Raw genomic sequence first — 115,343 nt, 5'->3', positions numbered from 1 at the left:
GGTCCCATCAAGGATGTTCTTCAGGGTTTCTTCAACTTCAGCCAGATCAACCATGTCCGGATTGAAGGTAATCTCCAGCACATCATCGCCATTCAGCGCATCGGCATCCGCCGCCGCGATCTCGATCTTCAGCAGAGTCTTGGTCAAGGTGACTTTCACGCCGTCCAGCGTCGAAGGCTCGCCATCCAGGGTGATCTCCAGCTCATCCTCGTCCGGGTAGCGGCTCATCAGAAACATGTCGCCCTTGTCGCTGTGGCAGCAGAGCATGGCCATGTTGTCTTCTTCGTCGTCGCACGGGTTGACGATCAATAGGGCGGTGGTCATTTGCATGGGGAATTCCTGCCTCGGCGGGCGTGTTGGTCGCAATTGGGCGCGATTCTGCCAGTCCGGGAAGATTTCTGCTGCTACATCTTGGCAACCTGAGGTTAGAGGTAGGGTGCGCATTATTGGAATCGTGAATGAAGTGGGAGCATTCCGAGGATGTTTTCCGCTTCATGAGTCTGAAAGATCCGGCGCCAGTGTAAGGAAAGAGGCTTGGCGGATTTTTTTTGAGGTTTTCAGGATATTCGCTTGTTTTCTCGACATTTCTGCCACTACTTTTACATTCGGACGCAAAGGAGTGCGCAGACCAAAATTGAGAAAAAGGAACTTTGAATTGAATCAGTATTTCGAGTGGGCCGATGAAATCCGTCATCTGTCCGAAGAGCAGATTGAGCAAATTTACGAGCGCTATCTGAACGGCGAGAAAAGTGCCGAATTGATGGCCGAGTTCCAGATTCCGGCCACCGTTCGCAGTTTGCTGAAGGTGCTGCCGCCGATTGTCAGTCGGGAGCTGAAGTGCCCTTACTGCGACCTGCCGATGTGGGTTCGTCGACACGCAAAGGGGACGCCGGTCTCATTGCGCAAACCTTTTCAATGTGTCAGTTGCGAGCATCAGCATCTCCCTCCCGGCCCGGGGCGGCGTACACCTTGTACCTGCCGAGAGTGCAGGGCATTCCGTCAGCAGCAAATAGCCGCTCAGGCCGAGCGGGACCGTATCGAGCTTGAGTTGCGATACGGCGGGCCTTGTCCTCCGGTGCCTTATACATCGCTGAAGTTTGTTCAGAAACTGACATTGCTGGCGTTGCTTGATGACGGCACAGCGTCGAATGTCGAATGGATTGCGCCCCTCGGCGCCGCTTCACGCAGTGAGGTGCTCGCGCCAACCAGCGAACTGTGTGAGCAGTGGGTCAAAGAGCTCCATGAGGCAAGGGTGTTGCGGGTCGCAACGGCTTCGGATATCAAGGCGTTCGACAGGGCTGACGGCTGCCGAATCATCGATTACGCGGCCGTGCATTGGCACCCCAACGTGGCACTGCAGCCCGGCAAGCCCTGCTCCCGCGCCAACCTGTACCTTGCGCTGTACCAGGAGTTGTCCGACTGCGTACAGCCAGCCTGGAAAAGCGAGCTATACACGCTGATATTCGACATGGCCCGGGAGGAGTCGATCCAATACGTCCGCATCCTGGCCAATGAAGTGAGTTTTACCTTCACCGCTGAGTCTCGTGCCGAAACAATTGTCGGTCAATTGTTGCAGGACTTCTCCGTAAGCCAGATCTTTTACTTCGCCAGGCTGGCGGTGAAGAACGCGGCGCATTTTTTTGCCACCGGTCAGTCAAAAGGGCGCAATCATGCGGCCAACACCATTCCAGGCAACATGCTCGGCACTGCGCAGGACGCGCTGACACGCAACTGGCGCAAGAATGCACATCGCGATTCTCGAGTGCCGCAGTCGGCGCTGCATCGGCTGTTGTACGACGTGGTGCTCAAGGACAGCGGTGCAGGCTTTTCCAAGGCGCCGGGTGTCTACTGGCGCGATGAGCTGGTCCCTCAGTTTTTCTCCCGCGCAGCGCATGAGAACGGCCTGCTCGATCTTTCGCAAATGTTCTGCCGAGAGTGCGACTCTCCGAACATTGATGTCAGCATGAACAAGCTGGTGGTGAAAACCATGTGTTACGACTGCGCCACCATCAGCAGATTCAAAGCCTACGAAGAGTTGCCGGACTGATTCGTATCAAGGCCTTGCGCTGAACCTGATGCCACGCTCCGGGTCGATAGATCGGCCAGGAGCGTTTTCGTATCTGAATATGTAACTCCACGAACGCGGCTTTTGGGACGAGGGTGCCGTAAACCGGGGATTCAAGCCGGCGTTTTGCGCCATGAATGCTAGTGTTTATCGGTGCCGAACCCCTTGTTTACGTGCCAATGACCGAATATGTCGCAGCACCGCAAGCAGACACATTGTCGCACCCATTAAGCTGCGCAACGGATGAGCACCCGTAAAGGCATTGTCGGCAGCCCTGACAGTCGTTTTTGCAGATGCTCATTCAATGGAAGGTGAATGTGACCTGAGTGTCGTGTCCAGCTTCACCCACCTGTCACCCTGTTTCCTCTGCCCGAGAATCAGGAACAGGGCGACGGAGGCCCCGAAAGGGGTTTTGCAAGCGACGCTTTCCATCAATAACAAGCCCCAAGCGGAGTACCACAGATGGCGTTCTTCACCGCAGCCAGCAAAGCCGACTTCCAGCACCAACTGCAAGCGGCACTGGCGCAGCACATCAGTGAACAGGCACTGCCACAAGTGGCGCTGTTTGCTGAACAATTCTTCGGCATCATTTCCCTGGACGAGCTGACTCAACGTCGCCTCTCCGACCTCGCTGGCTGTACTCTTTCTGCGTGGCGCCTGCTTGAGCGCTTCGATCACGCGCAACCGCAAGTGCGCGTCTACAACCCCGATTACGAACGTCATGGCTGGCAGTCGACCCACACCGCGGTTGAGGTGCTGCACCACGACCTGCCGTTCCTGGTCGACTCGGTCCGCACCGAGCTGAACCGCCGCGGCTACAGCATCCACACCCTGCAAACCACCGTGCTCAGCGTGCGTCGTGGCAGCAAGGGCGAGTTGCTGGAAATCCTGCCGAAGGGCAGCACCGGCGAAGGCGTGCTGCACGAGTCGCTGATGTACCTGGAAATCGACCGCTGCGCCAACGCGGCCGAACTCAATGTGCTGAGCAAAGAGCTGGAGCAGGTGCTCGGTGAAGTGCGCGTCGCGGTCGCTGATTTCGAGCCGATGAAGGCCAAGGTGCAGGAGATCCTCACCAAGCTCGATCACAGCGCATTCGCCGTCGATGCCGACGAAAAGACTGAAATCAAGAGCTTCCTGGAATGGCTGGTGGGCAACCACTTCACCTTCCTCGGCTACGAAGAGTTCACCGTTGTCGATCAGGCCGATGGCGGTCATATCGAATACGACCAGAATTCCTTCCTCGGCCTGACCAAACTGCTGCGCACCGGTCTGACCGACGAAGACCGTCACATCGAAGACTACGCGGTGAACTACCTGCGCGAACCGACCCTGCTGTCGTTCGCCAAGGCTGCGCACCCGAGCCGCGTACACCGTCCTGCCTACCCGGACTACGTGTCGATCCGTGAAATCGACGCCGACGGCAACGTCATCAAGGAACACCGCTTCATGGGCCTGTACACCTCTTCGGTGTATGGCGAGAGCGTGCGGGTCATTCCGTTCATCCGTCGCAAGGTCGAAGAAATCGAACGCCGCTCCGGCTTCCAGTCCAAGGCTCACCTGGGCAAGGAACTGGCGCAGGTACTCGAAGTGCTGCCGCGTGATGACCTGTTCCAGACCCCGGTCGACGAGCTGTTCAGCACCGTGATGTCGATCGTGCAGATCCAGGAACGCAACAAGATCCGCGTGTTCCTGCGCAAAGACCCATACGGTCGCTTCTGCTACTGCCTGGCCTACGTGCCGCGCGACATCTATTCCACCGAAGTGCGCCAGAAGATCCAGCAGGTGCTGATGGAGCGCCTGAAGGCCACCGACTGCGAGTTCTGGACCTTCTTCTCCGAGTCCGTGCTGGCTCGCGTGCAGCTGATCCTGCGCGTCGATCCGAAGAACCGCATCGACATCGACCCGCTGCTGCTGGAAAAAGAAGTGGTACAGGCCTGCCGCAGCTGGCAGGACGACTACGCCGCACTGACCGTCGAAAGCTTCGGCGAAGCCCACGGCACCAACGTGCTGGCGGACTTCCCGAAAGGCTTCCCGGCCGGCTACCGCGAGCGTTTCGCGGCGCATTCGGCCGTGGTCGACATGCAGCACCTGCTGAGCCTGAACGAAAAAAATCCGCTGGTGATGAGCTTCTATCAGCCGCTGGGTCAGGTGTCCGGCCAACGCGAGCTGCATTGCAAGCTGTACCACGCCGATACCCCGCTGGCGCTGTCCGACGTGTTGCCGATTCTGGAAAACCTCGGCCTGCGCGTGCTGGGCGAGTTCCCGTACCGTCTGCGTCACACCAATGGCCGCGAGTTCTGGATCCACGACTTCGCGTTCACCGCGGCTGAAGGTCTGGAGCTGGACATCCAGCAACTCAACGACACCCTGCAGGACGCGTTCGTCCACATCGTCCGTGGCGATGCCGAGAACGATGCGTTCAACCGTCTGGTGCTGACCGCCGGTCTGCCATGGCGCGACGTCGCGCTGCTGCGTGCCTACGCCCGTTACCTGAAGCAGATTCGTCTGGGCTTCGACCTGGGTTACATCGCCAGCACCCTGAACAACCACACCGACATCGCTCGCGAGCTGACCCGGTTGTTCAAGACCCGTTTCTACCTGGCGCGCAAGCTGGGCAGCGATGATCTGGAAGACAAGCAGCAGCGTCTGGAACAAGCGATTCTGACCGCACTGGACGACGTTCAGGTGCTCAACGAAGACCGCATCCTGCGTCGCTACCTGGACCTGATCAAAGCCACCCTGCGCACCAACTTCTATCAGACTGATGCCAACGGCCAGAACAAGTCGTACTTCAGCTTCAAGTTCAACCCGCACGCGATTCCTGAGCTGCCGAAGCCGGTACCGAAGTTCGAAATCTTCGTTTACTCGCCACGCGTCGAAGGCGTGCACCTGCGCTTCGGCAACGTTGCCCGTGGTGGTCTGCGCTGGTCCGACCGTGAAGAAGACTTCCGTACCGAAGTCCTCGGCCTGGTGAAAGCCCAGCAAGTGAAGAACTCGGTCATCGTGCCGGTGGGTGCGAAGGGCGGCTTCCTGCCGCGTCGTCTGCCACTGGGCGGCAGCCGTGACGAGATCGCGGCTGAGGGCATCGCCTGCTACCGCATCTTCATCTCCGGTCTGCTGGACATCACCGACAACCTGAAAGACGGCGCGCTGGTGCCGCCGGCCAACGTCGTGCGTCATGACGACGATGACCCGTACCTCGTTGTGGCCGCGGACAAGGGCACTGCAACCTTCTCCGACATCGCCAACGGCATCGCCATCGACTATGGCTTCTGGCTGGGTGACGCGTTCGCCTCCGGTGGTTCCGCCGGTTACGACCACAAGAAAATGGGCATCACCGCCAAGGGCGCGTGGGTCGGCGTGCAGCGCCACTTCCGCGAGCGCGGCATCAATGTTCAGGAAGACAGCATCACTGTGGTCGGCGTCGGTGACATGGCCGGTGACGTGTTCGGTAACGGCCTGTTGATGTCCGACAAGCTGCAACTGGTGGCCGCGTTCAACCATATGCACATCTTCATCGATCCGAACCCGAACCCGGCGACCAGCTTCGTCGAGCGTCAGCGCATGTTCGACCTGCCGCGTTCGGCCTGGACCGACTACGACACCAGCATCATGTCCGAAGGCGGCGGTATCTTCTCGCGCAGCGCGAAGAGCATCGCCATCTCGCCGCAGATGAAAGAACGCTTCGACATCAAGGCCGACAAGCTGACCCCGACCGAACTGCTGAACGCCTTGCTCAAGGCGCCGGTGGATCTGCTGTGGAACGGCGGTATCGGTACTTACGTCAAGGCCAGCACCGAAAGCCATGCCGACGTGGGCGACAAGGCCAACGACGCACTGCGCGTGAACGGCAACGAGCTGCGCTGCAAAGTGGTGGGCGAGGGCGGTAACCTTGGCATGACCCAACTGGGTCGTGTGGAATTCGGTCTCAATGGCGGCGGTTCCAACACCGACTTCATCGACAACGCCGGTGGCGTGGACTGCTCCGACCACGAAGTGAACATCAAGATCCTGCTGAACGAAGTGGTTCAGGCCGGCGACATGACCGACAAGCAACGCAACCAGTTGCTGGCGAGCATGACCGACGAAGTCGGTGGTCTGGTGCTGGGCAACAACTACAAGCAGACTCAGGCTCTGTCCCTGGCGGCGCGTCGTGCCTACGAGCGCATTGCCGAGTACAAGCGTCTGATGAGCGATCTGGAAGGTCGTGGCAAGCTGGATCGTGCCATCGAGTTCCTGCCGACCGAAGAGCAGATCAACGAGCGCGTTGCGGCAGGCCATGGCCTGACCCGTCCCGAGCTGTCGGTACTGATCTCGTACAGCAAGATCGACCTCAAGGAACAGCTGCTGAACTCGCTGGTGCCGGACGACGACTACCTGACCCGCGACATGGAAACGGCGTTCCCGCCGACCCTGGTCAGCAAGTTCTCCGAAGCCATGCGTCGTCACCGTCTGAAGCGCGAGATCGTCAGCACCCAGATCGCCAACGATCTGGTCAACCACATGGGCATCACTTTCGTGCAGCGACTCAAAGAGTCGACCGGCATGAGCCCGGCGAACGTGGCTGGCGCTTACGTGATCGTGCGTGACATCTTCCACCTCCCGCACTGGTTCCGTCAGATTGAAGCGCTGGACTACCAGGTCAGCGCTGACGTGCAACTGGAGCTGATGGACGAGCTGATGCGTCTGGGCCGTCGCGCTACGCGCTGGTTCCTGCGTGCCCGTCGCAACGAGCAGAACGCTGCCCGTGATGTGGCGCACTTCGGTCCGCACCTCAAGGAGCTGGGTCTGAAACTCGACGAACTGCTGAGCGGCGAAATCCGCGAAAACTGGCAGGCGCGTTATCAGGCCTACGTCGCGGCCGGTGTTCCGGAGTTGCTGGCGCGTATGGTGGCGGGTACCTCGCACCTGTACACCCTGCTGCCGATCATCGAAGCCTCCGACGTGACCGGGCAGAACCCTGCCGAAGTGGCCAAGGCCTACTTCGCCGTGGGCAGTGCGCTGGACATCACCTGGTACCTGCACCAGATCAGCGCGCTGCCGGTTGAAAACAACTGGCAGGCCCTGGCCCGTGAAGCGTTCCGTGACGATGTGGACTGGCAGCAACGTGCGATCACCATCTCTGTCCTGCAACAGGGCGACGGCACACTGGATGTGGAAGCACGTCTGGCGCTGTGGATGGAACAGCACGAAGGCATGATCGAGCGCTGGCGCGCCATGCTGGTGGAAATCCGTGCTGCGAGCGGCACCGACTACGCCATGTACGCCGTTGCCAACCGCGAACTGCTCGACCTGGCGTTGAGTGGGCAAGCGGTAGTGCCTGCAGCTGCTGCGAATGCCGAGCTTGAACTGGCGTAAGTAGTGGTTGAATGAGAAAGCCCCGGTGTCGTGAGATGCCGGGGCTTTTTTATGTCTGTGGGTTTTGTGTTGCCTGGTCTGGCCCCTTCGCGAGCAAGCTCGCTCCCACATTTGAAATGCATTCCCCCTGTGGGAGCGAGCTTGCTCGCGAAGAGGCCTTTTGCATCAATACAATTTATGTGCTTGTTTGTTATCCAGCATCGACACTTTATCTGTCGGCCTGGTCAATAAATTACTGAGCGACTGGTCAAACTTCTGCAAGGCTCTAACTTGTACATCTTCCTGTTGATTGATATCGGCCACGATCTCTTCCGAACGTTTGAAGTCCGCCCACACGGGCGTCAACTCTTTCGCCTCCGAACCTTTCGCCGTACCGATGTAGTTCAACTTCGCATCATAAAAATCCGCACTGACATCGGCTTTGATATCGGAACTGCGCGAAGTGATCAACTGGCTGTGGGTATCGACGATCGCCACCACATCGGGGTTAGCCGCACGCAGGCTTTGCATGTCCGGGTACACCGTCACCGAGCCGAACTGCCGTTGCAGCGAGGCCTTGACCCAGTCCACCGCCATGTCGGGTTTTGAGGTGGCGACGTAGGCGTCGTGGATCGGCTGCACCAGCAGGCTCTGGCCGAAACCGGTGCCGGCGTTGGCCTGGTAGTTACGCAGGTATTCGCGGTTGGTCTGGGTGCTTGGGCTGTAGACCACGCCCAACGACACGCCGGGACCACTTTTTACCTGAGCGGCGCTGCTGCGCCCGACCGGTTGGGTGAACAGGGAATCGAGGGACGAGACCGCTTGTGGCGCGGTGGGTACTGAACAGGCGGACAAGGCTAAAACCGATATCGCCAAGATGCTGGCAAACGCAAGTTTCATGGTGAGTCTCCCGTGAAGCAACTTCAGTCGAAAGTCATTGTTGTCGCGGCTGTTTGTGATGAGCGCACGACAGTTAACTCAGACTAAACCCGCCAAGCTGTAAATAACCTGACAATTTCCCCGCTTATGATCGTGCGATAGTTTTATTTGCTTTAAGTCGAATCGGTTAATTGCCTGGGGAAATAAAAAGGCGCGAAACGATGTTTTGCGCCTTTTTATTTATGGCTGTGCAAACAACCATCAGTTTTTCAAGGGGATCAGCACTTGCTCGTCCGGGGCCAATACCATGAATACCAGCAACTTCGCCGGTTTGGTCTGGCTGGCGTTTTTCGACACCAGATGTTCGGAGCCGGCCGGTTCGTACCAGAATTGGCCCTTCTTGTAGGTGATCGCCTGTTCGCCCTTGACCTGGGAAATCACTTCGCCCTCGAGCACGTAGGCCATGGCAGTGCCGTCGTGTTTGTGGGCGATGGACGATTGGCCGGGCTGGTAATCGACTTCGATCATCATGGCTTTCTTGCCGGGGGCGTTTTTCAGCATTTGGTCTTGCAGCACCGTAACTTTCTCGGACGGATCGTGGGCCAGCGCAGCGGCAGACAGGGACAGGGCGAGAACGGCGGTGAAGAGGTGCAGGGCTTTCATGGCGGATCACCTGTGGGAGGAGGGGGTGGTGATCACAGTAGTCTGCGGGGCGGGGTATTCAAACGGCCAATATTCGGGAAGATCGGGTGACCAATTCAGGCCGGACGAGAAACAACTGTGGCGAGGGAGCTTGCTCCCGCTGGGCGCGAAGCGCCCCCAAAACCTGGCACCTGATTCCTTCAGACGAATCACATTGGCCGGTTTGCGACTGCTGCGCAGCCGAGCGGGAGCAAGCTCCCTCGCCACAGGCGTCAGATCAGACGATTGGGAAGCTATTGAAATCCACGCTATTGGCCAACCGGCTATCGATCAGATCGATAAACCCCTGCGCCTCGGGCCGGTTGAAGTGCGCCTGCATCGCCGCTTCTGACTGCCAGCGCGCACTCACGGTCCAGCGCTGGCTGTCCTCGGGGCAGCGGTCGACCATATAGGCGTCGCAGCCCGGTGTCTGGCGCAGGGTGTCGACGATCTTCTGCAACTGCCGGCCGAGCTCTTCCGAACGGCCGGCGGCGGCGCGCACCTGGACGGTGTTGATCACTTCGTTGGACATTGCTCACACTCCTGAATCAGGCCGGACGAATCCTGCTCATTGAGGGATAACGCCAGTGCAGAATAGGCCTGCACCTCGTGATCACCAATAACCAATCGGCGGTTAATCGCCCAGACCAATGATTCACGCCACTTGTTGCAGAATGTCGCGCAGGCGATCCAGAGCGGTGTCGATATCGAGGGTTTCAATCGCACCGAAGCCGAAGTACAGACCGCTCTTCACCGGTTGCCGGTGATGGAATCCATCGATGGAATACAGCCCGACCTCGACTTTTTTCGCCAGTTCGATCACCAGCGGCAGGTCGATCGGCACCTTGCACAGCACCGCCATGTGGAACCCGGCACTGGGCGGTATCGCTTCCAGCCACGGCGCCAGATCCGTGGCCATGCGCGCCAGAATCCGCTCGCGGCGCTGGGCGTAAATCGCGTGGCAACGGCGAATATGCTTGAGCAGGCAACCTTCGGCGATGAACTTGGCCAGCGCCCATTGCGGCAGGGTCGAGGCGTGCAGGTCGGTCAGCTGTTTGGCGCGGATCACCGCTTCGAGGATCGCCGGCGGCAGGATCGCGTAACCCAGGCGCAACTCCGGCAGCAGGGTCTTGGAGAAGGTGCCGACGTAGGCGACGATGCCGCGCTGATCGAGGCTGAACAGAGAGTCCGTAGGCCGGCCTTCGTAGCGGAACTCGCTGTCATAGTCGTCCTCGATGATGATCGCGCCCAGCTCATGCGCCCGGGCCAGCAAGGCCTCGCGGCGCGCCTGGCTCATCGGCATGCCCAGCGGAAACTGGTGCGACGGGGTGACGTAAATCAGCCGCGTACCCTCGGGAATCTGTTCGACCACAATGCCTTCGGCATCCACCGGGATTCCGACCACTTCGGCACCGTAGGTGCCGAACAGCAGGCGCGCCGGCGGATACCCCGGGTCCTCCATCGCCACCCGACTGCCGGGGCTGATCAGCACGCGGGTGATCAGGTCCAGCGCCTGTTGCGCGCCGTTGCACACCACAATGTCTTCGTCCTGACAGTTGATCCCGCGCGAAAACGCGATGTGCCGGGCAATCGCATTGCGCAGCGCCGGCAGACCCTCGGGCACGCTGTAGAAGCCCTTGGACCCGGCCATCTGGCGCATCGCATGCGACACGCAGCGGCGCCAGTCGTCATGCGGGAACTGGCCCTTGCTGGTGGCGCCGCCGATGAAGTCATAGCGCAACGAACCTTCCAGCGACGGGTGGCGCAAAAACACCGGGAGATTGCGCCAGCGCTCGATCACCTCGGCGCTGGCCAGTTCGGTGTGGCTTTGCTTGCGCTGAATCTGCGCCGGGCGGGCGTTGACGTAGGTGCCTTTGCCGATCACCCCGGTGAGGAAATTTTCGTAAGTCAGCTGCGCGTAGGTGTCGGAAATGGTCTTGCGCGAGATCCCCAGTTGCTCGGCCAGCAGACGGCTGGGCGGCAACTGCGTACCAGCGGCCAGACGCCCGGACTCGATGGCGCCGCGCAGCTGGTTGTACAGCTGGCCGGCGAGGTCCTTGCGGCCATTTATCACGACGTGAAGTTCCATACCGACGCGGCTCCGGGGGGCGATTGGGGTGTCGGCCAGATTAGCGCTGTTGCGTGATTGGCAGTAGTTGCGCAGCACAAAAACCCGAAATTGGCCTAGACCCCCTGTGGGAGCGAGCTTGCTCGCGAATGCGGTGGGTCAGTCAACACTTTAGTAGCTGACACGACGCCTTCGCGAGCAAGCTCGCTCCCACAGGGGATCTGTGTAGAGGTTGAGGGCAGTGGTGTGGCGGTTTTTCGTGGAATTGGGGCTGTGACTCCGGCAGTTCTGCGCTTACCGTGAACTCATCATTCCGCTTCCCGAGACCTGCCATGTCCCCGCGTCTGGACTACTACAACGCATCGCCCAAGGCGATGAAAGCGATGATCGCCATGGAGGCGCTGACCAGCGACCTGAGCATCGAGGCGCCGCTGTTGCAACTGATCAGGATCCGCGCCTCGCAGCTCAACGGCTGCGCGTTCTGCACCGACATGCATTCGGTGGACGCGCGGCGGGCCGGGGAGAGTGAGCGGCGTTTGTATGCGATCGCGGTGTGGCGTGACAGCGGCTTTTTCAATCCCCGTGAACGCGCCGCCCTGGGCTGGGCTGAGGCCGTGACACTGTTGGCGGAAAGTCATGTGCCGGACGAGGTTTACCAGTCGGCCAAAGCGCAATTCAGTGAGGCGGAACTGGTGGATCTGACCATGGCCGTGACCACGATCAACAGCTGGAATCGCCTCGCAGTAAGCTTTCGCCAAACCCCAAGCGACTGACTTGCACAAAACCCTGTGGCGAGGGAGCTTGCTCCCGCTCGGCTGCGCAGCAGTCGCAAAACCTTTGCATGCGGTCTGTCAGTTAAAACCGGTTCGGCAGATTTGGGGGCGCTGCGCACCCCAGCGGGAGCAAGCTCCCTCGCCACAAAGTTTGGTCTTCAGTTTGGTGGGCGGTGAGCTTTCGTCAGCTCCAAAGTGACTGAAGATCAAAAGATCGCAGCCTTCGGCAGCTCCTACATTCGATCCCATGTAGGAGCTGCCGAAGGCTGCGATCTTTTGACTTTGATGTTTCCCTAATTCGGTGGGCGCTGTGGTTTGACTGACGTCCCAAACGTATTCCCCATCCGTGTACTGGTCGCGGCCGGGGTTGCGAGGCCAACCTGATTCGGTGGCCGCTTGTTCACCGGCACATTCAGTGCTTCCTGATTCTTTTCCGCGGCGGCAGCCCCTTCCGGGTTGTTGCCCATCTGCTGACTCAGGCAGTCGTAATTCGGCGCCTTGTAGCCGCCCACCGTCACCTCCACACAGCCCAGCGGCTGTTCGGCGTGGGCACTGGCGAAGGCGCTCAGCAGCAGCCCGCCGAGGGCGAATTTCCACAGTGATTTCATGCAAGCCTCCTGGCCGGCCCGAAGCGGCCGTTCTCTGATTGCAGTCTAGTGCAAGCCTCGCGCGAATCCCGTGATGGTTTTTTTGCACCGCCCGTCACACCAGATTCATAAACAGCCATCAGGATGACGGTTTTCAGGGGTACGTCAGCCGTGCAGCGAGGCAGTTCCAGGGACGGTCTTCAGCGTTCAGCGACTCTTGTGCGCCGGGTGAGTCTGGGGCTGCTGCTTGGCTGGTTGAGCAGTGCTGCGACAGCTGAACCCGCGCCCGCCGACTTGCGCATGACGCTGCACATCCCGGCGCAGGATCTGGCCCGGGCACTGGATCAGTACAGCCATGCCACGGGCGTTGCAGTGCTGGTCGACAGTCAGTTGAGTCGTGGCCGGCGCTCATTGGCGGTCGATGGCGAATACACCGCTGCCGACGCCTTGCGCCGTTTGCTCGGCGGCAGTGGCCTGATGGCGCGTTATGCCCGCGACGATGCGTTTACCTTGCAAGTGGCGCAGGTCGAGGACGTGCCGTCGGCCCTGGATAAAACCACGCCGGCCAGCGCCGCTGTGAGTCGCAGCTACGCCACCGCCGTGCAAGCGGCGATCGAGCGCAACCTGTGCCGTTCGCCACTCACCCGTCCGGGCAGTTATCGCGCGGTGTTGCAGGTCTGGGTCGGGCGTGACGGCGTGGTGCAGCACAACCGGTTGGTCACTTCGACCGGTGATGAACGGCGCGATACCGCGCTGGTGGAGAGCTTTCGCAATCTCAGGATCGACCGGCCGACGCCCAGCGCGTTGCGTCAGCCGGTCACGTTGCTGTTGTTACCGGAGTCGTCAGGGAAACGCATGGAATGCACCAAATGGGAAGGAGTTTCCGGGGGATGAAAGACACCGGACAAGGTTCGATGGTCCAGCTGTTCCTGACGTCCTACGAGGACTTTCGGGTGCGCTTGCGCCGCCGTCTCGGCTCGGAAGACCTGGCCAACGACGTGCTGCACGAAACCTACCTGCGGGTCGACCGCATGGAAACGCCGCCGAACCTGCTGCGGCCCAACGCCTACCTCTATCGCATGGCCCTGAACATCGCCGCCGACCGCCGTCAGGCCGATGCGCGCCTGCTCACCGGCGAGGAAGTCGAAGAGCTGCTGCAAATCGGCGACGAGGCGCTGGACCCGGCGCGAGTGGTCGGTGGGCAGAAGGAAATCCAGTCGCTGCTCAGTGCCCTCTACGAGCTGCCAGCGCGGCGTCGCAGAATCTTCATCGCGGCGCGGCTGGAGGAGGCGCCGCACCTGGAAATTTCCCAGCGCTTCGGCATCTCCACACGCATGGTCGAGAAGGAAATCAAAGCTGCATTGGGCTTCTGCGCGGCGAAACTGGAAAGAAAAGTGTTTCAGCGGTTCGGTCGCGGGGCCGGAAAACCGTCTTCTGAATAGTGCCCGATCAATTCGTTGAGAATCTGCGCGTTTGAACATCTTTCGACTGACACCTGCCAAGCCATCGGCGGCCGACAATCTGCACAGCGAAGCCCACGACTGGCTGGTCCTGCTGACCTCCGGCCGCGCCACCGTGGCCGACGCCCGGGCGTTGCGCGACTGGTGCGCGCAAAGCGCCGAACATGCCCGCGCTTTCGAAGAGGCCAAGGTGTTGTGGCACAACCTGCAGCCTGCCGCTGAAATGCTGCAATCGCCTCGGCGCTTCGGTCGCCGGGCGTTTCTCGGTGGCGCCATCGCGGCGTCGGCGGCGTTTTTGCTGGTGCGTGGAACGATTCCCGGTGGCTTCGAAGGGCTCGGCGCCGATTACATCACCGAAGTCGGCCAGCAGAAGCGTTTCGAACCGGCCGATGGCGTAAGCCTGGAGCTCAATACCCAGACCCGTATCAACCAGCGCTCTGACGATGATGGTGTGCAAGGTTTTGAGCTGGTCAGCGGCGAAGTCGAAGTACAGACCGCGCGGTTGCCATTGGCGATGCAGGCCGGAGGAGGGTGGTTGCGGGCGAGTCAGGCGCGGTTCAACCTGCGTAACACCGATCAGCAAGTGTGCGTGACTTGCCTTGATGGTTCGGTGGACGTCAATGTCGATGGTCGCAGCCTGCGCTTGCAGCCAGGTGAGCAACTGACCTACGACGCGCAGCAAGTGGGCGCAGTGCAAAGCGTCGACACCGCAGCGGTGATGAACTGGCGCCAACAAGTGCTGGTGTTCAACGGCGCAACCCTCAGCCAGATGATCGACGAGATCAACCGCTACCGCCCCGGCATGTTGCTGCTGCTCAACCGCGAACTCGGCCAACGCCGCGTCCAGGCCCGCTTCAGCCTCGACCAACTCGCCGGCGTTGCCCTGCTGATCCGCGACGCCTACGGCGTCAAATGCACCGAACTCCCCGGCGGCGTCGTCGTCCTCAGCTAACCCCAATCCCACCACCCCCTGTGGGAGCGAGCTTGCTCGCGAAGGCGGCCTTCCAGCCAACTCATCTCTCTCAGACTGCATACCATCCACTTGTAGGAGTGAGCCCGCTCCCGATGACGGCCCGACAGCCGACCAATATCTACCGGCTTGTGGGTGCTGGCCTCTACCAGCGATGACAGCTCACAAACCAACCATTCCCCAACTGACCAGACCACAATCCAATTGTGGGAGCGGGCTTGCTCGCGAAGACGCCCGTTCAACCACATCATCATCAACTGACCCACCGCCTTCGCGAGCAAGCCCGCTCCCACAGAGTTTTGCAGTGATGCTAGCTACTGCAGCGGCCCCATCACCTGCCGATACCGCTCCACCCCCTGCGCCGTCTCCCGCGTCAACCGAACCTCCAACCCCAACGGATCCTCCCGCCGATTACCACTCAACTGCCGCCAACCCTTATCCACCTCCCAAACCCGCACCTGCACATCACTCACCCCATCCAACACCGCCACCCCGCCAGTCGGCGCCGGCAACGGATACCGACTCCGCGCCTCAGCCACCGCCCGATACAACGTATCCCCCTTGACCCACCAACGCACCCGCTGCAAAGCCCCAGGCTGATCCGCCGCACTGCGAATAATATCCAGCCGAAACCCCTTGCTATCACTGCTCCGCACCGTCAGCGCAGGCGGTGCACTCGGCGGCTCATCATCCACGCCAACCTTCTTCGGCTCAGTCAATTCAATCCCCGCACGCATCTCCACATCACGCTGCAACTGATTCAATGCCCGCAACAAACTGTCGCTTTGTTCACTGCTCGCCTGCAAATGACTGTCCGCCCGCGTCACACTGTCCAGCCCGCGCCAGGCAATCAAACTGACAACCGCCATCAGCAAAATAGCGACCATCACCTCGATCAGGGTAAAGCCCCGTTGATCGTTCATTGCACACTGATCCTGCCACTGGCATCGCGCAGCACACTCAGCCGATTGAGCCCATCAGACAAGGTCAATCGCAGCGGCGGATTGATCCACTCGGCGTTAAGCACAACCTTCTGCTTCGGCTCCACCCGCACCTCCAGCTTCGGACTCTGCCAGGTGCGCGGCCGCAACTGCGGATCATCCTTGAAATGCTCAAAACCCCGACCACCGTCACTGCGCCGACTGAAGCGAAAGCCCTTGCCATCGCTCAGCCACACAATCGGCCGGCCATCCGCCCGCGCCTCGGCCTGAGCCACCTGCAGCAACTGCGCCACCCGCTCGGCGTCCTTGCGCAGCAACTGCAGCGGATCCGGCTTGATACTCAGGCTGATCGCCGCACTGGCAATCCCGATGATCACCAGCACCACCATCAACTCGATCAGCGTAAAGCCCTGTTGCTTACCCACATTCATCGGTTGCGCGCTCCGTTGCGTCCTGCCCCGTCCCAAAAAAACATCCTGCACGGCCAACATGTAAGACGTGTGAAATAAAACCGTGAGAATTGCCGCGTAGCCTGTCAGCAGGGACTAAAAGGAGATTCAGCCCATGATGCTCACCACCCGCATATCCCCCCCGCAAACCGTCCAGGCCCTCGCACTGCTCGCCGCCCTGGTCGGCGTGGCGACCTGGTCGTCGCTACTCCTGACCTCCGCCGAATCCCACACCCCACCAGCCCCCCCGCAAATGCTCGCGGCGCGCAGTGACAGCCCGGCGTTGCAGTGGTTTTCCAATCAGACGGCGCCGGTGGACATCAAGGTGAGCGGGGTGATGGCGGGGAGTCGCGGAGCGGTGGCGATTTTGAGTTTGAACGATGGACCGCCGCGGAGTTTTTTGCAGGGGGAGAGGGTGGGGCCTGGGGTGAAGTTGGTGGCGGTGGAGGGGGATGGGGTGGTGATTGAGCAGGGGGGGGAGAGGGTGCGGTTGGGGGTGGAGAGGTTGGGGGATATAGTGGAGTTGCCGAGGCTGATACGAACTGATTTGTAGCTTCAAGTCGTATTTCTGTCGTTTGGTCGATGCTGCTTTAAATGTCTCTGTAGTAGCAGAGAGCTGGCGAGCAACGATTGCTTGTGGTCTCTGTCTGTCTGAGGCGGCTCGTCGTGAATGGAAAGCATCAGTAAGACGCTCAGTTGCCTCAAGAGCGAATGGGTTTCCCGATTTTTGGCCTGGATTCACTGGGTTTTAAAGATTTGCGTTTTAGATGGGTTAAACCTCCGGACTCCTCTCACCACGACAGGTGATGCACGGGCATTCCACATCAGTTGGTGGCCGGGGACAATGTTTTACGGTAACTTGTACTGGCATGAGGCCACATTAAAAGAAGGACGCACCTTCACGGCACGGGGCCAACGCTCCCTATCCGGTACCGTCCTGCGCATATCTTTCGTGACAGGAACGACCATGTCAGGCGGCGAAACCGAAAAAATTGCGAGGCTCGCGGAGCTTGTTTCCAGCGACATCTTCAACTTCTTCCGTTGGAAGAAAGAGGGTCCTGCCAACCTCAACTTCGCCTGTGTGAAGAAGGAAACACACGCACCCTTGAAGAAGTCTGAGCACACGCACCCGACTGACGTGGTGTTCAAGTACGCAGACCCTTATCTGAACAAAGCCGTCTACCTTCATACCGATTTGAAGAGCTACGCGGTGGGCTCAATCACGCTGGACTCGATCAAGAAGGCCTTGAAATCCCTGGGCAAGACCATCGACTGTGCGCGTGCTTCGACGGAGTGGCAGACGCGCTACCACCTGGCAAAGCGTGAGAGGTATGAGGTTCGTGGGATGCTGTTCGTGTACAACCACGACGACGAGTACGACAAGAATTTCTACGATCACTTCAAGGACTACAAGGGCGAGAACCTGCACATCAAGGATTCTCAGCAGATTCATATCGTCGAGCCTTCACTGATCAATTACCTGAAGACGCTGCAGGTCGATGTGAATGCCCTCAGGGCGGCACGTACATTTCCGAAGGACAACTACACCTTCTATTACCCTGACCTCGTTTTGCACAAGGCCAGTGGCGAGTACTGGGAGCGTGCAGCCACTGCTGAGCTCATCGCTTCGCCGTACATGATCATCCACCACAAGGAGGTGATCTCGTACTGCGAAAAGGCCATGAAGCCGACTGAAACATATAGCGAAGGCTACCTGATCTACTATCGCCGCGATGGCAGCAGTGAGATCGAGTTTCGGTACCTCTTTGACGCCCTGTCCAGGTTCCAGATCCTCAACGCCAACAAAGACTTGAAGATCCGGATAAGGGTTGCCAATCGCTACCATCACAGCAGCATCCTCAGCAACTTCAACGCTGCCATCAACAGCTACGTCACTGAGTGGGGCGAAGACGAGAATCGCAAGCGGAAACTGCAGGCGATCGAACTGGACATCGTGAATCACGCGATTCCGAACTATAAGCCCGAAGCGATCGGCTGGGAGCGAGACTGACATGAGAATGGGTAGCCTGTACTTCGCGTCCGACAAAGCGATCTATGACGCGCTCACGCAGCGAAGCCTGACGAGCGCTGAGCTCCGGAAGGTCTTTCTCTCCAGGGGAATTGTGATCTCCAACGAGTCAGACAAAAAATTCCTGGCCAATCGGTTCAGTGCCCTGTTCCACGACTACTACGACTATCGGAACCTGTCGCTCCTGGTAGGTGGCCGTGACAGTCGTGAGAAGACCACGAATGTGGTCGTTACCACGGCGGTCACAAAAGATCAGCTGACCGACGCGCTTACCTCCGTCAAGGAATGGCTTGTGGATGGCCAGCACGAGCAGGCTGAAGTAGCCATCCATGGCGATCAGCTCAAGCTCACCGTCAAATACCAGAAGCTTGATCTGAGCCAGGCGGAGTTCCGCCAGGTCGTCGAGAAGACGGCGGAGGTCATCCTTGAGAAGCAGGGCAGCGGCTGGAAAATCACCGGCCCCATGAACGAGAAATTCAAGGACATCACCGATCAGTTGTATTCCCAGATCGAGATTGTCACTGAAAAGGATGTGTCGACCCGCACCATCTCCCTGGAGGCAATCCCGGACGCCGGCATCAGGACAAATTTCCTTCGCAGCTTAATCCGCAACCTCAAGGACATGGAGGTGGTCGATGTTGTCGACGTCTCCACATTCAACCCTAAAGATCGAGATGATGATGACCTGGATCTCAGTGATGAGGCGTTGGTGATCGAGGATGCGGTTGAGTTTGACTCAGAAGATGAGGGTGAAGAGGGGGAAGGTAGTGACCCTGAAAGCGAGCTGGCGAGGCCCCAGCTAGAAGCCAGGGTTCACAAGATCATCCGCATCGACAAGGCATCTCTGAAAGGCAAGGGGGTCTTGGAGTCCAAGCAGCTGATGGAGCTTGAGGGCCACGGTTTTTACCTGTGGAAGATTCGGTGGACTGCTCGCGAGAAGCTTGTAGGGTCAGAGATCGTCCAGTTTGAGGCTCAGTTTGGTAATCAGGCCGAGTACTGCGATTTCTCCTACATCGTGAAAGGGGTCTACAACTACAACAACGGGAAATACGCCAAGAATCTGGTGCGTGCGGAGCCGGTGTTTGAGCAGAAGCTCAAGATCCGCTTGGAGGAAGCGGCGCAGAAGACACTGGACGACATCGAAAGGAGCTTGATGGCATGAAGTCAAAGCGGCTGAAGCTCTGGGTTCTGACCGCTCGCATTGACTTTCAGACCCTTGTATATGGCCTTCGACAGCAGCCGTTCAACGACGAGAATCGGCTCGGTGTCGAGATTCTTGAAATCCTGGATGGCAAGGCCACCTTTCGGTATCACGAGCAGCGGGATATCACTCAGTCGTTCACGAACCCTCTAGGTGAGACGGTCGAGTCGAGTTACTCGACGTTCATCAGCTTTGACATGGTGTTCGAGTCGCTGGGGCCGGATCGTTATTCGATCTGCATGAGTTCGCCGCCCAAGGATCTGAAGCCCTTCGTAGACCTCATGCGGGCGGCAACCGGGACGAACTTCGCACTGGAGATAGTGAAACCGGACATCTCTTCGGTTTATCAGCAGCTCAAGTCGGACAAGCGCTTCACCAGGGTCATGGCCAAGCGGATCGTTTCTGGAGTAGTGACGTTCGACATCGAAAGTAGCTACCGGGTCGATATTGCATCGACGGGGAACGCAATGGCGAAGTTGTTAGAGATTACGCGGGGCGGCGCGGCTCCGATCGAGAAGATTAAAATCGCCTACACGTACGACTCAAGGCCTGTTCAGATTGAGCTCTCGCGCTCAGGTGTAATTGCAGTGTCTTGGGATGATGAGGAGCATCTACACCTGCTGATAAGCCTCTTGATCCGGTAGAAAATATAGTGGTTACTAAAAAATGGGTTGATTAGAATAAGTCGCACTCTTTAAAGTTTTTTGTGTTAATCGATATTTAAGTATTTTATAAAAGGATCTCTAGCTTTGAGCTATAGTGCTGCAATTGAGGACTTAAGGGGAAGGGCTAAGCGTTCAAGGCGCTCTAGGTTATATATCGCTGTCGGTCTGATATGTTTAATTAATTTTGCTGTAGTTGCGGTGTATACCTCAAGTCAATCGAACGAGTATTCCTATCGACGGCTCGGTGAAAAAATCTCTATGAATGCAATTCGCGATCCTGGGATTTTCATACGGAAATCTAGCGATCTCCTCGAAAAAATTTATCCTGATAGCCTCGTGGAAATGGGGAGAGGAATGGATGGGGAAGAAGTAAGGAAGGAAAAGTTCACTTCCGAAGATCGTTCTGCTTACATGCGAGAATTAGAGCGATTAGTTTCTTTTTATGAGCGTGCGCAAACGGCTTATGCTAAGCAGGTGTTAGTGCAGGATAGGCAGGTTGGTTGGACGGATGCAATATCTTCTGTCGCATTTACTTTTGGTGCTATCGCTATCTCAATTCTTCTTTTTCAAACGGGTATTTCTTTTATTAGGTACTACTCGCAGCTCGCGGAGCTATATGACTCGCAGGCGAGTGCGCTGTTAGCGGCGAACAACGATCCAGATAAGTTTATTAGTTTTTTTCAAATACTTTCACCTTCTTCGGTCACGTTTGGGAAAACTCCGCTAAGTATGTATGAAAAAGCATTTGATGTTCTCGCGGCAACGAGGGATAGGGCAGTGAAGTAGGCTGTAGCTCAATTTGCAGAGAAGCTGTGCAAGTTGGCTAGTGGTTTAGAGGTAAGGAGTGCTTCTATAAGCAAGCATAGAGGTGGAAAACATTAGCAGGCTCTTTCCTCATGCTTTTTCGGCTTCATTGATATGATCTTGTAGCGCGTTTTTGGCATGGATGCGTTAATCACATGCAGACTATTACTCAAACTGCCGGATAGCCTTCTTGCTGTGCCTGAAACATTCAGTCGGAGTGAATTTTTCACCTACAGCAGATGTTGTTATTGCTAGGAAGCGAGCTTATTTTCTTGCAGTATACAAATTTAAAAATTAGGAGGCGCTATGAATTTTTCCTTAATCTGTCCAGCAGTTTTCCTGCGGTCGAGATTGGTAAAAGTTTTCAGAAAATTTACAATATGCTTTTTGTTCAGGATGAAATGTTATTAAATCTAAGGTGTTCAGGTGAGTAATTTTGATAAGGAATGGGTGCTGTTCGGTCCGCGGACTGGGTACTCCGTAGATGGTGAAGCAGGTGAGGGACTATATTTCATATATTGTGAAGAGCCTAGCTCTATAAAGATTGGAATTTCAACGTCTCCCTTGATCCGCCTTTCAAATCTAGGAACTGGTTCTCCAAGTGAGCTACATTTGATGTTTTACTCTAGGATGTTTGGCAAGTCAGCAGAGAAGACATTACACCAGTTGCTCCGCGACCATAATCGGACGGGCGAGTGGTTTCACTGGAATGATGAAGTGCAGGGGTTTGCGCTCGGTATTATATTTGCGGTGTCGGGCGCTATTCAGGTTTCTTGGCCATTTTCATCTGATTGTGATCGCTCCATGTTTGTCGCAGAAGTGGATTGGGCTCATGGTTTTCTGGACCCAGAAAAAAATTGGAGCTTGGAAGCCATTACAGCATTAAGCGGTGAGAGCGCTTTTGATTTATTTAAAAGCTGGAGCAATGTAGCCCTTGCTCGTATAAATGAATTAGAAACAGATGTGCCTGATCGATGAAATGTTTTTTATTAGACGGCCTCAGGGCCGTCGTTGTCTTGAAAAATTAGATGCCAAATCGAAGTAAATAAAAATCAGGCGAAAATTAAGGTGGACCTATTTCCAAAAAATAAATCCGCCTCCAAAGGAATGTCCGAAGTGGGTGCTTAGCCAGAGTTAAACAGACCCGGTCGATACAGATCTGTTTGTTTAATGGCTTTATAGTTTTGTATCGATTAGCGTTATACATATAACAAGCCGGGAAACGCAAAGAAGCTAAAGCGCGACCAATTCTGCGATTTTTGCAGCGACTATCGCCAACGAGTCTTCCGCAGTATCCAAGCCGCTGCGAGAGGCAAGCAAGGGACTTACGTTGCGCAGAGCCTCATACGTTGTTTGGTGCACTATAGGAACGAGCTGGTTACCCGCCAAGAGCGCCGAAAGCTCCTTGTCGGCGACACTCTCTTTAGGTAGACGGGCTAATAAAGCGGGGGTAACTAGCACAAGCCCGATTCGCGAATTTGCTAAACCTTTGTCGATCGCGCGCATCATCGGAACGCCCAGACCAAGGTCTTTTTCGCTGAACCATACTTTGACTCCTGCCGCCACGAGCAACTCGTGTAATTCTTTGGCTGGCCCCTGTCGATCATCCCACGCGTGGCATAGAAAGACATCTCGAAGATCTGTTTGCTGCGTCGCCTTTGCCTCGATCGTTTCCCGGATTGGTGTTAGCGACTGCACTTGGGTGGACGTGTACGACACAGACGATTCAGGTCTTGACCAACGAGGCTTCGAACTACTACTGGATCTACCTACTCCACCGCCACCGGTTCCGCTATTGCGATAGATGTTTTCGCTGCTGCCCGAGGAGGAGTAGGACGAGCCATAGCCTCCATATCTGGAACTGGTGCGATATCGGCACGCGGGGCATGCGGCTGCGGCTGCCGCTGAGCTGTGTCCGCGTACTGGCGCCGTGCATCGAGACATATCTTGATCCTCAATTTGTAATTTTTATTCAGTTTGGATAACAAAGGTGTCCGTAATAATGAAGCTTTCGGCGTGGCGTTGAGCTTCATTCCTACAAGCATTTTGTTTACAGACAATAGCCCAGTGATTGAATTTCGCGAATATAAGGGAACAGGGAGATGTCCAGGGATAAAGAGCGGGTCTTTTTTATGAGACCGTACAGTAATGACGTACCGATAAACGCCAATGTTTAAAAAGACATTTCCCGACACTCTCTAAGGCCACACATCCTTGCGCCTTTGCCTACAGCTACGCCAGAATCCGCCGGCTTGTGCGCTTTGGGGGTGGGTTCTATTGTGGTCCGGTCGCTGACGAATCAGCGATCGGGTTTGGTAGCCCGGCTTGACTTGGCGCATAGCGTCACCCGATACAGGTCCTTTTGGGGCTGTGTATTTATGGTGGCCATGCGTAGGGCGTCTTCGGGCGCGCCGGTTCTCCAAGTCACCGGTCTACCAACCTTCGTATGGCCACCACCCCTTCGTTTGGTAGCGAAAGATGATGGCTCCTTTTCTATGATTTGGAGATTCACTCATGATCAAACCAACACCCAACCCGCCCGAAACCGCCTCGGTTTCCCCCTACGAATCCATCGATTCCAAAAAACTCCACGAAGCCGCCGACCGCGCGCTCGACCATTACCTCTGTCCGCCCGGTTCCACGCCGCCGCCACGTAAAACTCGCGGGATGTATGCCGTGACGGCGGACAACAAAACCGAAGAGCTGCTGGTGGATGCCAGTGAAACCCTCGCTTCGGCCAAAACCCTCGCGCAGAACATTGCCAGCTTGTTGCCGGTGTCGCAGCGTCATGCGCTGGCGGGGATTGCGCAGTTGATCATGCTCGGGGAGTTGGCGGTGAATCGGGCGTTGGATAATTTGCAATTGCCGGGGTGATGCGGGTGTCGGGATCATCTGGTGATTGATCGGGTGCTCATTCTGGCGCCTTCGCGAGCAGGCTCGCTCCTACAGGGTTTTATGCTGATCGCAGATTTTGTGTAAGTCACTGAAACCGGTGGGAGCCAAAGACAGAGGGGACGGATTTATTTTCGAAAAATAAATCCGTCCCCTCTGTCGCGTTTGCTGATTTTGGCTCTGCATTCCCTTGAAAACGGGAAATGCAGCTAACGCTGAGGTGGCCCGTTATGCAGTCGCCACATCTTTTGGTGTGAATGTATCGCGCGCTACATTACCGATGGTGTTAGTCGTGTAGGCATCGAAACTTCCGCCAATCAAGCCTCCCAGCAGCGGCACGGCTTTGCCAAGATTGATCACGCCTTTTTCACCAAACTTGGTGAACAGCTTGAAGCCGACCTTTTTGTTTATCTCGAGCAAGGTCTTGCCGGAAATCGACTTCACGGCATTCATCGCGAGTTTGTTGCCCACGACAATACCGATGTCTTTCAGCACTTCTTTGGCGGAGTTGGCGGTGAGACAGGCGAAAACGAGGGTCTTTACCTTGTCATCCTTCACGTCGTAGCCACCCAGGTGGGCGATGGCGGCGATCATGCGAATTTGCACGAAAAGCACACTTGTGATGTTGGCGGGCAACGCTACGGGCAGTGTAATCAATCCACCGAGGCCGGTAATGAAGCCTGAGGTGGCCGATTTGGTGTTTTGCCACCGAATCAGTGAGTTAGCTTGATCGTAAGCAGGGCTTTCTTCCTTGGCGTAGCTGGCTGCGAGCTCCTCGGCGGAATCAAGACCGGAGAACCCATTCACAGATCTCTCGTAGGCCCAATCAAGGACCTGCATTATCTTTTCTTGACTTATCAGTTCCATCTTCAGTCTCAGCGCATGAATAGTGGCCTTATGATGCCATGCCTGCCGGCTTATGTGCATCACTTCGCTTTGAACAAATTCCCTCCAAATACTTTCGCCGCCGCGCTGATGGCATAACTCCACTTTTTAAATACTCGCCCAGACCCCGCGATTACATGCAGCGGGACAGAGGGAACGCATTTGCGGGCTCGATAAACGCCAGCGTTTAAAAGGCAAAGTCAAAAGATCGCAGCCTTCGGCAGCTCCTACAGGGGGCGATTCAATAGGGTTTCCAGGCGGGCCAGAGGCGGGGCGTCTTGGTTGCGGTCGAAGACTTGGATGCCGACCTTTAGTAATCGGCCATTTTCGGCTGTTGCGATGGCTTGTTCGCAGCGCAATAGCAGGCGTCCTTGGTCACAGTCCTGCGCCTTTACTCCTATCGGCAATCGACCTTCCAGTTGCAATTCGGCCATGCGTGTCTGCGCCGCAATCATCGCCACCGAGCGATCCCGCAAAATCCCGCTGCTCTGCGTCATCAACCCCGCCACGCGCACAGCCGCCGACATCGCCACGGCAATGATCGCCAGCGCCACCAGCACTTCAATCAGGGTGAATCCGCTTTCTCGGGAGCGAGTAGGCATATAAGGCCCAAAACCAGAACACAGCCCTCGACCCTAACCCGCGTCCTTGACGGCTTGACGACGAAAACTCCCGAGGATTTTCAACATCCCTGACATATCTTCTTGCAACACTGCGCGTCGAATCGAATCAAGCCAAGGGAATGTCGAGATGGATATCGCGCAGTTCAAACAGCCCGGACGACCGAGCCGGATGCCCCGAGGGCAGCAGGGTTTTACCCTGATCGAGATCATGGTGGTGGTGGTGATTCTCGGGATTCTGGCGGCGATGGTGGTGCCCAAGGTGCTGGATCGGCCGGATCAGGCGCGCGCCACGGCGGCGAAGCAGGATATTGGCGGTTTGATGCAGGCGCTGAAGTTGTATCGCCTTGATCACGGCACTTATCCGAGCATGACTCAGGGTTTGAAAGTGCTGGTGGAGCGGCCGGCGGATGCGAAGAACAGTAACTGGCGTTCGTACCTGGAGCGTTTGCCGAATGACCCATGGGGTCGTCCTTATCAGTACCTCAACCCCGGCGCGAATGGCGAGATCGATATCTTTTCTCTCGGTGCCGACGGTCAGCCTGACGGCGACGGCGTGAATGCCGATATCGGTTCCTGGCAGCTGTAAGGCCGGTGATGAACAGCCAATCGAACCAGCAGGGGATGGCGATCATCAGTGCGCTGTTGATCGCGGCGGTGGTCGCGGTGATTGCGGCGGGGATGTTGACCCGGCAGAGCGTTTCGACCCGGGCGCTGGAGGCGGATCAGCAGCGGGTGCAGGGGCGCTGGGTGTTGCACGGCGGGCTGGAGATCAGCCGGCAATTGCTCTGGGATGCGCGGCAGCGTGATCCGTTGACCCGGCTCGATCAGCCGTGGGCGCAGCGCTTGAATGCGCAGGGTTTCGAGGGGCGGCTGGAGGATGAGCAGGGCAAGTTCAACCTGCGCAATCTGGTGGCCAACGAGCGTATCGACGAGGGGCAGGTGCAGGCGTTTCAGCGGTTGTGCGGGTTGATCGGTATCAGCGCCGGGTTGAGTCAGCGCATCAGTCAGCGGGTGATCGGCTCTTATCCGTATCTGCTGAACCCGCAGATTGCCGAAAACACAGCGAGCAAAAACGCCTTTGACAGTGGCCGCGCCACGTCGCCGAATGCGTCGCGCAAGCCACAGAATCCGAAGTTGCCGATGCTGCGCAGCGTCGATGATCTGCGCAGTGTCGAGGGCGTGAATGACGCGGTCATCGGCAAACTGGCGCCGTACCTGACGGTGATTCCGGCGACCACCTGGCTCAATGGTAATACCGCCACCGCGCCGGTGCTGGCTGCGTATGTGCCGGGGTTGTCGCTGGAGCGGGCGCAGGCGCTGATCAATGAGCGCGATGCCGGGCGCTGGTTCATCAACCGTGGCGATTTCGTCAATCGCTTGCGCATGCCGAATCTGGAGCTGACCAGCGTCAAGGTCGGCATCACCAGCGACTGGTTTCGTCTGCGCGGCGAGGCGCGGCGTGATCAGCGCCGAGTCAGTCTCGATGCGTTGCTGCACCGCAGCGAGGATCGGCTGCCGCAGGTGATCTGGTCGCGGGTGGGCGTATGAGTCAGTTGCGTGTGAGTTTGCCGCCACTGGAGGGGTTGAGTCTCGACAGTGAGATGGAATGCGCGTGGCTGGACCGGCAGGGGCAGGTCATTCGTGAGCAGCGTCTGACCTTTACTCAACTGGGGCAGTCAGCGAAGCAGCCAGCGCTGAGCGGTTTTCTGCATCCGGCGGACAGCCTGCTGGCGAGCATCGACCTGCCGCCATTGCCGGCGAACAAGACCGCAGCGGCGGTGCAATGCGCGGCACAGGCCTTGATGCTCGGCGACTGCAATGACATGCACATCGCTCACAGTTCGCGGGATGAAGCGGGGCAGGTGCAGATCGCCTGGGCGCCGCGTCAGCGTTTGCAGCATTTGGGGCAACTGCTGAAGCAGGCCGGCCTGAATCTGCGCGGTCTGTACCCGGCGGCGTATAGCTTGCCGGTGCTGCCGGGCACGGTGGCCTGTCGGCAGGACGGGCATTTGTTGCTGCGCGAAAGCGTGCAGGTGGCGCGGGTGCAGCCGCTGTTCGACGACGAGATTGGCGACTGGCTGCTGACCTGCGGCACGCCGCTGCACTGGATCGGTTCGGCACCGCCGCCGCAAGCGCAATTACCGATGGCTGAGGCGCAGCGCTGGACCGGGCCGTTGCCCGGTTGGGGCCTGCAGGGTGCGGTGCAACAGCAGCGCAGCGAGCATCGCGGTTGGGGCCGGGCGCTGGGGCTGTGCGCATTGGCGGTGGCGGTGTGGGTCATCGGCTTGAACCTGTATGCCGCCCGTGAAGCCAGTCAGGGCCAGCAGCTCAAGGCGCAGATGGCGCAGCGGGTGAAGCAGGCCTTCCCCGAGTTGCCGGTGATCCTCAATCCTCTGCAGCAGGCGCGTCAGCAATTGGCGGCGCGGCAGAAGGGTGCGGCGGAGGATCCGGCGCAGCCGTTCAATCGGCTGGTGTTGCAGGCCGGCAGTGGCATGCCGTTCATGGCCGGCACGGTCGAGCGCCTGACGTTTGTCGACGGCACCTTGCAGTTGAGTCTGCTGGCGGATGCCCGGCGCAGCGCCAATGACAAGGACAAGGATTGGCAAGCCGCATTGGCTCAGGTCGGGATCAGTGCGACGGCCGATGATGAAGGCTGGCTGCTGCGCCCGAGCGACGAAGTCACCACCCCCGACGACAGCGCTGACGACAGCGGAGCAGAAGATGAATAAGGCATCGCTCGCGGTTTATCGCGCCCGTTGGCAGCGTTTCAGCGCGCAACTTCAGGCGCGCTGGCAAGCGCTGGCCCTGCGCGAAAAACGCATGGTCGGCGGCATGGTGGTGGTGCTGCTGTCGCTGTTGGTGTGGGTCGTATTGATCCAGCCGCCGCTGAAAAAAATCACTTACTGGCAAAGCGAAACGCCGAAGTTGCGCGCGCAGACCGAAGCCCTTGAAGTGCTGTTGCGCGAGGTCAGCGTACGCCCCGAGGGGCAAAGTCTTGCGCAGTCTCTTGAGCAGACACTGCAGGCCAGCGGTCTGGCCGGGCACTATCAATTACAGGCCGGGGAGGCCGGCGCGTGGCAGTTGACGTTCGACGCGGCGCCGGCCGATGCGCTGCTCGACTGGCTGTTGAGCAACCCGGCACAACTTTCTCTGCAAGTGGTCGAGGCCCGTCTGCAACGCGCCGACAACGCTTCGACCGAAGTCACCGCCGGCACATTGTCAGGCACCGTTCGCATGGATCAGGCGCTGGGCGCTAAGGAAGCTTCATGAAGGGGTCAGGATCCAAACCGGCGCGCATGGCGTTGCCGATGCTGCTGATGGCGTTGAGCGCGTGCAGCAACACCACCACGCCGCCGAACCAGCCGCCATTGCTGGTGGACAGCGAACTCGGCCGGCCACTGGCCAACACCCAGCGCAGCGGTGATGCGCTGCTCGATCGTCAACGCGCCCAGGCGCAAGCGGCGCCGCAACCACGGCAGATGCACAACATCACTGAGCGTGCGCGCAGTGGCGCGGCTCCGCGCAGCAACACGCTGGCGAGCAACCCGTTGGGTGATCAGCCGGTGACGCTGAATTTTGTCGATGCCGATATTCAAGCGGTGGTGCGTGCGCTGTCGCGCTCGACCGGTCAGCAGTTTCTGGTCGACCCTCGGGTCAAGGGCAGCCTGACGCTGGTGTCGGAAGGTCAGGTGCCGGCGCGCCAGGCTTACGACATGTTGCTCGCGGCGTTGCGCATGCAGGGCTTCAGCGTGGTCGATGTCGGCGGCGTCGCGCAGGTGGTGCCGGAGGCCGATGCGAAACTGCTCGGCGGGCCGATCTACAGCGCCGACAAACCGGCCGGCAACGGCATGCTCACGCGCACCTTTCGCCTGCAATACGAGAACGCGGTGAACCTGATTCCGGTGCTGCGCCCGATCGTGTCGCCGAACAACCCGATCAATGCCTACCCGGGCAACAACACCATCGTCGTCACCGATTACGCCGAGAACCTGACTCGCGTCGCCCAGTTGATCCAGACCATCGACAGCCCGAGCGCAATCGACACCGACGTGGTGCAGATCCAGAACGGCATCGCCGCTGACATCGCGCCGATGGTCGCGGATCTGCTCGACGCGCCGGGCAACGATCCGACGCAGAAAATCGCGGTGATTGGCGACCCGCGCTCCAACACCATCATCATCCGCGCCGGCAGCCCCGAGCGCACCGAGCTGGCGCGCAATCTGATCTACAAACTCGACAACGCGCAGAGCAATCCGAGCAACCTGCACGTGGTTTATCTGCGTAACGCGCAAGCGGCGAAACTGGCGCAGGCCTTGCGCGGACTGCTGACTGGCGAGAGCGACAGCGGCAGCAGCGACAGTGCGCGCTCGGTGCTCAGTGCCATGGGCAGCAACGGCAACAACAATGGCGGTTCGAGCGCGCAGAGCGGCACGCAAACCAGTGGTAACACTTCGACCACGTCGAGCACTGGCAGCACCGGCGGCAGTTACGCGCAGGGCAGCAGTTCGACTGGCAGCGCCGGCAAACAGGCCAGTGAACAGAACGTTGCGTTCAGCGCCGGCGGGGTGACGATTCAGGCTGATGCCACCACCAACACCTTGCTGATTTCCGCGCCGGACCCGTTGTATCGCAACCTGCGCGAGGTCATCGATTTGCTCGACCAGCGCCGTGCGCAAGTGGTGATCGAGAGCCTGATCGTTGAGGTCGGCGAAGACGATGCCAGCGAGTTTGGCGTGCAGTGGCAGACCGGTAATCTCGGCGGCAAAGGTGTGATCGGCGGGGCGAACCTCGGTGGGTCAGGGATCAATCTCAACGGCAAGACCAGTCTCGATGTGCTGCCGCAAGGCTTGAACGTCGGCTACGTCAACGGCACCGTCGACATCCCCGGCATCGGCAAGATCCTCGACCTGAAAGTGTTGGCCCGGGCGTTGAAGAGCAAGGGCGGCACCAACGTGCTGTCGACGCCAAACCTGCTGACCCTCGATAACGAAGCGGCGAGCATTTTTGTCGGCCAGACCATTCCGTTTGTCAGCGGCAGCTACGTTACTGGCGGCGGTGGCACCAGCAACAACCCGTTCCAGACCGTGACCCGTGAAGAGGTGGGTTTGAAGTTGAATGTGCGGCCACAGATTTCCGAGGGCGGGACGGTCAAGCTCGATATCTATCAGGAGGTCAGCAGCATCGACGAGCGCGCTTCGGCCAGCGCGGCGTCGGCGGGCATCGTCACCAACAAACGGGCGATCGACACCAGCATCCTGCTCGACGACGGCCAGATCATGGTTCTCGGCGGCTTGCTGCAGGACGGCTACAGCCAGAGCAACGAAGCGGTGCCATGGCTGGGGACGCTGCCGGGGATCGGTGCACTGTTTCGCAACGAACGCCGGGCGATCACCAAGACCAACCTGATGGTGTTCCTGCGCCCGTATATCATCCGCGACAGCGAAGCGGGGCGCAGCATCACCCTCAACCGCTACGACTTCATGCGCCGCGCCCAGAGCGGGCTGCAACCGGAGCGCAGTTGGGCAATGCCGGACATGCAGGCGCCGCAGTTGCCGACGGCGGCGCAGGGGGTTCCGGCGGTGGCACCAGGGACGGGGCCGAGAGCGACGATCAAGGCTGTGCCGATCGAAGGGAGCACACGCTTTTGAATCCCTCCATCAATCTGAAAATTTACTCTGTGGTGAGGGGATTTATCCCCGATGGGCTGCGCAGCAGACCCAAAACCTGCTACCCCATTCTTCCAGATACACCCTGCATGCCGGATTTACGGGGGCTTCGCCCCCGAGCGGGAGCAAGCTCCCTCGCCACACAAACATGTCCAGACCCTGGAGTTGGGGAGGGCATGAGATGAGTGCGCTTCCCTGCGCTTGGTCCAAGGCCATGAACTCGGCCCGCAAGCTGAAAAACATTCCTGTGGCGAGGGAGCTTGCTCCCGCTGGGCTGCGCAGCAGCCCTAAAGCCAATGCACGCGGTGAGTCAGATGTATTCGGAAGTCAGGTTTCGGGGCTGCTGCGCAGCCCATCGGGGATAAATCCCCTCACCACAGGAACACCTCCAGGCAGAGAGATTGGGGAGGTTTTGAGATGAGTTCGCTTCCCTACGCTTGGTCCAAGGCCAGGAACTCGGCCCGCAAGCTGAAAAACATTCCTGTGGCGAGGGAGCTTGCTCCCGCTGGGCTGCGCAGCAGCCCCAAAGCCTGCTACCCCATTCTTCCAGATACACCCTGCATGCCGGATTTACGGGGGCTTCGCCCCCGAGCGGGAGCAAGCTCCCTCGCCACAAAAACATGTCCAGACCCTGGAGTTGGGGAGGGCATGAGATGAGTGCGCTTCCCTACGCCTGGGCCAAGGCCCAGCGCATTCTGTTGTGCGACGGCGTGCTGACCGTGTGCCCATCGACGCCCGGCTGGTCGATCAGTGAGGTGCGGCGCCAGTTCGGTGAAACCTCGCTCAAGCGCGTGCGCGACGACGAGCTCGACGGCTTGCTCGCCACGGCTTATGCCGACACCGGCAGCGCCGCCGCTGTGGTCGGTGCGGCGGAGAACGAAGTGGATCTCGATCGGCTGATGCAGGACATGCCGGAAATCACCGATCTGCTCGACACTCAGGACGGCGCGCCGGTGATCCGCATGATCAACGCCTTGCTCACCCAGGCCGCGCGCGACGAGGCCAGCGACATTCACATCGAACCGTTCGAAACCCATTCGGTGGTGCGCTACCGGGTCGACGGCACGCTGCGTGATGTGGTCTCGCCGCGCAAGGCGCTGCACGGTGCGCTGGTGTCGCGGATCAAGATCATGGCCCAGCTCGACATCGCCGAAAAACGCTTGCCGCAGGACGGCCGTATCGCGCTGCGTGTGGCTGGGCGGCCGATCGATATTCGCGTGTCGACCGTGCCCACCGGGCATGGCGAACGCGTTGTCATGCGCTTGCTCGACAAGCAGGCCGGGCGCCTGCATCTGGAAACCCTGGGCATGGATGCGCAGGTGCTGGCCAAACTCGATCATTTGATCCGCCAGCCCCACGGCATCGTGCTGGTCACCGGACCCACCGGCAGCGGCAAGACCACCAGCCTGTACGCTGCGCTGGCGCGCCTGGATGCCAGCACCAGCAATATCCTTACCGTCGAGGACCCGGTGGAGTACGACCTGCCGGGGATCAGCCAGATTCAGGTCAACGCCAAGATCGACATGACGTTTGCCCTGGCCTTGCGGGCGATTCTGCGCCAGGACCCGGACATCATCATGATCGGCGAGATCCGCGATCTGGAAACTGCACAAATCGCCGTGCAGGCGTCGCTCACCGGTCACCTGGTGTTGGCGACGCTGCACACCAACGACGCGGTGTCGGCGGTCAATCGCTTGATCGACATGGGTGTCGAGCCGTTTCTGCTGGCCTCGTCGATGCTTGGTGTGCTGGCCCAGCGGCTGGTGCGACGCCTTTGCAAAGAGTGCAAACAGGAAGACCCAGCAGCGCCGGGGACGTGGCGCCCGGTGGGCTGCGCCGCCTGCAATCACACCGGCTACAGCGGTCGCACCGGCATCCACGAATTGTTCTGCATCGACGACGACATCCGCACCCTGATTCACCAAGGGGCAGGGGAGCAGGCCTTGCGTGCGGCGGCGGCAAAGGCCGGGATGTTCAGCCTGCGCGAGGACGGTGAGCGCTGGATTCGCAGCGGTGCCACCGCGCCTGAAGAAATTCTCCGTGTGACCCGGGACGCCTGATGAATCGCTATCGTTTTGAAGCTGCCGACGCCACTGGCAAGATCGAGTCCGGGCATCTGGAAGCCGACAGTCAGGGCGCCGCGTTTGGCGTGTTGCGCAGCCGTGGGTTGACCGCGTTGTCGGTGCACAAGGAGAGCAACGTCGCCCAGCATGGCGGCGGTGGTCTGTTCAGTGCACGCCTGTCGGATAACGATCTGGCTTGGGCTACGCGGCAACTGGCGAGTCTGCTCGGGGCCAGCCTGCCGCTCGAGGCGGCACTCAGCGCAACGGTGGAGCAGGCCGAGAAAAAACACATCGCCCACACCCTCAGCGCGGTGCGTGCCGACGTGCGCAGCGGCATGCGTCTGGCCGAGTCGCTGGCCGCACGGCCACGGGATTTTCCGGAGATCTACCGCGCGCTGATCGCCGCCGGGGAGGAGTCCGGTGATCTGGCGCAGGTGATGGAGCGACTGGCCGACTACATCGAGGAGCGCAACAACCTGCGCGGCAAGATTCTCACCGCGTTTATCTACCCCGGCGTGGTCGGGCTGGTGTCGATCGGCATCGTGATTTTCTTGCTCAGCTATGTGGTACCGCAGGTGGTCAGTGCGTTTTCCCAGGCGCGTCAGGACTTGCCGGGGCTGACGTTGGCGATGCTCACCGCCAGTGATTTCATTCGGGCGTGGGGCTGGCTATGTGCGGCGCTGATCGCGGGTGCTTTCTGGAGCTGGCGCCTGTACCTGCGCAATCCGGCGGCACGTTTGAGTTGGCATCATCGGGTGCTGAAATTGCCGCTGATCGGACGTTTCGTTCTGGGCCTGAACACCGCGCGTTTCGCCTCGACGCTGGCGATTCTCGGCGGTGCCGGCGTGCCGTTGTTGCGGGCGCTGGAGGCGGCGCGGCAGACGCTACCGAATGATCGCCTGAGTCTGAGTGTCAGCGATGCGACAGCCAAGGTTCGTGAAGGGGTGAATCTTGCGGCGGCGCTGCGAGTGGAGAACGTATTCCCGCCGGTATTGATTCACCTGATCGCCAGCGGCGAGAAAACCGGCGCACTGCCGCCGATGCTCGAACGGGCGGCGCAGACCCTGTCCCGCGATATCGAACGGCGGGCAATGGGCATGACCGCGTTGCTCGAGCCGCTGATGATCGTGGTGATGGGCGGGGTGGTGCTGGTGATTGTGATGGCGGTTTTGTTGCCGATCATTGAGATCAATCAATTGGTGCAGTAGTGGTGTGCCTGAGGGTTTGAGGTTGTCTGGACTGGCCTCTTCGCGAGCAAGCCCGCTCCCACATTTGAAATGCGTTCCCCCTGTGGGAGCGGGCTTGCTCGCGAAGAGGCACATCAGGGCAATAAATTATTCAGACTTTTTACCAGGACTTCAGCCTCACCCGACCCTCATTCCCCCCATCCTCGGGTTCTCCTTTCTGTCATCTGCAACCACCCCGCAACGGCTGCAGCCAGTTTCAGCAAAACCCCCGATCCAGACCCCTCGCAATCCCGCGCAAACACCCGAGAAAACCACCGGAAAATCGGCGCGCAGCTCCCGAGGTTTTTTCCTTTATCTGTCACCGGAAACTGCGAATTTCTCAGTGCGACTTAACCACGGACCCCGCTTGCGAAGGTCGGCGGTGAGTCTTCCCAGTGTCATGCAAGACCCCTGAAAACCTGTGTTCACAACCATCGTTGAAAAGGAGATTCTTCATGTTCAAGCGCACTCTGATCGCAGCTTCCCTGACCGTCGCCGCGCTGGCTTCCGCTCAAGCCATGGCCGTTACCGGTGGTGGCGCTACTCTGCCAGCCGCTCTGTACAAAGGTTCGGCCGACAGCATCCTGCCTGCCAACTTCAGCTACGCCGCCGTGGGTAGCGGTGCCGGCAAGACTGCCTTCCTGACCAACGTTGCCACTGGCTTCGGCACCACCGGTACTGTGCACTTCGCCGGTAGCGACTCGATCCTCAGCGCTGCGGAAATCAGCACCTACAACACCACCTACGGCGCTTCGTACGGCCCGCTGATTCAACTGCCGTCGGTGGCCACTTCGGTTGCCATCCCGTACAAAAAAGCCGGCCAGACCGCGCTGAACCTGACCAGCGCTCAGCTGTGCGATGCGTTCTCCGGTGCCAAAACCACTTGGGGCCAGTTGCTCGGCACGACTGACACCACACCGATTCGCGTTGTTTACCGCAACGTTTCCAGCGGCACTTCGGAAATCCTCAGCCGTCACTTGAACTCGGTCTGCCCGACTCAGTTCGCCACCAACTCGACCTTCACCAACGCGCGTCTGCCAGCCGGTTCGGCACTGCCGTCGAACTGGGTCGGCGTCGCCAACACTTCTGATGTCGCCACTACCGTGAACGCGGTTGACGGCTCGATCGGTTATGTCGGTCCGGACGGTGTCGACGCCACCAGCAACGCTGTTGTTGCTCGCGTTAACGGCGTTCAGCCAACTTCGCTCAACGTCACTCTCGCACTGTCGTCGGTGTCCGCTCCTTCGACCCCGGCCCAGGTTGCAAACCCTGCCAACTGGTCGCCAGTGGTGGCTAACCCGGCTTCGGGCTACAAACTGGCTGCCTACACCAACTTCATCTTCGGTCAGTGCTACAAGGATGCAGCCGTGGCCGCGGACGTCAAAGCCTTCCTGACCCAGCACTACAGCAACCCGGGCAACAACACTGCGACCCAGGCCCACAAGTTCGTCGCCGTGCCTAATGCCTGGAAAACCGCTGTGACCGCCAACTTCATCACCAACACTTCGGGCAACAACCTGGACATCAACAACGCCAGCGTCTGCAACGCTATCGGTCGTCCTTTGTAAGCTCGCGCGGTCGTAACACCGATGACGGCAACCTTCGGGTTGCCGTCATTTTTTTTGGCTCGAATACACGCCGAACATGAAGTTTGTGTGACATCCGTTCGGTCGCGCCCTCCGCCAACGGCCTATGTCGTAACAGCAGGTTTTTGCGCGCCTGCGGCCATATGTGGCAATCAAAAAAGGATCTCGTAGTGATGCTCGCTCGCCCATCCCGTCGTCGTACCAACGCTCTGTCATCCAAACGTGAAGTCATGGATCCGACGCTGTGGCTGCTCAAGCCGTTGGCGCACGCGGTGGCGTTGTGTCTGGTGGCGGGCAGTGCGCAGGCGCAAACGGCGTTCAGTTCGAGCTGGTTTGCCGCCAAGGGTGCGGCGCAGCAGGCCGCGGCTGCGCGTCCGAGCGTGGGGGGCCTGCCGGGGATGACACCGCCATTGGCCCAGCAGCAGAAGGCTAATGCGCAGTTGCAGCGCTCGATTCAGACCTTGAATAACACGGTCGCGGTGATTGCTGCGCAACAAGCGGCGCAGGCGGCCGGACGCGCTGCTGCGTTGGGCACGGTGCAGTTCGTGCCGGACGGTCTGGGCGAGGGTGGCTTGAAAGTCGACAACAACCTGACCCAGGGCTGGCAGAACGCGAAGGGCCCGCAGCAGACCCAGGTCGATGGCAAAACCACAGTGACAATCGAGCAGACCGCCGACAAGGCGATTCTAAACTGGGAAACCTTCAACGTCGGTCGCAATACCACGGTCGATTTCGCCCAGCAGTCGAACTGGGCGGTGCTCAACCGCGTCAACGATCCGAATGCCCGGGCCAGCCAGATCCAGGGCCAGATCAAGGGCGACGGCACGGTGATGCTGATCAACCGTAACGGCATCGTGTTCAGCGGCAGCAGTCAGGTCAACGTGCGCAACCTGGTGGCCGCTGCCGCCAACATCACCGATATCCAGTTCCGTGATCGTGGGCTGTATTTCGACAGCACCGGCACCCAGCCGACTTTCACCGATGCCGCCGGCAAGGTGCTGGTGGAACGCGGTGCCTCCATCGACACCCACAAGCCGGCATCGTCCACCGCTGCCGGTGGTTATGCCTTGCTGCTCGGCAGCGACGTACAGAACGACGGCAGCATCAGCACCGCCAAGGGCCAGACCGTGCTCGCCGCCGGTGACCGTTTCTACATCCGCAAAGGCTCGGGCACTGAGGGCAATGCGCTGTCCACCACATTCGGCAACGAAGTCATACCGGGTTTCAAGGCCGGTGCCGTTGTGGGCAAAGTCACTAACAACGGACTGATCCAGTCGTCTACCGGCGACATCACTCTGACTGGTCACGAGGTCGTGCAGAACGGTGTGTTGCTCGCCAGCACGTCAGTGGCGACGCGGGGCACGATTCACCTCTCCAACCCGAGCACCGATGCTAACGGCAGCGTGACGCTGGGACAGGGCAGTGCCACGGCGATCATGCTCGACAGCAGCGACCTGACGGCCCTCGACAGCCAGCATCAGGCCGCGCTGACGGGCGTCACGGCCAATAACCGGATCCGTGGCGATCAGTCACGCGTCGAGATTCAGAGCGGCGGCAGTGTCGAGTTCCAGAACGGCTCGATCACCCTGGCCACCGGCGGCCAGGTCGCGGTCAGCGCACAACGCCGCAGCCTGGTGCGCGACGGCGCGATGATCGATGTATCCGGTGCCCTCGGCGTCAAAGTGGCGATGGAAAACAACAGCATCAAGATCAACGTGCAAGGCAATGAGCAGCGCGATGCCTCGGTCAACCGCGAGAAAGGCGCGCTCAACAGCAACGACATCTGGGTCGATGTGCGCGAGCTGGTGTATGTGCCGGCCGGCACCAACGGCTACGCCACGGATCGCTGGTACACGGCGGGCGGTTTGCTCGAAGTCGGGGGTTATCTCGGCACTCAGGGCCACAGCGTCGGCGAATGGATGGCTCAGGGCGGCACGGTGAGTTTTGCCGGTAACGACGTGGTCACGGAAAAAGGTTCGTTGATCAACCTGTCCGGCGGCACCCTGGATGTGCAGAGCGGCGAGATCCGCCAGAGCTGGCTGCGTGGCGCCGACGGCAAGTTGTATGAAGTGTCGCGTGCGCCGGGGGACCTGCTCTACACCGGCCTGTACAAAGGCTATGAAGACAGCAGCCAACGCTGGGGCCAGACCCGTTATTACTACAGCCCGCTGATTGCCCCGCGTTCACGTTTCGAGTCGGGTTACACCGTGGGCCGCGATGCCGGACAACTGGTGATCGCCACGGCCAACGCCGTACTCGACGGGCAAATGATCGGCGAGGTGTATCAGGGCGAACGGCAGAACCAGGCGCCGAAACCGGTGTTCGACGGCTATCAGCAGAGCCAGAGCGCGTTGGCCCGGCGTGCGCAGTTGATCGTCGGCAGTTACGACCCGACCTTCGTCGCGGCGTCGAATGGCCTGCTCTACACCCTCAATCCGACGCTGGATCAGGTGCAGATTGGTGGCGAGCGTCCGCTCGCCGGCAGTGATCTGAACCTGAGCGCCGCAGTGTCCGAGTCGCGCAAGGGCAAGTTGTATCTCGATAACGATCAACTCAACGGCGTCCGTCTGGGTGCCCTCAAGGTTGCAGCCAGGGATCAGGTGGTTGTTGACGGCGCGCTGACGGTCGATAACGGTGGTGACATCACCCTGTATTCCCCGGATGTGCAGATCGGCGCCGACCTGAGCGCGCGTGGCGGTAGCCTGCGTCTGGGCAACGTGCTCAATCAGTTTCTCAGTAGCGACACCGCTGACACTCGGCTCACGGCGAAGGTCGGCAAGGCGACGCAGGTCAACGTGGCCGACGGTGTGCAACTCGATACCCGTGGCGTGTGGAGCAACCTGCGCACCAACCCGGACGATGGTGCGAGTCTGGCGTACCTCAATGGCGGTTTGCTGTCGATCCGCAGCAGTGGCGACATCGATATGGGCGCGGGCAGCCTACTCGATGTTTCCTCCGGTGGCGCTGTGCTGGCCAACGGCAAGACCCGGGGTGGCAAGGGCGGGGACCTGACGCTGGAATCCAGTGCGATTTCGGCGCCCGGTGAAACCTATCTGAACCTTGCGGGCGATCTGCGTGGCTACGGTGTTACGGGCGGCGGCACGCTGACGGTGCAGGCCAACAAGATTCTCATCGGTCAGACCGACAAGGCGCTGGCTGACAATACCCTGCAGCTGTCTGCCGATCTGTTGCGCAAGGGCTTTTCCGCCTACAACCTGATTGGCCTGAATGGGCTAGACGTTGCTGAAGGTACGGCGTTCGATGTGCACATGCCGGTGTACCGTTTCGCTGATGCCGCGCCGAATCAGGTCAGTGGTGTCGATCCGCAAACGGCGCTGGAGCTGTGGACGCCGACGCTGTTCCAGGAAAACCCGACCAAGGGCCTGCTGACTCAACGTGCCGGCGCCAGCCTGACCTTGCAGGGCGGGGCCAGCCTGATCGGTCTGATCGATGCCGCCAACAGCACGTTGACGCTGGGCCGCGGTTCGCGGATCAGCGTCGATCCGGGGCAGAGCATCAAGCTGCGCGGTGCCGGGCAGATCACCGTGGAAGGTGAACTGAATGCCTGGGGTGGTGCGATTGATATCCGGCAGCAGCAGTTTGGTTCGAACAAACCGGCGACCTCCATTGTCGTGGCCGATCCGAACGCGCATGCCCGTTCCATCTGGATCGGTGAACAGGCGGTGCTGGATGTCGCCGGACGCGCCACTACGGCAGTCGATGCGCTGGGCCGCACTTACGGTCAGGTCGGCAAGGGTGGCAGCATCATCCTCGGCGGTGAAATCGATGCGAAACTGGCCACTGCCACGGCCGCCGATGCCTACGTGATTGTACGTCCGGGCGCGCGGCTGGATGCCTCGGGCACCGAGGCCGTTCTGGATATCGCCGGCCAGGGGCCGACCCGCGTTGCGACGGATGGCGGGCGGATCAGCCTGAGTTCCTACAACGGCCTGTTCCTTGAGGGCAACCTGCGTGCAGCGGCGGGCGGTGTCGGGGCTGCCGGCGGTCGTCTGGACATTGCGCTTGAGACACCGCTGTACGTTGACTCGGCAAGCAATGCCGTGCGGGCGCCGCGAGAGATGATCATTGGCCAGGCACCGACGGACAAACCGCTCGCGCAGGATCTGCGTCCGGGCGAGGGCGCCGCTGGCCTGCGTTACGGTCAGACGCGCTTGAGCGCAGACGGCCTGATGGCGGGCGGCTTCGATAACCTGAGCCTGTTGAGCAACGGTTTGCTGTCGTTTGACGGCGACGTCAATCTGCACATGAACCAGAGCCTGACGCTGTACGCCGGGGCGTTGTCGCTGGCCGACGCCTCCGCGAGTACGACCCGCGTCGATTTGAGCGCGCCGTACCTGCGCCTGTCCGGCGTGGGCACTTATCACGCCGGCTTCGGCCTGATACGGCCGCGATTGACCAATAATCCGACGACACAATTGTCGGACGCGACCTTCAACGCATCAGCCGACCTGCTGGATGTGGGCAATGGCCTGTCGTTCGGTACACAGGGTTCGATCCTGCAACTCGGCGCGCCGGCGCTCGCGTATGACCGACGGGCATTTGGTCTGGTGAACCTCGACAGTCGTGGCGATCTGCGTTTCCTCGCGCCCAACGACGGTGCCGAAAAAACCCGGCTGTGGACGCCGGGTGACTTGAACCTCGGTGCTGCACAAATCTATCCCGCCAGTGATGTCCAGGCTGAAGTGCGCGTTGGCTATCAGGGCGCCGTTGCGGTGTCCGACCATACGCTGCGGATCAGCAGCCACGGTGCGGCACCCGCTGAGGTGCCGTACTCGGTATTCGGCAATCTGAGTTTTTCCGCGGCGTACATCGAGCAGGGCGGGGTGGTGCGGGCCCCGTTGGGCAAGATTGTTCTGGGTGACGATTTGCAGACCACCAGTCATGAGATTCGACTGCTGTCGGGCAGCACCACGTCGGTCAGCGGCGCCGGTCTGGTCATGCCATACGGTGGCACTACGGACGGCATCGATTATCTCTACAACGGTAAATCGGTGGTGTTGAACGGCATCACGGGCGATAAAAACGGCGTGGCGATCGGTGGGCAATACATCGAGGTACAGAACGGTGCGCTGATCGATCTGTCCGGCGGTGGTGATCTTCGCGGCGCCGGTTTCATTTCCGGACGCGGCGGTTCTACCGACGCGCGCTTCAATCCGCTGGTGCGCAATGCCACCGATGGCACCTTCAGTCTGCCGGGGCTGGCGAGTAACCCGGTCTACGCCATCGTGCCGGGCAATCAGAGCCGTTACGCGCCGATCCTGGCCGAAGCCGGAGCGGTCGATCCGCGTATCGGCCAGCAGGTCACTATTGGCGCTGGCGTACCGGGGTTGGCAGCGGGGACTTACACGTTGCTGCCGTCCACTTTTGCCTTGTTGCCGGGCGCGTTCCGGGTCGAGGTCAATGGTCAGGCGACGCCGGCTGCGACGACGGCAGCGCTGCAGTTGCGCAACGGTTCGTGGACCAGTAGCGGGCAGATGTCGATTGCCAATACCGGACTGCGCGACAGTCTGGCCAGTCAGGTGATCCTGACGTCGGCTGACGTGTTGCGCCGTTACTCGCAGTACAACGAAACGTCGTTCACCCAGTTCATCCGCAGCGATGCCGCCCGGCGTGGCGTGCCCCGTGCGTTGGCGCCAATGGACGGCAAGGTGCTCGATCTGCGCCTGAGCACGGGTGGCAAGCAAGAGACTGCGTTGCAGTTCGATGGGCGAGCACTGTTTGATGCCGCCGAGGGTGGGCTGATCGGCACGGCGGCGCTACGCGGCGGTTACGCCGGCGCCGAGTTTGAGGTGCTCGGTACGGGGCGTGCGCCGACGCCGGGTTTCAGTGGCGTGTCGGTGTATGCCGACACGCTGAACAACCTCAATGCCGGACGTCTGACGCTCGGTGCGCTGCCGGAGGTGATTTACAACACGACCGGCAACATCATCAAGTTCGTGGGGACCTCCAGCAACATCACGCTGCGCGAAGGGGCCATCCTGTCAGCGCCGGAAGTCGTGCTGCGCACCACCTCGACCAACGGTGGCATCACGGTCGAAGCGGGCGCCGGGATCAACACCCTGGGGCGTGGCAATGTGGCCTTCGATTCAACGTCCGGCTACCTCTACCAGCCGCAAGCCTCGAGTCTGTTGGTGGTGTCCAACGGCTGGACCAACGTGCTGGCGCCGGAAGCGGCCAGCGGCATCAGCGGCGCGGGCAGCATCCGGATTGGCGCGTGTGTCACGTCATCTTGCAACGATCCGGCGCTGCTCTATTCGAACGGCAGCATCACGGCGGCGACGGACAATCAGTTTGAACTGGGTGAGGCGGTACGTTTCGGCACGCGCCAACTGGCGCTGACTGTGGGCTCGGTCAACGCCGGCAGCGCCGCCGCGCTGGCGGCGACCGGCAGTCGCGTGCCGGCCGGTCTTACCCTTAACCAGAATGTACTCGACCGACTGCTGCGCGGTGACACCCAATATGGCGCTCCAGCGCTGGAAACCCTGAGCCTGACCACTCGCGACGCCTTCAATTTCTACGGCAGCGTCAGCCTCGACACGATCGATCCGCAGACCGGCCAGAGCAAACTGCAGAATCTGCTGCTGGTCGCTCCGGCGATCTACGGTCTGGGCGATGCCAACGATGTGGCGAGTATCCGTACTGCCAACCTGATCTGGAACGGCGCCACCCAAAGCCCTGGCGCTGTCATCACGGGTGGTGCGGGCACCGGCAGTGGCACGCTGGACATTCAGGCCCAGCGGATCGAGCTGGGTTACGGCCCGATGCCTCAGGCCAGCGGTCTGGATCAGAACAATCGTCTGGCGCTGGGTTTTGCCAACGTCAACCTCAGCGCCAGCGAGCGCATCACCGCCAATCACAAGGGCAGCCTGGCGGTGTATCAGGAGCAGGGCGCGTACGATCCGCTCAAGGGTTACAGCTACAGTGGCGGCAATCTGAACCTGCGCACGCCGTTGCTCACCGGTGAGGCGGCATCGGTCAGCCTGCTCAAGGCCGGTAATAGCCTCACGCTCAGCGGCGCCGGGGCTGCCGGGGTGGCCAATGCTTTGGGTGCGGAGTTGAATCTTGAAGCCCGCGATGTCGTGCTCGATAGCCGTATCGCCTTGGCCAGCGGCAAGCTGACCGTCAAGTCCGAGGGCGATTTGACGCTGGGCACTAGTGCCGTGCTGGACATGGCCGGGCGGACCTTGCCGTTCAACGATGTCAGCAAATACAGCTGGGGCGGCGACGTATCGCTGTACAGCGCCAACGGCAATATCCGTCAGGCCGCGGGCTCGCGGATCGATCTGTCGGCGAAGAATAATCAGGCCGGTAGTCTCAGCGTCGTAGCCTTAGCCGATGCGGCGGGTATGGTCGATCTGCAAGGCGAGATTGTCGGCGGCAGCAGCGGTTACTTTGACGCCGGGGGCACGTTGGTGCCGTACAAGGCCGGTGGCGTGGACATTCGCGCGCAGCTCCTGGGAGGTGACGCCACCGAGCAGTTCGCCGCGCTCAACCAGCGCTTGAATGCAGGTCAGGTGTTCGGCAGCCGCAGCTTGCAGCTCAAGCAAGGCAACCTGGTGATCGGTGATGGCCTTAAGGCGAGCGAGGTCAATGTCTCGGTGGACAATGGCAGCCTGACGGCGACCGGTCTGATCGATGCCAGTGGCGAGCGTGTCGGCAGCATTCGTCTGTCGGCGAAAAATGGCCTGACGCTGGCTGGCAATAGCGTGCTTGATGCCCATGGTCGCGTGCTGCGGGTCGACAGCTACGGCGAGATCATCGATGCGCCGAACCGTGCCACGGTTGAACTGAGTTCCGGCGATGGTTTGCTCACGCTGGACAACGGCGCGCGGATCGATTTGCGCCACGGCACTGATGCCGTGCCCGGTTTCCTTGCCGGGCAACACGATGGAATGCTGCGCGGTACGCTGGAGCTGAACGCGCCGCGTCTGGGCAGCAATGACATCGCCATCGACGCCAGTGGTGTGTTGACCATTCAGGGCGCTCGCTCCATCGGCCTCAACGGTATGCGCCGCTACACCGATGCCCGCGATGGTGTCGATCCGGCGGTCAGTGGCCGGCCGTATCAGGTGATTGATCAGGCCATGCTCGAGCGCATTCATGGCGACAGCAACGACTTTATCAACGCCGCACTGGGCAATAACGATCTGCTGCAACGCAAACTCGCCGGGTTGAACAACGCCAAGTATGCCGATGCGTTCCATTTGCGGCCCGGTGTGGAGATCGCCAGCAAGACTGCCGACGGTGATCTGGTGGTGGAGGGCGATCTGGATTTGTCCGGTTACCGCTACGCCAGTCTCAATCCGCACACGCAGCTGAACCCGTCGGTGTACGGGTCAGGCGAGGCCGGCAGCCTGGTGATTCGCGCCGGTGGCAACCTCGATATTTACGGCAGCATCAATGACGGCTTCGCGCCGCCGCCGGAAACCCAGGACGATGCCGGCTGGAAACTGATTGCAGGTGTGCAGCCATTCGGTGGCGACCTGATTGTGCCGGGCAGCGGTGTTTCGCTGGCCGAAGGCACGCAGTTCCCGATAGGCGCCACGCTCAATTACGACGTGACCCTTCAGGGCGCGGTGTTGGCCAGCGGCACGTTGCTGCCGACTCAGGCAGTGTTGGCTGAGGCGTATACCTTCAGCGCCGGCACCGTGCTGGCGGGGGCGATCCACGACAGCAACGGTCATCTGCTGTACGCCGCCGGTACGCTGCTCAGCGACAGCGTGACGTTGCCTGCCGACACTCGCCTGGGTGCCGGGATCCGTTTGAACAAGGCCACCGCCCTGCAAGCGATGAACTGGCCCAAGGGTGTGCCGTTGCCCAGCGTTTACGATGCAGATCTGACTACGTTCGCCGGGGTGAAATTAAAGGGCGAACTGGCCTTGCTGCGCGGTTCGCTGATTCCGTCGATGACCGATGTGAAGCTCGCCGAAGGCACTTCGCTGATCGAGTTGCGGCCGTTCAACGGCACACAACAGGGTAAGAACTGGGCGCTGGCCAGCATGCTGCCGTCGGGCAGTGCCTCATGGTCGATGCGCGTGGTCGCCGGTGCAGATCTTGCTGCGGCCGACAGCCGTGCCGTGAAGCCTGTCACCACCGATGGCAATCTGCGGCTGGCGGACACTCATTACGGTGTCACGCTTACCCAGGCAACGGGGATACTCGTGTGGGCACCCGACAATCCGTATGACCTTCCGGGATATTACCCTGTGCCCGATGACCAATTGGAGATCTGTGCGCAGGTGGAAGGGCTCTGTGTGCCGATGGCACGTTGGGTCTGGGCGCCGGGCAATGGTCTGGGACCTGACTACGAACCCGTTCCCGAGGAGTATCAGATCCTTTGTGAAATCTATCCGGAGTTCTGCATCGGCAATAATCCCGGCACAACCGCCAAGGCCCACAGTCAGATGTTCAGTGTGCTGCGCACCGGTACAGGCGATCTCGATCTCATGGCTGCCGGCAACCTGAGCATGGATTCACCGTTCGGCGTTTATACCGCCGGCACTCAATCAGCGAACGTCGATCCGTTGTACAACCAGAAACGTGGGCATCTGTCGGACAGCAATTCGGTGTTGGGCAGCGCCGGTGCCGCTTATGAAAAATGGGTCGACGGTGGCAGCGACAGCCTCTATCAGGCCTGGTATCCGCAGATGGGCGGCAACCTGACAATCAATGCCGGTGGCTCGGTTTCCGGCGATTCCGTCGGCACGAAAGCACAATCGGTGAATGGCGGTTTCCGCGAACAGATCGCCAGTGCGTCAGTGGGCAACTGGCTGTGGCGCCAAGGCACGGGCAACCCGGATGTACCCGCAGCGTGGTGGATCAACTTTGGCAGTTATGCTACTCGGTTGATGACCCCTGACAGTAATACCGAACCTTACCTGGTCGGCTTCACCGGATTCGGCACACTGGGCGGCGGCAACATCAGCCTGCGTGCCGGTGGCGACGCCGGGATGCTCAGACCGTTGGGCGATGCGGTCAATTATCCGCGCAGCCAAGGGCTGATCGTTGCCGTGGGCAGCACCGGGCGTGTCGCCGACGATGGCAGCGTGCAGATGACCGGCGGTGGCGATATGGACATTCACCTCGGCGGCGCACTCAATCCATCGCTGCAAGCGCGGGCCGGGGACAACGGGACTCAGCCGCCGAGGCACGACCTGCAAGGCGCACTGATCAACTTGCGCGGTGCGGCGCAATTGACCGGAGGGGCACTGGGCGGCATCAATCTGCAATATGGTGCCAACTCGCAGTTGCATGATGTCCGTGAAACCCGACCGCTGGATCCGTTCACCTCGACGACCAGCAACGCCTCCGGTGGCCTGGTGTTGATTCCCGGCGATTCGGGCATGAGCCTCAGTACCCGTGGAGACCTGGTGTTGGGCGGTGCGGCAGATCCCGGACGTGTGCGCCTGCTCAATGCCACGCCACTGCTTGATGACAACGGCAATATCCGCACTGGCGGCATCCTGAGCGGCTTCTCGCTGTGGACTGATCACACCGCCATCAATCTTTTTTCCGCTGGAGGCAATCTCACGCCGAGTACTCAATTGGCCGAGGCAGACGCCAATCTCACCCCTGTGAGCGGCGCCAATTCGTCGCCCACCGATGGACGTTTTGTGTACCCGTCGATTCTTCGGGCGGTGGCGGCGCAGGGGTCGATTTATGCCGGGCCCTCGGCGGCTTACAGCGAGCGCGACTTGTCACGGACAATCGCTTATTCACTGTTGCTGGCCCCTTCGACATCCGGACAACTCGAACTGTTGGCCGGTGACTCGATCTACGCCGGCGGCTATGCGATCAATCAGTCCGGTGCCAGTCCGCTGGCCATCGCCACGCCGTTCAGGCCGTCATTTCTGGCCTTTGCCAGCAATAACCCCAACAAGCCACTCACCAGCAACTACGGCAGTGACGGTGTTAAACCGGATGGTAATTCGCGTTATCCATTGTTCGCTTTTGGGCCCGACAGCTATTCCGGTTTGAATGATGTGCAAGGGCCGGCACGGTTCTATGCCCTGACCGGCGATCTGGTGGGGGTACGCAGTGGTGAGACGTTGAGTTTCGATACCTCGAAACGCACTTGGTACGAAGCAGCAGGCCCTGTCTGGATGATTGCCGGCCGCGACATCGTGGCATCCGGGACCAACCTGGGTCGACCGACAGCCGTGCAGCCCGATGAGATGGGCGTGGGTCGGGAAGGCATCACCTCGACCGGCAACCTGTTCGTTCATAACGACCCGCGAGATATATCCCGGGTGTCGGCGGGCCGCGACATTCTCTACAGCAGCTTCGATATCGCCGGACCTGGAACGCTGGATATCAATGCCGGGCGCAACATCCTGATGGAAAACCGCGCCAGCATCACCAGTCTCGGCTCGATAGTGGCCGGGGATCTGCGGCCTGGTGCCAGCGTGGTATTGCAGGCGGGCGCAGGCGCGCAGGGGCCGGATTACACAAAGTTCATCGCCCGTTACCTGAATCCGCAGAACCTTGCTGACCCGAATGCCTCTCTCAACGGCCAGCCGGGCAAAGTGGTCAAGACCTACCTCGACGAGTTGCAGAGCTGGCTGACGCTCGGCTACGGCTTCAGCGGCAACGCAGAGCAGGCACAGGCGTTCTATGCCGCGCTACCAAGTGCCGAGCAGGCGATCTTCGCTCGCCAGGTGTACTTCGCCGAATTGCGCGCCGGCGGCCTGGAATACAACGACGTCGACGGCCCGCGCAAAGGCAGTTACCTGCGCGGTCGCAACGCCATCGCCGCGCTGTTTCCGACCACCGATGTGGCGGGCAATCCGCTCCGCTACGACGGCGACATCACGCTGTACGGTGGTGCCGGGGTCAAGACCCTGTTCGGCGGCGACATTCAGATGCTCACGCCGGGCGGCGGTCAGGTGTTCGGCATCGAAGGCGCGGCGCCACCGTCGACCGCGGGGATCATCACCCAGGGTTCGGGCAACATTCAGCTCTACTCGCAGGGCAGCATTCTGCTGGGGCAAAGCCGGATCATGACCACGTTCGGCGGCTCGATCCTGGGCTGGTCGGCAGAGGGCGACATCAACGCCGGTCGCGGCTCGAAAACCACGGTGGTCTACACCCCACCGAAACGGGTTTACGACACCTGGGGCAACGTGACCCTGTCGCCATCGGTGCCGAGCACCGGCGCGGGTATCGCCACACTCAACCCGATCGCCGAAGTGGCACCCGGCGACATCGACCTGATTGCACCGCTGGGCACCATCGATGCGGGGGAGGCGGGGATTCGTGTTTCGGGCAACGTCAACATCGCCGCGCTGACCGTGGTCAACGCCGCCAACATCGCGGTGCAGGGCAAGACCAGCGGCGTACCGGTGGTGGCCGCGGTGAACACCGGGGCGATTACCTCGGCCAGCTCCGCCGCCTCTTCGGCCACGCAAGCGGCGGAAGATGTGGCGCGTCAGCAGCAGGCAGCCGCGCGGCAGAATCAGGCGTCGGTGTTCACTGTGCAGGTGCTGAGTTTCGGCAACGAACAGCTGGCGCCGACCCGGGATGGCGCGAACCGTGCCCCGGCTACCGGATACAACCCGAACAGCCCGGTGCAGGTGCTAGGGGCAGGGGCGCTGGATGAACAGGCGAAACAGCAGTTGACCGAGGAGGAGCGGGGCCAGCTGACGTTGTAAAAGACTCTCGTGTAGTACTTTGGGCGGCCGGTGGGTCGCCCTTTTTTTGTGTGGGTGGGAAAGCTTAGGGATACGCTTGTCGAGCGTGCAAAAGGTTGAGAATCTCGATCCGGTCGGTCACCCGATAAACCACGACGTAGTTGGGATGGACAACGATTTCCCGTGTACCGGCGACCTTGCCGAAGCGATAAAGGTAGGGGTGAAGTGGGAGGGCGGAGGTAGCCGCTTCGATGGCGGCGTTCAGTTGACTGGCCGCCACGGCGTTACGGTCAGCGATGTAGTTCAGGGTTTGCCAGAGTTGAGTGCGAGCTTCAGGTCGCCAGTCAACCCGCACTGTTTTTGTTGAGTTTCGATTCGATGAGGGCGCGCATCTCGGCCATCACCTGCTCGTGGGGGATGTTGGGCCGCGGATCATCCATCGAGGCCTGTACCTGTGCCCGGAACCAGCGATCGTAGCTGGCGGCCTGCTCTGGGGTTTCGAAGTCTGAAACGATAAGTGAAAGTTCGGCGCTCATAGTGACCTCCATGATCAATGTGAAGCAGTCTAAGGGGGATGTGGCTCGCTGTCGTCACTGGCAGGACGAAGTGCCCAGTATCCATTGGGGCGATTGATAACGCAGTCAGACGTTTCCGTGGATCAGGTGGGCATTTCCACGGGGCCTGTAGGCTTCATCACATCTGTGGGAGCGGGCTTGCTCGCGAAAGCGCCGTGTCAGGCAACGTATTGGTTACTGACAGACCGCTTTCGCGAGCAAGCCCGCTCCCACAATGGAATGGCGGCGCAGGTCAGAAGGCGTAGGGGATGCTGACCTTGGCCCAGAGCATGTCGCCCTGCGGCCGGTTCTCCACGTCAAACTCCCTGGCCCAGCGAATCTCCGCGCTGGCGTACTTGAGAAAGGTCAGGTGCAACGCCGGGCCAATCGCGAACACCTGGCCGCGCACGCCGTCATCCACATCCTGCCCGGCGAACTGCACAGTGTGGCCGTACTGTTTGTCGTCGGTGGTCTGCTTGAGGTAGTAGCCGTTGAGGCCGAGCATCACATCGTCGGTGATCCTGTAGCTGGCCGAATAATCGAAGTGGAAGATCTGTCCGGACTTGTAGTCGGTGTCCTTGTTCTTCTCGTTGAAGCTGTAGGTGGTCTTCATCGACACTTCGGTCTTGTCGGTCGGCAACCAGGTGAAGGAGAACAGCGGCTTGTAGGTGTAGAAATTGTTGCTGGTGTTGGCCAGCCGATCGACGCTGTATTCACCCGTGGGCACCGTGACTTCAAGGGCTGCGCCGAGGGTCAGGTTCTTGCCCATGTCCCACAGGATGATCGGCGCAATCGTGGTATCGCCCATGCCTTCGCGGGTATCGCTGAGGCCGTAGACCGAGACTTCCTGCTTCAGCCAGGGCTGGGCGATGTAGCCGGCCAGACGTCCGCCGAACACTCGTACCGGGCTCAGGTAATCAATCCGCGGGATCACCGCTGTGGATTCGATCTCGACATTCGGCACCTTGCCGCCCAACGAGCTGATGTTGAGCTTCGTCGACTTGTAATGGTTGTAGTAGAGGTTGAACGCGACCATGTTCTCCGGAAGGCTGTCGACCTCCAGCGGCAGCATGAAGAACCCGTCGGTGCCGGGGCCGATGTTGTCGACCCCGGCTTCGGTGGCCAGGGCCGACAGGGCCGCAGAGCAACCGAGCAGAGTCAGTGCCAGACGCAAGGGGAATGTGGCGCGGTTCGGGCTCATGGCTGTCCTCATTATTATTGTGTTGGGACGTGGCGCCGGTACGCAGAACGTCCGGCACCATAGAAATAAGCGCTTGGCGTGCGACGGGGCAGGGTATTGGCGGACAGTTAGGGGGGCTTCTGCGGACAGTCGGCCAACCCTGTGCTAACTTCCTTCGACATAACCGGTTACAAAAATAACAATCAAGCGTGATCCGGAATGTCAGTCCCCATGAACGTAAAAGTCCAAGACCCCACTTTTGAACTGGCGCTGGTCTCGCCGTTTCTCCTGCAAACCCTCGCCGAAGTCGCGCAGAACAAAGGCATCGACCCCGAAAGCCTGTGCCGTGGCCTGGGGTTCACCTTTGAAGATCTGCAGGATCCGGCGCAACGCATTTCCTACCGGCAGGCCGTGGCGATGATTCAACGCGCGCTCAAAGTGCTGCCCAATCAGGGGCTGGGGCTGTGGGTCGGAGCGCAGAATGTGTTGGGTACGCTGGGGTTGCTCGGGCACGTGCTGTCGCTGTGCAAGACCTTGCGCGATGCCTTTGCCCTGGGCATCCGCCACCAGCACACCTCCGGCGGAATCGTGGTGTCCAGCGTTGATGTGGTCGGCGATCAGGTGCGCCTCGATGCCGAATGTCGCTTGCCGTTCGCCGATGTGCAGGTGTTCGCCATTGAAGAGTTTTTCGCCAGCCTGCTGGTGTATGGCCGGGCCTTGGTGGGCCATGAGTTCAAGGCGATTGCCGTGGAATTTGTCCACGCCGCGCCGGATTACCTGAGCGAATACCACCGCTTGCTCGGGCCCGATGTGCGTTTCGGCTGCCTGCACAATCGCATGCTGATCGATGTCCAGTGGCTGGACGTCAACCTGCCCAATCATCATTCGCTGGCGCTGCGTCAGGCGGTTGCCTTGCTGGAGCTGGAAGCGGCGCAGGTGCATCAGAAACTCGATCTGATTCAGGCAGTGGAACGGGCGATTGCCCGGGACTTGAGCCGGGGCAGCCATATCGAAAAAATCGCCGGCGACCTGAACATGAGCAGCCGCACCCTGCGCCGCCGTTTGACCGAGCATGCACTGACGTTCGAGGCGCTGCTGGAGCAGGTGCGTCAGGCGCGGACCATGAGTCTGCTGGCCAATCCTGAGATGCCGATTGAACGTATCACCGAAGAGGTTGGCTACAGCGACGTGCGCAGTTTTCGCCGAGCGTTCAAGCGCTGGACGGGGATGAGCCCGAGTGCGTGGCGCCAGGATGCAAGCACCGCTTAGACATCGGTCCCCTGTGGCGAGGGAGCTTGCTCCCGCCGGGCTGCGCAGCAGACCCAAAACCTGCCACGCCACTCCTCCAGACACACCTTGCCGGCGGGGTTTGCGGGTGCTTCGCCCCCGAGCGGGAGCAAGCTCCCTCGCCACAGGCTTCCGTGCGCCACTCACCAGTATTTCAACCCCACAAACCCTCCGGCTACAGGTAAACTCCCGCGCACTTTCCCAAGGAGTTCACATGAGTTACTACCAGCCGGGCATTCTCGCCACCCCTGTTCCTGCGCAAGCACGTCACCTGTTTTTCGCCCTTGAGTCGGTAGCCGCACTGCCGCAGGCGATCGACAACCTGATGAATCTGGTGGACGGCAAATCGGCTGTGATCGGTTTCGGTGAATCCTTGACCAAGGCCTTGAATGTGCAGATCGACGGCCTGCGCAGCTTCCCGGCCATGACCGGCGTCGGCGTGGAAAATCCGTCGACCCAGCACGCACTGTGGGTCTGGCTGCACGGTGTCGACCGTGGTGAATTACTCAATCGCTGCAACGCCTTCGAAGCCGCGCTGGCTCCGGCGCTGCGTCTGGTCCAAGCGCAGGAAACCTTTCGCCACAAGGACGGCCATGACCTGACCGGTTACGAAGACGGCACTGAAAACCCGCACGATGACGCCGCGATTGCCGCCGCGTTGCTGGGCGAGGGCGCTGATGGTCTGGTTGGTGGCAGTTTCGCCGCGATCCAGCAGTGGCAGCACGACCTCAAGGGTTTCCACAAGCTGTCCGCCGAAGACAAGGACAACATCATGGGCCGTCGCTTGAGCGACAACGAAGAGATCGACGACGCGCCGGTCTCCGCCCACGTCAAACGCACCGCCCAGGAAAGCTTCGCCCCGGAAGCCTTCGTCGTGCGTCGTTCGATGCCGTGGATCGAAGGCGAGCGTGCCGGCCTGATGTTCCTCGCGTTCGGTGTTTCGCTGGATGCCTTCGAAGCCCAGCTGCGGCGCATGAGCGGTCTGGAAGATGGCATCACTGACGGTCTGTATCGCATCAGCCGGCCGATCACCGGCGGCTATTACTGGTGCCCGCCGCTGAAGGACGGCCACCTCGATCTGCGCGCGTTGCGCATCGGCTGAGTGTTTCAATCAAAGGGAGTTGAGCATGGACGTGGTGCGGTGGGGCATGATCGGTTGCGGCAGCGTCACGGAACGCAAGAGCGGGCCGGCCTTCTACAAAGCGCCCGGCTCGGCGCTGGTGGCGGTGATGGGCCGCCGCCTTGAAGCGGTGACCGATTACGCCGCGCGCCACGGCATCGCTCGGGTTTATACCGATGTCGATGCACTGATCAACGACCCCGAGGTGGACGCGGTGTACATCGCCACGCCCCCCGACAACCACCACGCCTACAGCCTGAAAGTCGCCGCCGCCGGCAAGCATTGCTGCGTCGAGAAACCGATGGCGCTCAACGCCGGGCAAAGTCGCGAGATGCAGCAGGCGTTTGCCGACGCCGGTTTGCACCTGTTCGTTTCCTACTACCGCCGCTCGTTGCCGCGTTTTGCCCAAGTGCGCCAATGGCTGGCGCAGGGCCGCATCGGCGAGGTGCGGCACCTGAGCTGGACGCTGACCAAGGCCCCCTCGGCGGCGGATCTGGACGGCAGCGCCAACTGGCGAACCGACCCGAACGTGGCCGGTGGCGGTTACTTTGCCGACCTCGCCAGCCATGGTTTTGACCTGTTTCAGTACCTGCTCGGCGATATCGTCGAAGTCGCCGGTTTCACCGCGCGCCAGGCCGGTCTGTACGCCGCCGAAGATGCCGTCAGTGCCAGTTGGCGCTTCGCCTGCGGGGCACTGGGCATGGGCTGCTGGAGCTTTGTCGCGGATCGGCGCGAGGACCGCCATCGCCTGACACACCGCCTTCGGGAGCGAGCCCCCTCCCACAAAGGTCTGTGTGTCGTCGTGTCTAAGGTTATGCCCATTCGGTATTTCTCAAGCTTGTCATAACGTCTCTAAGATCACGTCATAACTCGTTATAACAAGTGATCCCGTGATGACCGATAACGTTCTCTCCTTACCCAGTGTCCCGCTGCACACCCAACTGCGCGACGTCCTGCGCGCACGCATTCTCGACGGCGAATACCCGCAAGACAGCCAGATGCCGTCCGAAAGCGAACTCGGCACGCTGTTCAAAGTCAGCCGCATCACCGTGCGCCAGGCGCTGGGTGATCTGCAGAAAGAAGGGCTGATCTTCAAGATCCACGGCAAAGGCACCTTCGTCGCCAAGCCGAAAACCTTTCAAAACGTCAGCAGCCTGCAAGGCCTCGCCGAGTCCATGACCGGGCGCGGTTACGAGGTGATCAACCGTCTGCGCAGTTTCAAATTCATCCCCGCCGACAAACGTGTCGCCGAGCGCCTGCAAGTCGCCGAAGGCGAGACCGTGGCGCAGATCAAACGTGTTCGGCTGATCAACCGCGAACCGATCTCGCTGGAAATCACCTACCTGCCCAAAGCCATCGGCGAACGGCTGGAGAAGGCCGATCTGGTGACTCGCGACATCTTCCTGATTCTGGAAAACGACTGCGGCATCGCCCTCGGTCACGCCGATCTGGCGATCGACGCGGTGCTGGCTGACAGCGACCTGACCCAGGCGCTGAACGTCGAGGCCGGCTCGCCGATCATGCGCATCGAGCGTCTGACCCACGACGCCAACGGCCAGCCGCTGGACTTCGAACACCTTTACTACCGTGGCGATGCGTTCCAGTACCGCCTGCGGATCGACCGGCAAAAAGGGGCGTGACATGACCCGCAAGACCTTAGAGCAGGAATACGACATCGTCGTGATCGGCGGTGGCACCGCCGGCCCGATGGCGGCGATCAAGGCCAAAGAGAAGAACCGTGATTTGCGCGTGCTGCTGGTCGACAAGGCCAACGTCAAACGCAGCGGCGCGATCAGCATGGGCATGGACGGCCTGAACAACGCGATCATCCCCGGGCACTCGACGCCGGAGCAGTACACCAAGGAAATCACCATCGCCAACGACGGCATCGTCAATCAGGCGGCGGTGTACGCCTACGCCACTCACAGTTTCGAAACCATCGAGCAACTCGACCGCTGGGGCGTGAAGTTCGAGAAGGACGAGACCGGTGATTACGCCGTGAAAAAAGTCCACCACATGGGCGCCTACGTGCTGCCAATGCCGGAAGGGCACGACATCAAAAAGGTCCTTTACCGCCAGTTGAAACGTGCACGGGTGAGCATCACCAATCGTCTGGTCTGTACCCGTTTGCTGACCGACGAGGAGGGCGCGGTCAACGGCGTGATGGGCTTCGATTGCCGCAGCGCTGACTTCCATGTGATCAAGGCCAAAGCGGTGATCCTCGCCTGCGGCGCGGCCGGTCGCCTAGGCCTGCCGTCCTCGGGCTACCTGATGGGCACCTACGAAAACCCGACCAATGCCGGCGACGGCTACGCGATGGCGTATCACGCCGGGGCCGAGCTGGCGAACCTCGAATGCTTCCAGATCAACCCGTTGATCAAGGACTACAACGGCCCGGCCTGCGCCTATGTCACCGGCCCGCTCGGCGGCTACACCGCCAACAACAAGGGCGAACGCTTCATCGAGTGCGACTACTGGAGCGGACAGATGATGTGGGAGTTCCACCAGGAACTGGAAAGCGGCAACGGCCCGGTGTTCCTCAAGCTCGATCACCTGGCCGAGGAAACCATCCAGAACATCGAGGAAATCCTGCACAGCAACGAACGCCCGAGTCGCGGCCAGTTCCACGCCAATCGCGGCACCGATTACCGCACGCAGATGGTCGAGATGCACATCTCGGAGATCGGTTTTTGCAGCGGCCATTCGGCGTCCGGGGTGTGGGTCAACGAGCGTGCCGAGACCTCGGTGAAAGGTTTGTACTCGGCAGGTGACATGGCCGCCGTGCCGCACAACTACATGCTCGGCGCGTTTACCTACGGCTGGTTCGCCGGGCACAACGCGGCGGATTTTGTCGCCGGGCGTGAGTTTTCCGCGCTGGATGCCGCACAGATCGAAAAGGAGCAAGCGCGGGTCTACGCACCGCTCGATCGAGAGCACGGGCTGCCGCCGGCGCAGGTCGAGTACAAGCTGCGACGCTTCGTCAACGACTACCTGCAACCGCCGAAAGTGACCAAAAAAATGCAGATCGGTCTGCAGCGCTTCAGCGACATCGAACGCGACCTCGAGCAGATGAAAGCCAACAACGCTCACGAGCTGATGCGCGCCATGGAAACCAGCGTGATCCGCGACTGCGCGGAAATGGCCGCACGCGCTTCGCTGTTCCGCGCCGAGAGCCGCTGGGGCCTGTACCACTACCGCGTCGATCACCCGCAGCGCAACGACAGCGAGTGGTTCTGCCATTGCCATCTGAAGAAGGGTGAAGACGGCCGCATGACCAGTTTCAAGAAACCCGTCGAGCCGTACATCATCCCGCTCGATGCCGAAGAAATGCAGGCTTACGACCGATTGCGGGTGGGCGCGTTCGCCGCTTGATGCATCACCAGAGAGAGTCCGAACCATGGCCTATCAAGCCCAGGAAATCTTCTTCCGCTCCAACGCCCCGGTCACCGTGGACGAGGACAAATGCATCGCCGAAAAAGGCTGCACCGTGTGCGTCGACGTCTGCCCGATGGACCTGCTGGCGATCAACCCGGCCACACAAAAGGCCTACATGGCGTTCGATGAATGCTGGTACTGCATGCCGTGTGAGAAGGATTGCCCGACTGGTGCCGTCAAGGTCGACATCCCTTATCTCCTGCGCTGATCCTGCTCGAAATGTGGGAGCGAGCCTGCTCGTGAAAGCGGTGGGTCATTTAGCAATGATGTCGACAGATACGCCGCTTTCGCGAGCAAGCTCGCTCCCACAATGGATCGAGTTACTGCACAAATTGAGTACGCCAAAACCCTGTGGGAGCGAGCTTGCTCGCGAAGAGGCCCGCCCAGACAACCCAAAGCCATCCGGAAACCCCGGACGCTGGATTCACCGAAACCCCTCGTTTCCCACCGCGCCCTGATCGCGGCGGAGACGAACATCCTATAAATGATTCGAGGGGAAACACATCATGTTGCGTGCAGCAATCGCCGGTCTGGTACTGGCTTCATTCACCCTGTCGGCCTCGGCCGAAACCATCCGCATCGCCATTGGCACCCAGGACACCACCATCAACTGCGCCGCCGGCGGGCTGTTGATTCGTGAGCTCGGTCTGCTCGACAAATACCTGCCGCACGACGGCGCCTATAAAGACGCGAAATACGACGTGCAGTGGAAGAACTTCACCAGCGGCGCACCGCTGACCAACGAGATGGTCGCCGGCAAACTCGACTTCGGCGCCATGGCCGATTTCCCAGGCGCGTTCAACGGTGTGGCGTTCGAAACCGCCGGCAAGCACAGCCTGTTCATCAGCGTGTTGTCGGGCAGCATCAAGGGCAGCGGCAACGGCATCGTGGTGCCGAGTGCGTCCGGGGTGCAGGCGCTGAGCGAACTCAAGGGCAAGACCATCTCGGTGCCTTTCGCCTCGACCGCCCACGGCATGCTGCTGCGCGCGGTGGCGGAGCAGGGCTGGGATCCACTGAAAGACGTGAACATCATCGCTCAACCACCGGAAGTCGCCGGCTCCGCGTTGCAGGCCGGCAAGATCGACGCCCACGCCGATTTCGTGCCGTTCGCCGAGCTGTTCCCGAGCCGTGGTTTCGCCCGCAAGGTCTACGACGGCGCCCAGGCCAACGCGCCGACTTTCCACGGTGCGCTGGTCGATCAGGCCTACGCGAAACAGTACCCGGAAATCGTCGTTGCCTACCTGCGTGCGAGCATCGAGGCCAACCAGTTGCTCGCCGCCGACCCGGAGAAATACAGCGAGCTGATCGCCAAGGTCACCGGCGTCGATGCCGAGGTCAACTACTTGTTCCACGGCCCGCTCGGCGTACAGACCCGCGACCTGAGCTGGAAGCCGGAATACCGTCAGGCGGTGGGTACGGCGATCGACACCCTGAAGTTGCTGAAGAAGGCGGATCGCGGCCTCGACCTCAACACCTTCATCGATGATCAGTACATCCGCGCCGCCTTCAAGGCCTCGAATCTGGACTACACCGCGCAACTCGCCAACTACGCGCAGACGCCGTTGAAAGCGCTGGATGCGGCCAGCGGTAAAGCGATCACTGACTTCAGTCACGTCGCCGAAATCTGGGTGCGCGGCGAAGACAAGGTGCGCCAGTACGCCTCGGCGGAATCCGCTTTCACTGCGCTGGCCGCGTTGAAGCAGGAAGGCAAAAACATCCGCGCGGTGTATGCCCAGGCCAGTGACAGCGGGATCAAGTTGCTCGCCGATCAGGCGTGGTTCGCCAGTGATGCCAAGGGCCGCCTGAGCGCGTTTCTGCTCAAGGGCCAGGCCCAGCAATATGCGGCGGCGCAGGGTGGCAAGGTCTTCGATTTCACCGATGCCACGGCCCAGGCTGTGGCCGTGCGCTGATCTTAGGCACACCACATTCCCTTGTGGGAGCGGGCTTGCTCGCGAATGCGGTGTATCAGTAAGCAAATGATTGCCTGACACCCCGCATTCGCGAGCAAGCCCGCTCCCACAAGGGGGATCTCGGTTGAGAGGAAAAATTGTGTACCGATCATTTTCACGCTAGGTTCCAAGGGCCGCTTCTTTGCTGCTCTGCCTGCTGTTCTGGCAACTCGCCGCCAGCCACCACTGGAACCTTGGCCTGGTCACCTTCGCCAACGTGCCCACTCCACTGGCCGTGATCGAAGCGGCGCTGGGTCTGGGCGATTCCGGCAAGTTGCTGCAACACTTGACTGCCAGCCTCAGCCGCGTGTTCGCCGGCTATCTCGCGGCATTGATCATCGGCATCGCCCTGGGTCTCGCCATCGGCCGCTCGAAATGGGCCGAAGACCTGCTGTTGCCACCACTCGAAGTGCTGCGTCCGATTCCGGCGGTGGCATGGATTCCGCTGGCGATCCTGATGTTCCCGTCGTCGGAGCTGTCGATGGTATTCATCACCTTCACCGGTGCGTTGTTCCCGATTTTGCTCAACACCGTGCACGGGGTGGAAGGGGTCGACCCACGGTTGATCGCCTCGGCAAAAAGCCTCGGGGCAGGGCGCCGGGCGATTCTGCTGGAAGTGATTTTGCCGGGTGCCGCCCCGAGCATCATTACTGGCCTCGCCATCGGCATGGGCACCTCGTGGTTCTGTCTGGTCACGGCGGAAATGATCTCCGGCCAGTTCGGCATCGGTTACTACACCTGGGAGTCCTACACCATTCAGAACTACGCCGACATCGTCGTTGGCATGCTGCTGATCGGTGTGCTGGGCATGGGCAGCAGTCTGCTGATCAAGCGTCTGGGTGGGCTGTTCACGCCCTGGCACCGACCACGAGGAAAAGCCTGATGAGCGCAATGCAAACCCCCGAAGGGCGGATCGATATTCGCCAGTTGTCGATCGTTCTCGGCGAAGGCCAACACGCTTTCGAAGCCGTGCAGGGGCTGGATTGTCAGATCGAGCCGGGCCAGTTCGTGTGCATTCTCGGCCCGTCCGGTTGCGGTAAATCGACCTTGCTCGGCGCCTTGGCCGGGCACTTGCAGGCCCACGCCGGCAGCCTCAAAGTCGATGGTGGTGAGGTGTCCGGGCCGTCGCCGCAACGTGGCATGGTGTTCCAGCATCACACGCTGTTTCCGTGGCGCACGGTGCGCGACAACGTCGCTTTCGGCCTGAAGATGCGCGGCATCGGCAAGGCTGAACGGCATCGCGCGGCGGACGAAATGCTCAAACTGGTCGGCCTCGACGGCTTCGCCGAACGCTGGCCCGACCAGCTCTCCGGCGGCATGCAGCAACGGGTCGAGATCGCGCGGGTGCTGGTCAACCGTCCACGGCTGTTGTTGATGGACGAACCGTTTGGTGCGCTGGATGCCTTGACCCGCTTGAACATGCAGGAACTGCTGCTGGACATCTGGACGCGCATCCGCACCACCGTGGTGTTCGTTACTCACGATATCGACGAGGCGCTGTTTCTCGCCGATCGCTTGCTGGTGATGAGCGCGCGACCGGGGCGAATCATCGAGGACCTGCGCCTGGACTTCCCGCGTCCGCGTACCAGCGAACTGGTGACCAGCCCCGAATTCTCCAGCCTCAAACGCCATTGCCTCGACCTGCTGCGCCACGACAACCCCCGACCGCTGCCGCGCCTCAACCCGCTCGGCCTGCCTCCCGAAAACCCTTTGCCGCGATTTGCCCTATGACCTCATTTTTTGCTGTGACCGATAACGACGACATCCTTGCCCTGCAACCGCGTCTGACCGCTGACGATGCCGGTGTACGACGCATTGCCCTGATCGAACTGGCTGATCTGGAAGAGCCGGACGGCCTGCTGTGGCTGGTTGAAAAACTGAGCGAAGATCCCGCCGAAGAAGTCCGCGCCGAAGCCGCGCGGCTGCTGGAAGCCTGGGAGGACGAACCGGTGGTGGCTGCGCTGTGTCAGGCGCTGACCGATCCGTCTCCGGCCGTGCAGGCGGCCGCCGCGCAAAGCCTGAGTCTGCTCAAAACCGAAGCGGCAGGCCGGGTAATTCTGCCGTGGACCGATCACGCCGAAGTCAGTGTGCGAATCGCCGCGTTCCGTGCCTTGCGCGAACTGCGTTTCGCCGAGGCCGCACCGGCTGCAATTGCGGCACTCAACGACAGCGACGCCAACGTACGCCGCGAAGCCGTGGGCGTTCTGGGCTGGCTCAAACAGCTCGAAGCACTGCCAGCCTTGGCGCGACTCGCCAGCGCCGACCCGGACACCGAAGTGCGCCGTGCCGCCACCGGTGCCCTCGGTCTGGCGTCCGGTGCCGAAGTGCTGCCGGCCCTGCGTGAGGCACTGCAGGACGCTGCCTGGCAAGTGCGCGAAGAAGCGGCCACGACGCTGGGCAAAGTCGGCCACAGCGACGCCGGTCCGGCGTTGATCGCCGCCCTCGGCGATGACTATTGGCAAGTGCGCTTGCGCGCCACCCGCAGTCTTGGTCGTTTGCGTTTTGCACCGGCGCTGGACGCTCTGATCGAGACCCTCGGCCATCGCATCAGCAACCTGCGCAAGGAAGCCGCGCTGGCCCTCGGTGAGTTGAATGATCGCGGCGCGGTGGCGGCGTTGCAGGCGGCGCAGGATGACGGTGATCCGGAAGTGCGCAAAGCGGTGCGGATTGCCTTGAGTCAGCTGCAATGAACCCGCTGTCGCTGGGCAATTCGCAGAGCGAGCAGACCCTGCGCCTGAGCTGGCCGGACGGCCGCGAGTCGCTGTTCAATCACGCCGAACTGCGCCGCCAGTGCCCGTGCTCGCAGTGCCGTGCGTTTCGCCTGAAAGGTGTTACTCCGCAGGTGGATGACCGTGTTCGTCTGATCGAGATCAACCCGCAGGGGTATGGCGTGCAACTGGTGTTCAGCGACGGCCATCAACGCGGGATCTACCCGTGGGACTACCTGGCACAACTTGGTTCTTAGCTTCACCACAATCATCTGGGGGAGCAAGCCTGCTCCCACAGGGGAGTCGTGATTTTCAGAAGGATTGACTCAGGCTGGCGACGACAGTGGCGGTGCACACATCCTTGAATCCCCAGTTGCTCAGGCACTGGCTCTGCGACAGATCGGTGTCGATGTAGCTCAGGCCCAACACCACCCCGGCCAGATTGTGGGTCAGTTTGACCTCCCATTCGCGATAGCTGTTCTCGCCATGCCCGGACGCCGAGTACAGGTGCGGGTCCTTGAAGTCCATGTTGCCGTAACGCAGTTTCAGCCCGGAATCGAACGGCAGCTCGGTTTCATAACCGACATAGGTGTAGAGCGAGCTCTGCTTGCTGTCGACCCCCGGCGCATCGCTGGAGTAATACGCCGCCAGCTTCACCCCGTAGACGCCGAGAATCCCGTAGACCTCGCTCTGGTTGAACTGGCTTTCCTTGGGGTAGGCGTACTTGAGGTAACCCAGATCGAGGCTGACGTCCTCGGTGGCCTGCCACAGCCAGCCGGCGTAGTAATCGACTTCCTGACGGGTTTTCAGACCATCGCCGAAATCGACGTTGGAGCTCCAGGCACCCGCGTACAAACCGCTGCTGTGCGTCAGGGTCAGACCGGCTTGCAGGGCCGGATCGTTTTGCGTTTGCGAGATGCCGCGGGTCCGGTAGTCGCTGGCCAGAGTCAGGTCGACCAGCAAGGCGAAGTCGTCGTTCAGGGGGATCGCGTGGCTGCTCAAGGGCAGCAAACTGGAAAAACCGAGTGCGAACAGGGGCAAGGCTTTCATGGAGAAGTCCCGGTGTTGTGATTGTTTTAGGGGCTGGACGCGAAACCTGTAGGAGTGAGCCTGCTCGCGATGACGGTATGTCATTCAACAATGAAGCCGGCTGACATACCGTCATCGCGAGCAGGCTCACTCCTACAAGGGAAAGGCAGTGTTGTTATTGGGCGGCGGTGTAGACCTGACGCCCACCAAACCAGGTTTGCAGAACCTGGGTGTCATGCAGGGCTTTTTCGTCGACGCTGAACACGTCGCGGTCGACCACGATGAAATCGGCCTGTTTGCCCGGCGTCAGCGAGCCGATCTGCTGGTCGAGGCCGATGGTCCGCGCCGCGTTGGCGGTGTAGGCGTAGAACATGGTTTCGCGGTCCAGACGCTCGTCGGCATTCAGCACCCCCAACGGGCCGACGCGGGTGATGGCCTGGGCCATGGCGTTGAACGGATTGGGCGACGACACCGGCCAGTCGCTGGCACCGGCAATCGTCGCACCCTGTTTCAGCAGCGAGTGCGCCGGGTATTGATAGCGGAAGGCGAGGGCGCTGACGTAGGGCTTGATCATGTCGGTGGTGTAGTCATCGGCGCTGGCCCACAGCAATTGCATCGAGGCGACCACGTTCAGCGGTTTGAAGCGGGCGAACTCTTTTGGGTTGACCATTTGCAGGTGGGTGATCGAGTGAGTAATGCCGCTCTGCCGATCCTTGCGCGCGCGTTCGATGCCATTGAGTGATTCCCGCACCGCACGGTCGCCGATGGCGTGGATGTGCACCAGCCAGCCGCGCTGGTCGATGGCGCTGACCAGTTCGCCGAAATGCTGCGGGTCAATCAGCAGCTCGCCCTGTTTGTGCGAGTTGCGGTACGGATCGATCATCGCCGCGCTCTGCGCCGGGTACTCGATCACGCCATCGGCGAAGATCTTGACTCCGGGCAGGGTCAGGTTGGGGATGCCCTGAAATTGCTGGCGCACCTTATCCAGCGTATCGAGATCGGCCGGCAGGCTTTTCGGGTTGGCGACCAGCAACGCTGCAACGTGCACGCTCATGTCGCCGCTTTCCGACAGCGCTTTGTAGGCCGGCAGCACGCCGACGGTTTTCTCGGTGGGTTTGAGGGCGAAGACCGGCTCGCCCGGTGCGGCGTTGGCGGCGGGGTCCATCCACGCGGTGATGCCGAGGCTGTTGTTGAAGCGCACAGCGGATTTGGCCGCGGTGAGCATATCGGCCGGGCTCGGCACCGGCATTTTCGCGGCGACCCGATCCCAACCGGCATCGACCAGAAAACCGTTGGGCTCGCCGCTGGCCAGTTTGCCGATCGTGTCTTGTTCCGCAGCGGGCAGGGTCTTGAGCAACGCCGCGTCGATGCCGGCGCGCTTGAGCATCACGTTGTTGGCCCACGCGGTGTGGTGATCGCTGCCGGTGAACACCACCGGCACGTCAGCCCATTCGCCGTGGTTGAAGGTCTTGCCCAGCGCTTCGGCCTGCGCCCAGTACGCTGAACTCATGCCGGCAATGCTCAGCACATCGCCATGTCTGGCCTTGCCGTCGTCACGCCAGGCGCGCAGGCGTTTTTCCAGTTCATCGAGGGCGACGACTTCGTCTTCCATGTTGGCCGAGACCATTTCCAGGCCACCGAAAATCGCGTGGGAATGGCTGTCGATCAAGCCAGGCATCAGCGTCTTGCCGCCGAGGTCGATGACCTGGGTGCCGGGCTCGATCAGCGCCTTGATCTGTGCGTCGCTACCGACTTTCAGCACTTTGCCGTTTTCCACGGCCAGCGCCTGCACCTCCGGTTGTGAACGATCGGCGGTGAAAATCTTGCCGTTGACCAGTACCAGATCGGTGGCGGCCATGGCTTCCATCGAGGCAAAACTTATAGCGGTAACCAACAGGCTCGGGATGAATCTTTTCATTGAAGATTTCCTTGTTATTGCGTCTGATGGCCAGATTAGTGGCTGACACTGGCCGACAGAACGCCTTCCTCACGAAAAACGTTTTTGCCTGAATGGAAAAAGCATGGACAAGCTGGGTGCACTGAAAATGTTCGTGGTCACCGCACAGCTCGGCAGTTTCAGCCGTGCGGCCGAGCAACTGGGCAAGACTCCGTCGGCCCTGACCAAAGCGGTCAATCACCTGGAAACGGAACTCGGCGCGCGACTGTTCGAGCGCAGCACACGGCGGATTCTGCTCACCGAAATCGGCCGGGTCTATCTGGAAACCGCGCGGCTGGTGTTGCAGCGGCTGGAGGAGGCCAGCGAGGAAATCGAGCAGTTGCAGCACGGTCTGCGCGGCAGCCTGAAAATCACCGCACCGCTGGCGTACGGGCGAGCGTTTCTCGATCAGGTGTGCGACGGCTTTTTGCAGCAATACCCGCAGATCAGCCTGCAAGTGGATCTGTGCGACGCGTTCGTCAATCTGCTGGAAAGCGGCTATGACCTGGCCTTGCGCGAAGGCCATGACGACCTGCCGGGGCTGATTGCCCGGGTGGTCGGCAGCAACCGTCTGGCCTTGTGCGGCAGCCCGGACTATCTGGCGCGCAAAGGGTTGCCGGTCACCCCGCAAACCCTCGAACAGCATGAATGGCTGCTGTATCAGCATCCGTTGCTCAGCCGCGAGTTCTGGTGGGCCGAACGCGACGGCCAGCGCCTGAGCCTGGCGCAACCGACGGCGCCGCGCTTGCGCAGCGACAATTACGACCTGTTGCTGGCCAGCGCGCTGGCCGGATGCGGCTTGCTGCACACGCCGCTGTGGAGCGCCGCGCCGTACATTGCCGATGGGCGTCTGGTGCGGGTCATGGCTGACTATGAAATCGACCCCGACACCTTCGGCCCGCACATTCTCGCGGTGTACCCGAGCCATCGACGGGCCACGGCCAAGGTCGTCGCATTCATCGATTACATCGCCTCCTTCCTCGCCGAACGTGGCCTCAACTGACACCCCGTTCCCCTGTAGGAGCTGCCGCAGGCTGCGATCTTTAAAAAGATCAAAAGATCGCAGCCTTCGGCAGCTCCTACACAGTCCCGAGTCGCCTCCTTTTTAGGAGCTGCCGAGTGAAACGAGGCTGCGATCTTTTGATCTTTGTGGAAGGTCGGCTTGGGCCGACTGGCGGTGCTTGTCAGTAAAATCCCACAGGAGTACAAATGTACTCCATGACCAATTTGACTCCCCGCCGTACCGCCATCCTGACCTTTATCCGCGAACGCATCGCCGAACACGGTCAGCCCCCAAGCCTCGCTGAAATCAGCGAGGCTTTTGGTTTTGCCTCGCGCAGCGTGGCGCGCAAGCATGTGCTGGCGCTTACCGAAGCCGGGTTTATCGAGGTCAATCCGCATCAGGCCCGGGGCATTCGCCTGCTCGGGCAGCCGGCGCGGCCGGAGCTCCTGGATATTCCGGTGCTCGGCCGGGTGGCCGCCGGTGCGCCGATCGGTGCCGATGCCGATATCCATAGCCGCTTGATGCTCGACCCGGCGCTGTTCTCCCGTACCCCCGACTACATGCTGCGGGTGCAGGGCGATTCGATGATCGAGGACGGCATTCTCGACGGCGATCTGGTCGGCGTGCGGCGCAATCCCGAAGCGCTCAACGGCCAGATCGTCGTGGCGCGGCTCGACGGTGAAGTGACGATCAAACGCTTCGAGCGCGTCGGCGATGAGGTCCGGCTGTTGCCGCGCAACCCGGCGTACCAGCCGATTGTCGTGCGCGATGATCAGGACCTGGCCATCGAAGGCGTGTTCTGCGGTCTGGTGAGGCAAGGCTGATGGGCGCCGTCGTTGCACTCGATACGCTGTTCAATGGCGGCCAGGTCTGGAAGGGCCGGCCTGCGCCGCCGACGGCCAGCCCGCAACCCACCGGCCATGCCGCGCTGGATGCGGCACTGCCCAGCGGTGGCTGGCCGGAAGCGGCGCTGAGCGAAATCCTCCTGGCCGGCCCCGGGGTCGGCGAGCTGCAACTGGTGTGGCCGACGCTGGCGCGGCTGTCGGCGGCGGGCGAGCGCATCGTGCTGGTGGCACCACCGTTCGTGCCGTACCCGCAGGCGTGGGCGAACGCCGGGGTCGATCTGCGTCAGTTGTCGGTGATTCAGGCCAGCGAGCGCGATGCCTTGTGGGCGGCGGAACAATGCCTGCGCTCGGGCAGTTGCGGTGCGGTGCTGTGCTGGCCGCACAAGGCCGATGACCGCGCGTTGCGGCGCTTGCAGGTGGCGGCGGAAACCGGCCAGACCCTGGCGTTTGCCTGGCGCCCGTTGAGCGAGGCGATCAATCCGTCGCCGGCCGCGTTGCGCATCGCCATCGACGCCAGACCGGCCCAGTTGCGCGTGCTCAAGTGCCGTGGCGGACTGGCGCGCACGGCGCCGATTGCGTTTGCCGTGGGGCACTGAGGTCGTCATGCGCTGGGTGTGTATTCTGTTCCCGCAATTGGCCCTCGACGCGGTGCTGCGTCAGCGTGCCGATCCCGCTGAGCCGTTGGTGCTGCTCAGTGGCCCGGCCCAGCGCCGGGTGCTGCAAGCGGTCAATCCGGCGGCGCGTCAACTCGGCCTGCGCGCCGGTCAGTCGATGACCGCGGCGCAAGCCCTGAGCAAAGGCTTTGCCACCGCCGATTACGACCTCGCCGAGGTCGAGCGCTGGCAGCAGTTTCTCGCCGCGTGGGCTTACCGGTTCAGCGCGCAGGTCAGCGTGCATTACCCGCGCACCGTGGTGTTCGAGATCGAGTCGAGCCTGGGTCTGTTCGGCTCCTGGGCGCAGTTCGAAGCGCGGCTGCGCAAGGAACTGACTGAACTGGGTTTCCGCCATCGCATCGTCGCCGCGCCCAATCCGGTGGCGGCGCGGGTGCTGGCCAACGCCTACGACGGCCTCGTCGTACCGGACGGCGAAGCCCTGCAGCATCACCTCGGGCAGTTGCCTGTCGACCGCGTCGGGCTGGAACCGCAGGTCGCCACCGCGCTGACGCGTATGGGCCTGCGCAACCTGAACCAACTGCAGAGCCTGCCGCGTCAGGCCCTGGCCCGGCGCTTCGAAGCGTCGATGCTCAAGCATCTCGACACCCTGTTCGGCGCACGGCCGCTGGCCTTGGCGTTCTATCTGCCGCCGGATCGTTTCGATGTGCGCATCGAACTCAATTTCGACGTGCAATCCCATCAGGCGCTGCTGTTCCCGTTACGCCGCTTGACCGCGGACCTGTCGGCGTTCCTCTGCGGGCGTGACAGCGGCGTGCAGCGTTTCGACCTGCATCTGGAACACGCCGGGCTGCCGGACACGCTGATCAAGGTCGGCCTGCTCAGCGCCGAGCGCGATCCGGCGATGCTTTTCGAGCTGGCCCGTGGACGACTGGAGCAAGTCCAGGTCGAGGCCCCGGTGCGTGGCTTCCGCCTGCGTGCCGAAGATCTGCCGAGTTTTGTGCCGCAGTGTCAGGAACTGTTCGATGACCGTCCGCAACAGACCTTGCCCTGGGAGCAATTGCGCGAACGCCTGCGCGCGCGGCTCGGCGATGAGGCGGTGCAGGGCCTGCGCTTCCAGGCCGACCATCGCCCGGAATGCGCCTGGCAGAACGCTGTCGACAAGCAACGTTGCACAGGTTTACCGAGCGTGCAGCGCCCGGGCTGGCTGCTCGGCGAGCCGCAGAGTGTGCCGGAAGGTTCGGCGCGAATCCTCATGGGCCCGGAGCGCATCGAATCCGGCTGGTGGGACGGTGACGATGTGCGTCGCGATTACTACCTGATCCAGAACCGTGCCGGTCAGCAGGGCTGGGCCTATCGGGCCGTGGGCGAGGGCGGTCCGTTGTGGCTGCAGGGCTGGTTTGCATGAGCCACGACTATGCCGAGCTGCACTGCCTGTCGAACTTCAGTTTCCAGCGCGGCGCCTCCAGTGCCCTTGAGCTGTTCCAGCGGGCGAAAAAGCACGGCTATCAGGCGCTGGCGATCACCGATGAGTGCACGCTGGCCGGGATCGTTCGCGCCTGGCAAGCGGCGAAATCGGTTGAACTGCCGCTGATCATCGGCAGCGAAATCCGCATCGACAACGGCCCGAAACTGGTACTGCTGGTGGAGAACCTTGCGGGCTATCAGGCCTTGTGCGGCTTGATCACTCAGGCCCGACGGCGTACGCAGAAGGGCCAGTACCAAGTGCTGCGCGAGGACTTCAGCGAGCCGTTGCCGGGTTTGCTCACGCTGTGGGTGCCGGACAGCGTCGATGACGTGGAGGAGGGGCGCTGGCTGAAGCAGACCTTCGGCCAGCGCCTGTATCTGGCGGTGCAGCTGCATCGCGGGCAGGACGACCAGCGTCGGTTGGCGGCCCTGCTGAACCTGGCCGATCAGTTGCAGATTCTCGCCGTGGCCAGCGGCGATGTGCACATGCACGCCCGTGGCCGGCGCGCCCTGCAGGACACCATGACCGCGATCCGCCATCACGTCCCGGTGGCCGAGGCCGGGTTGCGCCTGCACCCCAACGGCGAGCGGCACCTGCGCAGCCTCGACGTGTTGCGCGAGCTGTATCCGCAAGCGTTGCTCGACACCTCGGTGCAACTGGCGCGGCGCTGCACTTTCGAGCTGAGCGAGTTGCGCTATCAATATCCGAAAGAGCTGGTGCCAGAGGGTCACACCGGCAGTTCCTGGCTACGTCAGCTGACTAAAGAGGGCATCGCCTGGCGCTGGAAAAAAGGCGCGCCCTTCAAGGTGCTGAGGCAGATCAACAAGGAACTGAAGCTGATCGCCGAACTCGGCTACGAAAGCTACTTTCTCACCGTGCACGACGTGGTGCGCTTTGCCCGCGATCAGCAGATTCTCTGTCAGGGCCGCGGTTCGGCGGCCAATTCGGCGGTGTGTTATGCCTTGGGCATCACCGAGATCGATCCGGATCGCACCACGCTGCTGTTCGAGCGTTTCATGTCGAAAGAGCGTAACGAGCCGCCGGACATCGACGTCGACTTCGAGCACGAACGCCGTGAAGAAGTCCTGCAATACGTGTTCCGCCGTTATGGCCGGCGGCGTGCGGCGCTGACGGCGGTGGTCAGCACCTACCACGCCGCCGGGGCGGTGCGTGATGTGGCCAAGGCCCTCGGTCTGCCGCCGGATCAGATCAATGCGCTGGCCGATTGCTGTGGCCACTGGAGCGACGAAACACCGCCGCTGGCGCGTTTGCTGGAAGGCGGTTTCGACCCCGACAGCCCGGTGCTGCGTCGGGTGCTGAGCCTGACCGGGCAACTGATCGGCTTCCCCCGGCACTTGTCGCAGCATCCTGGCGGCTTCGTGATTTCCGAGCAGCCGCTGGACACGCTGGTGCCGGTGGAAAACGCCGCCATGGCCGAGCGCACGATCATTCAGTGGGACAAGGACGACCTCGATGCGGTCGGGCTGCTCAAGGTCGATATCCTCGCCCTCGGCATGCTCAGTGCCATCCGCCGTTGCTTCGACTTGTTGCGTCGTCACCGGCATCTGGATCTGAGCCTGGCGACGATTCCAGACAAAGACAAACCGACCTACGAGATGATCAGCCGCGCCGACACCATCGGCGTGTTTCAGATCGAGTCGCGGGCGCAGATGTCGATGCTGCCGCGGCTGAAACCGGCGAAGTTTTACGATCTGGTGATTGAAGTGGCGATCGTCCGCCCAGGGCCGATTCAGGGCGGGATGGTTCATCCGTACCTGCGCCGACGCAACAAGGAAGAAACGGAAACCTATCCCTCGCCGGAACTTGAAGTGGTGCTCAAACGCACCCTCGGCGTGCCGCTGTTTCAGGAACAGGTGATGCAGATCGCTATCGTTGCGGCCGACTACAGCCCCGGCGAGGCCGATCAGTTGCGTCGCTCGATGGCCGCGTGGAAACGCCACGGCGGCCTGGAGCCGCATAAGGAGCGCCTCGCCGCCGGCATGAAGAAAAACGGCTACACCGAGGAATTCGCCGCGCAGATCTTCGAGCAGATCAAGGGTTTTGGCAGCTATGGATTTCCCGAGTCCCACGCCGCCAGTTTCGCCTTGCTGACTTATGCCAGTTGTTGGCTCAAGTGCCACGAACCGGCGGCGTTTGCCTGCGCGTTGATCAACAGTTGGCCGATGGGTTTTTACAGCCCGGATCAGATCCTTCAGGACGCCCGTCGGCATCAGTTGCAGATCCGTCCGGTGGACGTGCGCGCCAGCGACTGGGATTGCAGCCTGGAACCGATCAGCGGCGCGCAGCCGGCGATCCGCATGGGCCTGCGCATGATCAAGGGCTTTCGCGAGGATGACGCCCGGCGCATCGAAGCGGCGCGGGCGCGCGGGGCGTTTGCCGATGTCGCCGATCTGGGCGAGCGGGCCGCGCTCGACAGTCGCGCCCAGGCGCTGTTGGCTGACTCCGGCGCGTTGCGCGGCATGGCCGGGCATCGGCATCGCGCACGCTGGGAAGTGGCCGGGGTGCAGAAACAACTGGGCCTGTTTGCCGGGTTGCCGAGTCAGGAAGAGCCCGATGTGCTGCTGCCCAAACCGAGTGTCGGCGAGGACCTGCAAGCCGATTACGCGACCATCGGCACCACGCTGGGGCCGCATCCGCTGGCGCTGTTGCGCGGCGAGCTGAAGGCGCGACGTTGCCGCAGTTCGCGGGAGTTGCTGGACGTCGAACACGGTCGGCCGGTGAGCGTCGCCGGGCTGGTCACCGGGCGGCAGCGACCGGGCACTGCCAGCGGCGTGACTTTCGTCACCCTCGAAGACGAGTTCGGCAACGTCAACGTGGTGGTCTGGCGCGATCTGGCCGAGCGTCAGCGTCAGGTGCTGGTCGGCTCGCAACTGCTCAGGGTCGATGGCCGCTGGGAGCGCGAGGGCGAAGTGAGGCATTTGATCGCCGGACGGCTGAGCGACCTGAGTCCGCTGCTGGATGGCATTCGCGTGCAGAGCCGCGATTTTCACTAAACCCAGAACACCACAAATCCCCCCTGTGGGAGCGGGCTTGCTCGCGAAGACGGTGTGTCAGTCAGCACAAATGTCTCTGACAGAACGCCTTCGCGAGCAAGCCCGCTCCCACAGGGGATTTGTGTGCGTCCAGACAAGCCAATTCATTGGCGTCAAAAATATCTGTCGCCAATGATGGCACTTTGTCATAATGCCGCCCCTTTTCCGCTCCCCATCGCCTTGCCGTGCCGGGACACACCGTTTTTTTCAGAAGGAATGCACAGTGAGAATGATCTCCCGGATGTTGGTCTCAGGCGTTGCGATTGCCGTGCTCGGCACTATCGCCGGCTCCCTTGCCGGCTGCGCCACCGAAAGCTCCCGCGCACTGCCGGTGGCCAAGGTCGAGAGCGCCACGCAAGCCTGGACCGGTGCTCGCGTACCGATGGCGGTGGGCAAGTTCGATAACCGCTCCAGCTACATGCGCGGGATCTTCTCCGATGGTGTTGATCGTCTCGGTGGCCAGGCCAAGACCATCCTGATCACTCACTTGCAGCAGACCAACCGTTTCTCGGTACTGGATCGCGACAACATGGGCGAGATCCAGCAGGAAGCCGCGATCAAGGGCCAGGCCCAGCGCCTCAAGGGTGCCGACTACGTGGTCACCGGTGACGTCACCGAGTTCGGCCGCAAGGAAACCGGCGACCATCAGCTGTTCGGCATTCTCGGCCGTGGCAAGACCCAGGTTGCCTACGCCAAGGTCAACCTGAACATCGTCAATATCAGCACGTCCGAAGTGGTGTATTCGACCCAGGGCGCTGGCGAGTACGCCTTGTCCAACCGCGAAATCATCGGCTTCGGCGGCACCGCTGCCTACGACTCCACCCTCAACGGCAAAGTCCTCGATCTGGCCATGCGCGAGGCGATCAATCGTCTGGTTGATGGCATGAACGCCGGTGCCTGGAAACCGGGTAACTGATCGCTATTCATTGCAAGGAGCAACACCCATGAATCTGACTTTGTCGCGGTCGCTGCTGGCCCTGACGCTGGCCGCCAGCGCCTTGCTGGCCGGTTGCAGCAGCCCGAAAACCCTGTACCAGTGGGAAGACTACCAACCGCAGGTTTACGAATACTTCAAAGGCGAAGAGCCAAAAGAAGCCCAGGCCGAAGTGCTGGAGCGCGACCTGCAGAAGATCCGTTCCACCGGCAAGGCCGTACCGCCGGGTTACCACGCGCACCTGGGCCTGCTGTACCTGAGCATGGGCAAGGACGATCAGATGGTGCAGCAGTTCCGCACCGAGAAAGCGCTGTTCCCCGAGTCCGGCCCGTACATGGATTTTCTGCTTAAAAACGCCAAGACCGGAGACGCCAAATGATCTCGCGTACCCTTAAACTGCTGGCCGCCGGATTGGCCCTGACCGTACTCGGTGGCTGCGTCGCACCGAAAACCGTCGACTATTCGGCGTACAAACAGGCGCGCCCGAAGACCATTCTGGTGCTGCCACCGCTGAACACCTCGCCGGACGTCAAGGCTTCCTACAGCTTGCTGTCGCAGGTGACGTTCCCATTGGCCGAAGCCGGTTACTACGTGCTGCCGATCACCCTGGTGGACGAAACTTTCCGCCAGAACGGCCTGACCACGCCGGATGACATTCATCAGGCACCGGCCAACAAGCTGAAGGAAATCTTCGGCGCCGACGCTGCGCTGTACATCACCGTGACCGAGTACGGCACGCGCTACATGGTCATCAGCAGCGAAACCGCCGTGACCGCCACCGCCAGACTGGTGGATCTGAAATCCGGCACCACGCTGTGGACCGGTTCGGCACGGGCGTCGAGCGAAGAGGGCGGCAACAACAGTGGTGGCGGCCTGGTCGGCATGCTGATCACCGCCGCGGTAAAGCAGGTGATCAACAGTTCGACCGATGCCGGATACCCGATTGCCGGCGTGGCGAGCAATCGCCTGTTGTCGGCCGGTCAGCGCGCAGGCCTGCTGTATGGCCCGCGTTCGCCGAAGTACGGTACTGACTGACAATTACCGGCACGCCTGAAATCTCCTGTGGGAGCGGGCTTGCTCGCGAAAGCGGTGTGTCAGCCACTTATTTGCCAACTGACACACCGCTTTCGCGAGCAAGCCCGCTCCCACAAGGGGAAGGCATTTCTCAGCCGATTTATTTGGCGTCGGCCAAAACCGCTCGCCAACGCCCGGTGCTTCCGTCCACGCTTGCAATGAGCGGGTCGGCAAATCGAAATCATCCCGCCGACCAATCGTATCCAGACCCTGCATCTCGACGCCGAAGGCGATATCCTGCGCCACACTTATCTGTGCAACGGCGCATAACGCTGGAACACCGTGTTCGCCCGAGGCTAAAGGAGTGTTCGAATGACCGAGAAGAAACTGGAAACCACGGTCGACCGCGTCTACCAAGGGATTTACCAGGCGATCAGCAAGCGTTCGCTGCGTCCGGGGATGAAGCTGGGCGAAGCGTCGCTGGCCGAACTGTTCAATGTCAGCCGCACGTCGGTACGCGCCGCGCTCAAGCAACTGGAAGCCGAGGGGCTGGTCACCACCGAACCCAATAAAGGTGCATCGGTGTCGCTGCCGAGCAACGAAGAGATCCGCTCGCTGTTCGAAACCCGTCGGCTGATCGAGATCGGTATGGTCACCGAACTCTGTCGCCGCAAGGACACCGCCGCCATGCAGGTCCTGCGTGAGCACCTGCTACTGGAAGACGCAGCCCACGCGGCGGGCGATCACGAGCAACTGATTTACCTGCTCGGCGAGTTCCACCTCAAACTGGCGCGCAGCCTCAATAACCCGGTGCTGCTCGACTGGTTCCAGAAGCTGATTTCCCGCGCCTCGCTGTACGTCGCCGCGCTGGATGACGACAGCCATGAAGCCTGCCGCGACAACGAACATTTGCGCCTGATCGAATACATTGAAGCGGGTGACCAGAGCGCCGCCATCGAACTGACCTGCACGCATTTGAACGGCATCGAGAAGGCGATTCTCGACGTCGCGGCGAAGATGAAAACTGGCTACCATCCGCTCAAGCACCTGATCGGGGTTTAAAGCCGAATCGGGTGTGAAATCGGCTATAACCTAATGAAACCATTACGGCCGGTGACGCTCGAAACAGACGGGCGTCGCGGCGTTCTGCCGTCGCGATGTATCGGGCAAACACCACAGGACACCGAGTCAATCGATGCAGTTTTTATCCGATAGCCACGGTTGTGAGGGCTGGAAAGGCGAGATGGCCGGGCGCATTTGTGCGTTCGACTGGAGTCAGACCGAACTCGGCCCGCTGGACGCCTGGCCCGCCAGTCTGTGCAGCGCCGTGCAGTTGATGCTGGCGTCCCCCTTGCCGATGGTGATGCTCTGGGGTCGCGCCGGCTACATGATCTACAACGACGCCTACTCGCAGTTTGCCGGTGGCCGCCACCCGTATCTGCTGGGGGTGCCGGTGGAACTGGGCTGGCCGGAAGTCGCCGAATTCAATCGGCATGTGGTCGATACCTGTCTGGCGGGTGGCACCTTGTCGTTTCGCAACAAGGAACTGGTGCTGTTGCGTGATGGCGTGCCCGAAGACGTCTGGATGGATCTGTATTACAGCCCGGTGGCGAACGATGACGGTGTGCCGGCCGGGGTAATGGCGATGGTGGTCGAGACCACCGACTTAGTGCGCTCCGAGCGCCTGCGTCAGGCGGCTGAAGATGCCTATCGCGCCGACAACGAGCGGGTGCGTCTGGCACTCAATGCCGGGGCTTTACTTGGCTCGTTTGTCTGGGATGTGAAGAACAATGTGTTGTCGGCGGACGAGCGTTTCGCCCGCACGTTTTCGTATCCACCGGGTCAGGACCTGAGCAATCTGCCGCAGTCCTACTGCGAAGCGCGGATCCACGCGGATGATCTGGCGTGGGTGAATGATCGGGTCAGCCATTCGCTGCAGACCGGTGAGCCCTACAACGCCGAGTACCGGGTACAGCGCCCGGACGGCAGTTATCTGTGGGTGCTGGCCAGCGGCGCCTGCGAGTTCGATGAACACGGTTCGCCGTTTCGATTCCCCGGGGTGTTGATCGACATTCACGAGCGCAAGAACGCCGAAGAGTCCCTGCTCAAATTCACCCGCAACCTCGAACAGCGTGTGGCCGATGAAGTCGGGGCGCGGCTGGCGGCCGAGGAGCAATTGCGTCAGTCGCAGAAGCTCGAAGCCATCGGCGGACTGACCGGCGGCGTGGCCCACGACTTCAACAACCTGCTGCAGGTGATCGCCGGCAATCTGCACCTGCTGGCGCGGCATGAGCCGGACAATGCCAACGTGCAACGGCGGGTCAGCGCGTCGCTGGCGGCGGTCGAGCGTGGGGCCAAGCTGTCGTCGCAATTGCTCGCCTTCGCCCGGCGTCAGCCGTTGTCACCGGCGGTCTGCGATCCACGGCAGATCTTCGATGGTGTTGGCGAACTGCTGCAACGCGCCCTCGGTGAGACCATTCAAATCGACGTGCAGTTGCCGCATGAGCCGTGGCACATCAACGTCGACCGCAATCAACTGGAAAACGCCATTCTCAACCTTGCTATCAACGCCCGGGACGCGATGAAGGGCGAGGGCACCATTGTCCTCAGCGCCGTCAATACTCGGCTGGACAGCAGCTTTTGCACCGGCAAAGGCATCGTTGCCGGCGATTTCGTGCGGGTGATGGTCAGCGATACCGGCGTCGGCATTGCACCGCAAATGCTCGAGCAAGTGTTCGAGCCGTTCTTCACCACCAAGGCCGATGGTCAGGGCACCGGGCTCGGTTTGAGCATGGTGTTCGGCTTCGTCAAACAGAGTGGCGGCCACGTCGAGATCGAAAGCACCGTGGGCGAAGGCACTCGGGTGCAATTGTTCTTTCCGCGCAGCCTGCGCCCGATCCTCGAAGAGTCACCGAGCCTCGGCAAGCAGCAGGGTGGCGGCCATGAAACCATTCTGGTGGTCGAGGACAACGACGCGGTGCGCGCCTCGGCCGTGGAGTTGCTGCGCGAAGAGGGTTACCGCGTGCTGACCGCCGGCAATGGCGACGTGGCGATGCAGATGCTGCTGGACGGCGCGAAGGTGGATCTGATTTTCACCGATGTGGTGATGCCGGGGCTGATCAAAAGTTCTGATCTGGCCGCGTGGGCCAAGGTGCAGAGGCCAGCAGTGGCGGTGCTGTTCACCTCCGGCCACACCCGCGACATCATCTCGCGCAACCACCAGTTGAGCCCGGACACGCACTTGCTGGGCAAACCGTATGGCCCACAGGCGTTGTTGCAGATGATTCGCTCGGTGCTCAGTGCCTGACTGGCTAATGCCCAATTCCCTGTGGCGAGGGAGCTTGCTCCCGCTCGGCTGCGCAGCAGTCGTAAACCCGGGAACCGCAGTTTACCTGCCGGGTTGATTCGTCTGGATTTGGGGCCGCTTCGCAGCCCAGCGGGAGCAAGCTCCCTCGCCACAGGTTTTGGGTTCGACTTACATTTTCCGATCAAGGCCCGCCAATGACTTCCAAGCGTAATTCCAAGGCACCCTCCGGCATGGTTCGGGTGCGTGGCGCCCGGGAACATAATCTGAAAAACGTCGACGTCGATATCCCCCGCGATGCGCTGGTGGTGTTCACCGGTGTATCCGGTTCGGGCAAGTCGTCGTTGGCCTTTTCGACGCTGTACGCTGAAGCCCAACGCCGCTATTTCGAGTCGGTGGCGCCGTATGCGCGGCGGCTGATCGACCAGGTTGGCGTGCCGGATGTCGATTCCATCGAAGGCCTGCCGCCGGCCGTGGCCCTGCAACAGCAGCGTGGCACGCCGAGCACGCGTTCATCGGTGGGCAGCGTGACCACGTTGTCGAGCCTGATCCGCATGCTCTATTCCCGCGCCGGCAGTTACCCGCCGGGGCAGCCGATGCTCTACGCCGAGGATTTTTCGCCGAACACGCCACAGGGTGCGTGCCCCGAGTGCCATGGCCTTGGGCGAGTCTATGAGGTGACCGAGGCGCTGATGGTGCCCGATCCGAACCTGACCATCCGCCAACGCGCCGTGGCCTCCTGGCCGCTGGCCTGGCAAGGGCAGAACCTGCGCGACATCCTCGTGACCATGGGCATCGACGTCGATATCCCCTGGAAGAAACTGCCGAAAAAACAGCGTGACTGGATTCTGTTTACCGAAGAAACCCCGACCGTACCGGTGTACGCCGGGCTGACCCCGGAAGAAACCCGGGTCGCCCTCAAGCGCAAGATGGAGCCGAGTTATCAGGGCACCTTCACCGGCGCCCGCCGCTACATCCTGCACACCTTTACCCACTCACAAAGTGCGCTGATGAAGAAGCGTGTTTCGCAGTTCATGCTCGGCAGCCCGTGCCCGCTGTGCGACGGCAAGCGCCTCAAGCGTGAAGCGTTGTCGGTGACCTTTGCCGGTTATGACATCGGTGAACTGTCGCAGATGCCGCTGCTGCAAGTGGCCGAAATACTGCGGCCAGTCGCAGCTGCAACGTATCTGCAGCAGTCCGAAGAAAGCGGCGAAACCCTCAGTCATGCGCAAACCCGTGAGGCCCGCCAGCAGCGTGTCGCTCATGGTGCCAGCGGCCATGCAAGTGCGCCGGACGTGCGCCACACACCGAACCTGTCGCTGGAAAAACGCCTGGCGGCGCAACGGATTGCCGAGGACTTGCTGGAACGGGTCAGCACCCTGACCGATCTGGGTCTGGGTTATCTGGCGCTGGAGCGCAGCACGCCGACGTTGTCGTCCGGCGAGCTGCAGCGTCTGCGCCTGGCGACGCAATTGGGTTCGCAGTTGTTCGGCGTGATCTATGTGCTCGACGAGCCGTCCGCCGGTCTGCATCCGGCCGATGGCGAGGCGCTGTTCGAAGCCTTGCAGCGCTTGAAGGCCGACGGCAATACGCTGTTTGTGGTCGAGCATGACCTGGAAACCATGCGCCGCGCCGACTGGCTGATCGACGTCGGCCCGGCAGCGGGCGAGAAGGGTGGGCGGGTGCTGTACAGCGGCCCGCCGGCCGGGCTGGCCGAGGTTGCAGCGTCGCAGACCCGCGCCTATCTGTTCGCTGAAAGCCAGCGGCAGATCCGCACTGTGCGCAAGCCGACCGGGTGGCTGAAACTCGATGGCATCAGCCGCAATAACCTGCACAACCTCAGCGCTGAATTTCCACTGGGCTGCTTCACCTCGGTGACCGGGGTTTCCGGTTCGGGCAAGTCGAGCCTGGTCAGTCAGGCGTTGCTGGAGCTGGTCGGCGCGCAACTGGGGCGGCCGGTGGTGGAGGACGAGCCGGAAGAACTCAGCCTGGAAGACGATGCGCCACAGGCCAGCAGCGGTCAGGTGACAGCGGGGCTGGAGACGATCAAGCGCCTGGTCCAGGTCGATCAAAAGCCCATCGGCCGCACGCCACGCTCCAACCTGGCGACCTACACCGGGCTGTTCGACAACGTGCGCAAGCTGTTCGCCGCCACGCCCGAGGCACGGGCGGCGGGGTATGACGCCGGGCAGTTTTCCTTCAACGTCGCCAAGGGCCGCTGCCCGACTTGCGAGGGCGAGGGTTTTGTCAGCGTCGAGTTGCTGTTCATGCCCAGCGTGTATGCGCCGTGCCCGACCTGTCATGGCGCGCGCTACAATCCGCAGACGTTGGCGATTGAGTGGCAAGGCCTGAGCATCGCGCAGGTGTTACAACTGACCGTGGATGAGGCGGTCGAGGTGTTTGCCGAGCAACCGGGGATTCGTCGTTCGCTGGAGGTGCTGAGGGATATTGGCCTCGGATATCTGCGTCTGGGCCAACCGGCCACCGAGTTGTCGGGGGGTGAAGCGCAGCGGATCAAACTGGCCACCGAGTTGCAGCGCAATCAGCGTGGCGCGACCTTGTATGTGCTGGATGAACCGACCACCGGGCTGCATCCGCGTGACGTCGATCGGTTGTTGGAGCAACTGGATACGCTGGTCACGGCAGGGCACACGGTGATCGTGGTCGAGCATGAAATGCGCGTGGTCGCACAGAGTGACTGGGTGATCGACATCGGCCCGGGGGCCGGGGATCAGGGCGGCAGGATTGTTGTGGCGGGCACGCCGCAAAAAGTGGCGGCGAGCAAGAAGAGCCGCACGGCGCCGTTTCTGGCGCGGGCCTTGAGCCGATAGCGACGCCGTCCCGACCGGCCCCCACAGGGTCTGCGTTGTACTTGGAAGATGACACACCGCAACCCCTTGTAGGAGTGAGCCTGCTCGCGATAGCGGAGTGTCTGCCAGAAATGAATTAACTGACCTGACGCCATCGCGAGCAGGCTCACTCCTACAGGGTCTGTGTTCTCAACCGAGCAACCTGATGGCGGTATGTCAGGCACCATCAAGTGTGCGGCGGACCTTGTCCAGCAGTTCGCTTATCTGGAAGGGTTTGACCAGCATATCCATGCCGCTGCCGAGGAACACCTGACGATTGATCGCGGTTTCGGCATAACCGGTCATGAACAGGATCGGCAAGCCGTCACGCCAGCCCCGCGCCACGTCCGCCAGCTCGCGGCCACTCATGCGCGGCAGGCCAACGTCGCTTAGCAGCAGGTTGATCGTCGGGTCATTCTGCAAACGCTCCAGCGCGGTTTCGATATCCGCCGCCTGGGTGCAGCGATAACCGGCATCCTCCAGCACTTCGGTGACGAACATGCGCACCGCCGGCATGTCCTCGACAATCAGCACATGCTCGCCCGAGCCCTGCGGATCGACAACCACTGGCGCGATATCAGCTCCGGTCGGGTCACTGGTGGCCGGCAGCATGATCGTCACTTCCGTACCACGCCTTGCCACGCTGCGGATATGTGCATCGCCACCGGACTGGCGAGCGAAACCGTAGATGGTCGACAGCCCCAACCCGGTGCCCTGCCCCAGCGGCTTGGTGGTGAAGAACGGGTCGAACACCTTGTCGATCACACTGTGCTCGATGCCGGTGCCGTCGTCGCGTACCGACAACGCAACATACGCGCCATCGGCCATGTTCGGATCGCCATGGGAGTACGCGGCATAGGTGTTGACCCAGATATTGCCGCCCTTGGGCAGCGCATCGCGGGCGTTGATTACCAGGTTCAGCACCGCGCTTTCCAGCTGCACCGGATCGACCAGGGCAATCGCCGGTTTGCTGGTCAGTTCAAGCTTGAGGGTGATGCGTTCGCCGATGGTACGCACCAGTAATTCTTCCAGTGAGCGCACCTGCTCGTTGATGTCTACCGGCCGCGTGTCCAGCGGCTGTTGGCGGGCGAAGGCCAGCAGGCGATGGGTGAGGGACGCCGCGCTCATCGCCGAATTGAGTGCCGCTTCGGCGTAGAACTGCACCTTGTCCGGCCTCGCGTCGGCTGTGCGTTTCTGAATCAGCTCAAGGCTGGTGATGATCCCGGTCAGCAGGTTGTTGAAGTCGTGGGCGATGCCGCCGGTGAGCTTGCCCAGCGCGTCCATTTTCTGCACTTGCAGCAGTTGTGATTCGGCGCGCACGCGCTCGGCGACTTCCTTGGCCAGTTGCGTGGTGGTGTCATCCAGTTGCGCCAGATGCGAGCGCTCGCGACGGCGGTGTTCAGTGACGTCCTCGACAAACACCAGGCTCAACTGCGGCGTGCGGTACGGCGAAATCTGCCACTCGGTTTCGCGGATCTCGCCCTGCACGCGCATGTTCAACGTGCCTTTCCAGCGCTCGCCATCGACCAGCCGCAGGCGCAGCTCATTGAGGATCGCGCCCTGGTCTTCGTCGAAGCATTCGCTCAGGGTTTCGGGGTTGCGATTGTCCTGAATCATCTGCGTGAAGGCGTGGTTGCACTCATGCACCTTCAAGTTGGCATCGAGTACGGCAATTGGCGCCGAGACGTTGACGAAAATCTCGCGGAAACGTGCCTCGCTCTCGCGCAGCGCGTTTTCCGTGTCGCGCACCCGCAGCAGGGTGCGCAGGGTCGCCAGCAAGACGTCCGGGTCCACCGGGTGAATCAGGTAGGCATCGGCACCGGCGTCGAGGCCGGTGATGATGTCGCCGGTCTGGATCGACGCGGCAGACACGTGGATCACCGGCAGCAACGCGGTGCGTGCATCAGCACGCAAGATGCGCACGATGTCGAAGCCGCTCATGTCCGGCAGGTTGACGTCGAGGATCAGCGCATCGAGCGGCTCGCTCGCGATCAGCGCCAGGCCCTCGCTGCCGGTGCCGGCCTCCAGCACTTCGTAACCATGGCGCTCCAGGCGCCGGCGCAAGGCGTAGCGGGTGGCGACGTTGTCGTCGACGATCAACAGACGGATGTCACGTTTCATCGACGTTCTCCAAGGCGAGCGCCAGTGGAATGATCACGAAAAAGGTCGAGCCGACCCCCGGTGTACTGTCCATCCCGACCTCGCCGCCGAGCAGCGCCGCGAAGCGCTTGCACAGCGACAAGCCGAGGCCGGTACCACGCAGGCGTTTCTGCAATGGCGAGTCGACCTGCGAGAAGTCCTCGAACAATGCACCATGCAGCTCCGGCGCGATACCGATACCGGTGTCGCTGACGGCAAAACGTACTTTGTCCGAGCCTTCCAGGCGCGCCGAGACTCGCACTTCGCCACGGGTGGTGAACTTCAGCGAGTTGGAAATGAAATTGCGCAGAATCTGCGCGAGTTTCTTGTCGTCGGTGTACAGGCGCGGCAGGCCGACCGGTTCTTCGAAGATCAGGTCCACCGCCGAGGCATCGACGATCGGCCGGAACATCCCGCGCAGGGCGGAAAACAGGTCGAACATGTCGAACCACGCCGGGGAAATGGTGATTCGCCCGGCTTCGATCTTCGCCAGATCGAGCAAGTCATCGACCATGTCGCTGAGTTCACGGGCGGCGCTGCTGACGAATGCCACCTGCTTGTGCTGCTCGGGGCTGAGCGGGCCGTCGAGTTCGTCGGCCAGCAAACTGTTGATGCTCAGGATTGAGCCCAGCGGGGTGCGGAACTCATGGCTCATGTACGACAGGAAACGGCTTTTCAGGTCCGAGGCTTGCTTCAGCTCTTCCGCCTGGGTATCGAGTTCGGCGTAGAGCGCCAGCACGCCCTGGTTGGTTTCGTCGAGTTCTTCGCGCAGGGCGGCGGTCTCGCTCTGCAACTGGGCAATCAGCGCAGCCTGCTCGGCGGGGTTCAGGGTTGGCGACTCAGCCATGGGCGGCCTCCAGGGCAACGACCAGCACCGTTACATCGTCGCGCCCGCGACAGAAGTCGCGGTGCAGGACGCTGGCTATCACGGCGGGATGGCGGTGCACCAGGCCGGGGTAGTCTTGAAGATTCCAACGGGACTGCAAGCCGTCGCTGTACATGATCAATAGATGTCCGTTCACGTGAGCATAGTCAAAAGGCTGGGCTTTCCGGTATTGGCCGCCGACGATGCCCGGATGCGAGGCCAGGCCCCGCGACTTGTCGGCGGTGATCAGGCTGGCGCCGATGTTGCCCACGCCAGTAAAGGTCAGGCCGTCGCGGGCGGCATTGAACTGGGCGAACGCGGCGGCGCCGCCACGGCTGCCGATCATGTCGCGGTGCATGTCCTCCATCAGCAGAACCGGGCTGGCGAACGGGGTCGCGGCGAACACCCGCTCGCCGGCCTTGGCCGCGCGCTCGGCATCCTCACCGTGACCGAGGCCGTCGATGATCAGCGCACTGACATTCGCGTCGTTGTACGCCAGATGCCAGGTGTCGCCGCACGCCGGGTCGTTGTGCAACGAGTGCTGGCTGACGCCGTAACGCAGGTCCGGTTGACGGTCGCCGCGCGGGTACAAACGCGCCAGCAGCACCGCGCCACGGGCGTCGGCGTGGACGTCGAAGACTTCGGTCTGCCGCGCAACGGCACCCAGTCCAATGCCCTGGGTGCCACCGGTGGAAAAACCGTCGGTGAGGCAGGCATCGAGGTCAAAGCCCTGAGCACGATCCACCGCGAGCATCTCGATGCCGTACCCGTTGGGGCGCGGCAGCAGGCGCAGGTGAACTTCGCCGCGGCTGGCGTGCTTGAGCACATTGCTGGCCAGTTCGGTGGCAACCAGCGCCACCCGCCCGGCATCGATTGCATCAAAGCCGTGTTGCTCGGCCAGCCGTTGCGCGGTGCGCCGGGCATGGCCGATCTGGCTGCTGTCTTCGATCAGCAGCACCTGGGTCAGCGACCCTGCGATATTCATGTCCATCGGGTGATCGTTATTCGCGTGCCCTTGCCCGGCTCGGTGTCCAGTTCGAACTCCTCGACCAGGCGTTTTGCCCCGGTCAGGCCCAGGCCCATGCCGCTGCCGGAGGTCCAGCCGTCGGTCATCGCCAGTTTGATATCGGCAATACCGGGGCCTTCGTCACGGAACGTCAAGCGCAGACCGACCTTGTGATCTTCATCGAGAATCTGCCAGTCCATGTCGCCGCCGCCACCGTAAACCATGGTGTTGCGGGCCAGTTCGCTGACCGCCGTGACCATTTTGGTCAGGTCGATCAGGCGCATCCCGCATTCGGTGGCCAGTTTGCGGGCGGTCTGGCGTGCGAGCACGACATCCTGCTCGATATGGATGGGTTGAGTACCGCTGCTGCGTACGGTCATTGCCGGTTTACTCGTTCCTGCAGCAGTTTCATCCCGCGCTCGACGTTCAGTGCGGTGCTGACACCCGGCAGGGTCAGGCCGAGTTCGACCAGGGTGATCGCCACCGCCGGCTGCATGCCGACCAGCATGGTTTCGGCGTCCATGATTTTCGACAGGGCGGAAATCGTGCTGATCATCCGGCCAATGAACGAGTCGACCATGTCCAGCGCCGAGATGTCGATCAGCACACCACGCGCCGAGGTGTTGCTGATGCGCTCGGACAAGTCGTCCTGCAACGTGAGGGCGAGCTGGTCATGCATGTCGACCTGAATGGTGACCAGCAGGAACTTGCCCATTTGGAGAATCGGGATACGTTCCATCGGCTCAGACCGCTTGGCCGAGGCTGATGCCCAGGCGGGTGAGGGCGAGTTTCAGTGCGTCGGCCAGGTTCGCCTTGGTCACCACGCCTTGCAGGTCGAGGCCGAGGTGGACGATGGTCTGGGCGATTTGCGGACGTACGCCGCTGATGATGCAGTCGGCACCCATCAGACGAATCGCGGTCACGGTTTTCAGCAGGTGCTGGGCGACCAGCGTGTCGACGGTCGGCACACCGGTGATGTCGATGATGGCGATTTCCGAACCGGTGTCGACAATGCGTTGCAGGAGCGATTCCATCACCACCTGGGTACGTTGCGAATCGAGGGTGCCGATCATTGGCAGCGCCAGCACGCCGTCCCACAGCTTGACCACCGGAGTGGACAGCTCCAGCAGTTCTTCCTGCTGACGCTTGATCACCGCCTCGCGGGATTTCTGGAAGGTGCGGATGGTGTGCAAGCCGAAGGCGTCGAACAACTCGGAAATTTCCCAGAGTTGTTCGGCCAGCAGCGCGGGTTGTTCGCGGTAGTGACTTTGCAGCAGGGAGAACAGCGGGCCTTTGAGGGCGAAGATGAAACTGGCGGTCTGTTGCGAATCCTGACCGAGCAGGGCACGGCTATGGGAGAGCTTTTCGAGGAACTGGCGGGTGGACTCCCAGCCCGGCGCATTGATGTTGGTGCCATTGTCGTCCTGCAGGCCGTTGATCACCAGTTGCAGGAATTCGCTGGTCTGCTGTTGCAGGTCGTGTTCTTTGAGGTTGCGGTTGGCGCCGCTGGCTTCCAGTCCGTTGATCCATTCGCCCAGCAGTTGTGGTTGTTTGTTCTTCATCGCATCGAGTGTGCTGTTCTGCAGTGCTGCCATGTGCCTGTTGCTCCGTAGCGTATTGGGGCCGGTTCTGTAAAAAATGACCGGTGCGAAGTCAGTGACCTTTGCCGTTCGAAATAGTTGTTCGAGTCCGGAAGGATATTTTTGATCTGAGGCATGGAACGCAACGGTATTCTAGTTGGCGAGTTGGCAACCAGCGATGTTTTGAACGTTGGCGCTACCCAGGCTTCGAATCTTCAAGGCCGGCCGGTTTCAGTCGCGCCGGTAGTGAAAAACGAGGTAGCCATGAACGAGCAAACCAAGCAACAACAGAACCAGGGTTCAGAACCGATCAATCGCAACGACCCGGCCATCGACCCGCAAGTGCCGGGACAGAGCCCGCCAACGCAACCCACGGGTGGTACCGAGCAGGCGCAGAGCGCCGATCCGGCGGTGGATCAGAAGAACAAACACACCGATAACGACAACGAGTTCAGCCCGGGGTTTGAACCTGAGCCAGATCGTCCGAAGCCCGGTGAAGAAACCGATGCCGACATCGACACCGACGGCGGTTAAATCGCCCTGAAACGACAAAAGGCCGCATTCAATGAATGCGGCCTTTTTAGTGTGCAGCGCCCGGTCTATTTGCTCGGGTGTTTGGCCTGCAACTCTTTGGCGGCGGTCAGGTGTTTTTCCAATGCCGGGAGCATTTTCTGCGCAAAGGCCTTCAGCTCGGGGGCGCCTTTGACTTTGTCGTCGGTCACGGTATTGGCCTCTTTCTTGAACAGCTCGATGGTTTCTTCGTGGGCCTTGACCTGGTTGTTGGCGTAGGCCGCATCGAACGATTCATCGCGCATGTCGAGGATCTTTTCCTTGGCCTGCTTGACCAGGGTGGTGGTGTCCGGAACCTTGATGTCATGGGCCTGGGCAATGCTGGCCAGCTCATCGTTGGCCTTGCTGTGGTCAGTGATCATCATGTTGGCGAAGGCCTTGATGTCGGCCGACTGGCTTTTTTCCAGGGCGAGACGGCTGGTTTCGATCTCGGAAATGCCACCGGCTGCGGCGTTGTCGACAAAGCTGTTCGAGGTAGCGGCGAAGGCACTGCCCATGCCGGCGCTCAGGGCGACAGCCAAAACGAGATGACGCAGGTTGAATCCGTCCATTGATGTTTCTCCACACAGGTTTTTGTTGACGTTATGCAATGGAGGGAGTGGAGCGGGAAAAGGTTTGATCGCGTTTCCGACAGGGCGACGAACGGCCACCGCTGGTCTGACAGGAGGTCGACAGAACGGCCCGACCAAGGCCATTCTGATAACTGCCAGCGCAATCGGTCGCGTTGGCTGCCGATCAACTGACGGAGGTGTTCCATGCCGGTGACTCATGACCTGTATCAGGATTTGAAGCTAACGAAGGAAGAGGTCCAGCAAAAACGCACCGAGGATCCGTTTCTGGATGCGCTGATCAACAAGTACTCCCAGGCGGACGCCGAAGTAGTCAAGGCCGAGACGGCGACCTCGGATGCACCCAGCGATGACACACTGAAAAAGCTCAAAGAGAAACGCTTGCAGGTCAAAGACAAGATCGTCGCGCAGTTACAGGCTCGATCCTGACCGTCAGTCGCTTCACCGATCCGCGATGGTGAAATGACTGAACGCAGCCCTCGACCGGCACCTCGAATGTACAGAGTCTTCACTTAGCGACTCATTGCGAGGTGCCTCATGAACAGACCCAGATTCCCCAGTGAAGAGCAGGGCGGTTTCGACCCGGTTCCCACGCATCCCGAACCCAACAGCCCGGCGCACACCACGACCCATCCCGAGGAGCCGGATGAGGATCTGCCTGAAGACGAAGATCCGGACAAGTTCGACAGGTCCGGTAACTGATAGACCGCTATCGCGAGCAGGCTCACTCCTACAACTGGAATGCAATCCCCCTGTGGGAGCGGGCTTGCTCGCGAAGGGGCCTGCACAGGCGAAATCATTGTTGCCTGACACACCGCTTTCGCGAGCAAGCCCGCTCCCACATTGGCCCGGACTCACTTCAATGCATCCGCCAACGGCAACCGCGCCATGTGCGTAGCCTTCAGCGACCCCAGATACAGCCAGTCCCCATATTCCCGCGCCGTGGTGAAAGTTGACCCAGTCCCCGTGTGGGAGCGGGCTTGCTCGCGAAGAGGCCTGCACAGGCGAAATCATTGTTGCCTGACACACCGCTTTCGCGAGCAAGCCCGCTCCCACATTTGTCATGCATCATTTCAATGCATCCGCCAACGGCAATCGCGCCATGTGCGTAGCCTTCAGCGACCCCAGATACAACCAGTCCCCATACTCGCGTGCCGTGGTGAAAGTTGACCCAGTCCCAGTGTGGGAGCGGGCTTGCTCGCGAAGAGGCCTGCACAGGCGAAATCATTGTTGCCTGACACACCGCTTTCGCGAGCAAGCCCGCTCCCACATTTGCCATGCATCATTTCAATGCATCCGCCAGTGGCAACCGCGCCATGTGCGAGGCCTTCAGCGACCCCAGTACAGCCAGTCTCCATATTCCCGTGCCGTGGTGAAAGTTGACCCAGTCCCAGTGTGGGAGCGGGCTTGCTCGCGAAGAGGCCTGCACAGGCGAAATCATTGTTGCCTGACACACCGCTTTCGCGAGCAAGCCCGCTCCCACATTTGCCATGCATCATTTCAATGCATCCGCCAGTGGCAATCGCGCCATGTGCGTGGCCTTCAGCGACCCCAGATACAGCCAGTCCCCATATTCCCGTGCCGTGGTGATCGGCGAGTAATTTCCGCTGCTGGCGTCTTGCAGATTGGCGATCACCTTGCCCTCAAGATCCAGCCCCAGGACAAACCCGCGTTTCTCCACCGGTTTGGGCAACACCGTCAGCGCGCGCACGATCATCTTGCGTACGAACGGGTGCCCGGCGGTGCCATCGAGCAAGGCACTGCGCGGCGCGTAGAGCGCGACCCAGAAGCGGTTGTTGCCGTTGAAGGCGAGGTTGTCCGGCAGACCGGGCAGGTTGTCGATGAACAGGTCATGGGTGCCAGCCTTGGGCCCCGTCAGCCAGTAGCGGCTGATGCGGTAGGCACCGGTTTCGTTGACCAGCACATAGGCGTCATCCGGGCCGAGGGTCACGCCGTTGGCAAACTCCAGTTTGTCGAGGAGTACGCTGGTTTTGCCGGTCTGAAAGTCATAACGCAGCAAACGGCCGTCGCCAGCGTGTTCGATGATCGCTTCGCCGTCATGGCCATAGCTCCAGCGGCTGCTGGCGTCGCTGAAATAGGCGTAGTGCCCGGACTTGTCGATCGCCACATCGTCGGTAAAACCGAAGGGCAGGCCATTGGCCTCGGTGGTCAGAGGAATCAATCGGCCCTGAGCGTCGAGCGACAGCAGACCTTTGACCGCATCGGCGATCACCAGCAAACCATTGGGATGCCGCGCCAGACCCAGCGGCCGGCCGCCGGTGTCGGTCAGCACCTTGCGCTCCTTGCCATCGAGGCTGGTGCGGATCAGTCGCCCGTCATGCAGGCCGGTGATCAGGAAGTCGCCCTCCAGCAGCAATGCTTCGGGGCCGTCGATGTCGCTCGGGCCTACCTGTTTGGCGGCCTTGAGCCGCTGGTTTTCCGCGTACGGCCCTTCGCTCAGAGACGGCGCCGCTGGCGGCTTCCACGCCACCGGTTGCACCTTGGTCGGCATCAGCAGCAGAAACGCGATGACGAGGATCACCAGCACTGACAGCAGGCGCTTCATGAACGGTGCCCCGTCAGCGCCAAGTGTCTGAGCGCCATATCACGCAGGGCCTGCATCGAGGTCGCCGATTCACGTTCGATGCGGCGCTTGAGCAACACGCGATTGGCAAGGCGCATGCCCAGGCCATCGAATTGGTAATCCAGGGTGCGCACGAACCGCGTGCCATCGGCTTCTGCCGCGCATTCGTAGGTCAGCAGCAGCGATAAACCGTGATCGCCGCGCGCTTTTGCGCACCAGCGTCGACCGGGCAGGTACTCGGTGACCTCCCAGCGCAAATGGCCGGCGCGCCCACCGGCATGAATGTCTTCTTCGAAACGCGCACCGGCATGCAGCGGGCCTTGCGGGCCGTCGATTTTCAGCGACGACGGGTGCCACTCGGGCCAGTGGCTGACGCTGGCGGCGTAGCGGAGCACGGCAATCGGCTCGCCGGCGATATCGATCTGGTGCTGCATGCGGGTCATGGGCGATCTCGAATAGCGCAACGGGGCGGGTTGCGGCTCCCAGTACAGGGTGCCGAACAGGTAATCCATCAGCGGGAAAACGATATTGAAATTGCGTTCCTGCATGCGCTCGCGACGGTGATGCAACTCATGCAGATGACGCATCTGACGGATCCACGGCAGGCGGGTCAGCAGGTTGTGCGGTGGCAAATGCTCGCAGGCGTGAAACACCTCGTAGGCCAGATAGCCCAGCACCATGCAGCCGCCGAACAGCCCGGCGACATTGGTGTTGAGCTGCGCGAGCAGCCACCATAACGGCAGGGTAATGACTAGCGTATGCACCACGATCAGCCAGGCCGGAAACAGAATCACCCGCCAGTCGCGAGCGCCGTCATAGGTCATGTGGCCGGGGGTGAAAAAGCTGTGATGATCGCCGGCGTGCCGGGCGTAGAACAGCTTGGCGAAAGTCTTTTTGTGATGGCCGAGATGGCGATGAACCATGTACACGCCGAAGTTGAAGAACAGCAGGGTCAGCGGCACGCTCAGCCATTCCAGCGGCTGTACCTGATGCGCGCTGCTCCAGAATGCGCCGATCGCCAGCACGCCGAACAGCAGCACGAAGGCGCCATGCAGCCACGGGTTGTACAACGGATGAATGGCCGCGCGGTAGCGGCTGCGGAATGCCTCGGTGGTCTGCCTCAATGCGTTCACCTGTGGGTATTGTTGTTATACCCGGCAGATTAGCCGATCCGGCCGTTTGTGCAGGCCGCACCTTGAGGTCACTTGCGCCATGCTCCGGTGTAAAGCGGCCGATTCAGCTCAACGGGTTCCAGCGTTGCGACCAGTCGTCATCGGTGGCGATCACCTGGCGCAGCAGATCGAAGGCCTGTTGCAGCGTGGCCGAGTCACGTTCGCGGGCGTACACCAGATAGGTCGGGTAACCGAATTCCGGGGCTTTGGTCACCGCTTCCAGCGCCCCGGTTTCCAGATAGCTGCGCACCACGCGCGTGCGGAAGTAGCCGCTGCCGCCATGTTCGAGGATGTATTGCAGGGCCAGCGGGCCGAGGTTGAAACTCAGCGCGGCTTTGGCCTTGTCCGGCAGGGCGGCGTCGTGCTGGCGACGAAAATCCGGCCCCCAGTCGATGTAGACGTAGGGATCCGGGCGGTTCGGCGCACGCACCAGAATCAACTTCTCTTCCAACACCTGCTCGACCTGCAGGCCCGGCCAGTATTCGGGCTGATAGACCAGTGCGGCATCGAGCACACCAAGTTCGAGTTGACGCAGGAGGTTTTCGCCGTCGCGGATTTCCATGCGCAGGGCATGCCCGGGGATCTTCTCGCGCAGTTCGGCGGCCCAACTGAGCATCAACGGATTGCACAGGCTGACTTCGCCGCCGATGTGCAGCACGTTGTGATAACCGTCCAGCAGCGGCAGGTCGCGCCGTGCGGCTTCCCAGGTCTGCACCAGTTGATTGGCATAGACCACGAAGGCTTCGCCATTGGCGGTGAGTTTCGCCCCGGCCCGGTTGCGCACGAACAGCGTACTGCCCAACTGACTTTCAAGTTTCTGCACCCGGGCGGTGATCGCCGTCTGCGTGACGAACAGCTTCTGCGCCGCCGCAGCGAGACTGCCGTGGCGAACGATTTCCAGAAAGGTGCGGGCGAGATCGATGTCCATGGGCGGGCCGGTGTCTGAGGTGCGGGCATTGTAAGTGCCGGCTCGCCACCGCGTCATCGTTCATCGCGAGCAGGCTCACTCCTGCAAGGCTCTGCGGTGGCCATCGATGTCGCGAACCGTCAAACCAAAATTGCCTGATCCACCGCCTTCGCGGGCAAGCCCGGCTCCCACAGGGTTGGGCGGTGGCCATGGATTTTGTGAACGACACCGTACCCCTGTGGGAGCGGGCTTGCTCGCGAAGAGGTTCGCCGTTCACCACAAGATCAACCCGCCAACTCAACCTTGCGCACCCGCGCCCAGTCTTCCACCAACCGCGCCGGTGTGCCGCAGGCCTTGCGCTTGTAGACGAAGTGGCGGCACTTCTCGGCAAACTGGTTGCGGTTGTAGAGCATGTCTTCCTGCATTTCCTGCAGTTCGTTTTCCCGGCACTGCTGGATCAGCACCTGATCGACCCGCAACTTGCGATCGCGCACGGCGGCGTAGGTCGGATCGCTCAGCGTTGCGTTGGCCCTCTGCAGCAGCCACAGCGAAAACTCGTCCGGGCAGCGCGGGCCGATTTCCTGGACCATGCCCAGTTGCAGCGCCTGCGTGGCACTGACCGGCAGACAGGCCTGGGTCAGTTGCTCGGCCATCGCCGGGCCGACCGCGCGGGGCAGGCTGTAGGTCCAGTATTCCGAGCCATACAGGCCCATGCTCTTGTAATGCGGATTGAGCACGATGTCGGCGCGGGCAAACACGATGTCGGCGGCCAGCGCCAGCATCACGCCGCCGGCCCCGGCATTGCCGGTTACGCCGCTGACCACCAGTTGCCGCGCGCTGAGCAGTTCGGCGCAGACATCGTCGATCGCCTGAATATTCGCCCACGCTTCGGCACCCGGGTCCTGCGCAGCCTGGATCACGTTCAGGTGCACACCGTTGGAGAAGCTGCCGCGCCCGCCCTTGATCAACAGCACGCGAGTGTCCCGAGACTTGGCCCAGCGCAGCGCCTCGACCATGCGCTGGCACTGTTCGGTGCTCATCGCGCCGTTGTAGAACTCGAACGTCAGCTCACCGACATGCCCGGATTCGCGATAGCGGATCGGCTGATAGGCCTCGTCGCTGAACGGCTGGCTGGCAATCGACCAGTCGAGGGTCGGTACGTCGGCCAATTGCCCGGCCAGCACATGCCGCGCCGGTTGCTTGAAGGTTTCTTCGCCGGGTAGCGGTTTGCGCCGCAGCGAGCCGATCCACAAGCTGTGATCGCCGGTTGCGACCAGCACCGCGTCGTCATGCACGGCGAGAATCTTACCGGGAATGCCGGTGCGCTGATCAAGGTGCGCGTCGTACACGTAATACTGACCGCCGGCCAGACTCGCCAATACCCCGGGCTGGCCGTCGGCGGCGTCGATGCAGCGTTTGATGAAGCGCGAACAGTCGTGCCAGCTGAAGGTACGGTCGTCCTGCTTCATGTTCGGCTGCAAGCGGCCGCGGACTTTGGGGTCGGTGTAATCCAGTGCGACCGGTTGCACGCCGTCGATGAATTTCTCGACCACTTCACGAATACAGCGAATCGCCGCATCGCTGACCCGACCGTTGTACAGCTCGGACTTGCGCAGGCCCGACGGCAGATTGAATTCGCAGGTGGCCCAGACCGGGCCAGCGTCCATTTCTTCCACCGCTTGCAGGGCGGTCACGCCCCAGCGCGTCAGTTCATTGCTGATCGCCCAATCCAGCGCGCTGGCGCCACGATCGCCGACGATTCCGGGGTGGATGATCACCACCGGACGCCGGGCATTGCTCCACAGCGCATGCGGCACGCGGTCCTTGAGGAACGGGCAGATCACCAGATCGGCGCCGCTGTGTTCGATCTGTTCGCACACCGAGGCTTCATCGGTGAACACCACAACGCTGGGCAAGTGCCCGGCCTGGCGCAGCTCCAGCCAGGCGCGTTGGGTCAGGCCGTTGAATGCCGAGGACAGCAGAATAATCTTCAGTGATCGCATGGTTTTCTTCCTTGAAGGGATAGCCGCGGGCTCCCGGTGAGCCGTCCTTGGCTTTCGATGGAGCGCGCAGATTAGAGAGTGCTTCAGGGCGGGCAACTGACCGGGATCAACGTTGTGTCAGTCAATATTTCTGCGGCGACGGCGCGTCTTATTCTCAATAGTTTGCTTATCCTGATTTTTAATTACTTCAAATGTAAGCAGCGCTATTGCACAGTCGCCCCCTGATCTGGAGCCGGACGATCCCGGCAGAACGATGGTTTTTCGCAGCGGGTGGGACCCGTTTCAGGGAGCAAGACATGGGTGATGTTCAAAACCCGCATTACCGGATGATTGGGCAAATGTTCCAAAAGGACTATCGCTGGCTGTGCGCTGCCGTTGGCCGCACGCTGGGTTGCCCGCACAGTGCACAAGACATCGCATCGGAAACCTTTCTACGGGTGTTGGCCCTGCCGGACCCGACCGCCATTCGCGAGCCGCGGGCGCTGCTGACCACCATCGCCCGGCGGCTGGTCTATGAAGGTTGGCGCCGCCAGGACCTGGAGCGCGCCTATCTGGAAAGCCTGGCACTGGCGCCGGAACCGGTGCATCCATCGCCGGAGGAGCGGGCGCTGGTGATCGAGGCGCTGCTGGCGGTCGATCGCCTGCTCAACGGTTTGTCGGCCAAGGCCAAAGCCGCGTTTCTCTACCATCAGCTCGACGGTTTGACCTACAGCGAAATCGGCGAACGGCTGGGGGTTTCCACCAGCCGGGTGCAGCAGTACATGGTCGAGGCCTTCAAGCGTTGCTATCAGGCGATGCAGGCATGAGGCCGGACGAAGCGGTGATCGATGAGGCAGCGCAGTGGATGGCACTGTTGCAGTCCGGCGAGGCCAGCGCTGGCGAGCGTGCCGCGTTTGAAGCGTGGCGTGCGGCCGACCCAAGGCACCAGCGGATCATCGAGCAAATGGGCGGCGGCCTTAACCTGCTGCGTAATCCGACCTTGCGCGGGCTGCCGCGTAACAGCCTGCTGCACAGCCTGAACGCACCGTCGAGTCGACGGCGCTTTCTCAGCGGCAGCTTGAGTGTGCTCGGCATTGCGGTGCTGGCCGGGTTGCTCGGGCGTCGCTACGGCTGGCTGCCGGAAGCCGGTGAACTGGCGACCGGCACCGGCGAACGGCGCGATTTCACTCTGGAGGATGGCAGTGCGCTGAGCCTGAATGCGCGGACGCGCGTAGTGACGCAATTCGATGCGGTTCAGCGCTTGTTGGCATTGCGTACGGGCGAGTTGTTGGTGGATGTCGCCAGGGATCCTGCGCGGCCATTCGTGGTCGAGACCGAGCACGGTCGGATGCGTGCGTTGGGGACGAAATTCCTCGTGCAACAAAACGATGATTTCACCCGCCTGGTGATGCTGCACTCGCAGGTCGAAGTAGTTACCGCCGGCGGTGCGCGGCAGGTGGTGGAGGCGGGGGAGAGTCTGCGGTTCAACGCACAGGACATTCTGGCTCTGGAGCGCAGTACAGGGCAGGAAAGCGCCTGGGTACAAGGTCGCCTGGAAGTGCGCGACCGACCGTTGAGCGAAGTGATCGACGGCCTGCGCCCGTACCGACGCGGCATCCTGCACCTGAGCCCCGAAGTGGCCGGTCTGCGTCTGAGCGGCCTCTATCCGCTGGACGATAGCGACCGCACCCTGCAACTGCTGGAGCGCTCGCTGCCGATCCACGTCACCTGGCACAACCCGTACTGGGTCAGCATCGGCGCACGGTTATAGCGTCATAACTTCTTGGCCTAATGGCCGCCCTATAAAAAGCGCCGGCCCGCTGCTCATTCCCTGCAGACGCCTTCAACAGGGAAGCCCTTGATGATTTCATTCAAACAACAATTACCGCGCCTGACCCTCGCCGCCGCACTGGCGATGGGGCTCGGACCGACAGTGGTTCATGCGCAGGATTCTGCCGCCCAGGTGTACACCTTCGACATCGCCAGCGGCCCGCTCGATGAGGTCCTGCTGGACATCTCGCGTCAGACCGGCGTCCCGATCTCGTTCAGCCAGAATCTGGTGCAAGGCAAGCGCAGCAGTGCGGTGCGCGGTGCGTTGGGTGGACGTCAGGCAGTCGAGAAGGCGTTGCTTGGCAGCGGCCTGCAAGTCGAGCAGAGCGCCCAGGGCCTGAGTGTGCGCGAAGGCGAGGCGAACACGCCGGTGGCGGCCAAAGTCAGCGCCGTGGCCCCAGCGACCAGCGCCGATTACCGCATGGAAAAAGTCACCGTCACCGGCTCGCGGATCGCTCGCGCGCAAAGCGATGGTGCGACCCCGGTCAACGTCATCACTCACGAAGAGATGGAAGCGCGTGGCTACAAGAACGTCTACGACGCCCTGGCGACCCAGACGCAAAACACCGGCATGACCCAGGGCGAAGACTATGGCAACACCTGGCAGCCGGCGGCCAGTGCGATCAACCTGCGCGGACTCGGCCCCAATCACACGCTGGTGCTGATCAACGGCCGACGCGTCGCCGATTATCCGACGCCGTACGACGGCAAGGTCAACTTCACCAACCTGGCGAACATTCCCTCGGCGGTCATCGAACGCATCGAAATTCTCAGCAGCGGCGCCTCGGCGATCTACGGTTCGGACGCGATTGCCGGGGTGGTCAACATCATCCTCAAGAAGCAGATCAATGGCATTGACGTCAACCTCAAGGGCGGCACCAGCGAGCGTGGCGGTGGCGACAATCAGCGCCTGCAAATCAGCGGCGGCGGCAGTTGGGGCGACTTCGACGGCTTGTTCGGCCTGGAGCTGACCAACCGCGATCCGATCTGGGCCGACGACCGAGGCTTCATGCAGAGTGGCCCGCTGGCGGACGTCGGTTACCGTCGCGACCTGAGCAACAACCGCTACCTCGGCCCCGGCTGCGGTGCCTATCAAGGCACTTTCGATAACAAGCTGTTGAACAACGGTGGGCGCTGCCGCACCGATCAGATGTACAACGATTACTGGACGATCCAGACGCAAAAGGAAAACTACGACGGCTACACCCGCGGCACGTGGCACTTCAGCGATAGCGGCCAGGTGTTTGCCGACTTGATGTATGGCCTCGATCACATCCAGAACAACACCCGGGGCCCGACCTTCACCTCACCGGATTTCATCAACCAGAACAGCGGCAATCTTGAGCGCTGGTATCGCCGTTACGGAGAAGAGGAAATCGGTGGCCGTACCAGCAACAACAGCAAGTGGACCGACACGTCGTGGACCGGCACCCTCGGCCTCTCGGACAAGATCGCCGACACCGGCTGGAGCTATGATCTGGCCGCCAACCGTTCGGAATATCGCAGCGTCAGAACCACGCGCTACACACCGCTGTCATCGATTCAGGATTTCTACCTCGGCCCGCAATTGGGCACACGTAACGGTTACCCGGTGTTCTCTCCCGATGCCTCGCGTCTCGATCGCCCACTGACGCCACAGGAATGGGATCAGTTTCGCAGCAACCTGACCCAGAACAGCAAGTCGGTTTCCACCAGCTACAACGCCTCGGTCAACGGCGATCTGTTTGACTTGCCGGCCGGTCCGGTCGGATTTGCCGGTGTGCTGGAGGCGGGCAAGCAGGAATATCGCGTCGACCCGGACGACGGTCTGAATGACGGCACTTTCTATGGCGTGAGCCCGGCACAAAGCTCCGGCGGTTCGCGCAAGCGCTATGCGGCCGGTGGCGAGTTCAGCATTCCGGTCACCGACACCGTGCTGGCCACCGCCGCCGGGCGTTGGGACCAGTACAAATTCAGTGGCCGCAGCGAGCAGCAGAAGACCTATAACCTTGGGCTTGAATGGCGTCCGGTCACCAGCCTGTTGCTGCGTGGCAGCTATGGCACCAGTTTCCGCGCACCGGACCTGAACTACATCTATCAGTCCGACAGCAACGGTTACTACCCGGCGCAGATCGACTATTACGGTTGCAGCCAGGGTGTGCAGGGTGCGTGTGATCGCGGGCGGGTCGACTACACCCAGAGCGGTACCCCGGACCTTGAGTCCGAACGCGGTAAATCCTGGACCTATGGTTTTGTCTGGTCACCGTCGCGCAATTTCGATTTCTCCACCGATTTCTGGCGTGTAGAGATCGACGACCTGCTGACCACCGTCGACGAAAACCGCCTGCTGCAACAAGAGAACGAATGCCGCAACGGCACCCAGGACATCAACTCGGCCAACTGCCAGTCGACCCTGGCGCGCATCGACCGCAACCCGGGCAATGCCGCTATCGATCCCAACCAGTTGCAACGGGTGCGAGTCAATGCGATCAATGCCGCCAGCGAGCGGGTCAGCGGTCTGGACTTCAAGAGCAACATTCGTTGGGGGGCCGGCCAGTACGGCGCATTCAGCTCGGCGCTGGGCTACACCCTGGTGCTGTCGCATTTCTACAAGGAGTCCGACGAGGCGCCGACTCAGGACTGGCGCACTTCGCGAACCAATTACGACTGGCGCAGCAAGGTCAACGCCAGTCTGACCTGGGATTACCAGAAAGCCACGGCGACGCTGATGGGCATTCGCTATGGCTCGGTGACCAACGGCGCGGGCGACGGGCGTCTGTCGCCATGGACGGTGTTCAATGCCAGTGCGCGCTACAAGCTCAATGACCGCGCCAGTGTCGGCCTGACCGTGAACAACGTGCTCAACCAGATCAAGCACGATGACTCGGCCGGCTGGCCGTATTACCCGACCGGTAACTATGACCCGTACGGGCGGCAGTGGTGGCTGGATGTGAGTTATCACTTCGGCAGTTGAGCACGCGTTATTCGTCCGTAACGTCCTACGGAAACAGGTGGGGTTTTCGCATAAGTGGGGATATTTCCGACGACATTCTCAGGTTGGTCGTCGGAAGCGCGATCTATAGCATCGGACATGACATTGAAGTCGTACATGGCCTGGACGCTCAGGCCTCTGATAACGGATGGATCATGCGAACTCACCACCTCGAATACGAAACGCCTGCTTATTCCCATCGCCTTCAATGGCGTGACGATCGTGCCAGATGCCCCGTGGAGGAGGTCGCGATGCCCAGCGTCAAGATACCCCGGCTGACGGGTGTGAAGAGGGCCGAGGGCAAACCTGTCGACTTGCTCGTGCATGGCCAGAACATAGGTGACGACGCCTTTCTGATCGTTCAACTTACCGACGAAGGTTTTGAGCTGAACGATGTGGTCAACATGCTTTCAACCTCTGAACTGTATCTGCAAGGCGATATGGTCAAACGTATCACCGGCAAGTCGGTCAGAACCGTACGGCGATTACTGAAGGAAGGTAAACCGGTACGGCTTGATCCCCAGCAGAGCGTCGTCGCCTACCAATATGCCTTGGTGCTGGAAAAGGCCATTCACGCCTTCGGGAGGCAGTCACGGGCCGAAGAGTGGCTGCGCAAACCCAGCACCTACCTGAGCGGTCGCGTACCCCTCGAGTTTATCCGTCACTCACTGGGGTTTCAGATGGTGGAGCAGTATCTGGGGCAACTGATATACGGGGTTTACCCATGAATCCCTTGCCCTGGGACGAGCATTGGTATGCCTGGCGGCTGGACCCCGAGATTTACGGAGGGACGTGGGACAGCGGGATGGGTTCGAATCTCAATGGTGGCCGATGGAACATACCCGGGCGGCGAGTCGTTTATGCATCAGTCGATCCGTCCTCGGCAATTCTGGAAGTGGCAGCCAATCGCAGTTTTGATGCGCTCGACAGCGAACGTTATGTACTCACGTGCTTTGAGGTCATCAGCGAAGCAAAGGTGAAAATCGTCCAGCCGGAGGAGGTGCCGAATCCTTACTGGTTGAGCCCGGCAAAGCCTTCACCCAATCAACAACTGTTTGCCGATGCGTTACTCGCTGAGCATCCGTTTGTGCTGATCCCCTCAGCGGCGACCCGGCACTCCTGGAATCTGCTGGTGAGCTGCGAATTGGCAGAGGGGCAGTTCAAGATGGTTTCCCAGGAGCGGTTTGGGCTGGATACCCGGTTGCTGAAGGAAAGGGAACTGGCTTGATCCACGCCTGCCATTTTTTGCATAACCTCATCACCCAACGGTCTAAATCGGGCTCTATAAAACGCTGCTGTCCATTGCACATCCCTGCATAAACCAAAACGCAGGGATGGCTGTTCATGATCCATTTTTTACCCGTTCGATCTCGTTTGAGCCTGGCCTTGCTGCTGGCAATCAACACCTTGCCGGCGGTCGCCGCTGACGAGCCGACAACCCAGCTGCAACGAGTCGAGGTCACCGGCACGGCGATTCGCCGGGTCGATGCTGAAACAGCGGTGCCGGTCACCATTCTGCGAGTTGAAGAACTGCGCGAGCAGGGCGTGACCACCACCGAAGAACTGGTGAGCCGGATTTCCGCAAACCAGTCCTCAGTCGGCTCGGGGCGTTCGGTGGGTTCGAGCAGCGGCGGTGCGTCGTATGCGGATTTACGTGGCATCGGCCCGAACAAGACCTTGGTGCTGCTCAATGGCCGGCGGCTGAGCAACAACGCGACCAATGCGATCAATGGTTCCGGGGTTGACCTGAATACCATCCCGTTCGCCGCCATCGATCGTGTCGAGGTGCTGCGTGATGGCGCCTCGGCGCTGTACGGCACCGATGCGATCGGCGGGGTGATCAACTTCATCACCAAGACCAGCCTCACCGAAGGGCAGCTCAGCACCAACTACGACACGCCGACCCATGCCGGCGGTGGTGAAAGTCGTAATTTCAGCGGCAGTTGGGGCTTTGGCGATTTGCAGGATGACCGTTTCAACGTGTTCGGCGTGGTCAGTTATGACAAGCAGCAACGCCTGGCTGCCGAGGATCGTGGCTACACCTACAACTATCAGCCTGGACGCGGCCTCGATTACACCTCCGGCACTGCATCACCGGCGAACTGGAGCCAGGGCAGCAACGCCACCAACCCGCTGGCCAGTTCCGGCTGCAACGCCCCGGGCCTGCTGGCGCGCAATGGCATCTGCCGCCAGAGTCTGTGGAACTACCTCGACCTTGTGCCGGAAACCGAGAAGACCTCGGCCTTCGCCAAAGCAACCGGCAAGCTTTCGGACGACCACAACGTCAGCCTCGAATACTTCTGGGCGCGCAACGAAAACCGCACGCAGATCGGTCCCGGCACGTTGATGGGTAACCAGGTCAATCCCGGCACGGCGTTTTATCCCGGCAACGGCATTACCCCAGGCCCGAACAGCTTCGCTCTCGACCCGACGCAACCGGTCGATGTGAATTGGCGCGAAAGTGCTGTCGGCGCCCGTCAGCATGAAGACGACAACACCGGGCAGCGTTTGCTGCTGAGCTTTGACGGCAGCGTGGTCGGTTGGGACTACAACGTCGGTGCGTCGTACAACCAGAACAAAGTGGTCAATAGTATCGAGGCCGGCTATGTCAACGACCGCGCCGTCAGCGCCGGCATTGCCAATGGCATCATCAACCCGTTCGGTGCGCAGACGGCTGCCGGGCAGGCGCTGCTGGCAGCCAATTCCGTAGACGGCGATTACGGCACGGCGGTCGGCCGCGTGAAGGCGATTGACGGGCGTGTCAGCCGCGAGATCGGTGACTGGTTCGGTGCCGGCCCTTCGGCGCTGGCGCTGGGTGGCGAATACCGCAAGGAAGATTTCCATCAGGACTTCGCCCAGTTCGCCGCCGACGTGCAGAGCCTGGGTGTCGACCCCAATGCCAGTGTCGCCGGGGATCGCAGCGTCTCGGCGCAGTACGCCGAGGTCAACGTGCCGGTGCTCGACAGCCTCGAATTGTCCGCCGCCGTGCGCCACGACAAGTACAGCGATTTTGGCAGCACCACCAACCCGAAATACTCGTTCCGCTTCCAGCCGTTCAAGGAACTGGTGGTGCGTGGCGCCTACAGTGAAGGTTTCCGCGCGCCGTCACTGTACGAGTTGTACAACCCCAACTTCACCACATTCACGGTCGCCAACTACAACGACCCTCGGCTGTGCGCAGGCGGCAACCCGAGCAACGGCGGGATCGCCAACCGTGACTGCGCCCAGCAGTTCTACAGCAGAACCGGTGGCAACACTGACCTGAGCCCGGAAACCGCACGCAACGTTACCCTCGGCTTCGTCTATCAGCCGTTCGAACGCCTGACCACCGGGCTGGATTTCTGGTGGATCAACATCGCCAACCAGATCGCGGAGTTCCCGGAATCGGCGGTGTTCGAGAACCCGGAGCTGTACCCGGACCGCCTGATTCGCAAGCCTGACGGTTCCATCGATCACATCGTCACGGGCCTGGCCAACCTCGGCAAGATCAAGACCAATGGCGTCGACGTCAGCTTCGATTACCGTTTGCCGAGCACTCCGTACGGTAACTTCGGGATCGGCCTGCAGGGCACTTATGTCAGTCGGTACGAGTACCAGCAGCAGCTCAAGGGCGACTACATCGACAAGCTCGGCGATTTCCGCGGCGGCGACTTCTCCTCGGCGGGTGCCGTGGCCCGCTGGCGCCACAGCCTGACCGGCAGCTGGAACTACGGCCCCTACGGTATCGCCCTGACCAACCGCTACACCAGCGGCTACCACGACTCCGACCGCGAGACCCACGATTACGTCGGCTCGTACAACGTCTGGGATCTGGCTGGCACCTACACCTGGCGCAAAACCCTCAGCGTAACCCTCGGCGCGAAGAACCTGTTCGATCGTGAGCCACCGTTCAGCAACCAGACCTACACCTTCCAGAGCGGCTACGACCCGAAATACGGCGACCCGTTCGGCCGGACGCTGTACACGCGGGTCAATTACAAGTTCTGAAAATGCCCAGAGGGGGGCGGGTTTTAGTCACTTATTGATCTAAAGCCTGCCCTATAAAAATCGCCGGCCTGTTGCACAACACAGGTAGGCAGGACGTTTGGTGACTGTACTGGCGCCTTCGCGAGCAAGCCCGCTCCCACAGGGGAACAGCGGTGAGCACAACTTCCTTATGGGAGCGGGCTTGCTCGCGAAGAGGCCAGTAGCAACACCGTGCAAAAAGGATCTGCCAATGCTATCCAGGCTCATTCTGTTCAGCGCTTTTGCGCTGTTAAGCCCATTCAGTTGGGCCGCCCCGCAACCCGCCCTCACGGTCTACGGCGAAGCCCCCAAATACGCCCCGGACTTTCAACACCTGGCCTACGCTAACCCCAACGCTCCCAAGGGCGGAACGTTGCGCCGCTCTTCACTGGAAAGCGGCCCGTTCGATCACCTGATTCCCTACATCGACAAAGGCACCGGCGTCGCCGACATCGACGGCTGGCTCTACGCGCCGCTGGCCTATCGCAGCAAGGACGAACCCTACAGCGTCTACGGCCTGGTGGCGCAGCAGATGGAACTGGCTGCAGATCGCCGCTGGCTGCGCTTCTACCTCAACCCCAACGCGCGCTTCGACGACGGCACGCCGATCACCGCGCAAGACGTGCGTTACACCTTCGAGCTGTTCACCACTCAGGGCAGCCTCAAATATCGCCAGCAGTTTCGTGATGTCGCCAACGTTGTGGTGGAATCGCCGACACAAGTGCGCTTCAACTTCAAGAACAACGACAGCCGCACCTTGCCACTGGATCTGGCGACGCTGCCGGTGTTGCCCGAGCACTGGTGGCGTACGCGCAATTTCGCCGAGGGCGCCGGTTTCGAGATCCCGCCGGGCAGTGGCCCGTACCGGATCAGCGCCGTGGATGCCGGGCGCAGTGTGAAATTCCAGCGGGTTGCCGACTGGTGGGCCAAGGATCTGCCGATCACTCGCGGCCTCTATAACTTCGATCATTTGAGCGTGGAGTTCTTCGCCGATACCGATGTTGCAAGGCAGGTGCTCAAGGCTGGCGGCTTCGACTATAACCGCGAATTTTCCGCGACCAGTTACACCATCGGCTATGCCGGGGCGGCGCTGGAGCAGGGCAGATTGCTTCGCGAGCATCTGGCGCCGGGTGCCGCGCAGGGCTCGCAAGGGTTCGCGTTCAATCTGCAGAAACCGCTGTTTCAGGATCGCCGGGTACGTCAGGCGATTGCCATGCTCTGGGATTTCGAATGGAGCAATCGGCAAATGATGCGCAGCATGTACCTGCGCCAGCGCAGTTACTTCTCGCACAGTGCGTTGTCGGCCACCGAGTTACCGGATGCCGAGGAGCTGAAAATTCTCGAACCGTGGCGCGGCAAGATCCCCGACGAGGTGTTTACCCAAGTCTTCGAAGCGCCGAAAACCGACGGCAGCGGCAACATCCGCGCCGAGCAGTTGCAGGCCTTGAAGCTGCTGGAAGCCGCCGGCTGGAAACCCCGTGGTGATCAGTTGGTGAATGCCAGTGGCGAGCCGCTGCAGTTCACTTTTCTCAACGGTCAGAAGGGCTTTGAACGGCTGCTGCTGCCGTTCAAGCGCAACCTGGCGCAGATCGGCATCGGCTTCAATATCCGCCAGGTCGACACCGCGCAGTACACCAACCGCGTGCGCAATCGCGACTACGACATGATCGTCGTCGGCTACCCGGTGAGTCAGGCGCCGGGGCGCGAGATGTTCAATTACTTCGGCTCCGACGGCGCCGACGATCCCGGCTCGAACAACTACATGGTGCTGCGCGATCCGGCCGTCGATGCCCTGCTCGAAGGTCTGGTGCAGGCCGACAATCGCGAAAGCCTGCTGCGCCATGCCCATGCCCTGGATCGGGTGCTGCAGTGGGGTTATTACTGGATCCCCAATTACTACCCACCGGGGATTTCCACGGTGTGGTGGAACCGTTTCGGCCGCCCGGCGACGGCGCCTTTGTACGACGCCGGACTCGACACCTGGTGGGAAATCAGCCCGACCGCACTGACGGCCGCACAGATGCAGCAACAGCAAAAGGAGTACGCCCATGTGGGGTTATAGCCTGCGGCGTCTGCTGCTGATCGTGCCAACTTTGCTCGCCATTCTGCTGGTCAATTTTGTCATCGTGCAGGCTGCGCCGGGTGGCCCGGTGGAACAGGCGATCGCGCGCTTGCAGGGTATCGGCGTCGGCGCGGCGGTGGGCGGTGGCCATGTCGAAACCATCGGTGGCGAATCCCGCGCCACCCGGGGTCTCGACCCGAAACTGGTGGCCGATATCGAGCGTCAGTACGGCTTCGACAAACCCGCCGGTGAGCGCCTGTGGCTGATGCTCAAAAGCTACGCGCAGCTGGATTTCGGTCAGAGCTTTTTCCGTGGTGCCAGCGTCACCGAACTGATCTGGCAGAAGCTGCCGGTGACCTTGTCGCTGGGCTTGTGGGCCACGTTGATCACTTATCTGGTGTCGATTCCGCTGGGCATCCGCAAGGCCGTGCACAACGGATCGGCGTTCGATGTCTGGAGCAGTGTGGCGATCATCATCGGCTACGCGATGCCGGGTTTTCTGTTCGCACTGCTGCTGATCATCGTGTTCGCCGGCGGCACCGCGCTGGACTGGTTTCCGGTGCGCGGGCTGGTCTCGGACAACTTCGCGGAGCTGTCACCGTGGGGCAAAGTGGCCGATTACTTCTGGCATCTGGTGCTGCCGGTCACGGCGCTGGTGATCGGCGGATTCGCCACGCTGACGATCCTCACCAAGAACAGTTTTCTCAACGAGATCTCGCGCTTGTACGTGGTGACGGCGCGGGCCAAGGGTCTCAGCCAGCGTCAGGTTTTATACGGTCACGTGTTTCGCAACGCGATGCTGCTGGTGGTCGCCGGGTTGCCGCAGGCACTGGTGACGGTGTTTTTCGGCGGTTCGTTGCTGATCGAAGTGATCTTCTCGCTCGACGGCCTCGGCCGTCTCAGCTACGAGGCGGCCGTGTCGCGCGACTACCCGGTGGTGTTCGGCTCGCTGTTCATCTTCACCCTGTTCGGCCTGCTGATAAAACTGCTCGGCGACCTGTGCTACACGCTGGTCGACCCGCGCATCGACTTCACCGCGAGGACTGCCTGATGTTGACTCTATCTCCCATCGGACAGCGCCGTTGGACGCGGTTCAAGGCCCATCGGCGTGGCTGGTGGTCACTGTGGCTGTTTCTGCTGCTGTTTGGCCTGAGCCTGGGCGGCGAGCTGATCGCCAATGACAAACCGTTAATGGTCGAGTATCAGGGCCAGTGGTACTTCCCGGCGTTCAAGCGCTACACCGAGCAGGATTTCGGCGGCGAACTGCCGTTCCAGCCGGACTATCGCAGCGCGCAGGTGCGGCAACTGATCGAGGGGCAGGGCGGGCGGATGTGGTTTGCGCCGATCCCGTTCGGTTTCGATACGGTGAATTACGACCTGACTGAACCGGCACCGAGTACACCGAGCGGCGAGAACTGGCTGGGCACCGACGATCAGGCGCGGGATGTGCTGGCGCGGGTGATCTTCGGTACGCGGGTGTCGCTGCTGTTTGCCTTGGCGCTGACCGCCGCCAGTGCGCTGATCGGCATTGCTGCCGGGGCCTTGCAAGGCTATTACGGCGGTTGGGTCGATCTGCTCGGGCAAAGGTTGCTGGAGGTGTGGTCGGGGCTGCCGGTGTTGTATCTGCTGATCATCCTGTCCGGGTTCGTCGAGCCGAATTTCTGGTGGCTGTTGGGGATCATGGCGCTGTTTTCCTGGCTGAGTCTGGTCGATGTGGTGCGCGCCGAGTTCCTGCGCAGCCGCGGTCTGGAATACGTGAAAGCCGCGCGGGCGCTGGGGGTTGGCGATGCGCAGGTGATCAGCCGTCACATTTTGCCCAACGCCATGAGTGCGACCCTGACCTATCTGCCGTTCATTCTTACCGGAGCGATCGCGACCTTGTCGGCGCTGGATTTTCTCGGTTTCGGCATGCCCGCCGGCAGCGCTTCATTGGGCGAACTGATCGGTCAGGGCAAGAGCAATCTGCAAGCGCCGTGGTTGGGGCTGACGGCTTTTTTTGCGTTGGCGCTGATTCTTTCTCTGTTGGTGTTCATCGGCGAGGCTTGCCGAGATGCGTTTGATCCAAGGACTTGAGATGAACGATAACTTGATTGAAATCCGCGACCTGCGTGTGGCATTCAACGGCCAGCCAGTGGTGCATGGCATCGACCTCGATATTCGTCCGGGCGAATGCCTGGCGCTGGTCGGGGAGTCTGGCTCCGGCAAATCGGTGACCGCCCACAGCATCCTGCAATTGCTTGACCCGAACATCACGCGGATCGATGGCAGCATTCGTTATGCCGGTGAAGAGCTGCTCGGTGTGCATGAGCGCTATCTGCGGCAGTTACGGGGCAACCGGATCGCGATGATTTTTCAGGAGCCGATGAGTTCGCTGAATCCGCTGCACACCATCGAACGGCAACTCGGTGAGAGCCTGGCGCTGCACAAAGGGCTGGCGGGCGCGCAAGCCCGTGAGCGCATTCTTGAGTTGCTGGAACTGGTCGGCATTCAGAAGCCGCGCGAACGGCTCAAGGCCTATCCGCATCAACTCTCCGGAGGTCAACGCCAGCGGGTGATGATTGCCATGGCGCTGGCCTGCGAGCCGCAACTGCTGATCGCCGACGAGCCGACCACCGCGCTGGATGTGACGGTGCAGCGCAGAATTCTGTTGCTGCTCAAAGACTTGCAGCAGCGGCTCGGCATGGCGCTGCTGATCATCAGCCATGACCTGAATCTGGTGCGCACCATCGCACAGCGAGTGGCGGTAATGCGCAGTGGGCGGATCGTCGAGCAGGCGCCGTGCGAGCAACTGTTCCGTGCGCCACAGCATCCCTACAGCATCGAGTTGCTTAATGCCGAGCCGGGGGGCGAAGCGCTATGCCGGGATGTGGCGCAGGATTTGTTGCAGGTGCGCGATCTGTATGTGCGCTTTCGCCTGGGTGGTGGCGGGCTGCGGCCGAAGACCTGGCTGCAGGCGGTCAAGGGCATCGATTTGAATCTGCAGCGCGGCAAAACCTTGGGGATTGTGGGTGAGTCGGGGTCGGGCAAGTCGACCTTGGGCCAGGCGATTTTGCGGCTGATCGACGCCGAGGGCAGCATTCGTTTTGCAGGTGAGGCGCTGGAGCAGCTGAGTGGCAAGCAACTGCGGCCGCTACGCAAACGCCTGCAAGTGGTGTTTCAGGATCCGTTCGGCAGCCTCAGTCCGCGCCTGTGCGTCGAGCAGATCATTGCCGAAGGCTTGCAGGTGCACAGTGATTTGAATGCTGCCGAGCGTGAGCAGGCGGTGATCGATGTGCTGCGTGAAGTCGGGCTTGATCCGGCAACCCGTCATCGCTATCCCCACGAGTTTTCCGGTGGCCAGCGCCAACGGATTGCCATCGCCCGGGCGCTGGTGCTCAAGCCGGATTTGATCTTGCTCGATGAGCCGACCTCGGCGCTGGATCGCACGGTGCAAAAACAGATCGTTGCTTTATTGCGGCGACTGCAGGAAGAGCATGGGCTGACTTATCTGTTCATCAGTCATGACCTGGCGGTGGTGCGGGCGTTGGCCCATGACCTGATTGTGATGAAGGAGGGTGAGGTGGTGGAACAGGGTCAGACCGATGAGCTGTTTAGGGCGGCGCGGCATCCTTATACGCAGGAGCTATTGGCGGCATCGTTTGTCACGACGATTTTGCCTGCGACGCATACGGACAAACTTTTATCCGCGGTGTAGATCCGGTACATTCCGCGCCCTGGCCAATACAAGGAAGTAGATGATGGCAAAACCTGCCGCTCGACTCAGCGATCTCAATGCCTGCCCGGTGACCGGTCACGGTACCAACCCAAGCACCAGCGGTTCGCCCAACGTGAACATCAACGGCATGCCGGTGCTGCGTGTCGGCGATACCACGGCTTGCGGAGACTCCGTCACCGAAGGGATCGGCAACATACTGATCAATGGCAAACCTATTGCCTTTCTCGGCAGCTCCACCGCTCATGGCGGCATGATCATCACTGGCTCCGGTGACGTTTTCGTCGGCACCGCAGTCGGCGCCGTGCCGTTCACTCCGATCGTTACCGTGCCCAAGCATAGCGAACGCTTCCAACTGGTCGACGAAACCACCGGCGAAGCCATTCCCGATATGCTCTATTGCATCGAAACCGGCGACGGCCAGCGCCTCGTCGGCCACACCGACAACCACGGCAACGCCGCTCGGGTGTTCACCGCCGATCCTACCTCCGTTGTCGTGCAATGGGGCAAGGAAGCCGCCGCTCATCTGGATGCGTTGGGCATTGCTTACTAAGGAAGGTCAGACGTGGCGCCACCGAAGAAAAAACAGGCCCAGACAAGCGATCAGCACGGCACGACGCAGGTCAAGGGGACACTCAAATACGATTATGTAACTGTGGTGGGCTCTTACCACATTAGTCGCTGGACGGAATTTCGCGAGAATTACGGCAACAAGATGAGTTTCATCAACCAAGGTGTTGGCCAGTTGAGAGACTACTCGAACCTTAAAAAGGGTGCCGCGGACAAAACCTTTTTTCTGCTGTTTGTCGCGGAGTACGATCCCAAAATGCGCGCCAGGCTCAAAGAGCTTGTCGTCAACACATACAGAGCCGAATACCTTGAGATTGATTCCGCCGCCGAACTGGTTGCTTTCATAAACAAGCGGGTAGAGGAAAAGCGCGAGATCAAACAGCTCGACATCTTTGCCCACGGCGTGGTGTTCAATATCGAGTTCGGTTACGAAATCGAAGGTAAGGATGCCAGCTATCGCTTTGGACCTGCCCAAGCGAGCCAGTTGCAGCCTGATGCCTTTGCCTTCGGCGCTAATATCTTTTCGTACGCATGCCGAACCGGGTTGGGGGTTGATGAGACGGCACTTGTCAGTGAGGGGCAGGAACATTACGAGCTCAGCCTTGCACAGAAACTTGCCGATGCAACCGGGGCGACCATTCATGCTTACCCGCGGCGCAGCCTTTACGACCAAACATATGGCAGTGATGCAGAGCGCGATGGTCTGGAGGGGGCGAAGGCGCGTGTAGCGTCGGATAATCGAGCCAAATCCGCTTTCATGATCAAGAAGGCTGGCTACGAACGGCGTCTTGCTGAATACAGATTGTCAAAAAAGGACGACACCGTGGAGCTGCCGGGCGAAACAGCCCCGGTTCAGCCGCCGGAGCTGGCTACCGAAAATGACAAAAAGCTTTTGATGCATGCTCAGAGCCGCGCGAAAAACGAAAAGAACATGAGTTATCCGCTGGACGATTATGGGGCTGTCGGAAAGGTGCGCTCAGGCAATACGCCGTTGGGGCCACCGAAGCAGCAAATGAAGTTTAAAAAAGGGCTTCCGGCACAACCATGACTGTTAATTTTCACAAGCGCTTGGGTCTCGTAGCGGCCTTTTTGCTGGTTTTTAGTGCGATGGGGCTCTATCTGCACACAAGGGAAGATGCGATGAGCGAGAAAGTGATGATGTACTACGGCGACTGGAGTCCGGAAGAAAACCGTTTTGATGCAACAAAATGGTTTCGTACCGATATGTACCGCACTGATGTTGTCGATGGAAAAAAAAGCGCTGTAACCATGCTGCGTAACAGACCATTACCTTTCAAGCCAAGCGACAACGATGAGTTGGTAGCTGGCGCCATTGTGGCCCTCGAGGCGGCGTTTCCGCCGGTCAATGGTGACTTGCTTGGCAAGGAGTGGCCGATGCTGATTCCACGCATCCGCTACCGCTACAGCGCTTTCGAAGCGCCGGATCAGCCACAGGATTATTACAACATTTACCTGAAGTACCAGGGTGAGCGGTATGTCATCACCTTCGCCCGGGATGCGCAAACCGGTGAAATCATCCCAGGGGGTAGCGTCCAGTTGATGTACCCCGAGAGTGAGAGCCAGATCGCCGATCGGCAGGTCTTCAAGGAGCTGGACGCCGCCGGCATCCAATGACCCGGAAATGACAAATCCCGCCATCAAGGCGGGATTTGTTTGTACTGCGACGTAGTCTTACGACGGGAACAGCTCGGACAGTTTCATCGCCAGCATCATGTCGCCTTCAGCGCGCAGTTTGCCGCCCATGAACGCTTGCATGCCGTCGGTCGAACCATCGACGATGCCTTCCAGGGTTTCGCCGTCCATCACCAGAGTGACCTGAGCGTCCGGGTTCTCGCCTTCTTGCAGCTCGCAGGTGCTGTCCTTGACGATCAGCGAGAAGTTTTTGGTGTCGTCGATGCGAAAACCGAAGACCAGATCCAGACCGGCAGCGGCGGCTGGGTTGAACTTGGCTTTCATTGCTTGTACGGCATCAGCTACGGAGGTCATGGTTCGATCCTTTCTTGGGTAATAGGCGCTGGTTGATTACAGCAAGGGTCACAATTATCCGGACTCAGCGGAAAGTGATGAGTTCCGGAGCCTTCAGCAGTTGCAGATGTGCGTGACTGTTGAAGGAAGCCAAAGCCACCTCGCGACCGCGGAACTTCAGCTGGTTGAGCGAGGTGTTGACGATTTGCCAATTCAGTTCAAAGGCCTGCCGGGCAGGCATTTGGGTGATCAGGTGGAGCAGGGCGGTGATGGTGCCGCCGGAGGTGAACACGGCGATTTTCTGGTTGCCGTCGGCCTGTTCGAGGATCCGGTGCAGTCCGCCCTGTACTCGCTCGACAAAACCCAGCCAGCTTTCCAGCCCGGGAGTGTCGTAGGTTCCCGCCAGCCAGCGCTCGATGACCAGGGCGAAGATGCGCTGGAATTCGGCGCGGTTTTGCGCCGCGTTGCGCAGGATGTCGATGGCTTCCGGCTCGTCCGCCAGCATGGCGGGGATCAGGGCGCGGATGATCGCGTCGGCATCGAACTCGTTGAACGCGGAGTCGGTCTCCAGCGTCGGTACCGACAGGCCCTTGGCGGTGAACTGCTCCAGCGCGCTGGTGGCCGTGTGTTGCTGACGACGCAGGTCGCCCGCTAGGCAGCGATCGAAACGGATTCCCAGCTCGGCGAGGTGCTGGCCAAGGACTTCTGCCTGGCGCACACCGATCGGCGACAGGACGTCATAGTCGTCTGCACCAAAGGAGGCCTGGCCATGTCGAATCAAATAGATGCTGCCCACGTCCGCGTCATCCCGGTACGTTGAAGGTTGTGGCGAGGTTATGAGGATGACGAAGTGCTGTCAATGAAAAAACATACGCTTGTTTGAAATGCCCGTTACAGGCCTGTTGCCAGAGGTTTCACGGCTGGTCGACGGGCCGGCGCATGGGTATGCTGGAGCCATCCCGCGCGTGTTTCGTGTCCGCGCATTGTTTTAAGGAGTCTCTGTGGAGTTTTTGTCCGAATACGCCAGCTTCCTGGCCAAAACCGTGACCCTGGTCGTTGCCATTCTGGTGGTCCTGGCCAGTTTCGCTGCATTGCGCAGCAAGGGCCGGCGCAAGTCGGCGGGTCAGCTGCAGGTCAGCAAGCTCAACGATTTCTATAAAGGGCTGCGTGAGCGCCTGGAGCAGACCCTGCTCGACAAGGATCAGCTCAAGGCCTTGCGCAAGGGCCAGGCCAAGGCTGAGAAAGGCGAGAAGAAGCAGAAGAGCAAAACCGAGAGCAAATCCCGGGTGTTCGTGCTCGATTTCGACGGTGACATCAAGGCGTCGGCCACCGAGAGCCTGCGTCACGAAATCACCGCACTGCTGACTCTCGCCACACCAAAGGACGAAGTGGTACTGCGTCTGGAAAGCGGCGGCGGCATGGTTCACAGCTACGGCCTGGCGTCGTCGCAACTGGCGCGTATCCGCGAGGCCGGCGTGCCGCTGACCGTGTGCATCGACAAGGTCGCGGCCAGCGGCGGTTACATGATGGCCTGCATTGGCGAGAAGATCATCAGCGCACCGTTCGCGATCCTCGGTTCGATCGGCGTCGTCGCGCAGTTGCCCAACGTCAATCGTCTGCTGAAAAAGCACGACATCGACTTTGAAGTACTGACTGCCGGTGAATACAAGCGCACCCTGACCGTGTTTGGCGAAAATACCGAAAAGGGCCGCGAGAAATTCCAGGAAGACCTGGACATTACTCATCAACTGTTCAAGAACTTCGTCGCCCGCTACCGCCCGCAGCTGGCCATCGACGAGGTCGCCACCGGTGAGGTCTGGCTCGGTGTCGCGGCGCTGGACAAACAGCTGGTGGACGAACTCAAGACCAGCGACGAGTACCTCGCCGACCGGGCAAAAAAGGCTGAGGTCTACCACCTGCACTACGCCGAACGCAAAAGCCTGCAGGAACGCATCGGCATGGCGGCCAGCGGTTCGGTGGATCGCGTGTTGCTGAACTGGTGGAGTCGCCTGACCCAGCAACGTTTCTGGTAATGCACTAAAACAATAGCCCCGTTCTCTGTCCTGCCGAGAACGGGGCTATTTTATTTTTGGCGGTATATATGTACTTCTCGAGTTCGAATTGTTGATTCGAACCTCGCTGTTTTTATCGACTATTCACGCTTTTATATAAGGCAGCGCTCGGTAAGCTGGTGATACTTTCAGCTGTCGAGTGTTCAATATGTCCTCTTTGTCGGTTCGTGATGCCATTCCTGTTTTGACGCCTGAACAGAAAGGCCTGTTTTTCGAGTTAATTAAAAACAATACACCGGACTGGTTGTTGGCAGCTCCCGGTGAGTTGCGTCATAAGCTCTATCAAAGCTTGATTGCCAGTCACCGCTCCCAGAGTGAAGCCGGCAAGGCGCTGAGTAGCCTGAAGTCGCCGCAAAGCTTCTGTGCGCCGCTGCTTGCCAAGGCGATGGCTGACAAGTTGGGTGAACCGCTGGATATCAATGGGGTGATCTTTCAGCACGTACGCTCGACCTCCAGCCTGCTGGGGCTGCGCAGGAAACTGGTATTGCCGATCGACCGTGATCTGTTGAGCGCCGCCTGTGAAAACTTTGAAGCAAGTGAAACCCAGGCGACAAATTACAACGAAACTTCGCTGATTTATATTCCCGAAAAAATAACCGGGCGCGGACCTCGGATATTGCCGCTACAACCACACGAGTTTGCAACACTGTGTCGGACTCTGGATCTGGGCAAGCAGTATCAGACGCATCTTCGGGCAGTATTCGATGTTGATGCTAAAGTTAATCCATTGCGCAACAAGTGCATTGCCAATTGGCGGAATCGATTTGATGTGGAAAGACATTTGGCACTGATGAAAAAATACATCAGTGCGGATGTACATCAGATGTTGCAGGCAGTAACAACTAACCAGAGTCCAATAAAACTTGGCCATAACACCCTGGGTTATCAGGGGCTGCAGATGTTCGGGGTGACGCTGGGCGGCGCGCTGTTCATCGGGCCGGTCAGTGAGCACGCCGACGACGACTACCGTTGCGTGGTCTACCTGCCGGGCGATCCATTACACCCGCTGAAGGAGTACGCCTCCTTCAGCGATTTCGAGAGGGAGTTGAGCGAGCGCCTGAAAAAGACGGCGTTCCGCAAGTTCTTCACCCGCTATATCAAGGTCCGTGAGCGCTTGCTCTGGGAGACGGAACTCGATGCTCGCCTGTATCCGCGCAGCAATTCGATGCTGCCACATGCCTCCGGCTATATCACGTTGTCCGGCATCGATTTCGTCGGTGATCCGTTCAGCATGACGTACCGCCAACATGCCGAGCAGACCCTGGCGGATGCCCGGCTGATGGTGGTTCCCACCGACGATGAAGACGAAAAAACCCGGCTGGCCCGACTGGATACCTACAAGACGATCGGCGTCGATCTGCTGCTGATGGCCGCATCGTTTATTCCCGTGCTGGGCGAGGTGTTGCTGGCGGCTACCGCGGTGCAGTTGCTCTGGACCGTCTATGAGGGCATTTCCAGCTGGACTCGGGGCGAGAAGGAGCAGGCAACGGATCACTTTTTCGATGTGGTCGAGAACCTGATCCTGCTGGCGGCGTTCGCGGCGGGAACACGGGCCGCGGGCGCCACGTTCAGAGTCGTTCGGTCGTCGGCGTTCATCAAACGCTTGCGCATGATCAGCCTGCCCGCAGGCCAGGCCCGCTTGTGGAAGCCTGACCTCAGCGCCTATCGCCAGCAGCGCCTGCTGCCACAAGGCTTGCCACCCGATGAGCGCGGTTTGCGCTGGGTCGAGGGCCAGGCGTTCCTCACCCTGGACGCGCACCATTATGCCGTGCGCCCCAAGCCGCAGACCGAGTTGTGGGAAGTCCTAGCGCCGTCCGAGGTCGCCAACCGTTATTCGCCGGTGCTCGAAACCAATGGCAGCGGCGCCTGGCGCCATGACACCGAACTGGTGCAGGAGTGGGATCGCCTGACGCTGTTTCGCCGCTTCGGTTTTACCCGGGAACGAGTCCCGGACGACGCCGCGTTGCGAGCCCTTGCCGTAAGCGGTGTCGAGGACAGCGTCCTGCGCCAGATTCACATCGATAACGGCCATCCTCCGGCGCTGCTCATCGATACGGTCCGGCGGTTTCGCGCCGACGCGGCGGTGACTGAGTTTTTCGATCATTTGCAGACTCCTACATCCGCGCCATTGGCAGACCCTGATCTGCAACTGCAGGTGCTCACGACATTGGCGGGCTGGCCGGCCGACAGCGCTATACAAGTCGTCGACTCGGCGGGAATCCGGGGCAATGTCTACGGCGCACCAACGGCCACGACTTCGTTGCGAATCACCCAACAGGCACTGGACAAGGGCCAACTGTATTCATGGCTGTTGTCGACCCTCGAAACCCGACAGCGTGAGACTCTGCTTGGTCTGACGACCACGGATGCGGGAGAGCAAAGCCGCAAGCTCCTGCAAATTGTCAGTGAGCAAGCTGAAAGCCTGCGGGTGCAACTGTTCCAGCGGGTCTACCGACGCAGCGAAGCAGCGAGCAATGGCCGAGCGCAATTGCTGCTCGACAGGTTTGCCAATCTGCCGGCCAGCGTGGCCGAAGAACTGGTGGGCGATGCATTGATTGGCGAGGCGCAGGAGCTGGATGCCGGCCGCATACCATTGCGTCTGGCACAGGAGGTGCGGCGTTATCTGCAGGCTATCGCGGTCTGTCGCGCCTATGAAGGCCTGTATCTGGACAGTGGCGGTGGTTACGACACCAACCGCCTGGTGCTCGATACCCTTGAGCACCTGCCAGGCTGGTCGGGCACCCCGTTGATTGAAATTCTCGAATGGTCGGGCAGCTACGGTAACGTCGCCTCGATCGGCCCGGTCGACGCCCGCGAACGAATGCTGGTCAATGTGCTGGCAGACCGGGTCAGCGTCTTCGATGGCACCGAGCATCCCCTGACTGAATTTGCCGGACGCACCCGCGCACATTATTTTCAGGCGCTCTGGCACGGACTGTCGGCGCCGCGCAAAACCGCACTGGGCTTGCTGGCGGATGCCGGGGCCGAGGTGCTGCGCGAGAATATTACCCGGCTTGCTCTCCAGCGACGCATGACCTTTGCCGTGGCCATGGGCGATCGGCCCGGCGATTTTTCGCCGATGGGCCTGGCAGACCGTTCGCCGGCAGGGCCTGGTGCTCGCTCAAGTGCCAACATTTCAATCGCGGCGCGGCGTGCGCAGGAACTCTACCCGGCGTACGCTCCCGAGCAGATCCAGGCACTGCTCGCCACCCTGGGCAGCGACGAGATCGCGATTCTGATGAAGCTGGAAAAGCTGCGCCTGGAGTTTCTCGGCATCCGCGAAACCTTGAGTCGCTGGGTGAGCGGGCAAACCTGGAGTGCCGGTACCGATCGCGTATGGCAACTCGTGCCACAGTCAGCCAAGCTGCGCGCCATGCGCACCATCATCCGCAGTTGGCGCAAGGAGCCCGGACGGCCCGGTGACGGATTGCCCGACAGCTTGTGCCTGGCGCCAGAGCCTCTGGGCGAGTTGCCGCTGATCGTCGGCGATTTCAGCCACGTCACCCATCTGGTGATGGACGGCGTGGCGCCTACGCTGGGGTTCAACGCTTTTTTGCAGAATTTCAGTCATCTGCGCAGCCTCTCGCTGCGGGAAAATGACCTGACGCAGCTGCCTCCGGCCCTGAACAACATGGCTTGGCTGACGGAGCTGGACCTGAGCAACAACCAGCTGCATTTGTCGTCCGTTTCAGCGTCTGCGCTTGAGCAACTGACCCGGTTGCGCGTACTTGACCTGGACCTGAATCCGCATCTTTCGCACGCCCCCGACGTCAGCTTGCTGGCTGATCTGGAAAGCCTGAAGTTGCGTGGCTGCGCCCTTGAGCAATGGCCTCGGGGCATTGCCGGATTGGCGCGGTTGCGTCTGCTTGATCTGCGCGACAACCAGATCACCGCGCTGCCAGCGGCGGCGTTCGATGGGCCGGCAGCGCTCAGTCGCGCCACCCGGCTGCATGGCAATCCGCTGTCGGCGGAAACGCTGCAA

At 61.0% G+C, this 115,343-nt stretch carries 90 protein-coding genes and 2 pseudogenes (2 of these 92 cut by a window edge); 62 read left to right on the top strand and 30 right to left on the bottom strand.

Annotation, left to right across the window (positions count from 1 at the left end; translation table 11 throughout):
- Positions 1–330: the 5' portion of a hypothetical protein gene (locus ACVHNU_RS12460; RefSeq protein ID WP_003225678.1), read on the bottom strand. 24 nt of this gene lie to the left of the window's left edge; 330 of the gene's 354 nt are visible here — the first part of the coding sequence; the start codon lies at positions 328–330; its stop codon lies off the left edge, out of view.
- 325 nt (positions 331–655) lie between these two features.
- On the opposite strand from ACVHNU_RS12460, the gene ACVHNU_RS12455 reads away from it, so the two are divergent.
- Both ACVHNU_RS12455 and ACVHNU_RS12450 read left to right on the top strand, forming a co-directional pair.
- A complete protein-coding gene (locus tag ACVHNU_RS12455) occupies positions 656–2,047 on the top strand; it encodes a hypothetical protein (protein ID WP_473019870.1) in 1,392 nt (463 codons plus the stop codon).
- 480 nt (positions 2,048–2,527) lie between these two features.
- Positions 2,528–7,423 carry an NAD-glutamate dehydrogenase gene (locus ACVHNU_RS12450; RefSeq protein ID WP_473019869.1) on the top strand — a complete coding sequence of 1,632 codons (4,896 nt, stop codon included), beginning with the start codon at positions 2,528–2,530 and terminating at the stop codon, positions 7,421–7,423.
- 165 nt (positions 7,424–7,588) lie between these two features.
- Here ACVHNU_RS12450 and ACVHNU_RS12445 read toward each other — a convergent pair whose 3' ends face one another.
- The 4 genes from ACVHNU_RS12445 to pdxR all read right to left on the bottom strand — a co-directional run bounded on the left by ACVHNU_RS12445 (position 7,589) and on the right by pdxR (position 11,051).
- Entirely contained in the window at positions 7,589–8,302 is a 714-nt protein-coding gene (locus ACVHNU_RS12445; protein WP_473019868.1) for an ATPase, read from the bottom strand.
- Between the two features lie 240 nt (positions 8,303–8,542).
- Positions 8,543–8,944 carry a cupin domain-containing protein gene (locus tag ACVHNU_RS12440; protein ID WP_103520890.1) on the bottom strand — a complete coding sequence of 134 codons (402 nt, stop codon included), beginning with the start codon at positions 8,942–8,944 and terminating at the stop codon, positions 8,543–8,545.
- 256 nt (positions 8,945–9,200) lie between these two features.
- Entirely contained in the window at positions 9,201–9,494 is a 294-nt protein-coding gene (locus ACVHNU_RS12435; protein ID WP_003225668.1) for a putative quinol monooxygenase, read from the bottom strand.
- A gap of 123 nt (positions 9,495–9,617) precedes the next feature.
- A complete protein-coding gene (gene pdxR / locus ACVHNU_RS12430) occupies positions 9,618–11,051 on the bottom strand; it encodes a MocR-like pyridoxine biosynthesis transcription factor PdxR (RefSeq protein WP_473019867.1) in 1,434 nt (477 codons plus the stop codon).
- A 311-nt stretch (positions 11,052–11,362) separates the two neighbouring features.
- Here pdxR and ACVHNU_RS12425 point away from each other — a divergent pair, with 311 nt between their 5' ends.
- Positions 11,363–11,803: a carboxymuconolactone decarboxylase family protein gene (locus tag ACVHNU_RS12425; RefSeq protein ID WP_473019866.1), complete on the top strand. Its 441-nt coding sequence runs from the start codon at positions 11,363–11,365 to the stop codon at positions 11,801–11,803.
- Between the two features lie 293 nt (positions 11,804–12,096).
- Here ACVHNU_RS12425 and ACVHNU_RS12420 read toward each other — a convergent pair whose 3' ends face one another.
- Complete coding sequence (locus ACVHNU_RS12420; protein ID WP_201137405.1) at positions 12,097–12,411, bottom strand: hypothetical protein; 315 nt, start codon at positions 12,409–12,411, stop codon at positions 12,097–12,099.
- 207 nt (positions 12,412–12,618) lie between these two features.
- Here ACVHNU_RS12420 and ACVHNU_RS12415 point away from each other — a divergent pair, with 207 nt between their 5' ends.
- From ACVHNU_RS12415 to ACVHNU_RS12405, 3 genes are read left to right on the top strand one after another with little or no spacing between them, the layout of a single operon-like run.
- Complete coding sequence (locus ACVHNU_RS12415) at positions 12,619–13,284, top strand: secretin and TonB N-terminal domain-containing protein (protein WP_045122491.1); 666 nt, start codon at positions 12,619–12,621, stop codon at positions 13,282–13,284.
- A complete protein-coding gene (locus ACVHNU_RS12410; protein WP_027613107.1) occupies positions 13,281–13,832 on the top strand; it encodes an RNA polymerase sigma factor in 552 nt (183 codons plus the stop codon). The genes ACVHNU_RS12415 and ACVHNU_RS12410 overlap by 4 nt, the downstream gene beginning before the upstream one ends.
- A 31-nt stretch (positions 13,833–13,863) precedes the next feature.
- On the top strand, positions 13,864–14,802 hold the full coding sequence (locus ACVHNU_RS12405; RefSeq protein ID WP_473019865.1) for a FecR family protein: 939 nt from the start codon (positions 13,864–13,866) through the stop codon (positions 14,800–14,802).
- Positions 14,803–15,134: 332 nt separating this feature from the next.
- Here the strand turns inward: ACVHNU_RS12405 and ACVHNU_RS12400 are convergent, their stop codons facing one another.
- The gene (locus tag ACVHNU_RS12400; RefSeq protein WP_473019864.1) at positions 15,135–15,743 is read right to left on the bottom strand and encodes a prepilin-type N-terminal cleavage/methylation domain-containing protein; all 609 of its coding nucleotides are present in this window, start codon (positions 15,741–15,743) and stop codon (positions 15,135–15,137) included.
- Entirely contained in the window at positions 15,740–16,192 is a 453-nt protein-coding gene (gspH, locus tag ACVHNU_RS12395) for a type II secretion system minor pseudopilin GspH (RefSeq protein ID WP_473019863.1), read from the bottom strand. The genes ACVHNU_RS12400 and gspH overlap by 4 nt, the downstream gene beginning before the upstream one ends.
- A gap of 133 nt (positions 16,193–16,325) precedes the next feature.
- On the opposite strand from gspH, the gene ACVHNU_RS12390 reads away from it, so the two are divergent.
- From ACVHNU_RS12390 to ACVHNU_RS12365, 6 genes are all read left to right on the top strand, one after another.
- The gene (locus ACVHNU_RS12390) at positions 16,326–16,763 is read left to right on the top strand and encodes a type II secretion system protein N (protein ID WP_473019862.1); all 438 of its coding nucleotides are present in this window, start codon (positions 16,326–16,328) and stop codon (positions 16,761–16,763) included.
- Positions 16,764–16,880: 117 nt separating this feature from the next.
- Positions 16,881–18,221 (top strand): PD-(D/E)XK nuclease domain-containing protein, encoded by a 1,341-nt coding sequence (locus ACVHNU_RS12385; protein WP_473019861.1) that lies wholly within the window; start codon positions 16,881–16,883, stop codon positions 18,219–18,221.
- 7 nt (positions 18,222–18,228) lie between these two features.
- Positions 18,229–19,401 (top strand): hypothetical protein, encoded by a 1,173-nt coding sequence (locus ACVHNU_RS12380; RefSeq protein ID WP_473019860.1) that lies wholly within the window; start codon positions 18,229–18,231, stop codon positions 19,399–19,401.
- A complete protein-coding gene (locus ACVHNU_RS12375) occupies positions 19,398–20,084 on the top strand; it encodes a hypothetical protein (protein WP_473019859.1) in 687 nt (228 codons plus the stop codon). Before ACVHNU_RS12380 ends, ACVHNU_RS12375 begins: the two co-directional genes overlap by 4 nt.
- A gap of 279 nt (positions 20,085–20,363) precedes the next feature.
- Positions 20,364–20,891 (top strand): hypothetical protein, encoded by a 528-nt coding sequence (locus ACVHNU_RS12370; RefSeq protein ID WP_473019858.1) that lies wholly within the window; start codon positions 20,364–20,366, stop codon positions 20,889–20,891.
- Between the two features lie 444 nt (positions 20,892–21,335).
- Entirely contained in the window at positions 21,336–21,887 is a 552-nt protein-coding gene (locus ACVHNU_RS12365; RefSeq protein WP_473019857.1) for a GIY-YIG nuclease family protein, read from the top strand.
- A gap of 255 nt (positions 21,888–22,142) precedes the next feature.
- Here the strand turns inward: ACVHNU_RS12365 and ACVHNU_RS12360 are convergent, their stop codons facing one another.
- Positions 22,143–22,628 (bottom strand): toll/interleukin-1 receptor domain-containing protein, encoded by a 486-nt coding sequence (locus tag ACVHNU_RS12360; protein WP_473019856.1) that lies wholly within the window; start codon positions 22,626–22,628, stop codon positions 22,143–22,145.
- 795 nt (positions 22,629–23,423) lie between these two features.
- Between ACVHNU_RS12360 and ACVHNU_RS12355 the strand changes: the two genes are divergently transcribed.
- A complete protein-coding gene (locus ACVHNU_RS12355; protein ID WP_095136351.1) occupies positions 23,424–23,783 on the top strand; it encodes a DUF6124 family protein in 360 nt (119 codons plus the stop codon).
- Positions 23,784–24,029: 246 nt separating this feature from the next.
- Here ACVHNU_RS12355 and ACVHNU_RS12350 read toward each other — a convergent pair whose 3' ends face one another.
- Together ACVHNU_RS12350 and gspI are read right to left on the bottom strand one after the other, a co-directional pair.
- Positions 24,030–24,668: an EcsC family protein gene (locus ACVHNU_RS12350; RefSeq protein ID WP_047293947.1), complete on the bottom strand. Its 639-nt coding sequence runs from the start codon at positions 24,666–24,668 to the stop codon at positions 24,030–24,032.
- A gap of 245 nt (positions 24,669–24,913) precedes the next feature.
- Entirely contained in the window at positions 24,914–25,288 is a 375-nt protein-coding gene (gene gspI / locus ACVHNU_RS12345) for a type II secretion system minor pseudopilin GspI (protein ID WP_473019855.1), read from the bottom strand.
- A gap of 148 nt (positions 25,289–25,436) precedes the next feature.
- Here gspI and gspG point away from each other — a divergent pair, with 148 nt between their 5' ends.
- The 9 genes from gspG (at position 25,437) to ACVHNU_RS12300 (ending at position 48,521) form a co-directional block, all read left to right on the top strand.
- Positions 25,437–25,895 (top strand): type II secretion system major pseudopilin GspG, encoded by a 459-nt coding sequence (gspG, locus tag ACVHNU_RS12340; RefSeq protein WP_041062388.1) that lies wholly within the window; start codon positions 25,437–25,439, stop codon positions 25,893–25,895.
- Positions 25,896–25,903: 8 nt separating this feature from the next.
- A complete protein-coding gene (gspK, locus tag ACVHNU_RS12335) occupies positions 25,904–26,857 on the top strand; it encodes a type II secretion system minor pseudopilin GspK (RefSeq protein ID WP_473019854.1) in 954 nt (317 codons plus the stop codon).
- Positions 26,854–28,038, top strand: coding sequence for a type II secretion system protein GspL (gene gspL, locus ACVHNU_RS12330; RefSeq protein ID WP_473019853.1), 1,185 nt, complete (start codon positions 26,854–26,856; stop codon positions 28,036–28,038). Before gspK ends, gspL begins: the two co-directional genes overlap by 4 nt.
- Positions 28,031–28,579, top strand: a complete 549-nt coding sequence (gene gspM / locus ACVHNU_RS12325) for a type II secretion system protein GspM (RefSeq protein ID WP_473019852.1) — start codon at positions 28,031–28,033, stop codon at positions 28,577–28,579. Before gspL ends, gspM begins: the two co-directional genes overlap by 8 nt.
- On the top strand, positions 28,576–30,957 hold the full coding sequence (gene gspD, locus ACVHNU_RS12320) for a type II secretion system secretin GspD (RefSeq protein WP_473019851.1): 2,382 nt from the start codon (positions 28,576–28,578) through the stop codon (positions 30,955–30,957). Before gspM ends, gspD begins: the two co-directional genes overlap by 4 nt.
- A gap of 671 nt (positions 30,958–31,628) precedes the next feature.
- Complete coding sequence (gene gspE, locus ACVHNU_RS12315; protein ID WP_473019850.1) at positions 31,629–33,035, top strand: type II secretion system ATPase GspE; 1,407 nt, start codon at positions 31,629–31,631, stop codon at positions 33,033–33,035.
- Positions 33,035–34,246, top strand: a complete 1,212-nt coding sequence (gspF, locus tag ACVHNU_RS12310) for a type II secretion system inner membrane protein GspF (RefSeq protein ID WP_473019849.1) — start codon at positions 33,035–33,037, stop codon at positions 34,244–34,246. Before gspE ends, gspF begins: the two co-directional genes overlap by 1 nt.
- A gap of 473 nt (positions 34,247–34,719) precedes the next feature.
- Positions 34,720–35,832 (top strand): substrate-binding domain-containing protein, encoded by a 1,113-nt coding sequence (locus tag ACVHNU_RS12305; RefSeq protein ID WP_473019848.1) that lies wholly within the window; start codon positions 34,720–34,722, stop codon positions 35,830–35,832.
- A 191-nt stretch (positions 35,833–36,023) separates the two neighbouring features.
- Positions 36,024–48,521: a filamentous haemagglutinin family protein gene (locus tag ACVHNU_RS12300; RefSeq protein ID WP_473019847.1), complete on the top strand. Its 12,498-nt coding sequence runs from the start codon at positions 36,024–36,026 to the stop codon at positions 48,519–48,521.
- A gap of 64 nt (positions 48,522–48,585) precedes the next feature.
- On the opposite strand, the gene ACVHNU_RS12295 is transcribed toward ACVHNU_RS12300, so the two are convergent.
- The 3 genes from ACVHNU_RS12295 to ACVHNU_RS12285 form a co-directional block, all read right to left on the bottom strand.
- On the bottom strand, positions 48,586–48,855 hold the full coding sequence (locus ACVHNU_RS12295; protein WP_045122487.1) for a type II toxin-antitoxin system RelE/ParE family toxin: 270 nt from the start codon (positions 48,853–48,855) through the stop codon (positions 48,586–48,588).
- Positions 48,845–49,036 carry a type II toxin-antitoxin system RelB family antitoxin gene (gene relB / locus ACVHNU_RS12290; protein ID WP_003225628.1) on the bottom strand — a complete coding sequence of 64 codons (192 nt, stop codon included), beginning with the start codon at positions 49,034–49,036 and terminating at the stop codon, positions 48,845–48,847. Before relB ends, ACVHNU_RS12295 begins: the two co-directional genes overlap by 11 nt.
- A gap of 271 nt (positions 49,037–49,307) precedes the next feature.
- On the bottom strand, positions 49,308–50,255 hold the full coding sequence (locus ACVHNU_RS12285; protein WP_473019846.1) for a SphA family protein: 948 nt from the start codon (positions 50,253–50,255) through the stop codon (positions 49,308–49,310).
- Positions 50,256–50,465: 210 nt separating this feature from the next.
- Between ACVHNU_RS12285 and ACVHNU_RS12280 the strand changes: the two genes are divergently transcribed.
- From ACVHNU_RS12280 to ACVHNU_RS12230, 11 genes and pseudogenes are all read left to right on the top strand, one after another.
- A complete protein-coding gene (locus ACVHNU_RS12280) occupies positions 50,466–51,503 on the top strand; it encodes an AraC family transcriptional regulator (protein ID WP_473019845.1) in 1,038 nt (345 codons plus the stop codon).
- A gap of 232 nt (positions 51,504–51,735) precedes the next feature.
- The gene (locus ACVHNU_RS12275) at positions 51,736–52,623 is read left to right on the top strand and encodes a Dyp-type peroxidase (protein ID WP_003225622.1); all 888 of its coding nucleotides are present in this window, start codon (positions 51,736–51,738) and stop codon (positions 52,621–52,623) included.
- 25 nt (positions 52,624–52,648) lie between these two features.
- Positions 52,649–53,383: pseudogene (locus ACVHNU_RS12270) on the top strand (Gfo/Idh/MocA family protein); the annotation flags it as partial.
- 151 nt (positions 53,384–53,534) lie between these two features.
- A complete protein-coding gene (locus ACVHNU_RS12265; protein ID WP_027613658.1) occupies positions 53,535–54,281 on the top strand; it encodes a GntR family transcriptional regulator in 747 nt (248 codons plus the stop codon).
- 1 nt (position 54,282) lies between these two features.
- Positions 54,283–56,013 (top strand): fumarate reductase/succinate dehydrogenase flavoprotein subunit, encoded by a 1,731-nt coding sequence (locus ACVHNU_RS12260; RefSeq protein ID WP_003225617.1) that lies wholly within the window; start codon positions 54,283–54,285, stop codon positions 56,011–56,013.
- 25 nt (positions 56,014–56,038) lie between these two features.
- Positions 56,039–56,284 (top strand): 4Fe-4S dicluster domain-containing protein, encoded by a 246-nt coding sequence (locus ACVHNU_RS12255; RefSeq protein WP_003225615.1) that lies wholly within the window; start codon positions 56,039–56,041, stop codon positions 56,282–56,284.
- 295 nt (positions 56,285–56,579) lie between these two features.
- Positions 56,580–57,986 carry an ABC transporter substrate-binding protein gene (locus ACVHNU_RS12250; protein ID WP_473020067.1) on the top strand — a complete coding sequence of 469 codons (1,407 nt, stop codon included), beginning with the start codon at positions 56,580–56,582 and terminating at the stop codon, positions 57,984–57,986.
- 181 nt (positions 57,987–58,167) lie between these two features.
- Positions 58,168–58,908, top strand: coding sequence for an ABC transporter permease (locus ACVHNU_RS12245; RefSeq protein WP_473019844.1), 741 nt, complete (start codon positions 58,168–58,170; stop codon positions 58,906–58,908).
- Positions 58,908–59,756, top strand: a complete 849-nt coding sequence (locus ACVHNU_RS12240) for an ABC transporter ATP-binding protein (protein WP_473019843.1) — start codon at positions 58,908–58,910, stop codon at positions 59,754–59,756. Before ACVHNU_RS12245 ends, ACVHNU_RS12240 begins: the two co-directional genes overlap by 1 nt.
- Positions 59,753–60,715 (top strand): HEAT repeat domain-containing protein, encoded by a 963-nt coding sequence (locus ACVHNU_RS12235; protein WP_473019842.1) that lies wholly within the window; start codon positions 59,753–59,755, stop codon positions 60,713–60,715. Before ACVHNU_RS12240 ends, ACVHNU_RS12235 begins: the two co-directional genes overlap by 4 nt.
- On the top strand, positions 60,712–60,990 hold the full coding sequence (locus tag ACVHNU_RS12230; protein ID WP_473019841.1) for a DUF971 domain-containing protein: 279 nt from the start codon (positions 60,712–60,714) through the stop codon (positions 60,988–60,990). Before ACVHNU_RS12235 ends, ACVHNU_RS12230 begins: the two co-directional genes overlap by 4 nt.
- Positions 60,991–61,045: 55 nt before the next feature.
- Here ACVHNU_RS12230 and ACVHNU_RS12225 read toward each other — a convergent pair whose 3' ends face one another.
- Together ACVHNU_RS12225 and ACVHNU_RS12220 are read right to left on the bottom strand one after the other, a co-directional pair.
- On the bottom strand, positions 61,046–61,783 hold the full coding sequence (locus tag ACVHNU_RS12225) for a TorF family putative porin (RefSeq protein WP_473019840.1): 738 nt from the start codon (positions 61,781–61,783) through the stop codon (positions 61,046–61,048).
- A gap of 154 nt (positions 61,784–61,937) precedes the next feature.
- Complete coding sequence (locus ACVHNU_RS12220; protein WP_262143382.1) at positions 61,938–63,680, bottom strand: amidohydrolase; 1,743 nt, start codon at positions 63,678–63,680, stop codon at positions 61,938–61,940.
- 103 nt (positions 63,681–63,783) lie between these two features.
- Between ACVHNU_RS12220 and ACVHNU_RS12215 the strand changes: the two genes are divergently transcribed.
- The 8 genes from ACVHNU_RS12215 (at position 63,784) to ACVHNU_RS12180 (ending at position 72,647) form a co-directional block, all read left to right on the top strand.
- Positions 63,784–64,701, top strand: a complete 918-nt coding sequence (locus tag ACVHNU_RS12215; protein WP_473019839.1) for a LysR family transcriptional regulator — start codon at positions 63,784–63,786, stop codon at positions 64,699–64,701.
- Between the two features lie 206 nt (positions 64,702–64,907).
- The gene (gene lexA / locus ACVHNU_RS12210) at positions 64,908–65,525 is read left to right on the top strand and encodes a transcriptional repressor LexA (protein ID WP_003225601.1); all 618 of its coding nucleotides are present in this window, start codon (positions 64,908–64,910) and stop codon (positions 65,523–65,525) included.
- On the top strand, positions 65,525–66,142 hold the full coding sequence (gene imuA, locus ACVHNU_RS12205; protein WP_139053725.1) for a translesion DNA synthesis-associated protein ImuA: 618 nt from the start codon (positions 65,525–65,527) through the stop codon (positions 66,140–66,142). The genes lexA and imuA overlap by 1 nt, the downstream gene beginning before the upstream one ends.
- A gap of 7 nt (positions 66,143–66,149) precedes the next feature.
- A complete protein-coding gene (locus ACVHNU_RS12200; protein WP_003225598.1) occupies positions 66,150–67,565 on the top strand; it encodes a Y-family DNA polymerase in 1,416 nt (471 codons plus the stop codon).
- Complete coding sequence (locus ACVHNU_RS12195; RefSeq protein WP_473019838.1) at positions 67,562–70,639, top strand: error-prone DNA polymerase; 3,078 nt, start codon at positions 67,562–67,564, stop codon at positions 70,637–70,639. The genes ACVHNU_RS12200 and ACVHNU_RS12195 overlap by 4 nt, the downstream gene beginning before the upstream one ends.
- Positions 70,640–70,907: 268 nt before the next feature.
- On the top strand, positions 70,908–71,594 hold the full coding sequence (locus ACVHNU_RS12190) for a CsgG/HfaB family protein (protein WP_262143421.1): 687 nt from the start codon (positions 70,908–70,910) through the stop codon (positions 71,592–71,594).
- A gap of 28 nt (positions 71,595–71,622) precedes the next feature.
- Positions 71,623–71,991 carry a DUF4810 domain-containing protein gene (locus tag ACVHNU_RS12185; protein ID WP_003225593.1) on the top strand — a complete coding sequence of 123 codons (369 nt, stop codon included), beginning with the start codon at positions 71,623–71,625 and terminating at the stop codon, positions 71,989–71,991.
- Entirely contained in the window at positions 71,988–72,647 is a 660-nt protein-coding gene (locus tag ACVHNU_RS12180) for a DUF799 domain-containing protein (RefSeq protein ID WP_003225580.1), read from the top strand. Before ACVHNU_RS12185 ends, ACVHNU_RS12180 begins: the two co-directional genes overlap by 4 nt.
- Positions 72,648–72,797: 150 nt before the next feature.
- Here ACVHNU_RS12180 and ACVHNU_RS12175 read toward each other — a convergent pair.
- A pseudogene (locus ACVHNU_RS12175) lies at positions 72,798–72,908 on the bottom strand (flavin reductase family protein); the annotation flags it as partial.
- Between the two features lie 90 nt (positions 72,909–72,998).
- Here ACVHNU_RS12175 and ACVHNU_RS12170 point away from each other — a divergent pair.
- The 3 genes from ACVHNU_RS12170 (at position 72,999) to ACVHNU_RS12160 (ending at position 78,761) form a co-directional block, all read left to right on the top strand.
- On the top strand, positions 72,999–73,688 hold the full coding sequence (locus ACVHNU_RS12170) for a GntR family transcriptional regulator (RefSeq protein WP_045122485.1): 690 nt from the start codon (positions 72,999–73,001) through the stop codon (positions 73,686–73,688).
- Positions 73,689–73,821: 133 nt separating this feature from the next.
- Positions 73,822–75,933, top strand: a complete 2,112-nt coding sequence (locus ACVHNU_RS12165; protein WP_003225578.1) for a hybrid sensor histidine kinase/response regulator — start codon at positions 73,822–73,824, stop codon at positions 75,931–75,933.
- A 194-nt stretch (positions 75,934–76,127) separates the two neighbouring features.
- On the top strand, positions 76,128–78,761 hold the full coding sequence (locus ACVHNU_RS12160) for an excinuclease ABC subunit UvrA (RefSeq protein ID WP_473019837.1): 2,634 nt from the start codon (positions 76,128–76,130) through the stop codon (positions 78,759–78,761).
- Positions 78,762–78,956: 195 nt separating this feature from the next.
- On the opposite strand, the gene ACVHNU_RS12155 is transcribed toward ACVHNU_RS12160, so the two are convergent.
- The 6 genes from ACVHNU_RS12155 to ACVHNU_RS12130 are packed head-to-tail and all read right to left on the bottom strand — an operon-like array spanning position 78,957 to position 84,384.
- Positions 78,957–80,900: a response regulator gene (locus ACVHNU_RS12155; protein WP_262143390.1), complete on the bottom strand. Its 1,944-nt coding sequence runs from the start codon at positions 80,898–80,900 to the stop codon at positions 78,957–78,959.
- On the bottom strand, positions 80,890–81,765 hold the full coding sequence (locus ACVHNU_RS12150) for a sensor histidine kinase (protein ID WP_003225574.1): 876 nt from the start codon (positions 81,763–81,765) through the stop codon (positions 80,890–80,892). Before ACVHNU_RS12150 ends, ACVHNU_RS12155 begins: the two co-directional genes overlap by 11 nt.
- A complete protein-coding gene (locus tag ACVHNU_RS12145; RefSeq protein ID WP_473020066.1) occupies positions 81,758–82,768 on the bottom strand; it encodes an ATP-binding protein in 1,011 nt (336 codons plus the stop codon). The genes ACVHNU_RS12150 and ACVHNU_RS12145 overlap by 8 nt, the downstream gene beginning before the upstream one ends.
- On the bottom strand, positions 82,765–83,169 hold the full coding sequence (locus tag ACVHNU_RS12140) for an anti-sigma regulatory factor (protein ID WP_003225570.1): 405 nt from the start codon (positions 83,167–83,169) through the stop codon (positions 82,765–82,767). Before ACVHNU_RS12140 ends, ACVHNU_RS12145 begins: the two co-directional genes overlap by 4 nt.
- Complete coding sequence (locus ACVHNU_RS12135; protein ID WP_003225568.1) at positions 83,166–83,528, bottom strand: STAS domain-containing protein; 363 nt, start codon at positions 83,526–83,528, stop codon at positions 83,166–83,168. Before ACVHNU_RS12135 ends, ACVHNU_RS12140 begins: the two co-directional genes overlap by 4 nt.
- Positions 83,529–83,532: 4 nt before the next feature.
- Positions 83,533–84,384, bottom strand: a complete 852-nt coding sequence (locus ACVHNU_RS12130) for an STAS domain-containing protein (RefSeq protein WP_201137441.1) — start codon at positions 84,382–84,384, stop codon at positions 83,533–83,535.
- 249 nt (positions 84,385–84,633) lie between these two features.
- On the opposite strand from ACVHNU_RS12130, the gene ACVHNU_RS12125 reads away from it, so the two are divergent.
- Positions 84,634–84,903, top strand: coding sequence for a hypothetical protein (locus tag ACVHNU_RS12125; RefSeq protein WP_262143391.1), 270 nt, complete (start codon positions 84,634–84,636; stop codon positions 84,901–84,903).
- Positions 84,904–84,968: 65 nt separating this feature from the next.
- Here the strand turns inward: ACVHNU_RS12125 and ACVHNU_RS12120 are convergent, their stop codons facing one another.
- Positions 84,969–85,490 carry a DUF4142 domain-containing protein gene (locus ACVHNU_RS12120; RefSeq protein ID WP_338802166.1) on the bottom strand — a complete coding sequence of 174 codons (522 nt, stop codon included), beginning with the start codon at positions 85,488–85,490 and terminating at the stop codon, positions 84,969–84,971.
- Between the two features lie 204 nt (positions 85,491–85,694).
- Here ACVHNU_RS12120 and ACVHNU_RS12115 point away from each other — a divergent pair, with 204 nt between their 5' ends.
- The gene (locus ACVHNU_RS12115) at positions 85,695–85,937 is read left to right on the top strand and encodes a DUF465 domain-containing protein (protein WP_027613686.1); all 243 of its coding nucleotides are present in this window, start codon (positions 85,695–85,697) and stop codon (positions 85,935–85,937) included.
- Positions 85,938–86,045: 108 nt separating this feature from the next.
- On the top strand, positions 86,046–86,210 hold the full coding sequence (locus ACVHNU_RS12110) for a hypothetical protein (protein WP_177434750.1): 165 nt from the start codon (positions 86,046–86,048) through the stop codon (positions 86,208–86,210).
- A 793-nt stretch (positions 86,211–87,003) separates the two neighbouring features.
- Here ACVHNU_RS12110 and ACVHNU_RS12105 read toward each other — a convergent pair.
- The 4 genes from ACVHNU_RS12105 to ACVHNU_RS12090 all read right to left on the bottom strand — a co-directional run bounded on the left by ACVHNU_RS12105 (position 87,004) and on the right by ACVHNU_RS12090 (position 92,174).
- Positions 87,004–88,074, bottom strand: coding sequence for an SMP-30/gluconolactonase/LRE family protein (locus tag ACVHNU_RS12105; RefSeq protein WP_473019836.1), 1,071 nt, complete (start codon positions 88,072–88,074; stop codon positions 87,004–87,006).
- Complete coding sequence (locus ACVHNU_RS12100; RefSeq protein ID WP_473019835.1) at positions 88,071–89,216, bottom strand: sterol desaturase/SRPBCC family protein; 1,146 nt, start codon at positions 89,214–89,216, stop codon at positions 88,071–88,073. Before ACVHNU_RS12100 ends, ACVHNU_RS12105 begins: the two co-directional genes overlap by 4 nt.
- A 112-nt stretch (positions 89,217–89,328) precedes the next feature.
- A complete protein-coding gene (locus tag ACVHNU_RS12095; protein WP_045122483.1) occupies positions 89,329–90,192 on the bottom strand; it encodes a LysR family transcriptional regulator in 864 nt (287 codons plus the stop codon).
- Between the two features lie 263 nt (positions 90,193–90,455).
- Entirely contained in the window at positions 90,456–92,174 is a 1,719-nt protein-coding gene (locus ACVHNU_RS12090; protein ID WP_473019834.1) for a hydrogenase maturation protein, read from the bottom strand.
- A 296-nt stretch (positions 92,175–92,470) separates the two neighbouring features.
- Here ACVHNU_RS12090 and ACVHNU_RS12085 point away from each other — a divergent pair, with 296 nt between their 5' ends.
- The 13 genes from ACVHNU_RS12085 (at position 92,471) to ACVHNU_RS12025 (ending at position 108,938) form a co-directional block, all read left to right on the top strand.
- Positions 92,471–92,980: a sigma-70 family RNA polymerase sigma factor gene (locus tag ACVHNU_RS12085; RefSeq protein WP_003225554.1), complete on the top strand. Its 510-nt coding sequence runs from the start codon at positions 92,471–92,473 to the stop codon at positions 92,978–92,980.
- Positions 92,977–93,924 carry a FecR family protein gene (locus ACVHNU_RS12080; RefSeq protein ID WP_338802162.1) on the top strand — a complete coding sequence of 316 codons (948 nt, stop codon included), beginning with the start codon at positions 92,977–92,979 and terminating at the stop codon, positions 93,922–93,924. Before ACVHNU_RS12085 ends, ACVHNU_RS12080 begins: the two co-directional genes overlap by 4 nt.
- Positions 93,925–94,014: 90 nt before the next feature.
- Positions 94,015–96,936, top strand: coding sequence for a TonB-dependent receptor domain-containing protein (locus tag ACVHNU_RS12075; protein ID WP_473019833.1), 2,922 nt, complete (start codon positions 94,015–94,017; stop codon positions 96,934–96,936).
- A gap of 269 nt (positions 96,937–97,205) precedes the next feature.
- Complete coding sequence (locus tag ACVHNU_RS12070) at positions 97,206–97,682, top strand: antitoxin Xre/MbcA/ParS toxin-binding domain-containing protein (protein ID WP_473019832.1); 477 nt, start codon at positions 97,206–97,208, stop codon at positions 97,680–97,682.
- Positions 97,679–98,182 (top strand): RES family NAD+ phosphorylase, encoded by a 504-nt coding sequence (locus ACVHNU_RS12065; protein ID WP_003225547.1) that lies wholly within the window; start codon positions 97,679–97,681, stop codon positions 98,180–98,182. Before ACVHNU_RS12070 ends, ACVHNU_RS12065 begins: the two co-directional genes overlap by 4 nt.
- Positions 98,183–98,298: 116 nt before the next feature.
- The gene (locus ACVHNU_RS12060; protein WP_103484772.1) at positions 98,299–100,941 is read left to right on the top strand and encodes a TonB-dependent receptor; all 2,643 of its coding nucleotides are present in this window, start codon (positions 98,299–98,301) and stop codon (positions 100,939–100,941) included.
- A 229-nt stretch (positions 100,942–101,170) separates the two neighbouring features.
- On the top strand, positions 101,171–103,021 hold the full coding sequence (locus ACVHNU_RS12055) for an extracellular solute-binding protein (protein ID WP_473019831.1): 1,851 nt from the start codon (positions 101,171–101,173) through the stop codon (positions 103,019–103,021).
- A complete protein-coding gene (locus tag ACVHNU_RS12050) occupies positions 103,008–104,072 on the top strand; it encodes a microcin C ABC transporter permease YejB (protein WP_103484770.1) in 1,065 nt (354 codons plus the stop codon). The genes ACVHNU_RS12055 and ACVHNU_RS12050 overlap by 14 nt, the downstream gene beginning before the upstream one ends.
- Complete coding sequence (locus ACVHNU_RS12045) at positions 104,072–105,094, top strand: ABC transporter permease (protein ID WP_473019830.1); 1,023 nt, start codon at positions 104,072–104,074, stop codon at positions 105,092–105,094. Before ACVHNU_RS12050 ends, ACVHNU_RS12045 begins: the two co-directional genes overlap by 1 nt.
- 1 nt (position 105,095) lies before the next feature.
- Complete coding sequence (locus ACVHNU_RS12040) at positions 105,096–106,715, top strand: ABC transporter ATP-binding protein (protein ID WP_473019829.1); 1,620 nt, start codon at positions 105,096–105,098, stop codon at positions 106,713–106,715.
- A gap of 43 nt (positions 106,716–106,758) precedes the next feature.
- Positions 106,759–107,286 carry a PAAR domain-containing protein gene (locus tag ACVHNU_RS12035; RefSeq protein WP_473019828.1) on the top strand — a complete coding sequence of 176 codons (528 nt, stop codon included), beginning with the start codon at positions 106,759–106,761 and terminating at the stop codon, positions 107,284–107,286.
- Positions 107,287–107,298: 12 nt separating this feature from the next.
- Positions 107,299–108,351: a hypothetical protein gene (locus ACVHNU_RS12030; RefSeq protein WP_003225534.1), complete on the top strand. Its 1,053-nt coding sequence runs from the start codon at positions 107,299–107,301 to the stop codon at positions 108,349–108,351.
- Positions 108,348–108,938, top strand: coding sequence for a hypothetical protein (locus ACVHNU_RS12025; RefSeq protein ID WP_473019827.1), 591 nt, complete (start codon positions 108,348–108,350; stop codon positions 108,936–108,938). Before ACVHNU_RS12030 ends, ACVHNU_RS12025 begins: the two co-directional genes overlap by 4 nt.
- Positions 108,939–108,995: 57 nt before the next feature.
- On the opposite strand, the gene ACVHNU_RS12020 is transcribed toward ACVHNU_RS12025, so the two are convergent.
- Together ACVHNU_RS12020 and ACVHNU_RS12015 are read right to left on the bottom strand one after the other, a co-directional pair.
- A complete protein-coding gene (locus tag ACVHNU_RS12020) occupies positions 108,996–109,310 on the bottom strand; it encodes an SCP2 sterol-binding domain-containing protein (RefSeq protein ID WP_008015934.1) in 315 nt (104 codons plus the stop codon).
- Positions 109,311–109,374: 64 nt separating this feature from the next.
- Positions 109,375–110,085, bottom strand: coding sequence for a histidine phosphatase family protein (locus ACVHNU_RS12015; protein WP_103484765.1), 711 nt, complete (start codon positions 110,083–110,085; stop codon positions 109,375–109,377).
- A 205-nt stretch (positions 110,086–110,290) separates the two neighbouring features.
- Here ACVHNU_RS12015 and sohB point away from each other — a divergent pair, with 205 nt between their 5' ends.
- Entirely contained in the window at positions 110,291–111,322 is a 1,032-nt protein-coding gene (gene sohB, locus ACVHNU_RS12010) for a protease SohB (RefSeq protein ID WP_003225526.1), read from the top strand.
- A gap of 187 nt (positions 111,323–111,509) precedes the next feature.
- On the top strand, positions 111,510–115,343 hold the 5' portion of the coding sequence (locus ACVHNU_RS12005; protein WP_473019826.1) for a dermonecrotic toxin domain-containing protein. The gene runs 996 nt beyond the window's last position; the window shows 3,834 of its 4,830 coding nt (coding positions 1–3,834); its start codon is at positions 111,510–111,512; the stop codon falls past the right edge of the window.

It is taken from the genome of Pseudomonas sp. Ors-4-3C, from assembly GCF_055755035.1.
This window is presented reverse-complemented; position numbering and strand designations above follow the sequence as displayed.

Bases quoted from the DNA above. Each gene is read 5' to 3' on its own strand.
- ACVHNU_RS12305 (WP_473019848.1), top strand. From the start codon at position 34,720: ATGTTCAAGCGCACTCTGATCGCAGCTTCCCTGACCGTCGCCGCGCTG.
- ACVHNU_RS12240 (WP_473019843.1), top strand. From the start codon at position 58,908: ATGAGCGCAATGCAAACCCCCGAAGGGCGGATCGATATTCGCCAGTTG.
- gspH (WP_473019863.1), bottom strand. From the start codon at position 16,192: ATGAATGTGGGTAAGCAACAGGGCTTTACGCTGATCGAGTTGATGGTG.
- ACVHNU_RS12355 (WP_095136351.1), top strand. From the start codon at position 23,424: ATGATCAAACCAACACCCAACCCGCCCGAAACCGCCTCGGTTTCCCCC.
- ACVHNU_RS12285 (WP_473019846.1), bottom strand. From the start codon at position 50,255: ATGAGCCCGAACCGCGCCACATTCCCCTTGCGTCTGGCACTGACTCTG.
- ACVHNU_RS12080 (WP_338802162.1), top strand. From the start codon at position 92,977: ATGAGGCCGGACGAAGCGGTGATCGATGAGGCAGCGCAGTGGATGGCA.
- ACVHNU_RS12280 (WP_473019845.1), top strand. From the start codon at position 50,466: ATGAACGTAAAAGTCCAAGACCCCACTTTTGAACTGGCGCTGGTCTCG.
- ACVHNU_RS12070 (WP_473019832.1), top strand. From the start codon at position 97,206: ATGCCCAGCGTCAAGATACCCCGGCTGACGGGTGTGAAGAGGGCCGAG.
- ACVHNU_RS12300 (WP_473019847.1), top strand. From the start codon at position 36,024: ATGCTCGCTCGCCCATCCCGTCGTCGTACCAACGCTCTGTCATCCAAA.
- ACVHNU_RS12450 (WP_473019869.1), top strand. From the start codon at position 2,528: ATGGCGTTCTTCACCGCAGCCAGCAAAGCCGACTTCCAGCACCAACTG.
- ACVHNU_RS12065 (WP_003225547.1), top strand. From the start codon at position 97,679: ATGAATCCCTTGCCCTGGGACGAGCATTGGTATGCCTGGCGGCTGGAC.
- ACVHNU_RS12165 (WP_003225578.1), top strand. From the start codon at position 73,822: ATGCAGTTTTTATCCGATAGCCACGGTTGTGAGGGCTGGAAAGGCGAG.
- ACVHNU_RS12140 (WP_003225570.1), bottom strand. From the start codon at position 83,169: ATGACCGTACGCAGCAGCGGTACTCAACCCATCCATATCGAGCAGGAT.
- ACVHNU_RS12390 (WP_473019862.1), top strand. From the start codon at position 16,326: ATGATGCTCACCACCCGCATATCCCCCCCGCAAACCGTCCAGGCCCTC.
- ACVHNU_RS12380 (WP_473019860.1), top strand. From the start codon at position 18,229: ATGGGTAGCCTGTACTTCGCGTCCGACAAAGCGATCTATGACGCGCTC.
- ACVHNU_RS12410 (WP_027613107.1), top strand. From the start codon at position 13,281: ATGAAAGACACCGGACAAGGTTCGATGGTCCAGCTGTTCCTGACGTCC.
- ACVHNU_RS12035 (WP_473019828.1), top strand. From the start codon at position 106,759: ATGGCAAAACCTGCCGCTCGACTCAGCGATCTCAATGCCTGCCCGGTG.
- ACVHNU_RS12200 (WP_003225598.1), top strand. From the start codon at position 66,150: ATGCGCTGGGTGTGTATTCTGTTCCCGCAATTGGCCCTCGACGCGGTG.
- gspK (WP_473019854.1), top strand. From the start codon at position 25,904: ATGAACAGCCAATCGAACCAGCAGGGGATGGCGATCATCAGTGCGCTG.
- lexA (WP_003225601.1), top strand. From the start codon at position 64,908: ATGTACTCCATGACCAATTTGACTCCCCGCCGTACCGCCATCCTGACC.
- ACVHNU_RS12350 (WP_047293947.1), bottom strand. From the start codon at position 24,668: ATGGAACTGATAAGTCAAGAAAAGATAATGCAGGTCCTTGATTGGGCC.
- imuA (WP_139053725.1), top strand. From the start codon at position 65,525: ATGGGCGCCGTCGTTGCACTCGATACGCTGTTCAATGGCGGCCAGGTC.
- ACVHNU_RS12185 (WP_003225593.1), top strand. From the start codon at position 71,623: ATGAATCTGACTTTGTCGCGGTCGCTGCTGGCCCTGACGCTGGCCGCC.
- ACVHNU_RS12230 (WP_473019841.1), top strand. From the start codon at position 60,712: ATGAACCCGCTGTCGCTGGGCAATTCGCAGAGCGAGCAGACCCTGCGC.
- ACVHNU_RS12435 (WP_003225668.1), bottom strand. From the start codon at position 9,494: ATGTCCAACGAAGTGATCAACACCGTCCAGGTGCGCGCCGCCGCCGGC.
- ACVHNU_RS12440 (WP_103520890.1), bottom strand. From the start codon at position 8,944: ATGAAAGCCCTGCACCTCTTCACCGCCGTTCTCGCCCTGTCCCTGTCT.
- ACVHNU_RS12420 (WP_201137405.1), bottom strand. From the start codon at position 12,411: ATGAAATCACTGTGGAAATTCGCCCTCGGCGGGCTGCTGCTGAGCGCC.
- ACVHNU_RS12055 (WP_473019831.1), top strand. From the start codon at position 101,171: ATGCTATCCAGGCTCATTCTGTTCAGCGCTTTTGCGCTGTTAAGCCCA.
- ACVHNU_RS12375 (WP_473019859.1), top strand. From the start codon at position 19,398: ATGAAGTCAAAGCGGCTGAAGCTCTGGGTTCTGACCGCTCGCATTGAC.
- gspL (WP_473019853.1), top strand. From the start codon at position 26,854: ATGAGTCAGTTGCGTGTGAGTTTGCCGCCACTGGAGGGGTTGAGTCTC.
- ACVHNU_RS12020 (WP_008015934.1), bottom strand. From the start codon at position 109,310: ATGACCTCCGTAGCTGATGCCGTACAAGCAATGAAAGCCAAGTTCAAC.
- ACVHNU_RS12400 (WP_473019864.1), bottom strand. From the start codon at position 15,743: ATGAACGATCAACGGGGCTTTACCCTGATCGAGGTGATGGTCGCTATT.
- gspF (WP_473019849.1), top strand. From the start codon at position 33,035: ATGAATCGCTATCGTTTTGAAGCTGCCGACGCCACTGGCAAGATCGAG.
- gspI (WP_473019855.1), bottom strand. From the start codon at position 25,288: ATGCCTACTCGCTCCCGAGAAAGCGGATTCACCCTGATTGAAGTGCTG.
- ACVHNU_RS12370 (WP_473019858.1), top strand. From the start codon at position 20,364: ATGAATGCAATTCGCGATCCTGGGATTTTCATACGGAAATCTAGCGAT.
- ACVHNU_RS12085 (WP_003225554.1), top strand. From the start codon at position 92,471: ATGGGTGATGTTCAAAACCCGCATTACCGGATGATTGGGCAAATGTTC.
- ACVHNU_RS12090 (WP_473019834.1), bottom strand. From the start codon at position 92,174: ATGCGATCACTGAAGATTATTCTGCTGTCCTCGGCATTCAACGGCCTG.
- ACVHNU_RS12105 (WP_473019836.1), bottom strand. From the start codon at position 88,074: ATGAAGCGCCTGCTGTCAGTGCTGGTGATCCTCGTCATCGCGTTTCTG.
- ACVHNU_RS12040 (WP_473019829.1), top strand. From the start codon at position 105,096: ATGAACGATAACTTGATTGAAATCCGCGACCTGCGTGTGGCATTCAAC.
- gspD (WP_473019851.1), top strand. From the start codon at position 28,576: ATGAAGGGGTCAGGATCCAAACCGGCGCGCATGGCGTTGCCGATGCTG.
- ACVHNU_RS12125 (WP_262143391.1), top strand. From the start codon at position 84,634: ATGAACGAGCAAACCAAGCAACAACAGAACCAGGGTTCAGAACCGATC.
- ACVHNU_RS12145 (WP_473020066.1), bottom strand. From the start codon at position 82,768: ATGAATATCGCAGGGTCGCTGACCCAGGTGCTGCTGATCGAAGACAGC.
- ACVHNU_RS12075 (WP_473019833.1), top strand. From the start codon at position 94,015: ATGATTTCATTCAAACAACAATTACCGCGCCTGACCCTCGCCGCCGCA.
- ACVHNU_RS12115 (WP_027613686.1), top strand. From the start codon at position 85,695: ATGCCGGTGACTCATGACCTGTATCAGGATTTGAAGCTAACGAAGGAA.
- gspE (WP_473019850.1), top strand. From the start codon at position 31,629: ATGAGTGCGCTTCCCTACGCCTGGGCCAAGGCCCAGCGCATTCTGTTG.
- ACVHNU_RS12220 (WP_262143382.1), bottom strand. From the start codon at position 63,680: ATGAAAAGATTCATCCCGAGCCTGTTGGTTACCGCTATAAGTTTTGCC.
- ACVHNU_RS12190 (WP_262143421.1), top strand. From the start codon at position 70,908: ATGATCTCCCGGATGTTGGTCTCAGGCGTTGCGATTGCCGTGCTCGGC.
- gspM (WP_473019852.1), top strand. From the start codon at position 28,031: ATGAATAAGGCATCGCTCGCGGTTTATCGCGCCCGTTGGCAGCGTTTC.
- ACVHNU_RS12155 (WP_262143390.1), bottom strand. From the start codon at position 80,900: ATGAAACGTGACATCCGTCTGTTGATCGTCGACGACAACGTCGCCACC.
- ACVHNU_RS12050 (WP_103484770.1), top strand. From the start codon at position 103,008: ATGTGGGGTTATAGCCTGCGGCGTCTGCTGCTGATCGTGCCAACTTTG.
- ACVHNU_RS12195 (WP_473019838.1), top strand. From the start codon at position 67,562: ATGAGCCACGACTATGCCGAGCTGCACTGCCTGTCGAACTTCAGTTTC.
- ACVHNU_RS12385 (WP_473019861.1), top strand. From the start codon at position 16,881: ATGGAAAGCATCAGTAAGACGCTCAGTTGCCTCAAGAGCGAATGGGTT.
- ACVHNU_RS12425 (WP_473019866.1), top strand. From the start codon at position 11,363: ATGTCCCCGCGTCTGGACTACTACAACGCATCGCCCAAGGCGATGAAA.
- ACVHNU_RS12025 (WP_473019827.1), top strand. From the start codon at position 108,348: ATGACTGTTAATTTTCACAAGCGCTTGGGTCTCGTAGCGGCCTTTTTG.
- ACVHNU_RS12110 (WP_177434750.1), top strand. From the start codon at position 86,046: ATGAACAGACCCAGATTCCCCAGTGAAGAGCAGGGCGGTTTCGACCCG.
- pdxR (WP_473019867.1), bottom strand. From the start codon at position 11,051: ATGGAACTTCACGTCGTGATAAATGGCCGCAAGGACCTCGCCGGCCAG.
- ACVHNU_RS12160 (WP_473019837.1), top strand. From the start codon at position 76,128: ATGACTTCCAAGCGTAATTCCAAGGCACCCTCCGGCATGGTTCGGGTG.
- ACVHNU_RS12095 (WP_045122483.1), bottom strand. From the start codon at position 90,192: ATGGACATCGATCTCGCCCGCACCTTTCTGGAAATCGTTCGCCACGGC.
- ACVHNU_RS12120 (WP_338802166.1), bottom strand. From the start codon at position 85,490: ATGGACGGATTCAACCTGCGTCATCTCGTTTTGGCTGTCGCCCTGAGC.
- relB (WP_003225628.1), bottom strand. From the start codon at position 49,036: ATGAGCGCCGAACTTTCACTTATCGTTTCAGACTTCGAAACCCCAGAG.
- gspG (WP_041062388.1), top strand. From the start codon at position 25,437: ATGGATATCGCGCAGTTCAAACAGCCCGGACGACCGAGCCGGATGCCC.
- ACVHNU_RS12180 (WP_003225580.1), top strand. From the start codon at position 71,988: ATGATCTCGCGTACCCTTAAACTGCTGGCCGCCGGATTGGCCCTGACC.
- ACVHNU_RS12135 (WP_003225568.1), bottom strand. From the start codon at position 83,528: ATGGAACGTATCCCGATTCTCCAAATGGGCAAGTTCCTGCTGGTCACC.
- ACVHNU_RS12150 (WP_003225574.1), bottom strand. From the start codon at position 81,765: ATGGCTGAGTCGCCAACCCTGAACCCCGCCGAGCAGGCTGCGCTGATT.
- ACVHNU_RS12170 (WP_045122485.1), top strand. From the start codon at position 72,999: ATGACCGAGAAGAAACTGGAAACCACGGTCGACCGCGTCTACCAAGGG.
- ACVHNU_RS12275 (WP_003225622.1), top strand. From the start codon at position 51,736: ATGAGTTACTACCAGCCGGGCATTCTCGCCACCCCTGTTCCTGCGCAA.
- ACVHNU_RS12215 (WP_473019839.1), top strand. From the start codon at position 63,784: ATGGACAAGCTGGGTGCACTGAAAATGTTCGTGGTCACCGCACAGCTC.
- ACVHNU_RS12235 (WP_473019842.1), top strand. From the start codon at position 59,753: ATGACCTCATTTTTTGCTGTGACCGATAACGACGACATCCTTGCCCTG.
- ACVHNU_RS12130 (WP_201137441.1), bottom strand. From the start codon at position 84,384: ATGGCAGCACTGCAGAACAGCACACTCGATGCGATGAAGAACAAACAA.
- ACVHNU_RS12045 (WP_473019830.1), top strand. From the start codon at position 104,072: ATGTTGACTCTATCTCCCATCGGACAGCGCCGTTGGACGCGGTTCAAG.
- ACVHNU_RS12260 (WP_003225617.1), top strand. From the start codon at position 54,283: ATGACCCGCAAGACCTTAGAGCAGGAATACGACATCGTCGTGATCGGC.
- ACVHNU_RS12060 (WP_103484772.1), top strand. From the start codon at position 98,299: ATGATCCATTTTTTACCCGTTCGATCTCGTTTGAGCCTGGCCTTGCTG.
- ACVHNU_RS12445 (WP_473019868.1), bottom strand. From the start codon at position 8,302: ATGAAACTTGCGTTTGCCAGCATCTTGGCGATATCGGTTTTAGCCTTG.
- ACVHNU_RS12255 (WP_003225615.1), top strand. From the start codon at position 56,039: ATGGCCTATCAAGCCCAGGAAATCTTCTTCCGCTCCAACGCCCCGGTC.
- ACVHNU_RS12225 (WP_473019840.1), bottom strand. From the start codon at position 61,783: ATGAAAGCCTTGCCCCTGTTCGCACTCGGTTTTTCCAGTTTGCTGCCC.
- ACVHNU_RS12265 (WP_027613658.1), top strand. From the start codon at position 53,535: ATGACCGATAACGTTCTCTCCTTACCCAGTGTCCCGCTGCACACCCAA.